At 70.3% G+C, this 113,387-nt stretch carries 103 protein-coding genes and 1 pseudogene (2 of these 104 only partly in view); 60 read left to right on the top strand and 44 right to left on the bottom strand.

Annotated features, from left to right (window positions below; all coding sequences use genetic code 11):
* Positions 1-13: the 5' end (the start) of an RNA-binding S4 domain-containing protein gene (locus ACZ7M7_RS01325; RefSeq protein ID WP_383596893.1), read on the bottom strand. It extends 518 nt beyond the left edge of the window; 13 of the gene's 531 nt are visible here — the first part of the coding sequence; its start codon is at positions 11-13; its stop codon lies beyond the left edge, outside the window.
* 83 nt (positions 14-96) lie between these two features.
* On the opposite strand from ACZ7M7_RS01325, the gene ACZ7M7_RS01320 reads away from it, so the two are divergent.
* On the top strand, positions 97-801 hold the full coding sequence (locus ACZ7M7_RS01320) for a uracil-DNA glycosylase (protein WP_427841557.1): 705 nt from the start codon (positions 97-99) through the stop codon (positions 799-801).
* Between the two features lie 37 nt (positions 802-838).
* On the top strand, positions 839-1,801 hold the full coding sequence (gene pip / locus ACZ7M7_RS01315) for a prolyl aminopeptidase (RefSeq protein ID WP_472111663.1): 963 nt from the start codon (positions 839-841) through the stop codon (positions 1,799-1,801).
* On the opposite strand, the gene ACZ7M7_RS01310 is transcribed toward pip, so the two are convergent.
* Entirely contained in the window at positions 1,798-2,463 is a 666-nt protein-coding gene (locus ACZ7M7_RS01310; protein WP_383596902.1) for a GntR family transcriptional regulator, read from the bottom strand. The two genes, pip and ACZ7M7_RS01310, sit on opposite strands and share 4 nt — an antisense overlap.
* Positions 2,464-2,647: 184 nt before the next feature.
* On the opposite strand from ACZ7M7_RS01310, the gene ACZ7M7_RS01305 reads away from it, so the two are divergent.
* Both ACZ7M7_RS01305 and ACZ7M7_RS01300 read left to right on the top strand, forming a co-directional pair.
* Positions 2,648-4,126 (top strand): NCS1 family nucleobase:cation symporter-1, encoded by a 1,479-nt coding sequence (locus ACZ7M7_RS01305; protein ID WP_472111660.1) that lies wholly within the window; start codon positions 2,648-2,650, stop codon positions 4,124-4,126.
* Positions 4,127-4,131: 5 nt separating this feature from the next.
* Positions 4,132-4,851 carry an aspartate/glutamate racemase family protein gene (locus ACZ7M7_RS01300; protein ID WP_451169244.1) on the top strand — a complete coding sequence of 240 codons (720 nt, stop codon included), beginning with the start codon at positions 4,132-4,134 and terminating at the stop codon, positions 4,849-4,851.
* Here ACZ7M7_RS01300 and ACZ7M7_RS01295 read toward each other — a convergent pair whose 3' ends face one another.
* The 3 genes from ACZ7M7_RS01295 to ACZ7M7_RS01285 form a co-directional block, all read right to left on the bottom strand.
* The gene (locus ACZ7M7_RS01295; protein WP_451169242.1) at positions 4,852-5,319 is read right to left on the bottom strand and encodes a GNAT family N-acetyltransferase; all 468 of its coding nucleotides are present in this window, start codon (positions 5,317-5,319) and stop codon (positions 4,852-4,854) included. It lies immediately after the preceding gene.
* Entirely contained in the window at positions 5,316-5,732 is a 417-nt protein-coding gene (locus tag ACZ7M7_RS01290; RefSeq protein WP_472111656.1) for a RidA family protein, read from the bottom strand. The genes ACZ7M7_RS01295 and ACZ7M7_RS01290 overlap by 4 nt, the downstream gene beginning before the upstream one ends.
* 106 nt (positions 5,733-5,838) lie before the next feature.
* The gene (locus ACZ7M7_RS01285; RefSeq protein WP_472111653.1) at positions 5,839-9,189 is read right to left on the bottom strand and encodes a S8 family peptidase; all 3,351 of its coding nucleotides are present in this window, start codon (positions 9,187-9,189) and stop codon (positions 5,839-5,841) included.
* Between the two features lie 329 nt (positions 9,190-9,518).
* On the opposite strand from ACZ7M7_RS01285, the gene ACZ7M7_RS01280 reads away from it, so the two are divergent.
* Complete coding sequence (locus ACZ7M7_RS01280) at positions 9,519-11,471, top strand: FUSC family protein (protein WP_472111650.1); 1,953 nt, start codon at positions 9,519-9,521, stop codon at positions 11,469-11,471.
* A gap of 6 nt (positions 11,472-11,477) precedes the next feature.
* On the opposite strand, the gene ACZ7M7_RS01275 is transcribed toward ACZ7M7_RS01280, so the two are convergent.
* Both ACZ7M7_RS01275 and ACZ7M7_RS01270 read right to left on the bottom strand, forming a co-directional pair.
* Entirely contained in the window at positions 11,478-12,002 is a 525-nt protein-coding gene (locus ACZ7M7_RS01275; protein WP_472111647.1) for a class I SAM-dependent methyltransferase, read from the bottom strand.
* A gap of 7 nt (positions 12,003-12,009) precedes the next feature.
* Entirely contained in the window at positions 12,010-12,996 is a 987-nt protein-coding gene (locus ACZ7M7_RS01270; RefSeq protein WP_383596933.1) for an endonuclease/exonuclease/phosphatase family protein, read from the bottom strand.
* Positions 12,997-13,133: 137 nt separating this feature from the next.
* Between ACZ7M7_RS01270 and ACZ7M7_RS01265 the strand changes: the two genes are divergently transcribed.
* The 4 genes from ACZ7M7_RS01265 (at position 13,134) to ACZ7M7_RS01250 (ending at position 16,829) form a co-directional block, all read left to right on the top strand.
* Entirely contained in the window at positions 13,134-14,486 is a 1,353-nt protein-coding gene (locus ACZ7M7_RS01265) for an amidohydrolase (protein WP_472111644.1), read from the top strand.
* Positions 14,487-14,537: 51 nt separating this feature from the next.
* Positions 14,538-15,722 carry a cytochrome P450 family protein gene (locus ACZ7M7_RS01260; RefSeq protein WP_472111641.1) on the top strand — a complete coding sequence of 395 codons (1,185 nt, stop codon included), beginning with the start codon at positions 14,538-14,540 and terminating at the stop codon, positions 15,720-15,722.
* An 80-nt stretch (positions 15,723-15,802) separates the two neighbouring features.
* On the top strand, positions 15,803-16,492 hold the full coding sequence (locus ACZ7M7_RS01255; RefSeq protein WP_472111638.1) for a DUF899 domain-containing protein: 690 nt from the start codon (positions 15,803-15,805) through the stop codon (positions 16,490-16,492).
* Positions 16,493-16,646: 154 nt separating this feature from the next.
* Positions 16,647-16,829: a hypothetical protein gene (locus ACZ7M7_RS01250; RefSeq protein ID WP_363034577.1), complete on the top strand. Its 183-nt coding sequence runs from the start codon at positions 16,647-16,649 to the stop codon at positions 16,827-16,829.
* 23 nt (positions 16,830-16,852) lie between these two features.
* Here ACZ7M7_RS01250 and ACZ7M7_RS01245 read toward each other — a convergent pair whose 3' ends face one another.
* From ACZ7M7_RS01245 to ACZ7M7_RS01235, 3 genes are all read right to left on the bottom strand, one after another.
* On the bottom strand, positions 16,853-18,796 hold the full coding sequence (locus ACZ7M7_RS01245) for an ABC transporter ATP-binding protein (protein WP_472111635.1): 1,944 nt from the start codon (positions 18,794-18,796) through the stop codon (positions 16,853-16,855).
* Between the two features lie 306 nt (positions 18,797-19,102).
* Positions 19,103-19,537 (bottom strand): hypothetical protein, encoded by a 435-nt coding sequence (locus tag ACZ7M7_RS01240; RefSeq protein ID WP_472111631.1) that lies wholly within the window; start codon positions 19,535-19,537, stop codon positions 19,103-19,105.
* Positions 19,528-20,166, bottom strand: coding sequence for an ATP-binding protein (locus ACZ7M7_RS01235; protein ID WP_383623688.1), 639 nt, complete (start codon positions 20,164-20,166; stop codon positions 19,528-19,530). The genes ACZ7M7_RS01240 and ACZ7M7_RS01235 overlap by 10 nt, the downstream gene beginning before the upstream one ends.
* A gap of 230 nt (positions 20,167-20,396) precedes the next feature.
* On the opposite strand from ACZ7M7_RS01235, the gene ACZ7M7_RS01230 reads away from it, so the two are divergent.
* The 3 genes from ACZ7M7_RS01230 to ACZ7M7_RS01220 all read left to right on the top strand — a co-directional run bounded on the left by ACZ7M7_RS01230 (position 20,397) and on the right by ACZ7M7_RS01220 (position 22,410).
* Positions 20,397-21,257, top strand: coding sequence for a helix-turn-helix domain-containing protein (locus ACZ7M7_RS01230; RefSeq protein ID WP_472111629.1), 861 nt, complete (start codon positions 20,397-20,399; stop codon positions 21,255-21,257).
* The gene (locus ACZ7M7_RS01225; RefSeq protein ID WP_019757219.1) at positions 21,258-21,512 is read left to right on the top strand and encodes a DUF397 domain-containing protein; all 255 of its coding nucleotides are present in this window, start codon (positions 21,258-21,260) and stop codon (positions 21,510-21,512) included.
* Positions 21,513-21,591: 79 nt separating this feature from the next.
* Positions 21,592-22,410: an SAM-dependent methyltransferase gene (locus ACZ7M7_RS01220; protein ID WP_383596959.1), complete on the top strand. Its 819-nt coding sequence runs from the start codon at positions 21,592-21,594 to the stop codon at positions 22,408-22,410.
* A 124-nt stretch (positions 22,411-22,534) separates the two neighbouring features.
* Here ACZ7M7_RS01220 and pdxR read toward each other — a convergent pair whose 3' ends face one another.
* Positions 22,535-24,001: a MocR-like pyridoxine biosynthesis transcription factor PdxR gene (gene pdxR, locus ACZ7M7_RS01215; RefSeq protein WP_472111626.1), complete on the bottom strand. Its 1,467-nt coding sequence runs from the start codon at positions 23,999-24,001 to the stop codon at positions 22,535-22,537.
* A gap of 47 nt (positions 24,002-24,048) precedes the next feature.
* Here pdxR and ACZ7M7_RS01210 point away from each other — a divergent pair, with 47 nt between their 5' ends.
* Positions 24,049-24,594, top strand: a complete 546-nt coding sequence (locus tag ACZ7M7_RS01210; protein WP_451167931.1) for a carboxymuconolactone decarboxylase family protein — start codon at positions 24,049-24,051, stop codon at positions 24,592-24,594.
* A 140-nt stretch (positions 24,595-24,734) separates the two neighbouring features.
* Here ACZ7M7_RS01210 and ACZ7M7_RS01205 read toward each other — a convergent pair whose 3' ends face one another.
* The 3 genes from ACZ7M7_RS01205 to ACZ7M7_RS01195 form a co-directional block, all read right to left on the bottom strand.
* A complete protein-coding gene (locus ACZ7M7_RS01205) occupies positions 24,735-26,222 on the bottom strand; it encodes a glutamate synthase subunit beta (protein WP_472111624.1) in 1,488 nt (495 codons plus the stop codon).
* Between the two features lie 180 nt (positions 26,223-26,402).
* Positions 26,403-26,882, bottom strand: coding sequence for an anthrone oxygenase family protein (locus ACZ7M7_RS01200; protein WP_383596971.1), 480 nt, complete (start codon positions 26,880-26,882; stop codon positions 26,403-26,405).
* Positions 26,883-27,122: 240 nt separating this feature from the next.
* Entirely contained in the window at positions 27,123-27,818 is a 696-nt protein-coding gene (locus ACZ7M7_RS01195; protein WP_472111622.1) for a DUF2293 domain-containing protein, read from the bottom strand.
* Between the two features lie 189 nt (positions 27,819-28,007).
* Here ACZ7M7_RS01195 and ACZ7M7_RS01190 point away from each other — a divergent pair, with 189 nt between their 5' ends.
* From ACZ7M7_RS01190 to ACZ7M7_RS01180, 3 genes are all read left to right on the top strand, one after another.
* Positions 28,008-28,649 carry a nucleoside/nucleotide kinase family protein gene (locus tag ACZ7M7_RS01190; protein ID WP_472111620.1) on the top strand — a complete coding sequence of 214 codons (642 nt, stop codon included), beginning with the start codon at positions 28,008-28,010 and terminating at the stop codon, positions 28,647-28,649.
* Between the two features lie 81 nt (positions 28,650-28,730).
* On the top strand, positions 28,731-29,144 hold the full coding sequence (locus ACZ7M7_RS01185; protein ID WP_472111617.1) for a PPOX class F420-dependent oxidoreductase: 414 nt from the start codon (positions 28,731-28,733) through the stop codon (positions 29,142-29,144).
* Between the two features lie 182 nt (positions 29,145-29,326).
* A complete protein-coding gene (locus ACZ7M7_RS01180) occupies positions 29,327-29,764 on the top strand; it encodes a CBS domain-containing protein (RefSeq protein ID WP_383596983.1) in 438 nt (145 codons plus the stop codon).
* A 91-nt stretch (positions 29,765-29,855) separates the two neighbouring features.
* On the opposite strand, the gene corA is transcribed toward ACZ7M7_RS01180, so the two are convergent.
* Positions 29,856-30,983: a magnesium/cobalt transporter CorA gene (gene corA, locus ACZ7M7_RS01175; protein WP_472111615.1), complete on the bottom strand. Its 1,128-nt coding sequence runs from the start codon at positions 30,981-30,983 to the stop codon at positions 29,856-29,858.
* Between the two features lie 261 nt (positions 30,984-31,244).
* Here corA and ACZ7M7_RS01170 point away from each other — a divergent pair.
* A pseudogene (locus ACZ7M7_RS01170) lies at positions 31,245-32,033 on the top strand (methyltransferase); the annotation flags it as partial.
* Between the two features lie 154 nt (positions 32,034-32,187).
* Here ACZ7M7_RS01170 and ACZ7M7_RS01165 read toward each other — a convergent pair.
* Positions 32,188-33,129, bottom strand: a complete 942-nt coding sequence (locus ACZ7M7_RS01165; protein ID WP_383596989.1) for a carbohydrate kinase family protein — start codon at positions 33,127-33,129, stop codon at positions 32,188-32,190.
* Complete coding sequence (locus ACZ7M7_RS01160; protein ID WP_472111613.1) at positions 33,126-34,034, bottom strand: pseudouridine-5'-phosphate glycosidase; 909 nt, start codon at positions 34,032-34,034, stop codon at positions 33,126-33,128. The genes ACZ7M7_RS01165 and ACZ7M7_RS01160 overlap by 4 nt, the downstream gene beginning before the upstream one ends.
* A 99-nt stretch (positions 34,035-34,133) precedes the next feature.
* On the opposite strand from ACZ7M7_RS01160, the gene ACZ7M7_RS01155 reads away from it, so the two are divergent.
* Positions 34,134-34,562, top strand: coding sequence for a VOC family protein (locus tag ACZ7M7_RS01155; RefSeq protein WP_369270335.1), 429 nt, complete (start codon positions 34,134-34,136; stop codon positions 34,560-34,562).
* A 354-nt stretch (positions 34,563-34,916) separates the two neighbouring features.
* Here the strand turns inward: ACZ7M7_RS01155 and ACZ7M7_RS01150 are convergent, their stop codons facing one another.
* From ACZ7M7_RS01150 to ACZ7M7_RS01140, 3 genes are all read right to left on the bottom strand, one after another.
* A complete protein-coding gene (locus tag ACZ7M7_RS01150; RefSeq protein ID WP_472111611.1) occupies positions 34,917-36,203 on the bottom strand; it encodes an MFS transporter in 1,287 nt (428 codons plus the stop codon).
* A 194-nt stretch (positions 36,204-36,397) separates the two neighbouring features.
* Entirely contained in the window at positions 36,398-36,952 is a 555-nt protein-coding gene (locus tag ACZ7M7_RS01145; protein WP_472111609.1) for a methylated-DNA--[protein]-cysteine S-methyltransferase, read from the bottom strand.
* A 70-nt stretch (positions 36,953-37,022) separates the two neighbouring features.
* Entirely contained in the window at positions 37,023-37,889 is an 867-nt protein-coding gene (locus tag ACZ7M7_RS01140) for a glycerophosphodiester phosphodiesterase (protein WP_472111607.1), read from the bottom strand.
* Between the two features lie 280 nt (positions 37,890-38,169).
* On the opposite strand from ACZ7M7_RS01140, the gene ACZ7M7_RS01135 reads away from it, so the two are divergent.
* From ACZ7M7_RS01135 to ACZ7M7_RS01105, 7 genes are all read left to right on the top strand, one after another.
* Entirely contained in the window at positions 38,170-39,036 is an 867-nt protein-coding gene (locus ACZ7M7_RS01135) for an MHYT domain-containing protein (protein ID WP_383597003.1), read from the top strand.
* Positions 39,037-39,076: 40 nt separating this feature from the next.
* Positions 39,077-41,221: an excinuclease ABC subunit UvrB gene (gene uvrB / locus ACZ7M7_RS01130; protein ID WP_383597005.1), complete on the top strand. Its 2,145-nt coding sequence runs from the start codon at positions 39,077-39,079 to the stop codon at positions 41,219-41,221.
* A 165-nt stretch (positions 41,222-41,386) separates the two neighbouring features.
* Complete coding sequence (locus ACZ7M7_RS01125; RefSeq protein WP_383597008.1) at positions 41,387-41,965, top strand: TerD family protein; 579 nt, start codon at positions 41,387-41,389, stop codon at positions 41,963-41,965.
* 53 nt (positions 41,966-42,018) lie between these two features.
* Positions 42,019-44,094, top strand: a complete 2,076-nt coding sequence (locus ACZ7M7_RS01120; RefSeq protein WP_472111604.1) for a TerD family protein — start codon at positions 42,019-42,021, stop codon at positions 44,092-44,094.
* A 225-nt stretch (positions 44,095-44,319) separates the two neighbouring features.
* Positions 44,320-45,321 (top strand): TerC/Alx family metal homeostasis membrane protein, encoded by a 1,002-nt coding sequence (locus ACZ7M7_RS01115; RefSeq protein WP_472111601.1) that lies wholly within the window; start codon positions 44,320-44,322, stop codon positions 45,319-45,321.
* A gap of 130 nt (positions 45,322-45,451) precedes the next feature.
* Positions 45,452-45,766, top strand: a complete 315-nt coding sequence (locus ACZ7M7_RS01110) for a hypothetical protein (RefSeq protein ID WP_472111599.1) — start codon at positions 45,452-45,454, stop codon at positions 45,764-45,766.
* A 103-nt stretch (positions 45,767-45,869) separates the two neighbouring features.
* A complete protein-coding gene (locus ACZ7M7_RS01105) occupies positions 45,870-46,970 on the top strand; it encodes a calcium:cation antiporter (protein ID WP_383597016.1) in 1,101 nt (366 codons plus the stop codon).
* Positions 46,971-47,023: 53 nt separating this feature from the next.
* Here the strand turns inward: ACZ7M7_RS01105 and ACZ7M7_RS01100 are convergent, their stop codons facing one another.
* Together ACZ7M7_RS01100 and ACZ7M7_RS01095 are read right to left on the bottom strand one after the other, a co-directional pair.
* The gene (locus ACZ7M7_RS01100; protein ID WP_472111597.1) at positions 47,024-48,328 is read right to left on the bottom strand and encodes an MFS transporter; all 1,305 of its coding nucleotides are present in this window, start codon (positions 48,326-48,328) and stop codon (positions 47,024-47,026) included.
* Between the two features lie 62 nt (positions 48,329-48,390).
* A complete protein-coding gene (locus ACZ7M7_RS01095) occupies positions 48,391-49,437 on the bottom strand; it encodes a S66 family peptidase (RefSeq protein WP_472111595.1) in 1,047 nt (348 codons plus the stop codon).
* A gap of 104 nt (positions 49,438-49,541) precedes the next feature.
* Between ACZ7M7_RS01095 and aroQ the strand changes: the two genes are divergently transcribed.
* Entirely contained in the window at positions 49,542-50,015 is a 474-nt protein-coding gene (gene aroQ, locus ACZ7M7_RS01090) for a type II 3-dehydroquinate dehydratase (RefSeq protein ID WP_451167950.1), read from the top strand.
* Positions 50,016-50,107: 92 nt separating this feature from the next.
* Here the strand turns inward: aroQ and ACZ7M7_RS01085 are convergent, their stop codons facing one another.
* The 5 genes from ACZ7M7_RS01085 to ACZ7M7_RS01065 form a co-directional block, all read right to left on the bottom strand.
* Positions 50,108-50,836 (bottom strand): amino acid ABC transporter ATP-binding protein, encoded by a 729-nt coding sequence (locus tag ACZ7M7_RS01085; protein ID WP_472113849.1) that lies wholly within the window; start codon positions 50,834-50,836, stop codon positions 50,108-50,110.
* A gap of 20 nt (positions 50,837-50,856) precedes the next feature.
* On the bottom strand, positions 50,857-51,777 hold the full coding sequence (locus ACZ7M7_RS01080; protein WP_383597027.1) for an amino acid ABC transporter permease: 921 nt from the start codon (positions 51,775-51,777) through the stop codon (positions 50,857-50,859).
* The gene (locus ACZ7M7_RS01075; protein WP_472111592.1) at positions 51,774-52,658 is read right to left on the bottom strand and encodes an ABC transporter substrate-binding protein; all 885 of its coding nucleotides are present in this window, start codon (positions 52,656-52,658) and stop codon (positions 51,774-51,776) included. Before ACZ7M7_RS01075 ends, ACZ7M7_RS01080 begins: the two co-directional genes overlap by 4 nt.
* A 378-nt stretch (positions 52,659-53,036) precedes the next feature.
* Entirely contained in the window at positions 53,037-53,693 is a 657-nt protein-coding gene (locus ACZ7M7_RS01070) for an MBL fold metallo-hydrolase (protein ID WP_383597034.1), read from the bottom strand.
* A 97-nt stretch (positions 53,694-53,790) separates the two neighbouring features.
* Complete coding sequence (locus tag ACZ7M7_RS01065; protein ID WP_472111590.1) at positions 53,791-54,477, bottom strand: maleylpyruvate isomerase family mycothiol-dependent enzyme; 687 nt, start codon at positions 54,475-54,477, stop codon at positions 53,791-53,793.
* Positions 54,478-54,725: 248 nt separating this feature from the next.
* Between ACZ7M7_RS01065 and uvrA the strand changes: the two genes are divergently transcribed.
* Entirely contained in the window at positions 54,726-57,782 is a 3,057-nt protein-coding gene (gene uvrA, locus ACZ7M7_RS01060; RefSeq protein WP_472111588.1) for an excinuclease ABC subunit UvrA, read from the top strand.
* Positions 57,783-57,954: 172 nt separating this feature from the next.
* On the opposite strand, the gene ACZ7M7_RS01055 is transcribed toward uvrA, so the two are convergent.
* The 3 genes from ACZ7M7_RS01055 to ACZ7M7_RS01045 all read right to left on the bottom strand — a co-directional run bounded on the left by ACZ7M7_RS01055 (position 57,955) and on the right by ACZ7M7_RS01045 (position 61,139).
* Positions 57,955-58,866, bottom strand: a complete 912-nt coding sequence (locus ACZ7M7_RS01055) for a carbohydrate kinase family protein (protein WP_472111586.1) — start codon at positions 58,864-58,866, stop codon at positions 57,955-57,957.
* Entirely contained in the window at positions 58,863-60,002 is a 1,140-nt protein-coding gene (locus ACZ7M7_RS01050) for a LacI family DNA-binding transcriptional regulator (RefSeq protein ID WP_472111584.1), read from the bottom strand. The genes ACZ7M7_RS01055 and ACZ7M7_RS01050 overlap by 4 nt, the downstream gene beginning before the upstream one ends.
* A 180-nt stretch (positions 60,003-60,182) precedes the next feature.
* Complete coding sequence (locus ACZ7M7_RS01045; RefSeq protein ID WP_472111582.1) at positions 60,183-61,139, bottom strand: hypothetical protein; 957 nt, start codon at positions 61,137-61,139, stop codon at positions 60,183-60,185.
* Between the two features lie 683 nt (positions 61,140-61,822).
* Between ACZ7M7_RS01045 and uvrC the strand changes: the two genes are divergently transcribed.
* The 13 genes from uvrC to ACZ7M7_RS00980 all read left to right on the top strand — a co-directional run bounded on the left by uvrC (position 61,823) and on the right by ACZ7M7_RS00980 (position 78,592).
* Positions 61,823-63,955, top strand: coding sequence for an excinuclease ABC subunit UvrC (gene uvrC / locus ACZ7M7_RS01040; protein ID WP_472111580.1), 2,133 nt, complete (start codon positions 61,823-61,825; stop codon positions 63,953-63,955).
* Positions 63,952-64,962, top strand: coding sequence for an RNase adapter RapZ (gene rapZ, locus ACZ7M7_RS01035; protein ID WP_451167963.1), 1,011 nt, complete (start codon positions 63,952-63,954; stop codon positions 64,960-64,962). Before uvrC ends, rapZ begins: the two co-directional genes overlap by 4 nt.
* Positions 64,959-66,026 (top strand): gluconeogenesis factor YvcK family protein, encoded by a 1,068-nt coding sequence (locus tag ACZ7M7_RS01030; RefSeq protein WP_472111578.1) that lies wholly within the window; start codon positions 64,959-64,961, stop codon positions 66,024-66,026. The genes rapZ and ACZ7M7_RS01030 overlap by 4 nt, the downstream gene beginning before the upstream one ends.
* Positions 66,017-67,006: a DNA-binding protein WhiA gene (gene whiA / locus ACZ7M7_RS01025; protein ID WP_472111576.1), complete on the top strand. Its 990-nt coding sequence runs from the start codon at positions 66,017-66,019 to the stop codon at positions 67,004-67,006. Before ACZ7M7_RS01030 ends, whiA begins: the two co-directional genes overlap by 10 nt.
* Before the next feature lie 151 nt (positions 67,007-67,157).
* Positions 67,158-70,112 carry a M14 family metallopeptidase gene (locus ACZ7M7_RS01020; protein ID WP_472111574.1) on the top strand — a complete coding sequence of 985 codons (2,955 nt, stop codon included), beginning with the start codon at positions 67,158-67,160 and terminating at the stop codon, positions 70,110-70,112.
* 229 nt (positions 70,113-70,341) lie between these two features.
* Positions 70,342-71,349, top strand: a complete 1,008-nt coding sequence (gap, locus tag ACZ7M7_RS01015) for a type I glyceraldehyde-3-phosphate dehydrogenase (RefSeq protein ID WP_383597061.1) — start codon at positions 70,342-70,344, stop codon at positions 71,347-71,349.
* 156 nt (positions 71,350-71,505) lie between these two features.
* Complete coding sequence (locus ACZ7M7_RS01010; RefSeq protein ID WP_383597064.1) at positions 71,506-72,717, top strand: phosphoglycerate kinase; 1,212 nt, start codon at positions 71,506-71,508, stop codon at positions 72,715-72,717.
* Positions 72,718-72,723: 6 nt separating this feature from the next.
* Positions 72,724-73,500: a triose-phosphate isomerase gene (gene tpiA, locus ACZ7M7_RS01005; protein ID WP_383597067.1), complete on the top strand. Its 777-nt coding sequence runs from the start codon at positions 72,724-72,726 to the stop codon at positions 73,498-73,500.
* 102 nt (positions 73,501-73,602) lie between these two features.
* Positions 73,603-73,833, top strand: a complete 231-nt coding sequence (gene secG / locus ACZ7M7_RS01000; protein ID WP_328430621.1) for a preprotein translocase subunit SecG — start codon at positions 73,603-73,605, stop codon at positions 73,831-73,833.
* Between the two features lie 201 nt (positions 73,834-74,034).
* Positions 74,035-74,370: an RNA polymerase-binding protein RbpA gene (locus tag ACZ7M7_RS00995; protein ID WP_003957010.1), complete on the top strand. Its 336-nt coding sequence runs from the start codon at positions 74,035-74,037 to the stop codon at positions 74,368-74,370.
* Between the two features lie 144 nt (positions 74,371-74,514).
* The gene (locus ACZ7M7_RS00990; protein ID WP_472113846.1) at positions 74,515-75,783 is read left to right on the top strand and encodes an MFS transporter; all 1,269 of its coding nucleotides are present in this window, start codon (positions 74,515-74,517) and stop codon (positions 75,781-75,783) included.
* A gap of 52 nt (positions 75,784-75,835) precedes the next feature.
* Positions 75,836-77,491: a glucose-6-phosphate isomerase gene (gene pgi, locus ACZ7M7_RS00985; RefSeq protein WP_472111571.1), complete on the top strand. Its 1,656-nt coding sequence runs from the start codon at positions 75,836-75,838 to the stop codon at positions 77,489-77,491.
* A 108-nt stretch (positions 77,492-77,599) separates the two neighbouring features.
* Positions 77,600-78,592 carry a hypothetical protein gene (locus tag ACZ7M7_RS00980; protein ID WP_472111570.1) on the top strand — a complete coding sequence of 331 codons (993 nt, stop codon included), beginning with the start codon at positions 77,600-77,602 and terminating at the stop codon, positions 78,590-78,592.
* A gap of 33 nt (positions 78,593-78,625) precedes the next feature.
* Here the strand turns inward: ACZ7M7_RS00980 and ACZ7M7_RS00975 are convergent, their stop codons facing one another.
* From ACZ7M7_RS00975 to ACZ7M7_RS00965, 3 genes are all read right to left on the bottom strand, one after another.
* Entirely contained in the window at positions 78,626-80,914 is a 2,289-nt protein-coding gene (locus ACZ7M7_RS00975) for an ABC transporter permease (RefSeq protein ID WP_472111569.1), read from the bottom strand.
* Positions 80,915-80,983: 69 nt separating this feature from the next.
* On the bottom strand, positions 80,984-81,718 hold the full coding sequence (locus ACZ7M7_RS00970) for an ABC transporter ATP-binding protein (protein ID WP_383597680.1): 735 nt from the start codon (positions 81,716-81,718) through the stop codon (positions 80,984-80,986).
* A gap of 104 nt (positions 81,719-81,822) precedes the next feature.
* A complete protein-coding gene (locus ACZ7M7_RS00965) occupies positions 81,823-82,338 on the bottom strand; it encodes a PadR family transcriptional regulator (RefSeq protein WP_383597079.1) in 516 nt (171 codons plus the stop codon).
* A gap of 125 nt (positions 82,339-82,463) precedes the next feature.
* Between ACZ7M7_RS00965 and ACZ7M7_RS00960 the strand changes: the two genes are divergently transcribed.
* The 5 genes from ACZ7M7_RS00960 to ACZ7M7_RS00940 all read left to right on the top strand — a co-directional run bounded on the left by ACZ7M7_RS00960 (position 82,464) and on the right by ACZ7M7_RS00940 (position 89,124).
* Positions 82,464-83,735: an ABC transporter substrate-binding protein gene (locus ACZ7M7_RS00960; RefSeq protein WP_383597082.1), complete on the top strand. Its 1,272-nt coding sequence runs from the start codon at positions 82,464-82,466 to the stop codon at positions 83,733-83,735.
* Positions 83,736-83,870: 135 nt separating this feature from the next.
* Complete coding sequence (locus ACZ7M7_RS00955) at positions 83,871-85,514, top strand: glycoside hydrolase family 13 protein (RefSeq protein ID WP_383597085.1); 1,644 nt, start codon at positions 83,871-83,873, stop codon at positions 85,512-85,514.
* A 39-nt stretch (positions 85,515-85,553) separates the two neighbouring features.
* Positions 85,554-86,885 (top strand): ABC transporter substrate-binding protein, encoded by a 1,332-nt coding sequence (locus ACZ7M7_RS00950; protein WP_383597088.1) that lies wholly within the window; start codon positions 85,554-85,556, stop codon positions 86,883-86,885.
* Between the two features lie 38 nt (positions 86,886-86,923).
* Positions 86,924-88,288, top strand: a complete 1,365-nt coding sequence (locus ACZ7M7_RS00945) for an ABC transporter permease (RefSeq protein ID WP_472111568.1) — start codon at positions 86,924-86,926, stop codon at positions 88,286-88,288.
* The gene (locus tag ACZ7M7_RS00940) at positions 88,285-89,124 is read left to right on the top strand and encodes a carbohydrate ABC transporter permease (RefSeq protein WP_383597093.1); all 840 of its coding nucleotides are present in this window, start codon (positions 88,285-88,287) and stop codon (positions 89,122-89,124) included. Before ACZ7M7_RS00945 ends, ACZ7M7_RS00940 begins: the two co-directional genes overlap by 4 nt.
* Before the next feature lie 65 nt (positions 89,125-89,189).
* Here the strand turns inward: ACZ7M7_RS00940 and pgl are convergent, their stop codons facing one another.
* From pgl to tkt, 5 genes are read right to left on the bottom strand one after another with little or no spacing between them, the layout of a single operon-like run.
* Entirely contained in the window at positions 89,190-89,972 is a 783-nt protein-coding gene (gene pgl / locus ACZ7M7_RS00935; RefSeq protein ID WP_383597096.1) for a 6-phosphogluconolactonase, read from the bottom strand.
* A complete protein-coding gene (opcA, locus tag ACZ7M7_RS00930) occupies positions 89,969-91,174 on the bottom strand; it encodes a glucose-6-phosphate dehydrogenase assembly protein OpcA (RefSeq protein WP_472111567.1) in 1,206 nt (401 codons plus the stop codon). The genes pgl and opcA overlap by 4 nt, the downstream gene beginning before the upstream one ends.
* Entirely contained in the window at positions 91,171-92,709 is a 1,539-nt protein-coding gene (gene zwf, locus ACZ7M7_RS00925; protein WP_472111566.1) for a glucose-6-phosphate dehydrogenase, read from the bottom strand. The genes opcA and zwf overlap by 4 nt, the downstream gene beginning before the upstream one ends.
* Positions 92,710-92,713: 4 nt before the next feature.
* Positions 92,714-93,832 (bottom strand): transaldolase, encoded by a 1,119-nt coding sequence (tal, locus tag ACZ7M7_RS00920; protein WP_383597105.1) that lies wholly within the window; start codon positions 93,830-93,832, stop codon positions 92,714-92,716.
* A 34-nt stretch (positions 93,833-93,866) separates the two neighbouring features.
* The gene (tkt, locus tag ACZ7M7_RS00915) at positions 93,867-95,954 is read right to left on the bottom strand and encodes a transketolase (RefSeq protein WP_383597107.1); all 2,088 of its coding nucleotides are present in this window, start codon (positions 95,952-95,954) and stop codon (positions 93,867-93,869) included.
* A 377-nt stretch (positions 95,955-96,331) separates the two neighbouring features.
* Here tkt and ACZ7M7_RS00910 point away from each other — a divergent pair, with 377 nt between their 5' ends.
* The 4 genes from ACZ7M7_RS00910 (at position 96,332) to ACZ7M7_RS00895 (ending at position 99,670) form a co-directional block, all read left to right on the top strand.
* Positions 96,332-97,318 carry a heme o synthase gene (locus ACZ7M7_RS00910; RefSeq protein WP_472113843.1) on the top strand — a complete coding sequence of 329 codons (987 nt, stop codon included), beginning with the start codon at positions 96,332-96,334 and terminating at the stop codon, positions 97,316-97,318.
* Between the two features lie 58 nt (positions 97,319-97,376).
* Positions 97,377-97,697, top strand: a complete 321-nt coding sequence (locus tag ACZ7M7_RS00905) for a hypothetical protein (RefSeq protein ID WP_383597114.1) — start codon at positions 97,377-97,379, stop codon at positions 97,695-97,697.
* A 92-nt stretch (positions 97,698-97,789) separates the two neighbouring features.
* Positions 97,790-98,896, top strand: coding sequence for an amidohydrolase family protein (locus ACZ7M7_RS00900; RefSeq protein WP_383597116.1), 1,107 nt, complete (start codon positions 97,790-97,792; stop codon positions 98,894-98,896).
* Between the two features lie 18 nt (positions 98,897-98,914).
* Positions 98,915-99,670, top strand: coding sequence for a nucleotidyltransferase (locus tag ACZ7M7_RS00895; RefSeq protein WP_472111565.1), 756 nt, complete (start codon positions 98,915-98,917; stop codon positions 99,668-99,670).
* Position 99,671: 1 nt separating this feature from the next.
* Here ACZ7M7_RS00895 and ACZ7M7_RS00890 read toward each other — a convergent pair whose 3' ends face one another.
* The 4 genes from ACZ7M7_RS00890 to ACZ7M7_RS00875 form a co-directional block, all read right to left on the bottom strand.
* Positions 99,672-100,664 carry a COX15/CtaA family protein gene (locus tag ACZ7M7_RS00890; protein ID WP_383624899.1) on the bottom strand — a complete coding sequence of 331 codons (993 nt, stop codon included), beginning with the start codon at positions 100,662-100,664 and terminating at the stop codon, positions 99,672-99,674.
* Between the two features lie 75 nt (positions 100,665-100,739).
* Positions 100,740-101,456 carry an ABC transporter permease gene (locus ACZ7M7_RS00885; protein ID WP_472113840.1) on the bottom strand — a complete coding sequence of 239 codons (717 nt, stop codon included), beginning with the start codon at positions 101,454-101,456 and terminating at the stop codon, positions 100,740-100,742.
* Between the two features lie 56 nt (positions 101,457-101,512).
* Positions 101,513-102,436, bottom strand: coding sequence for an ABC transporter ATP-binding protein (locus ACZ7M7_RS00880; RefSeq protein ID WP_472111564.1), 924 nt, complete (start codon positions 102,434-102,436; stop codon positions 101,513-101,515).
* Between the two features lie 45 nt (positions 102,437-102,481).
* Positions 102,482-103,279 carry an AAC(3) family N-acetyltransferase gene (locus ACZ7M7_RS00875; RefSeq protein WP_383597125.1) on the bottom strand — a complete coding sequence of 266 codons (798 nt, stop codon included), beginning with the start codon at positions 103,277-103,279 and terminating at the stop codon, positions 102,482-102,484.
* Positions 103,280-103,440: 161 nt separating this feature from the next.
* Between ACZ7M7_RS00875 and ACZ7M7_RS00870 the strand changes: the two genes are divergently transcribed.
* From ACZ7M7_RS00870 to ACZ7M7_RS00835, 8 genes are all read left to right on the top strand, one after another.
* The gene (locus ACZ7M7_RS00870; RefSeq protein ID WP_383597127.1) at positions 103,441-104,193 is read left to right on the top strand and encodes a helix-turn-helix transcriptional regulator; all 753 of its coding nucleotides are present in this window, start codon (positions 103,441-103,443) and stop codon (positions 104,191-104,193) included.
* Positions 104,190-105,614, top strand: a complete 1,425-nt coding sequence (gene sufB / locus ACZ7M7_RS00865) for a Fe-S cluster assembly protein SufB (RefSeq protein WP_383597130.1) — start codon at positions 104,190-104,192, stop codon at positions 105,612-105,614. Before ACZ7M7_RS00870 ends, sufB begins: the two co-directional genes overlap by 4 nt.
* Positions 105,615-105,676: 62 nt before the next feature.
* The gene (sufD, locus tag ACZ7M7_RS00860) at positions 105,677-106,858 is read left to right on the top strand and encodes a Fe-S cluster assembly protein SufD (RefSeq protein WP_472111563.1); all 1,182 of its coding nucleotides are present in this window, start codon (positions 105,677-105,679) and stop codon (positions 106,856-106,858) included.
* Positions 106,858-107,175 carry a non-heme iron oxygenase ferredoxin subunit gene (locus ACZ7M7_RS00855; protein ID WP_016436140.1) on the top strand — a complete coding sequence of 106 codons (318 nt, stop codon included), beginning with the start codon at positions 106,858-106,860 and terminating at the stop codon, positions 107,173-107,175. Before sufD ends, ACZ7M7_RS00855 begins: the two co-directional genes overlap by 1 nt.
* A 7-nt stretch (positions 107,176-107,182) precedes the next feature.
* On the top strand, positions 107,183-107,947 hold the full coding sequence (gene sufC / locus ACZ7M7_RS00850) for a Fe-S cluster assembly ATPase SufC (protein WP_383597136.1): 765 nt from the start codon (positions 107,183-107,185) through the stop codon (positions 107,945-107,947).
* Positions 107,944-109,200 carry a cysteine desulfurase gene (locus ACZ7M7_RS00845; protein ID WP_383597139.1) on the top strand — a complete coding sequence of 419 codons (1,257 nt, stop codon included), beginning with the start codon at positions 107,944-107,946 and terminating at the stop codon, positions 109,198-109,200. The genes sufC and ACZ7M7_RS00845 overlap by 4 nt, the downstream gene beginning before the upstream one ends.
* A gap of 16 nt (positions 109,201-109,216) precedes the next feature.
* Positions 109,217-109,684 carry a Fe-S cluster assembly sulfur transfer protein SufU gene (gene sufU / locus ACZ7M7_RS00840; RefSeq protein WP_328882426.1) on the top strand — a complete coding sequence of 156 codons (468 nt, stop codon included), beginning with the start codon at positions 109,217-109,219 and terminating at the stop codon, positions 109,682-109,684.
* Entirely contained in the window at positions 109,681-110,013 is a 333-nt protein-coding gene (locus ACZ7M7_RS00835) for a metal-sulfur cluster assembly factor (protein WP_328428541.1), read from the top strand. The genes sufU and ACZ7M7_RS00835 overlap by 4 nt, the downstream gene beginning before the upstream one ends.
* Before the next feature lie 87 nt (positions 110,014-110,100).
* On the opposite strand, the gene ACZ7M7_RS00830 is transcribed toward ACZ7M7_RS00835, so the two are convergent.
* A complete protein-coding gene (locus tag ACZ7M7_RS00830; protein WP_472111561.1) occupies positions 110,101-110,922 on the bottom strand; it encodes an AbfB domain-containing protein in 822 nt (273 codons plus the stop codon).
* Between the two features lie 329 nt (positions 110,923-111,251).
* Between ACZ7M7_RS00830 and ACZ7M7_RS00825 the strand changes: the two genes are divergently transcribed.
* Positions 111,252-112,136: an endo alpha-1,4 polygalactosaminidase gene (locus ACZ7M7_RS00825; protein WP_472111559.1), complete on the top strand. Its 885-nt coding sequence runs from the start codon at positions 111,252-111,254 to the stop codon at positions 112,134-112,136.
* A gap of 57 nt (positions 112,137-112,193) precedes the next feature.
* Here ACZ7M7_RS00825 and ACZ7M7_RS00820 read toward each other — a convergent pair whose 3' ends face one another.
* The gene (locus tag ACZ7M7_RS00820; protein ID WP_383597149.1) at positions 112,194-112,598 is read right to left on the bottom strand and encodes a RidA family protein; all 405 of its coding nucleotides are present in this window, start codon (positions 112,596-112,598) and stop codon (positions 112,194-112,196) included.
* A gap of 104 nt (positions 112,599-112,702) precedes the next feature.
* Between ACZ7M7_RS00820 and ACZ7M7_RS00815 the strand changes: the two genes are divergently transcribed.
* Together ACZ7M7_RS00815 and ACZ7M7_RS00810 are read left to right on the top strand one after the other, a co-directional pair.
* Positions 112,703-113,092: a winged helix-turn-helix transcriptional regulator gene (locus ACZ7M7_RS00815; protein WP_472111558.1), complete on the top strand. Its 390-nt coding sequence runs from the start codon at positions 112,703-112,705 to the stop codon at positions 113,090-113,092.
* A gap of 63 nt (positions 113,093-113,155) precedes the next feature.
* Positions 113,156-113,387, top strand: the 5' portion of a protein-coding gene (locus ACZ7M7_RS00810; RefSeq protein ID WP_328428545.1) for a DMT family transporter. It continues 89 nt past the right edge of the window; 232 of the gene's 321 nt are visible here — the first part of the coding sequence; it begins with the start codon at positions 113,156-113,158; its stop codon lies beyond the right edge, outside the window.

Genomic DNA, 113,387 nt, shown 5'->3' with positions numbered 1-113,387 from the left:
CCTCGGAAGCCATGCCTCGACCTTAGTCCTGTCCCGGCCCTCGCAGTCCCCGCACGCAGTCCCCGTACAGGGCCGCGACGGCTTTACGGTGGAGCTGTGGACGCACTGGCCGATCTCGACCGCACCATCGCGGGCTGCCGGGCCTGCCCACGGCTGGTCGACTGGCGTGAGGAAGTGGCCCGCACGAAGCGTGCCGCCTTCGCCGACCAGACGTACTGGGGCCGCCCGGTGCCCGGCTTCGGCCCGCCGGACGCCCGGCTGCTGATCATCGGGCTCGCCCCGGCCGCGCACGGGGGCAACCGCACCGGCCGGATGTTCACCGGGGACCGCTCCGGAGACGTGCTCTACCAGGCGTTGTACGACGTGGGCCTCGCCTCGCAGCCCACGTCGGTCGCCGTCAGTGACGGCCTCGAACTGTACGGCGTGCGCGTCACGGCCCCCGTGCACTGTGCGCCGCCCGCCAACAAACCCACGCCCGATGAGCGCGAGACCTGCCGTTCCTGGCTGGTGCAGGAGCTGAGGCTGCTGCGCCCGACCGTGCGGGCTGTCGTCGTACTGGGCGCCTTCGGCTGGCAGGCGACCCTGCCCGCGCTGGTGGAGGCGGGGTGGAGCGTGCCCAGGCCGCGGCCGGCGTTCGCGCACGGGGCGCGGGTCCCGCTGGACGGCGCGGGCGGCCGCGACGGGCTCGACCTCTTCGGATGCTTCCACGTCAGCCAGCGCAACACCTTCACCGGCAGACTCACGCCCGAGATGCTGCGGGACGTGCTGCGTACGGCGGCGGAGGCGGCCGGCCTGAAATGAGGGGCGGGGCCGGTCGTGCCGTCGATACGGTGCCCGGATGGCGCTCTACCCGGAGATCGAACCGTACGACCACGGCATGCTCGACGTCGGCGACGGCAACGACGTCCACTGGGAGACCTGCGGGAACCCGCACGGCAAGCCCGCGCTCGTGCTGCACGGCGGGCCGGGCTCCGGCTGCACCCCGTACTTCCGGCGGCTGTTCGATCCGGCCGCCTACCGGATCGTACTGCTGGACCAGCGCGGGTGCGGGCGTTCGACGCCGCACGCGAGCGCGTACGAGACCGACATGAGCGTGAACACGACGGCTCATCTCATCGCCGACCTGGAGCTGTTGCGCCGGCATCTGGGGATTGACCGGTGGCTGGTGTGGGGTGTGTCGTGGGGGTCGGTGCTGGGACTGCGGTACGCGCAGACGCATCCGGGGGCCGTGTCCGAGCTGGTGCTGACCGGGGTCGCCACCGGGTCGAACCCTGAAGTGGCCCTGCTGACCAGGGGGTTGGGGCGGATCTTCCCGGCAGAGTTCGAGCGGTTCGTGGGGGAGCTGCCGCCGGGGGAGCACGACGCCAATCTTGCCGCGGCGTACAACAGGCTGATCGAGTCGCCCGACCCCGGCGTGCGGGCGCGTGCGGCGCGGGCCTGGACGGACTGGGAGACGGCGTGCGTCCCCGCCCCGCCCCGGTCGGTGCCGCGGTACGAGGACGAGCGGTTCCGTATGGGTTTCGCCCGCACCGTCACGCACTACTTCGGCAACGACCACTTCCTGGGCGAGGGCAACGACGAGGGGGTCGTCCTGCGGGACGCCCCGCAGCTGAAGGGCATCCCCGGCACCCTCGTCCAGGGCAGCCTCGACTTCGGCAACCTGCTCGGGACCGTGTGGCGGCTCCATCAGGCGTGGCCCGGCAGCGAGTTGGCAGTCGTCGACGGCGTGGGGCACGACGCGGGAGCGCCGACCGTGGCGGCGGCGCTGGTGGCGGCGACGGACAAGTACGCGGGACGCTAGCGGGCCTTGCCGCCCTCGGCCTCTCCGAAGAGGTGGCGGACCGTCGAACGGTAGTTGGCCTGCACATGGGTGAGCGTGTGGGCGCGGGCGCGCTCGGGGTCGCCGGAGGCGATCGCCTCGTACAGGTCCTGGTGTTCGGTGAGGAGCTGGGGCCACTCCTCGTTCTGCCGGGTGAGCCAGCGCAGGCGGCCGTCGACCGGTTCCATGACCGAGGTCAGCAGGCTGTTGCCGGCCATGGCGAGGATCCGGTTGTGGAACCGGGTGTTGACGTCGGTGATCTTCTCGGCGTCCCCGGCCTCGGTCGCGCTCGCCGCGGCGCGCAGCAGTTCCCGCAGATCGGCGAGGTCCTCCGGCGTCGCCCGTGACGCCGCAAGGCCGGCCGCGTACACCTCCAGCGCCTCGCGCAGCTCGAAGAGTTCCTTGACGTCGGCGGGGCTCAGCCGCCGTACGACTGTCCGGCGGGGTGTCTCGAAGTGGACGAACCCCTCGGCGACCAACGCGCGGATCGCCTCGCGGACCGGCACCCGGGAGACCCCGAAGCGGTCGGCCAGCTCGCGCTCGACCAGGCGATCGCCCGGAAGCAGGCGGCCCGCGATGATGTCCTGCCGCAGCGTGGCCAGGACGCGCTCGCGGACCGCCCCGAGCGGTTCGATCTTCGTCATGGGCCCATCCTCGCCGACTCCGGGTGTGTTTTACGGAGCGTTAACAGCAGCGATATCTGTCCGAACGGTTGACGGGAGGACCATGAGCGCAGTTTGGTATACCAAAAGCGTTGCCAAGTGACCGGAAAATAGCCAAGCGACCGGAAAGCAGCCCTCCTCCCGTCCCCTCCCTCCTGGAGGCCCCGTGTCCCTCGCCGACCGTGCCGAAGCCACCGGCACACCAGCGTTCGTCCCCGATCCCCGGCTCACCAACGAAGACCTCGCGCCCGCCGGCAAGCGCAACTGGAAGGTCTTCGACCTATTCGCCCTGTGGATGTCCGACGTCCACAACCTCGGCAACTACACCTTCGCGGCCGGTCTGCTGGTCCTCGGCATGAACGTGTGGCAGGTCTTCACGTCCCTGCTCGTCGGCTTCGTGCTCATCTATGTCGGCATGAACTGGATGGGGAAGATCGGCCAGCGCCACGGCGTCCCGTTCCCCGTCGTCAGCCGCATCAGCTTCGGCGTCTGGGGCGCCAACATCCCGGCGCTGATCAGGGCCGTGATCGCCATCATGTGGTACGGCATCCAGACCTATCTCGCCTCCGTCGCCGTGAACGTGATGCTGCTGGCCGCCTGGCCCGGCCTGGAGTCCTGGACGCACAGCTCCTTCCTGGGCCTGCACGCGCTCGGCTGGGTGTCGTTCCTCTCCCTGTGGCTGATCCAGGCGCTGATCATCAGCCGGGGCATGGAGTCGGTGCGCAAGTTCCAGGACTTCTGCGGCCCGGCGATCTGGGTGGTGATGATCGCGCTGGCGGTCTGGATCCTGGCCAAGGCCGGCTGGACGATCTCGCTCACCAGCACCCCGCACCCGGTCTCCGTCGGCGAGCAGTGGCGGCAGTGGTTCGGCGCGATCGGCCTGATCCTCGCCACGTACGGCACGCTGATGCTCAACTTCTGCGACTTCTCGCGCTTCGCACCGGACTACCGGACCGTGCGGAAGGGCAACTTCTGGGGCCTGCCCATCAACTCCACCGCCTTCGTGGTCGTTTCGGTGATCGTCACGGCCGGTTCGCTGGAGGTGTTCGGCGAGGCCATCACGGATCCGGCGGAGCTGGTGGCGAAGGTCGGCAACACGTGGGTCCTGGTGCTCGCCGCCCTGACGTTCGCCATCGCCACGATGGGCGTCAACATCGTCGCCAACTTCGTCTCGCCGGCCTACGACCTCGCCAACGTCTGGCCGCAGAAGATCACCTTCAAGGTCGGCGGCATGATCAGCACGGTGGCTGCGCTCGTGGTGACGCCGTGGAACCTGTTCTCGAATCCGACGGTCGTCAACTACTTCCTCGGCGGCCTGGGCGCCTTCCTGGGCCCGCTGTTCGGCGTGATCATGGTCGACTACTACCTGGTCAAGCGGGGCCGGGTGGACGTGAACGAACTGTTCTCCGCCGAGCCCGGTTCGCGCTACTACTACCGCAAGGGCGTCAACCCCAAGGCGCTGTGGGCCTTCCTGCCGGCGGCGGGGGTCGCGGCGGTGCTGGCGCTGGTGAAGGCGTTCAGCGATGTGGCGCCGTACTCCTGGTTCATCGGGACGGCGATGGCGGCGGGGCTGTATCTGGTGCTGTGCCGCGATGAGCGGGCCGAGTCCGAGGCCACCGCGGGGTCCGTGGCGCGGGAGGTCTGAAGGACGTGCGGATCGTCGTCACCAACTGCAACACCACGCAGGAGATGACCGAGGAAATCGTACGAGGTGCCCGGGCCGCCGCAGGCCCGGGCACCACCGTGCTCGGACTGACCCCCGGGTGGGGGCCCGCGTCGGCCGAGGGCTGGCTCGACAGCTACCTCTCGGCGGCGGCGGTGATGGACGCGCTGCGGACGTACGAGGGTCCCGCCTACGACGCGGTCGTCATGGCCGGCTTCGGGGAGCACGGGCGCGAAGGCGTCCGGGAGCTGGTGGACGTACCGGTCGTCGACATCACGGAGGCGGCCGCGCACCTCGCCTGTCTGCTCGGGCGCCGGTACGGGGTGGTGACCACGCTGGAGCGCTCGTGCGGGCAGATCGAGGACAGCCTCGAGACGGCCGGGGTGGGCCGCAACTGCGTCGCCGTGATCGGTACGGGGCTCGGAGTGCTGGAACTGGAGGACGCCGAACGCACCGAGTCCGCCTTCCTGGCGGCCGCCGAACGGGCGCGGGACGCGGGTGCGGAGGTGTTGGTGCTGGGCTGTGCCGGGATGACCGGGCTGCAGCGGGTCATGGGGGAGAAGCTGGGGGTTCCGGTGGTCGACGGGGTGGGGGCGGCCGTGAAACTCGCGGAGTCGCTGGTGGAGTTGGGGTTGAGGACGAGCCGGGTCGGGGGATACGCGCGGCCGTTGCCCAAGAGGCGGGTGTGGGGGCGGACGCAGGAGTGATCACCGGGAATCGGGCCGGCCGGGCTGCCAGACGTACCGCACGTCGGGCTCCTGCTCCTCGTTCCCGCTGCCGTCCGTGTACTCGGCGGCGACGAAGCCGTGGCGCTCGTAGAAGCGGTGGGCGGGCTCGTTGACCTGGAAGGTCCACAGGCTCAGCCCGTCCGGTCGGCGCCGCTTGGCGAGGTCGACGAGACGGTCGCCGATGCCCCGGCCGCGCCAGTCCGGGTCCAGGTAGAGCTGGGAGAGCTGGTCGGCGTCGAGGACCATGAGGCCGACGACCCGGTCGGCGGCCTCGGCGACCCACGTCTCCCTGAGCAGCACCACCACCTCCCGGAAGTAGGTCCGCACGTCGTCGTCGGAGCGCGGCCGCACGACCGTCGGCAGCGCGGCGGCGAACGACCGCAGCCAGACGTCGGCCACGGCACCGGCATCGGTGGGCCTGGCACGGCGGAGCGCTACGGGCGTCATGAGCGCGGCGCCCCCTCCGCAACGGTGGCCGTGGCCGTGATCTCCACCAACTGCCCCGTGTATCCGAGGCAGGCCACCCCGAGCAGCGTCGATGAGTGCGGACCGACGCTCAGCCCGGACGCCTCGACGACCTCCCAGACGGCGGACAGCACCGCCGGCTCCCCGCTCACGACGTACACGTCGGTCGACAGGACGTGCGCCAAGTCGCTCCCGATCGCCTCCAGTTGCACTTCGAGGTTCGCGATCACCTGCTCGGCCTGCCGCACCGGGTCTCCTTCACCGACGAGGTTCCCGTCGCGGTCGAGAGGCACGGAACCGGCGAGGAAGGCGAGCCTCGTGCCGGCTTCGACGACGGAGGCGTGGGAGTAGGTGGGGGGTGGGAAGAGGGCGGGGGAGGTGACGCGTCGGATCATGGGGGCTCCTGGGCGGGTGCAGCGCAGTCGGCGGTCAATCTGCCGATCATGCGCGCCCCCGCCCCTCCTCGCATCCGAATATCCCCGCGTCGGTCGCACCGTCACTTCATGGAGCGAGCCGGTAGGCGTTCGTGATCGTCTCGCGCATGGTGTTGCCGCCCCTGTCCTTCAAGTCCACCCGGAAGGACACGGCCTTGGCGGTCGCCGGGTGCTTCACACTTACCGAGCGCGCTCCGTTCGCGCCGGTCGTCACGGTGAGCGGCTTCCAGGTCCGGCCGCCGTCGTAGGAGACGTGTACGGTCAGCGCGGCGACCTGCCCGGCCGCGGCGGCCGCGCCGCTCAGCTTCAGCGGCACCGTGAGCGTGCTGCCCGCCGGAGCCGTCCCGTGCAGGCTCAGCTTCGGCGCGAGTCGCACCGTCGACAGCGGCAGCCTGGCCGTGCCGTCCGACGCCGGCCGGGCCGAGGTGAACGTCCACACCCCTGCCACCTTCGTGCTGGTGGAGGTGTCCTCGGCGGAGCGGCTCGCCTCGACCGTCAGACGGTACGCGGCGGAGGCGGCGGGAACCTCGGCGCCCACATGGTCCGTGGGCGGGGCCTCGGCGAGGATCCGGCCGCCGGATTCCAGCCGGGCGAAGCCGCCGGTGACGATCGAGGACCCCGGGTTGCCGCTGCCGTCGTTGAACAGCGGGACCCTGGCGCTGATGTGGTCGCCGGTCCGCTCGGCGCCCTGCTGCTCCGGGCTCCCCGCCGCGAGATCGGGGCCGACCACACCGGTGTTGAACCTCAGCGTGTGGCTGGAGCCCGGTTTGTAGGCCACCCACTCCTTCGTGTACTGCATGCGCTCCTCGCCGCGGGCGTTGAGCTGCGTGGCGGTCCAGGACCATCGCACGCCGGTCGTGCTGAGGTAATGCGTGGTGGCCTGCGGCAGCTTCTGCTCCAGCGGTTCCTGTGTGCTGACGGTCCGCCCGCGCTCGTCCATCGGCGTGATGTGGACCTGGCCCCCGGCCCCGGTGACGGAGGCGCCGAAGCCGAGCTTCACCTCGGCGACGTCGGCCCGGGTGACGGAGCGGGTCAGGCCGGTGAAGAAGGTCCCCTTGCGGTTGAAGGCGAACCGGTAGTCGACGTTCTTGCCTGCCGCGCCGGGGTTCTTCCACACCCCGATGAACTGGGCACGCATCGTGTCGGACGCCGGGCCGAGGGCGGCGGTGCGCATGGGCGGCACGCCGCTGCTGGACCAGGTGTTGGACACGCCTGCGGCCTCGTCGTCGTACCCGACGGTGGAGGTGACGAGCTTCGCGGCCGGGTCCGGGGCCTTCACAGCGAAAGGCTTCGCCTTGCGGGAGTCGAGGGTGACCGTGACGTCCCCGGTCACCTTCAGAACCGGCTGGACGAAGAAGCCCACCTCGTTGTCCTTGCCGAAGACCAGGCTCTCCAGCTGGTAGGAGCCCTTGGGCAGCCGCTGGACCACCGTGCCCTTCGCGCTGTACGGGAGCTCGAGGCGGTCGCCGGGCCCGCCGACGGGGGCGATCAGCGTCGCGTACGTGCCCGGGGCCGCCCCGTCGGCATCGATGTGCCGCACCCTGACGTCGTACGACTCCACCTCCCGATCGACCACCAGACCGGTGCGTACCTCCTGGCCGTCTCCCGACGCCAGCACGGTGCCGCCGAAGACGCCGTCGACGGTGCCCTTGCGGGTGTCGGCGGTGACGGTGGTTTGCGCGGTGCCTCCGGCCGGAACGGTGAGCTGGGCGTCCTTGACGGTGAACATGCCGTCCGGGGCCGGGCGGCCCGCCGGGTCGACCCCGGAAGCACTCAGCCGCAGGGTGACGGCCTGGGTGCCGTAGTTGCGGTAAGTGAGGGTCTTGGAGGCCGGCTTGTCGTCGGCGTGCGGCCAGGCGTGCGTGCCGAAGCCGAGGGAGCCGGGCTCGGCGACGACCGTGGCCGTGGCGGCGCGCGCCAAGTCCACCCGGCCTGCGCCCTGCTGGTGGGCGTTCAGCTGCGGGTTCGGCGTGGCCGAACCGGTCAGGAGCCCCTTCAGTCGGGCCCCGCTCCAGTCCGGGTGCTGCTGGAGCACCAGCGCGGCGGCGCCCGCGACGTGCGGGGTGGCCATCGACGTGCCGGAGTTCGGAACGTAGTCCTCACTCGGGGGCAGCTCGCTCTGCGTGCTCAGGGCGGCGGTGATGTCCACGCCGGGGCCGGTGATGTCCGGCTTGGGTGTGCCGTCGAGGTTCGGGCCGCGGCTGGAGAAGTCGGCGATCTGTTCCTGCTTGTCCACGGCGCCGACGGTGAGCGCCGCGGGGGCGCTGCCCGGCGACCAGACCGTGTGGGGCCCGTCGCCCGAGTTGCCCGCCGCCGCCACGAACAGGGCCTTGTCGGAGAGCCGGGCGATGGCCGCCTCCTTCGGGTCGATCCCCGGGGTGTCGACGGAGCCCAGACTCAGGTTGACGATCTTCGCGCCCTGGTCGACGGCCCATTGCATGCCGGCCACGATGCTCGAAGTGGATCCCAGGTTGTCATCGTCCAGAACCTTGCCGTCCAGCAGCTTCACACCGGGCGCCACGCCCGTGTGGCGGCCGCCGGACTTCGCACCGCTCCCGGCGATGATGGAGGCTACGTGCGTACCGTGCCCGAAGCGGTCCTTGACGTCGGGGGAATCGCTGAAGTTCTTCTGGGCGGTCTCGACGCCCTTGAGGTCCGGGTGGGTCTCGTCCACGCCCGAGTCCAGGACCGCCACCGTGACGCCCTTGCCGGTGAAGCCCGACTTCCACATGGCGGACGCACCGATCTGCGGCACGCTCTCGGCCAGGGCGCCCCGGACCTTCGCGTCCAGCCAGACGTGGGCGATGGGTCGCGCGGGGGCGGCCGTACCGCCTGCCGTACGGGCCGAAGAGCGGTTTGTGACGGCCGCCCACAGCGCCGGGGCACCGGTCTTGACTGCCGCGAAGGCCTCGCCGCCCACCGCGGGCAGTGCACGGCGCTCGCGGACGGCGACGGCCGCGAACGGGTCGCCGGCCGCCAAGTCCCTTGCACCGTCCTGCCGGTAGCCGACGATCAGCGGCAGCGTGGTGCGGCGCGCGTCGTCGTACCCGTCCCTGGCCAGCTGGGCGACGTCGAAGAGCTGCCGGTCGAGCACGCCGTCGGCGACCAGGCGCAGGGCGTCCTGCGGGACGACGTACGTGTGGCCGGCCTCGCGCCGCACCGAGAAACCGATCTTCTCGCGGCTCTTGCCGCGCACGAGCCGGACCACCTGACCGTCGGAGCCGACGACCACGCGGTCGCCGGTGATCAATGTGACGGTCGCCGTTGGCTTCGCCTTCGCCCGGGCCTTCGTCCCGTCCTGCGCGGCGGACCCGGCGGCTTGCGCCGGCTGACCGCCCGCCGATAACGCCCCCGTGACCAGCGTCCCGGCAACCGCGGCCGCCAGTGCCGCCGTTCTCGCGCGTGCTGTGAACCCCACTCGCGTTCCCCCGCCCTCGTGTGCATGCCAACGCGTCCTCCGCTATCACGCGCGGGGGACGCGTTCGGTTCTCGAGGGGGGAGACGGCCGGCCCGTTCTTCCCAGGGCCGGACCAGCAGGCTGGCGCGCCACGCCCCGGGCGCAGCAGAACTCACCGCCCATAGTTGCGTTCATAAAGAACGTGGCGTTTCCACGCATCGTCACATCCCCGCAACGTCGGCGTCCCACAGCCTCCAAGAGCTCGCCCTACCGTGGACACCACAGCCCAGCCCAAGCCCGGCCACCGTCGCCCGAAGGCACACCCCCGCCCTCGCCCCGACAGGAGCCCTGTGTCCCGCCCCGCACGTCCGGTCCTCGCTCTCCCGCCCTGGCTCGCCCACACCCTCCGCGCCCAGCGTGGCCCCGTCCCCTGGAGTGCGGTGGTCCGGGGAGCCCTGGCCGCCGGGCCGCTCCTCCTCGTCGCCGTGCTCGCCGGCCGCGCCTCCCTGGGTGTCGTGGCCGCCATCGCCGCCATGCTCGCCGGTATCAACGACCGTCCCGGCAGCCGTCGTGTCTCCGTCCATCGGCTCGGGGTGCCCGCGCTGGCGGGGGCGGTCGGGCTCCTCGTCGGGACGACGGCCGGGGATCGCCTCGGGGCCGTTGCGCTCACCCTCCTCCTCACCGGGCTCGGGCTCCTCGCGGGAGGGATCAGCGCCGTCGGGCCCGTTGCCTCCGCCGCCGGTACGCAGCTGCTCGTCGCCTCCGCCATCGGGGCGGGGATGCCGTTGCCGGAGAGCGGGTGGCTGCGGGCGCTCGCCTATCTCGGCGGTGCCGCCTGGCTGCTGGGTCTCCGGTTGGCCCTCCCCACGCCCGGCTCTCTGGTCGGAGACTTCCGGTTCGACGGCGAGCGCGACGCCGTCGCCGATGTGTACGACGCCGTCGCGGACCTCCTCGACGCCGTCGGCACCCGCGACGCCACCGCCCGTCGCGTCGCGCTCACCGCCGCCCTCGACCATGCGCAGGACGCGCTCACCGGGCCCCGGCTGCGGCGGTACGCCTCCTCGTCCACCGAGCGGCGGCTGCACGCGCAGTACGCGGCCGCACTGCCCCTCGCCGAGGCCGCCACCGCGCTCGCCTGGGCCGGGGAAACGGTGCCCGCGCGGGCCTCCGAAGGCCCCCGACGCCTCGCCGCCGCCGTCCGTGGCAACACCCACACCGGCCCCCTCCCGGCGCCCTCCCGCTCCGCGCCCGCCCTGCGCGCACTGGACGATGCCCTGCTGCACGCCGCCGAGGCGTTCGACCGGGACCGGGGCAACCGCGACCTGCACACCCGGCGTCGTACGGCCGCGGATCTCGCCCGATCCGCATTCGGGGCCGGCGGGCGGGAGTACGGCCTGCGCGTCGCCCTCTGCTTCGGGGCCAGCGCCGCCAGCGCCCAGGCGCTGCACCACACCCAGTGGTACGGGCAGCACGAGCACTGGTACTGGCTCCCCGCCACCGCCGTCTTCCTCGTCAAGCCCGACCTGGGGCCGCTCGCGTCCCGGGTGCTGTGCCGGGCCGCCGGCACCGTGCTGGGAGCCCTGCTCTTCGCCGGGTTCGCGACCGTACTGCCCCGGCCGGAAGGGCTCATCGCGCTCGTGGCTCTCAGCGGCGCCCTGATTCCCGTGGCCACCCGGCACTTCGCCGCCCAGACCGCCGTCGTGACCGTTCTCGTGCTCGCCCTGGTCATGGTGGGCGGCGAGCCGCAGGCCTCCGTGAGCAGGATCGGCGAGACGCTGCTGGCCTGCGCGATCGTGCTCGTCGTGGGGCACCTGCCGATGCCGGGGCAGCGCGGCGGGGGCGTACGGTCCCGACTCGCGACGGCCGACCGGGCGGCACATGCCTACCTCGCGCATGTGCTGCGGGAGTCCGAGGCCACCTCCGCGAGGCGCGAGGCCGACGCCCCCCGGACGCCGTACGAACCCACCCCGCCCCGCACCGACCCCCGTGCCGTCCGCTGGACCCTCCGCCGCGAGGCCTACCGTGCGCTCGCCGAGGCCCGTACCGCCATCGCCCTCTCCGCCGCCGAACTTCCCGCGCTCGCCCGGCACACGGAGGGCGCGGACGAAATCGTCGCCACCCTCGAACAGCTCGTCGACACGACCACCGCCTGCGCCGTGCACCTCGACGACTCGGGCCGGCTCACGCCCTGGCACAGGGCCCGGCTCACCGAGCTGCTGGAGCAACTCGCGCAGGAGCGCGACCGGGCCGGGCTGCCCGGGCCACGGGGTCCCGAGACCCCTGACATACCTCTCGCCGGGTGATGCCCGTCAGTCCCGTGCCCGCACGCACACCAACCTGCTGCCCGTCCCGGTCACCCCCACCCGCACCTCCGTCACGAACCCCTGCCCCGCCACGGCCGCCGCCACCTTCCCGGCGATCTCCTCGGCCCGGCGCGTGTCCGGCGGCTCCCAGCACAGACACAGGGCCCCGCCCGGCGCCAGCCAGCGCCTCAGCGCGGCCAACTCCCTGTCGGGAGCGCGCACCCAGAAGAGGTTCACGTTGACGGCGAGGATCCTGTCGAAGGACGCGTCGGGGAACGCGGACTCCTCCAGGGAGGCCGTGTGGAAGACCGCCCTGCCCGCAGCCACGTACTCCTCGTTGCGGCGCCGCGCCGCCTCCACCGCCGTTGCCGAGCGGTCGATCGCCGTCACCGTGCCCGAGGTGAGCCGTTCGCAGATCAGGGCGGCCGCGACTCCCCGGCCGCAGCCGATCTCCAGCACCCGGTCGCCGGGCGTGAGATCGAGGTTCTCCACCGCCCAGGTCAGGCGCTCCGGAACCGGCCCCCGTGGCACAGCGCTGTCAGCCGCCGAACCGTATCCACACCGGCGCGTGGTCCGACCCCGGCGTCCCGACCCGCTCCGTCGGGTCGTCGCCGACCGACGGCAGTTCGAGGGCCCGGCCCTGCTGGTCGGGCAGGCCCGTGCCCGCCTCCGAGACGCGGTGGACCAACCGGTGGCTGGTCAGGACGTGGTCGATCAGCTCCCCGCGGCCGAAGTTGACTCGGGAGAAGCGCCGCTCCAGGGGTATCAGCGGGGCCACGTTCCACAGCCGGAACGCATCGCCCAGATCGGGGTCCTTGAACGCGCGTTCCCTGTCGAGCTCGGACCCCGGAGGGCCGAGCAGGATCTGCGTCGTCGCGGCGTTCACCACGTCGTTCATGTCGCCGAGGACGGCCACGTCCCGCTCGCGCCCGTCGTCATCGAGCAGAAAGTCCGCGAGGCCGCGCAGGGTTGCCGCCTCGGCGGCCCGGCGGTACAGGGCGTAGGCGCCGAAGCGGGCCCGTTCGGCCTCGTCGTGCGGGTGGAAGCGCGACTTGCTGCCATTGCCCGGGTAGGAGAGCAGCTTCGACTTGAGGTGCGCCACGGCCGCCCGCACGGGCCCGTCCGGAGTGTCGACCTCCACCGCCAGGAAGCCGCGGCTCGCCTCCCGGTCGTGGTCGCCGGGCTGCGCGCCGTCGTCGCTCTGCACGGGGCGCAGCTTCTGCGCGAACACACGCGTGTCCCGAAGCACCCGCATCGGCGTACGGCTGATGAAGCCGACACCGATACCGCGGGCGTCCCGGTGCCGGGAGAGCGCGGTGTGCCACTCCCCGCCCACCGCCCGGACCAGGTCGTCGAGCGCCTGCTCCTGCTTGACCTCCTGGACACCCAGCAGCATCGGGTCGAGTGCGGTGATCACCGAGGCGAGGGACTCCACTTTCGCCGCGTACTCGGCATCGGTGTCGGGCGCGCCGTCACCGCTGCCCGGCAGCATCAGATTCTCGAGATTCCAGGTACCGAGGAGCATGTCGGGCCCCTTTCCGGAAGCCGTGCGACGGGCGGTGCTGAGGCCAGAGTGCACGTGCCCACGCCGCCGGGACAGTGCGCCGACGGGAAACGCGGTTCACCCCGTCCGGGGACACGACCGCGTCGTACGGTGACTGCATGACGCCTTCTCCCGCCGGTCTCATCATCACCCGGTGCACGGTGCTCACGCACGACGATCATGAGGGGATCGGGTTCGCCGAGGACGCCGCGATCGTCGTACGGGACGGGGTCGTCGAGGCGGTGATCAGCAGCGCGGAGGCCGAGGAGCTGACCGCGACCGAGCGTATCGACGCCCATGGCCAGATCGCCCTCCCCGGCCTGGTCAACTGCCACACCCACGCCCCCATGGTCGCCCTGCGCGGGGTCGCCGAGGACCTGCCCACCGAGGAGTGGTTCAACGACGTCGTGTGGCCCGTCGAGTCCAACCTCACCGAGAAGGACGTGGAGTCGGGGGCGCGGCTCGCCTGCGCCGAGATGATCCGCGGCGGGGTCACCTGTTTCGCCGACCACTACTTCTCGATGGACGCCGTCGCCGCCGTGGTCGAGGAGTGCGGCATCCGTGCCCACCTCGGCGAGGCCTACTTCTCCTCCCAGGGCCCCCAAGGGCGGGAGCGGTCACTGGAGTTCGCGCTACGGCATCGCGGCGGCGCGGGCGGCCGTATCACCACCACTCTCGCCCCGCACGCCCCCTACACCGTCGACGACGCCGACCTGGCCGCCACCGCCGAACTCGCCCGCGAGCACGGCCTGCCCGTCCACCTGCACGCCTCCGAGAACCGCGACCAGGCCGAGGCGAGCCTCGCCCGCCACGGCGTCACGCCCATCGAGGTGCTCCGGCGCACCGGCCTCCTCGACGGCGACGTCCTCATCGCGCACGGCACCGGCATCCTCGACCGCGACCTGCCGATCCTGCGGGACGCCTCCGGTCGCATCGCCGTCGCCAGCGCCCCGCGCGGCTACCTCAAATTCGCCTGGCCCACCACGACACCCGTACGCGCCCTGCACGACCTCGGCATTCCCGTCGGCCTCGCCACGGACGGCGCCGCCTCCAACAACTCCCTCGACGTATGGGAGTCGATGGCCCTCACCGCCCTCATCCAGAAGTCGACCACCGGCGACCCGCGCTGGCTGACGGCCCGTCAAGCCCTGCACCACGCCACGCTCCAGAGCGCCCGCGCCGTCGGACTCGGTGAGGTGGTCGGCAGCATCGCACCCGGCCGGCGCGCCGACATCATCCTGGTCGACCTCACCGGCCCGCACACCCAGCCCGTCCACGACCTCGCCGCCACACTGGTGCACAGCGCCCGCTCCTCCGACGTCCGCACGACGATCGTGGACGGGCGTGTGCTGATGCGTGACCGGGAGCTGCTGACCATCGATGTGCCCGCTGTCGTACGGGAGTTGGGGGAGCGGATGCCCGCACTCCTGGACCGCAGTCACGGCAAGCGCATCCAGGAGTACGACACCTAGCCCGAGGCGGCCCGGTCCTGTGCACAGCCCGAGGTACATAGTCTGAGGTCCATGGATCTCGCCGACGGCCTCCTCGATCACCCGTACGACGTGTACCGGCGCCTGCGCGACACCGCCCCGGTGCACCGCATCGCCGGACCCGACGGCAGTCCCGCCTGGCTCGTCACCCGGTACGACGACGTCCGCGAGGCCCTCGCAGACCCACGGCTGTCCCTGGACAAACGACATGCGGCGCCCGGCACTTACCGCGGCCTCGCGCTGCCGCCCGCCCTCGACGCCAACCTCCTCAACATGGACCCGCCCGACCACACCCGGATCCGCCGCCTGGTCGGCCGTGCCTTCACCCCGCGCCGCGTCGAGCAGCTCCGCACGCCCGTACGGCGGACCGCGGACCGTCTCCTCGACGCCCTCGGCCCGCACGGCACCACCGACCTGATCGCCTCCTACGCCGCCCCTCTCCCCGTCACCGTCATCTGCGACCTTCTCGGCGTCCCGGACGAGCACCGACGGGACTTCCGGGAGTGGACCGACGCCCTGGTCGCCCCCGACCCGGCGCGACCGCACGCCGCGAAGGAGGCCGTCGTGGCGATGCTCGGGTTCTTCACCCGGCTCCTCGCCGACAAGCGCAGGGAACCCGCCGACGACCTGCTCTGCGACCTCATCGCGGTCCGCGACACCGACGGCGACCGGCTGGGCGAGGACGAGCTGATGTCCCTCGCCTTCCTCATCCTGTTCGCCGGGTACGAGAACACCGTGCAGCTCATCGGCAACGCCGTGCTCGCCCTGCTCGACCACCCCGAACAGCTCGCGGCCCTGCGCGAGGACCCGTCCCGAATACCCTCCGCCGTGGAGGAGTTCGCCCGCTATGACGGCCCAGCCCTGCTCGCCATCCGGCGCTTCCCCACCGAGGACGTGACCATCGGCGGTGTGACCGTCCCCGCCGGGGACACCGTCCTGCTCTCCCTCTCCGCCGCCAACCGCGACCCCGCCCGCTTCCCCGACGCCGACCGCCTCGACCTCGGCCGCGACGCCTCCGGTCACCTCGCGCTCGGACACGGCATCCACTACTGCCTCGGCGCCCCGCTGGCCCGCGCCGAGACCGAGATCGCCCTGGCCACCCTCCTGGACCGGTTCCCCGAACTCGCCCTCGCGGACGACGACCTCCGGTGGCGCCGCTCGCTGCGCGCCCGTGGCCTGCTCGCGCTGCCGGTGACGTACTCCGAGAAAATCACCTGAAATTCTCCTAGCGGGCGATGAGTTACGCCCCTCGCGCCGGTCACCACCCGGAACGGACCGTTGCACAGGAGGGGCGTCCCATGTCGCTTCCGGAGATCGTCTCGCGCGAGCAGTGGCGCGCGGCGCGCGAGGAACTGCAGGTGAGGGAGAAGGCAGCCACACGCGCGCGTGACGCGCTCAACGCCGAGCGGCGCAGACTGCCCATGGTCGAGGTCGACGAGGAGTACGTCTTCGAGGGCGGCGACGGCAAGGCCACCCTGCTCGACCTCTTCGAGGGGCGCCACCAACTCGTCGTCCACCACTTCATGTTCGCCCCGGACTGGGACGCCGGATGCCGCAGCTGCTCCGGGTTCCTGGACCAGGTCGGGCATCTGGCGCACCTCAAGGCGCGGGGCACGACTCTCGTCGCCGTCTCCAGGGCGCCGTACACGAAGATCCTGCCGTTCAAGGCGCGCATGGGGTGGACGGTGCCTTGGTACTCGTCCTGCGGCAGCGACTTCAACCATGACTTCGAGGCGACCCTGGAGCGCGAGGGCGAGCTGCTGGAACGGCCCGGCGTGAGCTGTTTCCTGCGGGACCGGGATCGTGTCTTCCACACCTACTCGACGTACGAGCGCGGTCTCGACGGACTGGGCTCGACCACCTCCTTCCTGGACCTCACCGCGCTGGGTCGGCAGGAGGAGTGGGAGGAGCCCAAGGGGCGTGCGTCGGCTCTTGGGGCGCCGGCGGGCAGTGGACGTATCCGATATCACGACGAGTACGAGGACTGACACGCGAAGTAGCGATTGATCATCGAGAGTGATCAGAAGCTCACACATCGCGGTGAACGAGTGTCAACTACGTCTCAGTCCCGTCACCGGGCGAGGCGATTCACCTCCGGCAGGCGTTAACTCCTACAAGTACGACGCTTTCGGGAGGTGCAGGATGGTGAACGGGCGAACAGTGCTCGAACGCTTTCCCGCGGGAGGGCCGCGAGGATCGTGGCCGGCGGAGGAGTTCGCACACGCGCGGCGGATGGAAGGTCTGCCCGCGGAGGTCGTCATGGACCTCGCCACGGACGCGTTCCTCGTCATCGTCCGCGGTGACATGGTCGACGCCGCCGCGTGACGTGAGGGCGCGTCAGACGAGGGTCAGCACGCCTTCGGCGCGGGCACCCGTGTCGTGAACTGCCCCGCCTGAAGCGAGTACAGCTCCGCGAAGACACCACCCGTGGCCAGTAGCTCGTCGGGCGTACCGGACTCCACGAGCCTGCCCTGGTCGAGGACATGCACCAGATCGGCGTGGCGTACCGACGCCAGCCGGTGGGTGATGAGGACGACCGTCTGGCCGGTGGAGGCCAGGGCGCGGATCTTTTCGAAGACCTCCAGTTCGGCCCGTGCGTCCAGGGCCGCGGTCGGCTCGTCCACGATCAGGATGCGGCCGCGCCGGTAGGCGGCCCGGGCGATCCCGAGGCGCTGCCACTGACCGCCGGACAGCTCGTGCCCGCCGTTGAACTGACGGGCCAGCAGGGTGTCCAGGCCCCGCGGCAGATCGGCCACCACGTCACCGGCCCCGGCCTCGGCGACCGAGGCGGCCAGGCGCTCCTCGGTGAGGGGCGCGGAGGAGCGGCCGACGGCGACATTGACCCGGGCGGTGAACGGCCAGCGCTTGAAGTCCTGGGCCACCATCGCGATGCGCTCGGCGAGTTGGTGCCGGTCGGCGCCGGCCGCGTCGACGTCGTCCCAGAGGATGCGGCCGGAGTCCGGGGTGTAGAGCCCGGCCAGCAGCTTGACCAGGGTGGTCTTGCCGGAGCCGTTCTCGCCGACCAGCGCGATGATCCGGCCGAGGGGGAGCGTGAGCGTGACGTCGGCGAGGGCGGGGCGGGCCGATTCACCCGGGTAGCTGAAGCTGACCGTCTCGAAGCGGACCTCGCGCGGGTCCTCGGGCAGCGGGGCGCCGCCGGCCGGAATCGCCCGTTCGGCCGCCTCGACGTACAGCCGTTGCAGATCGCCCACGAAGAGCGCCTCCTCGTGGAGCGCGTTCACCTCCAGGACGAGGCTGTCGAGGCTCGACGAGCCCGTGCGGATCGCGATGACGGCCGTACCCGCCACGGACAGCGCCATGGCGCCGGCGAGCAGCAGCCCGCCCAGCGTGGCGTAGGTCGCGACGGTCGCGAGCCCCGTCCACGCCGCCGCGATGAGCCCGGTACGCGCCGCAAGCCTGGCCAGCCGCGCCTGCTCGGCCTCCGCCGTCTCCGACATCGCCCGGTAGTGGCGCAGGAGGAACGGCCCGACCCCGTGGACCCGGATCTCGGGCGCGGCGGCGGGCTCGGTCAGCAGCCCGCTGATCAGATGGCCGGCCCGGGAGTGCTGCACCCAAGTGTGGAAGGACTCGTAGCGGCGCCGGGCGTTGGTCAGGGCGCTCCAGGCGCTGGGCAGCGTCATCGTGGCGAGCAGAGGCAGCAGGGCGGGATGCAGCACGGTGAGCACGCCCGCCGCCGCGATCAGCGAGATGGCCGCGTTCACGACCCGCGTGCTGTACGAGATCATGCGGCGGGCGGCTCCGGCGCCGTACTGCGCGGTGTCCAGCAGCTTGTGGAAGGCGTGGTCCTCGATCGCGGCGAGCTCCACGGCCGCCGCCCGCTCCAGATACAGCTCGGTCGCCACCCGCTCCACCTTGGGCTCCAGGCGCCCGATGGCGTACGTCGACGCGGCCCGCAGCAGCGTCGAGACCACCATCACGGCCGCCATGGTGACCAGCGCGGGAACGGCACCCCGTAACCGCTCCTCCAGGGCCCCGCCCCCGATCAGCCGCCCCAGCACACTGTTCACGGCAAGCAGCCCGACCGCCTGTGCGAGGCCGCGCCCCACCTCGGCCACCAGCACGGTCCGCGCGGCCCGCCGGTCGGCCTGCCAGGCGAGCCGGAAGCTCGACGACAGCAGGGACGGCAGCCGCGTCACCATCGCCCGGAAGTTCAGCTCCAGAAAGGCGTCCCGATGCCGGTTCCACCCCATGTCGTACCGCAACGGCCCCCCGAAGAGCAGCTGCTCCGACTCGGACACCTCGGGCCCACCAGCAGCGCGTTTCTTCCCCACCGTCCACCCTCCCCCGACCGCCCTCGCGACGGAGGGCCACTATGGCCGGGCGGGCGAGCTCGGGGGAGGGCGTGAGTGGGGGTGCGGGGTGCGCGCGGGCGTACGCGGCGAGGGCGGGCCTGCGGCGCCGGGACGACCGGTCACTCCCCGGCGCCGGTCCGTGCATCCGAGCCCGTCCGGCGTTTGAGGACGAGGCCCGCAGGGCCGAAGCGGGGGTCCAGGGGGCGGCAGCCCCTTGGTACGGGACGGCAGCGGGCGACCCCTAGTCACCCACAGCCCCCAAAGATCCGCCCAACCGGCGGAGCCTCACGCAGAGATCTGCCGCTGCCACGTAGGCGTGGTCCCCGTAACCCTGCACAACGCCAGATACAGCGGAATCGGCGGCGTATACGGCACGGGCCCGTCGGGCCGATGGATCAGGCGAGGCGTGTCCAGCACCACCGCGCCCGTCATGTACCGCACGGACACCGGCCAGTCCAGCGCGTAGTCCGAGTCGGCCGGCACGATCCACCACCAGTGCGCCTCATCCGCGTACACACACCCGACCCTGGGCAGCCGAGGCATGATCAGAGGCCCGTAGCGGGCGGGAACCGCCACCGCGTCGAAGCCCAGCGGCGCCGTCATCCCCTCGGGGACCGGCAGCCGGCGCGGCTCCCCGGCCGTCGGCATGTCGCGGCGAAGGCGGACCAGCGTGTCCAGGCTCAGCACCTGCCCGCCGCCGGACGCGCGCCTCACAGCCATGCGGACCCCGTTCCCCTGCCGTACCGAGCCTGCGCCTCGTCCTCGTCGCCCGGACCCCCGGGCGGACCCGGCTTGGGCCGGGACCCCCACCCGAGATCGTTGTACGGCCCGGTGTCACCGCGGGAGGCGTCCTGGACCCCGGCCACCCGTGGCAGATCGGCCCAGACCACCAGCCCGGACCCGTCCTCGCCCGCCCCCCAGGCCTGGCAGAGGGCGTCTATGAGGAGCAGTCCCCTCCCATGCTCCTCCTCGGGTCGCGCCGACAGCGGATGCGGCTCACCCGGCGCGCATCCTTCGTCGCGCACGGCTATGCGCACCAGGTCGGCACCGTCGTGCAGCTCGCACACTATGTGCTCGCTGGCGGTGTGCACGATCGCGTTGGTGACCAGTTCCGACACGACGAGAGCCGCCGTGTCGCAGGTGTCCTCGCACACCGCCCAGCCGTTCAGCCGCGCCCTCGTCAGGCGTCTGGCCTGCGCGGGAGAACCGGGATGCGCGGCCAGTTCGAAACGGAACCGGCGCTCGGCGCCGGTGCCCCGCTGGGGTCCCACTGTCGGGGCGGCACCGAGGTCGTGGGGGACCACGGTGGCGTCTGTTCCTAAGGGCGGGGACGGAATCACGCTTGCCACTATCTCCCCGGCGTGAACACTTGGCAAGTGTCACTCTGAAAGTTGCAGAGTGCTGTGTGACTCTCTGGAAGGCCGTGGCACACTGCTCGCAACAGCATGTCGAACGGCGCCAGTTGAGATCACCGAAGATCCACCGGGATCTTCGAATAGGTCTTCGAATGGCGCCGTCGGCCTGTCAGGATTCAATCGACCTGTCGGGATTCATCGGGATTCATACGTGGAGGTGGAGCGTGAGCGAGCCGCGGTCCGCACCTACGGTCGGCCAGGTCGTCCTCGGCCGCCGCCTGCTCGACCTGCGCGAACGCGCCGGGCTCAAGCGCGAGCAGGCAGCCCGGGTGCTCCGGGTCGCTCCCGCGACGGTCCGCCGGATGGAGATGGCCGAGGTCGGGCTGAAGATCCCGTACCTCCAACTGCTCCTGAAGGCCTACGGCGTCTCCGACGACGAAGCCGACGCCTTTGTGCAACTGGCGGAGGAGGCCAACAGGCCGGGCTGGTGGCAGCGTTTCCACGACATCCTGCCCGGCTGGTTCTCGATGTACGTCAGTCTGGAGGGCGCCGCCGCGCTCATCCGGTCGTACGAACCCCACTTCGTGCCCGGCCTGTTGCAGACCGAGGACTACGCGCGTGGCGTGCTGCAGTCGGGCGCCATCGGCCAGACCAGCCCCGACGACATCGAGCGCCATGTCGCGCTGCGCATGCAACGCCAGCAGCTGCTCACCCGGGAGGACGCGCCGCGGCTGTGGGTCGTGATGGACGAGACCGTGCTGCGCCGCCGGATCGGCGGTCCGGAGGTGATGCGTGCCCAGATCGACCGGCTGCTCCAGGCCGCGAGGCTGCCCAACGTGACCCTGCAGGTGGCTCCGTTCGCGAACGGGCCGCACCCCGGCACGTACGGGCCCTTCGTGCTGTTCCGATTTGCCATGTCAGAACTGCCGGACATGGTCTACAGCGAGTACCTGACCGGCGCCGTCTACCTCGACGCGCGCACCGAGGTGGCGACCCACCTCGAGGTCATGGACCGCATGGCGGCGCAGGCCGCTACGGCACATCGCACGAAGGAGATCCTCCGGGATCTCCGCAAGGAGCTGTGAATGGATCGCATCAAGCCGCGCATACGCGTCTACAACGGCATGCCCGCGCGGGACTTGGGCAGCGAAGGCTGGCACAAGCCGTGGAGCGGCGGCAACGGAGGCAACTGCCTGGAGGCGATGAAGCTCGCCGACGGTCGTATCGCCGTCCGGCAGTCGACCGACCCGGACGGGCCGGCGCTGATCTACACCACGGACGAGATGACGGCGTTCATCGAGGGTGCCAAGGCGGGGGAGGCGGACTTCCTGCTGTCGTGAGCGGACTTGTTTTTCAGTCAATTCCCATATTTTGGCACTGAGTTGATGAGTTGATGGCCACAGACTGCCGCAGACCCTTATGGAGTTCGTCATGACCGGGCGGAATCGTTTCGTCGAGATCGACACCAGCAAGCCGCATCCCGCGCGGATGTACGACTGGTACCTCGGCGGCAAGGACAACTACCCGGTCGACGAGGCCATGGGGCGGCAGATGCTCGCCCTCGACCCGCGCGTCCCGGTGATGGCGCGGGTCAACCGCGCGTTCATGCACCGCACGACCCGCTGGCTCGCCAAGAACGGCGTACGTCAGTTCCTGGACGTCGGCACCGGCATCCCGACCGAGCCGAACCTGCACCAGATCGCCCAGGGGATCACCCCCGACGCACGCGTCGTCTACTGCGACAACGACCCCATCGTGCTGGCCCACGCGGCGGCCCTGCTGCGCGGCACCGACGAGGGCGCCACCGAGTACCTGCAGGCCGATGTGCGCGACCCGCACGCCATCGTCGAAGGCGCCCGGAAGATACTGGACTTCAGCCGCCCGGTGGCCCTTTCCCTCGTCGCGCTGCTGCACTTCGTCTCCGACGAGGACGGCGCGCACGAACTGGTCGGCCGGCTGCTGTCCGAACTCCCCTCCGGCAGCTACCTGGTGATGACCCACGCGACCGCCGACTTCACTCCCGAGGAGTCGAAGGCGGCGACGGAGAAACTCAAGGCGGCCGGCGTCACCCTGGCCCTGCGCTCCCGCGCGGAGTTCGCCCGGTTCTTCGACGGCCTCGAACTCGTCGAGCCCGGCGTCGAGGTGCCGCACCAGTGGCACCCCGAACTGGGGGAGCCGGTACCCGGTCAGGACGACGGGGTCATTCCCGGGTACGGGGCGGTGGGCCGCAAGCCGTAGCCGGCCTGCGCGCTCTCACAGGTACGACATCAGGCGGCGCGGGGCGTCCACCGGGCCATGACTGGCAGGTGCGGCTGTTCCGCCTCGGCCGGCTCGGACACGAGGGTGCTGCCGCCGGCCTGCGCTACGGGCCCGGCGGCAGCACTCCGCACAGCGCCTCCAGCGCCGCTCCGTACGCGTGTTCCGAGGGTGTCGCGTATCCCACGACGATGCCGTCACGGACCGGCATGTCCGGCTCCGCCGCCTCCGGGTGCCGGAACTCGGCGAGGCCGTCCAGGGCGATGCCCTGCCAGATGGCCGCCTTGACCGCGGACCGCTCGCTGCCCGGCGGCAGTCGCAGCACCGCGTGGAGTCCGGCGGCGATACCGGTGACCTCGATGTGCGGCGCCTGCGCGGCAAGGGCCGCGACGAGCCGGTCGCGGCGGCTCCGGTACCGCTGCCGCATACGCCGTACATGACGGTCGTACGCACCGGAGACGATGAAGTCGGCGAGGCTCAGCTGATCGAGGACGCTCGCCCACGCCTCGCGCTCGCCCTTGGCCGCGAGGACGTCGTCGACGTACCGCTGCGGCAGCACCATCCACCCCAGCCGCACCGCCGGCGACAGGCTCTTGCTGACCGAGCCGATGAAGATCACCCGCTCGGGATCGAGGCCCTGGACGGCACCGACGGGCTTGCGGTCGTAGCGGAACTCGCCGTCGTAGTCGTCCTCCAGCACGACGCCCCCACGCGCGCGTGCCCAGTCGATCACGGCGGCCCGGCGCTCCGCGTGCAGCGGGCCGCCGGTCGGGAACTGGTGCGCGGGCGTGAGCAGCACGGCCCGCTCACGCGCCAGCCGGTCGACGCGAGCACCGTCCTCGTCGAGGGGGAGCGGTACGGTCCGTACGCCCGCGGTGGTGAGCAGCTCACGGTGGAAGCCCAGACCGTACGCCTCCACGGCCAGCGGACCGCGCAGCACGCCGCCGCCGCCACCGCCCTGGGAGAACAGCAGGCGCAGGGCGTGCGCGAAGCCGGAGCAGATCACGATCCGACCCGGCTCGGTGCGCACACCCCGCGCGCGTGCCAGGTATTCGGTGAGGGCCTCCCGCAGCTCGATTCGTCCGGCGGGATCACCGGGCCCGAAGACCTCGTTCGGCGCCTGCTGAAGGGCCCGCCGATAGGAGGCCAGCCATGCCGCACGCGGGAACGCCGACGCGTCCGGAGTGCCCTGCCGCAGGTCGTGCCGGGGTCCACGCGCGCGTGGCGGTGCCTTACGGGGCACCCGCTCGACGCCCCGCAGTGGCTCGGCGCGCTCGGCCACCCGTGTCCCCGAGCCCTGCCGGGCGGTGAGCCAGCCCTCGGCCACCAGCTCCGCATACGCGTCGGCCACGGTGTTGCGGGCGATCCCGAGGTCCGCGGCGAGTGAGCGGTACGGCGGCAGCCGGGTACCGGGCGCGAGCCGCCCGTCGCGCACCGCCTCGCGCAGCGCACGGGCCAACGCGGCCCGCCGGCCGCCGGGCCCGGACGCCTCGGACGACCCGGATGACTCCGAGAGGTCCAGGTGCAGGTCGGCGCCGATCCGCTCCGCATAATTGACCCACGATCTCGCCATGGAAATGCACCCTACAGTGGGTCTTTCGAGGTCGTAACTTGGAGCACATGACGACGAACACGACCGCCACGCAGGGCACTTCCGACATCGACTCCGGTTTCGACTCCGACATCGACTCCGCCATCGCCACGGCCGAGGCCGCGCGGACCCGCCTGGACCTCGCGAAGTCCGCCCCGAAGGTCTTCCGCGCCATCGTCGGCTTCGACGCCGCCGCCCGCGAGGGCCTGGACCCCGCACTGGTCGAGCTGATCCAGATCCGCGCCTCGCACCTCAACCACTGCGCCTACTGCCTCCACATGCACACCAACGATGCCCGCAAGGCCGGCGAGCACGAGGACCGGCTGCACCTGGTCGCCGTCTGGCGCGAGGCCCGCCACTTCTACACCGAGAAGGAACAAGCCGCCCTGGCCCTGACGGAGGCGGTGACCCTGGTGGCCGACGGCGGTGTCCCCGACGAGGTCTACGCCCAGGCCGCGGCACACTTCGACGATCAGGAGCTGGCCCATGTGCTGGCCCTGATCCTCACGATCAACACCTGGAACAGGGTGGCGCTGGCGACGGGCAAGGTGGCGGGGACGGACGAGCGGCGCTAGGGGAGGGGGAGGGGAGGCGGGGTAGGGAGGCAGGGTAGGGAGGCGGGGTACGCGGCGAGATGGCCGCTGCCCGCCCCGCCCCGCCCCGCCCCGCCCCGCCGACCGCCGACCGTCGGCCGCTCGCCGCGACCGCCGCCCCGTCACACCGTCATGGGCCGGTCGTACGGCGAGATCGGCGTCGGCAGTCGCGAACTCCCCGTCAGATAGTGGTCGACGGCCGCCGCCACCGCCCGCCCCTCGGCGATCGCCCACACGATGAGCGACTGTCCCCGGGCGGCATCCCCCGCGGCGAACACGCCGGCCACGTTCGTGGCGAACCCGGCATCGCGGGTGATCGTGCCGCGAGGCTCCAGCTCCAGCCCCAGCTGCTCGATCAGCCCGTCCCCCTGGTCGGGCCCGGAGAAGCCGAGGGCGAGCAGCACCAGGTCGGCGGGCAGCGTCCGCCCGGTCTCCGGCAGCGGGCGCCGCTGCACGTCCACCTCGGTCAGGTGCAGCGACCGTACGTGCCCGTCGGCGTCGCCCGTGAAGCGGAGCGTGGACGCCGCGAACAGCCGGGCGTCCGCGTCCGCCGCGGGTGCCGTCACCAGATCGCGCGCCTCCTCGTGCGCGGCCGAGAGGCGGTAGATCTTCGGGTACGTCGGCCAGGGCTCGGCGTCCTCGTCCCGCTCGGCGCCGGGCTGGGCGTAGATGTCCAGCTGGGTGACGGACGCGGCGCCGTCCCGCACGGCGGTACCCAGACAGTCGGCCCCCGTGTCCCCACCGCCGACGATGACGACATGCTTCCCGGCAGCGGACATGGGGGACGCCTCCAGGTCCCCCTCGCACACCCGGTTGGCCAGCGGCAGATACTCCATCGCCTGCTGGATACCGGTCAACTCCCGTCCTGGTACGGGAAGTTCACGCCACGCCGTGGCCCCGGTGGCGATGACGACCGCGTCGTAGCGCGACCGCAGTTCGGCCGCCCCCACGTCCCGCCCGACCGCCGTGGACGTACGGAACTTGGTCCCCTCGGCCCGCATCTGCTCGATCCGCCGCTCCAGATGGTGCTTCTCCATCTTGAAACTGGGGATGCCGTACCGCATCAACCCGCCGATCCGGTCGTCCTTCTCGTACACCGCGACCGTGTGCCCCGCCCGCGTCAGCTGCTGCGCCGCGGCGAGCCCCGTCGGCCCCGACCCGATCACCGCGACGGTCCGCCCGGACAGCCGGTCCGGCGGGCGCGGCGGCGCGAAGCCGTCCGCCCACGCCCGATCGGCGATGGCGCACTCGACGTTCTTGATGGTGACGGCCGGCTGATTGATCGCCAGCACGCACCCCGCCTCGCACGGCGCCGGACACAAGCGCCCCGTGAACTCGGGGAAGTTGTTCGTCGCGTGCAACCGGTCGGCGGCCGCCCGCCAGTCCTCCCGGGACACCAGGTCGTTCCAGTCGGGGATCAGATTGCCCAGCGGACAGGCGTCGTGGCAGAAGGGGATGCCGCAGTCCATGCAACGGTCCGCCTGCTTGCTGATGATGGGCAGCAGCGCCCCGGGGACGTAGACCTCGTCCCAGTCCTGGACCCGCTCCTCCACGGGCCGGCGCGGCCAGTCCTGGCGGGGGGTGGTCATGAAACCCTTGGGATCGGCCATGGCCGTCTTCCTCGCGTGCGCGTGCGACGTCCCGGAGCCCTGCGTCATCGGGCGGCACCCTCCCCGCAACGATACGTCCCACCGGCCACCTGCGCAGAGTGGCTGACAGCGCCTTCTCCCCGGTTGCTCCGCGGGTTGCTCCGCGAGTCGCCCCGCGGATTCCTGGGCGGGCGCGGGCGGTCAGCTGATGGCCAGAACGAACGACACCGTCGCGGCGGCCGAGGCGACCGTCCGGACGTGGTTCCACGCCGTCCACTCGCGCACATACGTCGGCCAGTACGCGGCCGCCTCCGCGGTGCCCGCGTCCAGCTTGACCAGCGCCTCGTTGCGGGGCACGTTCGCCGCTATCGTCACGCCGAACGTGCCGAACAGATACAGCCCGCTGCCCAGCAACAGCTCCACCCTGCCCTCGTCCGGCCAGAGCACGAACGTCACCACCGCGATCACCGCGCACAGCACCGCCGACCCGATGAACACCAGCATGAATGCCGGCATCAGCGCGGTCACGTTGATCGCCTTCATCGCGGCGACGCCCTGCGCGGGCGGCAGCGCGGCGAGCCCGCGCATCACGAACGTGGAGAAGGCGCAGAACACCCCGGCCACCAGGCCGGTCCCGACCACACCGATCACAACCAGTACGAAGTACGGCCCATCGATCATGTCAACGTCAACTCCCGCATCCTGCCGAGATCCTTCCCGGCCCCATCCGTCACCTCAAGTGAAATCCTGTACGAGAACCGTGACCATGGCCGAGCGGCGCGAGCCCATACGTGAGCGTCCATGGGCGTGACCCGGACGCACCACGCGCGCTGCTCGGACCAGTCAGTGGGCCCTGCTCGGGCCGGCCAGTGGGTGCTGCTCGGACCAGTCAGGGCGCTGCTCGGACGAGGCAGAGCCATGTCAGCCGACGTCCGACACCTCCATCCGCCAGGCCCGCAGCGTCGTCTCCACCGCCGCAGCGATCCGCCGCCGCGCCTCGTGCCGCGGCACTCCGCTCATCAGCAGCTGGTCGTACGCCGTGTCCAGGTGCCGTACGGACGCCATGACCGCCCATGTCACGGCTCCCTCGGACAACGCCCGCCCCGCCGCGCTCCGCCCCACTCGTCCACTGCCCCGCGCCGACGCATGCGCGGCGATGTCCCGTGCCCGGTCCGCCGGACACCCCGGGAACAGCCGCCGGATCTCCTCCGCGAACGCCTCGGCGAACCGCACGTCCTCCCGCGCCCGCCGCCGGGCGTCCCGCGCCCGACGCCGCCGCCGGGCCTCCGCGTCGGCCAGGCACCGCTGCTCCGCCCGGCCGAGCCCCGTCTCCTCCACCAGGACGCCCTGCCGCTCGTAACGGCTCTTGCGCCGGTTGAACCGTACGACCACCGCCGACAGCGCACTCTCCTCCCGCGACCGGCGCGTCAACGCCGTGTCGCCACGCGGCAGGAACACCAGATGCCCGAGATCGGCACAGTCGAGACACCGCGGCGCACCGTCCTCCAACACGAGCATCTGCAACGGTCCCGCATGACACTCCGCACAACGCCGCCGCTTGAGGGGCTGGATGACCAGAAGGCCGGTACGGGGCGGGGGAGTTGCGAGAGGTGCCATACGAGGTTCATTCCCCTCGGAGCCGGTCCGCGGAACTATCCGGGAAACGACCCGGCAGGCCCTCGGACGGTCCCTGATCAGGCCTGCCGTCCCCCGCGAGGCGGTCGCGCCAGGTACGCCTCCCAACCCCGCGCCGGAACCCGCTGCCGCCGAAGCGCGACGCCCGTGACCGTCCCCTCCTGTCGCATCATGGGCCCTGTGCGACTCGAAGCGATCTCCTGGGAACGGCTCGGCGACCTGCTGGCCGAGCGACTGCTCGACCTGAAGCCGGCCGACGGCAGCTCCTGGCCGCGCATCGCCTTCGACGGGGCGCCGGCAGCCCATCCGGGAGACCTCGCCGAGCGGGTCGGGGAGGCGCTGCGTATACGCGGCCGCCCGTCGCTCATCGTCGGCACGCAGGGTTTTCTGCGCCCGGCCTCGGTCCGCCTGGAGTACGGCCACCAGGACGTGGAGGCCTACTACGACGGCTGGTTCGACACCGGCGCCCTGTGGCGCGAGGTCTTCGGCCCCCTCGAACCAGGCGGCGACGGCCGTGTCCTGCCCGACCTGTGGGACCCGGCCACCGACCGGGCCACCCGCAGCCCCTACGTCCAACTCCCGCCAGGTGGCTTCCTGTTGCTGCATGGTCCCCTCCTGCTGCGCCACTGGTTCCCCTTCGACCTGACCGCCCACGTCCTGCTCTCACCCGGCGCCCTGCGCCGCCGCACCCCCGAGGCCGAGCACTGGACCCTCCCCGCCTTCGAGCGCTACGACCAGGAGACCGACCCGGCCGACGCAGCCGATGTCCTGATCCGCGCCGACGACCCACGGCATCCGGCGTGGAGCGGGTGAGAGGAGCGGGGGCAGAAGCCGGCGGGCCCCACTTTCCTCAAACCCCTTTTGTATGCACGTGCATTTAACTACTCTGAAGCCATGACGTCCTCCACGAGTGATCCGGTCTCCTTCGACGACTCCGTCCGCTCCCTGCTCGACGGCAAGAACTTCGCCGGCGTGGCCACCCTCGGTCCCGACGGCGCCCCGCAGAACTCGGTGGTCTGGATCAAGCGCGAGGGCGACACCGTGCTCTTCTCCTCCGTCGACGCCCGCCAGAAGGTGCGCAACCTCCGCCGCGACCCCCGCATCAGCCTCTCGGTCTACGACCTCGCCAACCCCTACTCCTCCGTCGAGATCCGCGGCATCGCCGAGATCGTCCCGGACGAGGCCAAGCGGTTGCCGTTCGAGCTCTCGCGCAAGTACCTCGGCATCGATCCGCCCGCCGAGAAGGACGACGAGGTCCGAGTGATCATCCGTGTCGTCCCGCGGAAGATCGTGCGCTTCTCGGCCTGATCGGAGCCCCCGGCCGCCTCCCCGGCCGTCTCCCGGGGCGTCTCCCCGACCAGTGGTCGCAGCCGGTGGCCGTATCGCTCTGCTCCGGGTGCGTCGGCCAGGTGTCACGGCGAGAATGAAGGGCGCCGGGACTAGCGGTGCGTCCCGCGCCGCGCCGGCCGTCCGGCACCGGGAGGTACTTCATGACCACTGCCGGAGACATCATGCACCGTGGCGCCCAGTGGATCCCCGCTCACGAGACCCTGGACCGCGCCGCCCAGCTGATGCGCGAGCTGGGCGTCGGTGCCCTTCCCATCAGTGACGAGAACGAAAGGCTCTGCGGCATCCTCACCGACCGCGACATCGTCATCGGCTGCGTGGCCATGGGCCGCGACCCGAGCAAGGTCACCGCCGGCGACATGGCCCAGGGCACCCCGCGCTGGATCGAGTCGGACGCCGACATCAGCGACGTGCTCCGGGAGATGCAGGACCACCAGATCCGTCGGCTCCCCGTCATCGAGAACAAGCGCCTGGTCGGCATGATCAGCGAGGCCGATCTGGCCCTGAACCTGCGTCAGGGCGACGTCGCCCACTGGGCCGAGAGCGTCTACGCCAGGACCGGCACGCCGACGACGCACTGACCCGGCGCATGCCCGACCGCAATCCGTCTGCCGTCCTCGTCCGGCCCACCCCGGCGGGCGAGGGCGCACCGGAGCCGGCCGGTCGGCCGCGTCAGAGCCAACCGTTGCGCCGGAATCCGCGGTACAGCACCACACACGCGACGGATATCACGCCCAGGACCAGCGGATAGCCGAACGTCCAGCGCAGCTCGGGCATGTGCTCGAAGTTCATCCCGTACACCCCGCACACCATCGTCGGCACGGCGATGATCGCGGCCCAGGCCGTGATCTTCCGCATGTCCTCGTTCTGCGAGACCGTGACCTGTGCCAGGTGGGCCTGCAGGATCGAGTTGAGCAGTTCGTCGAAGGCGGCTATCTGCTCCTTGGCCCGCAGCAGATGGTCGGAGACGTCACGGAAGTAGGCCTGTATCTCCGGCTCCACCACCCTGATGGACAGTGAGGCCAGGTCCTCGAGCGGGCGGCTCAGTGGTACCACGGCCCGCTTCAGCTCCAGCAGTTCCCGCTTGAGCTGGTAGATCCGGCCCGGGTCGGTCCGCGCGCCGTTCGTCGCGAACACCTCCGTCTCGACCTCGTCGATGTCCTCCTGCACCGAGTCGATGACGCTCAGATAGTCGTCGACGACGTGGTCCGCGAGCGCGTGCAGCACCGCCGCCGGTCCCTTGGAGAGCTGCTCGGGGCTCGACTCCAGCTCCTCGCGCAACGGGCCCAGTGAGCCATGCCGCCCGTGCCGCACGGTGATCACGAAGTCCTGGCCGACGAACACCATGATCTCGCCGGTGTTGACGACCTCGCTCGTCGCCGTGAGCTCCTCGTGCTCGACGTAACAGACCGTCTTGAACACCGCGAACAGCGTCTCGTCGTAGCGCTCCAGCTTCGGCCGCTGATGTGCTTCGATCGCGTCCTCGACCGCAAGCGGGTGCAGTGCGAACAACTCGGCGATGCCCGCGAACTCCTGGTCCGTCGGCTCATGGAGACCGAGCCAGACGAACCCGCCACCGCGCTTGCGCACCTTCTGCACGACGTCGACCAGATCGCCGCTCTCCGGGACCCGCACACCGTCCCGGTACGTCACGCAGTTCACCACCGAGGAGCCCAGGGGGGACCGGGCGGGGTGGCTGAGGTCGACGCGGGGACGCCGTCGAGCCAGCCGTGCCACCTTGCGGAGGCCGCCGACCCTGCCGAGGCCCGTGACCTTCCGCAGATTCCCTGCCATGGACATCTGGATCTCCTTGCGTGGATCTCCTCTTGACGCGTGGCTCACCTCCGGGACGTCCAGCCCCTTCGGCTCGCTCGCGCTGCGCTGCATCTTTGCGCCCTGGCTCGCCAGTTTGCCAGGTGGGCGTGAGAGGTGGGTAAGCCTGTGGGAACAGGTGGTTCCGCTTGGTTCCCGGCTGTGGATGAAGGGGCCGTACCAAATTCGGGGCGGTCCTGCCGAGCGTCGCCCCATCCGGACAAGCCGGGCAACTGGGATGATCGCATCATGACGCGAACCGACGGGTATCTCCTCGACAACCGGCAGGCGGAGGCGGCCGAGCGCTTCGACGCATTCGCCACACTCTTCGACCCCACGACGTTCCGGCATTTCGAACGGTTCGGCATCGGACCCGGCTGGCGCTGCTGGGAGGTGGGCGCCGGCGGCACCTCGGTGGTGTCCTGGCTGGCCAAGAAGGTCGGCCCCACCGGACGGGTCGTCGCAACCGACATCGACACCTCACTGCTCACCCCGGCCGCCCGCCCTCCGGTCGAGGTCCGCGCACACGACGTCGCCGCGGACGAGCCGCCGGGGGAGGGGTTCGACCTCGTGCACGCCCGCCTCGTGCTCGTGCATGTGCCGGACCGCGAACGGGCGTTGCGGTCGATGATCGAGGCCCTGCGTCCCGGCGGCAGGATCCTGATCGAGGACGCCGACCCCGCTCTGCAGCCCCTGCTCTGCCCCGACGAGTCCGGCCCCGACCAGCAGCTCGCGAACCGCCTCCGAAACGGCTTCCGCAAGCTGCTCGCCGACCGCGGCGCCGACCTGGCCTACGGCCGCAGGCTCCCGCGTCTGCTCCGCGACGCGGGTCTGCGCAGGGTGGAGGCCGACGCGTACTTCCCGATCACCTCGCCCGCCTGCGCCGCCCTGGAGTCCGCCACCGTCCGCCAGATCCGCGACCAGCTCGTCGCCGAGGGCATCGCCACCGACCAGGACATCGACCGCCACCTCGCCAACGTCGCCACCGGGGGCATGGACCTGGCCACCGCCCCGATGATCTCGGCGTGGGGGCGCAGGGCACCGGAGGAGAGCGGAGCTGACATCGCCTCGGACATCGGGGAGCCGGCATCGCCTCCGCCACCGGAGAGCTGAGGTCCCTTCAGTCACCGGAGGGCTGACATCGCCTCAGCTATCCGGAAACCGGCATCGCTTCAGCCGGCGTCGGCTGCCGTCACTCCGGCGCGGGCGGCCGTCCGCCCACCCGCTCCACCGCCAGCGCACCTGCCCGGCACCCCTCCCGCGCCGCATCCTCGGGCCGGGCGCCCGCGAGCAGGGCCGCGAGAAAGGCACCGGTGAAGGCGTCGCCGGCTCCCGTGGTGTCCCTCGGCGCCGTCGGCATGGCCGGGACGTGGGCGCTCACGGAGCCCGACCTGGCCACCATGGCGCCGTCCCCGCCCTGCTTGGCGACCACCAGCGGGACATGGCGACTCAACTTGGCCGCCGCGTCCACCGCATCGGGCAGCCCTGTGAGCAGACAAGCCTCGTCACGGCTCGGCAGCAGGACCTCCAGGCCCTCCACCAGGGTCAGGAAACGGTCGACGCCCAGCTTCACGAGGAAGCCCGCCGACGCCGGGTCCAGGCTCACCGGCACTCCACGCGCGCGTGCGGACGCCAACGCCGCCGCCACCAGCGCGCGGCTCGACTCGGAGAACAACAAGTAGCCCGAGAGGTGCAGCCACGCGACACCGTCGAGCAGGGCATCCGACCAGTCGCCGGGGTCGAGCCGCAGGGACGCCCCGCTGTCGGTGAGGAACGTCCGCTCGGCAGCCGCGCCCGTGTCGACCAGGCAGATCACCGTCCCGGTCGGCGCCTGCGGATCCACCACGAGACAGGGCTGTACCCCGCTCGCGGTCAGCGCCCGCTCGTGCCACGCGGCTGCGTCCGCTCCCACGCGCCCCAGCAGCCGCACGTCCGTGGCGCCCCAATACGCCGCCCAGCAGGCCACGTTGGCCCCGGCGCCGCCCGGCACCGTCCGGACGGCCGCCGCGGTGTCCGTACCCGAGGCGAGTGGTCCCCGGTGCCGGGCGATGACGTCCGTGACCACGTCGCCGACGACCAGCAGTGCGCCGTCGCGCCGTTCGGCCGGGGCGGGCCCCCTCTCCGGTTCGCTCACGCCCCGGCCCAGGCCGCCGCGATGCGCCCCGCCAGCCGTACGTTGCCGCGCACCGCCGCGAGATTGGCGCTCAGTGAGGCACCGTCCGTGTGCCGTACCAAGTAGTCCAGCAGGAACGGCGTGACCGCCTGACCCGTGATGCCCTGCTCCTCGCACGCGTGCAGCGCGTCGGTGAGCACACGCGCGTGCAGCTCGGGATCCAGCTGCTCCTCCTCCGGTACCGGATTGGCGACGATCAGCGCCGACTCCGGCCCGTCGAGCGCGTCCTGAGCGCGCATCACCTCGGCCACCTCCTGCGGTGACCCAAGAGTCCAGTCCACCGGATACCCCGAGTCGGACAGGTAGAAGCCGGGGAAGCGTTCCGTCCGGTAGCCGGCGACGGCGACGCCGAGCGTCTCCAGCCGCTGCAGGGTCGCCGGGACATCCAGGATCGACTTCACGCCGGCGCACACCACCGTGATCCGCGCCCGCGCCAGCAGCCCCAGGTCGGCCGACTCGTCCTGCGTCACCGTCCACTCCCGGTGCACACCGCCGAGCCCACCCGTCGCAAACACGCGTACGCCCGCCAGGGCAGCCAGCAGAGCCGTCGCCGACACGGTGGTCGCCCCGCTCGCCCCGGAGGCCACCGCGAGCGGCAGATCCCGGTGCCCCAGCTTGCGGATCCCGTCCTCGTTCGCGATCCGCTCCAGCTGCTCCTTGTCCAGGCCGACGTGGGGCCGCCCGTCCAGCACGGCGATCGTCGCGGGAACGGCACCCTCCTGCCGTACGACGTCCTCCAGCTCCAGCGCCACCTGCAGATTGCGGGGGCGTGGCAGCCCGTGCGCGATGATCGTGGACTCCAGGGCCACCACAGGTCGACGCGCGTCGACCGCGTCCCGTACCTCTTCCGACACCACCAGCACCACGCGCCTGCCTCCTGTCCGTCGGTCTTCCCTCATCTCTGGCGGGCGGCGCACCGGGTCAAACCCTTGCGGCATGTGTGAGACACCACCAGCCTGGAATGCATGACCGACAACACGACACGCCTCGACCACGTGGTTCTCTGGGTGAGCGACCCGGCCGCGTCGGCCGCGTTCTACGAGAAGACGCTCGGCATGCTGCCCGTCAGGCTCACGGACTTCATCGCGGGCGAGGCGCCGTTCCCCTCGGTGCGCGTCAACGACGAGACCATCCTCGACCTCATGCCGATGACCATGGCGGAGCGCATGAAGATGCTCCCCGACGCCGCCCGCAGCGCGGGACACCCGGTCAATCACGTCTGCCTGTCCCTGCCGGAGGCCGACTTCCACGGGCTGCGCAGCCACCTGGAGGAGCAGGACGTACCGGTCTCGGAGTACTCCTACGACTCCTTCGGCGCCCGCGGCAAGGCCAAGCGCAGCTTCTACTTCCGCGACCCCGACGGCAACATCTTCGAGGCCCGGCACTACGACTAGGGCGCCGAGCAGGGGGCCACGCGAGCGTGACCCCCGTTTCTCGGGACGTCGGAGCCGGGGACGTCAGGCCGCCCGTGCGGCGTCCAGCGCCCCGTGCGGATTCAGCACGTACTTGCGGCTGGGCCCTGGTCGAACTCGGCGTAGCCCTGTGGTGCGTCCTCGATCCCGATCACGGTCGCGTTGACCGCCTCGGCGATGTGCACCCGGCACAGCTGGCGACCCGAGGGGACTGGATTGGGCGGCGCGGACGGGCTGGCCGTGAGTTCCCTGCGTTCCTGCGTTCCTGCGTTCCCTGTGGCCCTGGCCGGCCGACGTGTGTCCCTCGTGGCGGGCCGAGCGCCCGGGGGCGTGGCGTCAGTCGCCGGGCAGAGCCTTCTCCGCCCGCCTGCCCCGGGTGAACAGAGCCAGCCCCGCCAACGGCAGCAGCAGGCACGCGGCGGCAAAGTTCAGCCAGGCGTAGCTCGCCTGCGCGACGACCAGCCCGGCGGCAGCCCCGCCGATGCCCGCGGAGGCGTTCATGGCGAGGTCCGACAGGCCCTGCGCGGCGGCCCGGGCGGGCTGCGGCACGGAGTCCGTGAGCAGCGCGGAACCGGAGACGAGCGCCGCCGACCAGCCGAGCCCCAGCACGAAGAGCCCGAAGGCCGTCTGCCCATGACTGCCGCCCGCCGTACCGGCGACGAACACCGCGCACGCCAGCAGCCCCACGGCCAGCCCGATCCCGGACAGCCGTCCCAGCCGGTCCGACAGCCGTCCCATGAGCGGTGCGAACGCGTACATGCCGGCGATGTGCCCGCTGATGACCAGCCCGATCAGATCGATGCCCGCGCCGTGGTGCGCGAGGTCGACCGGGGTCATCGACATCACCGAGACCATCGCCGTGTGCGCGACGGCCACCGTCACCACCGCGAGCCGCGCCCGCGGCGAGGCGGCCACGGCTGCCATCCCGGCGCGCAGCGAACGGGCCGCGGGCGACTGCTCCTCGGCCGGTGCGAGCGCACGTGCCGTCAGCAGCGGATCCGGCCGCAGCAGAACAGCCACCACGACCGCGGATATCAGGAAGATCCCCGCCGCCCACAGGAACGGACCCGCCGCGGCGGGTATCCCGAGTCCTGTGACGCTACGACCGGCGGGCGCGGCGATGTTCGGGCCGAGGACCGCGCCGATCGTGGTCGCCCACACGACGAGCGAGATGGCCCGGGCCCGATGCTCCGGCTCGGCCAGATCCGCGGCGGCGAACCGCGCCTGCAGATTCGCCGACGAGGCCGCGCCGAACGCCGCCATCCCGCACAGCAGCAGCGGAAAGCTCCCGATGCTTGCCGCGAGCACCGTGACACCCGCGCCCACGGCCCCGATGAGATAGGCCAGGACGAGCCCCGGCCTTCGCCCTCGCGCGGTCATCAGCGCGGCTAGCGGCATCGACAACAACGCCGTACCGGCGACGGTCGCGGTGGGCGCGAGCCCGGACAGCGACTCGGTGCCGCTGACCTCCTGGGCCAGGACCGCAGCGAGAGCGATGCCGGTGGCGACGCCCAGGCCGCCCAGGATCTGCGTGGTGATCAGCACGCCCGAGATGCGGCGCCGTAGTGCAGGCAACTGGTCGGGCGGGACGGGAACGACGACCTGCCGCTCCACGGCGGTCACGACGCGCACCCGGCTGTACGGCCCGTCCGGCGGGCCGGCAGGGGACAACACAACGGATGGGCCGCATACAAGTGGGTGAAAGGTGTCGTCACAGGCGCAGTCTCCCCCTCATCTCCCGCCCGCCCAACCCTGCGAGGGACCGAGGAGTCTTCACAGTGTGAAGAATGTGAAGCCCTCGGAAGATCATCAGGAGATCAGAAGAGCGGCTCCGGCAGGACCCCCTCCAGTGCGAGCAGCTTCCGCTTGGTCTCCAGCCCGCCCCCGAACCCTCCGATGCCGCCGTCGCTCTCCACGACCCGGTGGCAGGGCACGACGACCGGCAGCGGATTGGCGCCCATCGCCATCCCCACCGCCTGGGCCGCCCCCGGCTGGCCGACCCGCCCGGCCAGATCGCCGTAGCCGACGACACTGCCGAATGGGACACCGGAGGCCAGCTCGTGCAGCACCTGCCGGTTGAATCCGGAGATCAGCGACCAGTCCAGCGGCAGCTCGAAGTCGCGGCGCGCACCCGCGAAGTACTCCTCCATCTGACGTATCGCCTCGGCCAGCAGCGGGGAGTCGGGCGCCTCGACCGGCTCGGTGCCCAGTCGGGACGCCAGTCGGGCGAGCGTCCTCTCGCGCACCTCCTCCGTGGCGTGGAACACGACGCTGACCAGTCCGTCGCGGGTCGCGGCCAGCATCAGCGGACCGATGTCGGTACCGACGACGGCCCACACGATCTGCTGCTCGTGCTGCCCATGGCTGTCCATGCGCCAACCGTACGACCCACCACTGACAACGCCCCGCGAACGGGGATCGGGCACCGCAGCCGGGCGCCGTTCACTCCTCGGGCAGGGCGTCCCGCACCACGTCGGGGCTGTTGGTGATGATCCCGTCGACGCCGTACCCGGCGACCAGCCGGGCGGTGTCCGCGTCGTTCACGGTCCAGGTGAACACCTCCAGCGGCCTGCCGTGGGGCCCTTCGAACGCCTGGACGGAGTTGACGTAACCCGTGGAGATGGAGGTGTACGAGGGGTTGATCTGGTCGGCGAAGGTCGCGTACCAGGACAGGTCCGAGACGGGCGGCGTCCCGAGGAAGCCGGTCTTCACAGCCGGCTTCAGCTCGTGGACGGTCCGCACGCTGTCGGCGCTGAAGCTCTGCACGATCAGCCGGGTCAGGTGGGGCGCGTCGAGCCAGCCCTCGTTGTCCAGGGCCTTGAGGGTCTCCTCCTCGATGCCCGGGTACAGGTCAGGGTTCTTGATCTCCAGGAGCAGCTTCTGGTGGTGCAGTTCCACCCGCTCCATGAACTGCCCCAGCGTCGGCACGCGCGCGCCCGCGAATGCGGGGCCGAACCAGCTGCCCGCGTCCAGCCGGGCGATCTCGGCGGCGGTGAAGTCCTTCACCTTCCAGGGCGCCCGGTTGGGGAAGACCTGTTCCACATCGGTCGTGCGCTTCAGGTTGTCGTCGTGGAGGACGACCAGCTCCCCGTCCTTGGTGCGCTGCACGTCGTTCTCGACCCAGCTGATGCCCAGTTCGGCGGCCTTGTCGATACCGGCCAGCGTGTTCTCGGGTGCGTAGCTGGAGGCCCCTCGGTGTGCGATGACCGTGGGCCGCTCGGCGCCGGCCCGGGCGTGGGGCGCGGGAAGAAGAAGCGCGGCGGTTCCCAGGACTGCGGTCGTCGTGGCGGCTACAACGCGCGCGTGCATGCGTACTCCTCGCGTCGAACGATCACGGACAGCACAACTGTGGCAGCAGAGGGTCAACGCTGGAGGAGTACAGAATGGCCACAGATTGAATGGAGTGGTCCGGGCCCGCTCACTCATGCCGCACAACTGGGGTAAGCCCGTGTTTCTTTGCCGGAAAATCGTTCGACCATTCCGGTGGGAGTTACTCTCTGCCTCAACCCTGAACCGCTCGGGCGGTCCTGGGAGGGGGCGCGTTTTCACAGCATTCCGGGACGTACGAGGGCGGGAAGGGCAGCTGCGTATGCAGGGCACGATCGACGGATTCAGTTACGGACTCGTCACCCCGCTGGTGGCCTACCTCATGGCCTGCCTCGGCGGTGCGCTCGGCCTGCGCTGCACCACCAGATCGATGCTCGTCTCGCAGTCCTGGCGCCCGGGCTGGCTCGCCCTGGGCGCGGCGGCCATCGGCTCCGGCATATGGACCATGCACTTCGTCGCGATGATGGGGTTCACGGTCAGGGAGACACCGATCCACTACGACAAGCCGATGACGTTCGCGAGCCTCGCCGTAGCCATCGTCATGGTCGGCGTCGGGATCTTCATCGTCGGCTACAAAGGCGCCCGTGGGACGGCTCTGTTCACCGGCGGCACCATCACCGGCCTGGGCATCGCCTCCATGCACTACCTGGGCATGGCCGGCATGCGGCTCAACGGCAAGCTGGAATACAACACGCTCACCGTCGGCATCTCCGTCGCCATAGCGATGGTGGCTGCCACCGCCGCGCTGTGGGCCGCCGGACAGGTCAGAGGGCTCATGTGGAGCGTCGGCGCCAGCCTCGTCATGGGCCTCGCCGTCAGCGGCATGCACTACACCGGCATGGCCGCCCTCAGTGTCCATCTGCACAGCACGGACACGCCCGCGACCGGCGACTCACCCGCCGGCCTGCTCGCCCCGATGCTGGTCGGCCCGCTCGTCTTCCTGCTTCTGGCCGGTGCCGTCGTGCTGTTCGACCCGCACATGATCATGGGGAAACCCGCAGTGGTCCCCGCCGAGCCCAAGCCGGGCGTCCCGGCCCACACGACCGTCCCGCACCAGGCCCGCCGCCCGCAGCTGCGCACCCGCCGCAACCAGGACCACCGAGGCTCCCGGACCCCGCAAAACCACTGATCGGACCGCGTTGTCAGTGGGGGGTCGTACGGTTGACTTCATGCGGCCCGTTTCCAGCATCGAACGCACGGTGGCGCCCTTCGAGGTCGTCAGCCCCTACCAGCCCAGCGGCGATCAGCCGCAGGCCATCGCCGATCTCGCCCGGCGTGTCGAAGCCGGCGAGAAGGACGTCGTCCTGCTCGGCGCGACCGGCACCGGCAAGTCCGCCACCACCGCGTGGATGATCGAGAAGCTCCAGCGCCCCACCTTGGTGATGGCACCGAACAAGACGCTGGCCGCCCAGCTGGCGAACGAGTTCCGCGAGCTGCTGCCGAACAACGCCGTCGAGTACTTCGTCTCCTACTACGACTACTACCAGCCCGAGGCCTACGTCCCGCAGTCGGACACCTACATCGAGAAGGACTCCTCGATCAACGAGGAGGTCGAGCGCCTGCGGCACTCCGCGACCAACTCGCTGCTCACCCGCCGCGACGTCGTCGTGGTCGCCTCGGTCTCCTGCATCTACGGCCTCGGCACCCCGCAGGAGTACGTGGACCGCATGGTCCCCCTCAAGGTCGGCGACGAGGTCGACCGGGACCAGCTGCTGCGCCGTTTCGTGGACATCCAGTACACGCGCAACGACGTCGCCTTCAGCCGCGGAACCTTCCGCGTGCGCGGCGACACCATCGAGATCTTCCCGGTCTACGAGGAGCTCGCCGTCCGCATCGAGATGTTCGGCGACGAGATCGAGGCACTGTCCACGCTCCACCCGCTCACCGGCGAGATCATCAGCGACGACGAGCAGCTGTACGTCTTCCCGGCCACCCACTACGTCGCGGGCCCCGAGCGCCTGGAGCGGGCCGCCAACGACATCGAGAAGGAGCTCGGCGAGCGCCTCTCCGAGCTGGAGAACCAGGGCAAGCTCCTGGAGGCCCAGCGCCTGCGGATGCGTACGACCTACGACCTCGAGATGCTCCGTCAGATCGGCAGCTGCTCCGGCGTCGAGAACTACTCGATGCACTTCGACGGCCGCTCGCCCGGCTCCCCGCCGAACACCCTGCTGGACTACTTCCCGGACGACTTCCTGCTCGTCATCGACGAGTCGCACGTCACCGTGCCGCAGATCGGAGCCATGTACGAGGGCGACGCCTCCCGCAAGCGCACCCTCGTCGACCACGGCTTCCGCCTGCCCTCCGCCCTCGACAACCGTCCCCTGAAGTGGGAGGAGTTCCAGGGGCGCATCGGGCAGACGGTCTACCTGTCGGCGACCCCGGGCAACTACGAGCTCTCCCGCGGGGACGGTCACGTCGAGCAGATCATCCGCCCCACCGGCCTGGTCGACCCGGAGGTCGTCGTCAAGCCCACCGAGGGGCAGATCGACGACCTGGTGCACGAGATCCGGGAGCGTGTCGAGAAGGACGAGCGCGTCCTGGTCACCACCCTCACCAAGAAGATGGCCGAGGACCTCACCGCCTACTTCCTGGAGCTCGGCATCCAGGTGCGCTATCTGCACAGTGACGTCGACACACTGCGCCGCGTCGAACTGCTGCGCGAGCTGCGCGCCGGCGAGTTCGACGTCCTTGTCGGCATCAACCTCCTTCGCGAGGGTCTCGACCTTCCCGAGGTGTCACTCGTGGCGATCCTCGACGCCGACAAGGAGGGCTTCCTGCGCTCCGGCACCTCCCTCATCCAGACCATCGGCCGCGCGGCGCGCAATGTCTCCGGCCAGGTGCATATGTACGCCGACAAGATCACCCCGGCGATGGAGAAGGCCATCGACGAGACCAACCGCCGCCGGGAGAAGCAGGTCGCGTACAACACGGAGAGGGGCATCGACCCCCAGCCGCTGCGCAAGAAGATCAACGACATCGTCGCGCAGATCGCCCGCGAGGACGTCGACACCGAGCAGTTGCTCGGCTCCGGCTACCGAGCCAAGAAGGACGGCCGGGGCACCAAGGCCCCCGTGCCCTCCCTCGGCGACAAGGCCAAGGGCGCGAAGGCGGGCAAGGCCGCCAAGGGCAAGGCGAAGGAGACGGTGCCGACCGACCGTCCGGCGGCCGATCTCGCCGAGCAGATCGAGGAGTTGACGGAGCGTATGCGTGCCGCGGCCGCGGATCTGCAGTTCGAGATCGCGGCCCGGCTGCGCGACGAGGTGTCCGAGATGAAGAAGGAGTTGCGGCAGATGAAGGAGGCGGGCCTGGCCTGAGAGGCTGCTCGAACGGTCGTCGGCCGAACTCCCGGTACTCGCTGTGTTGCAAGACCGACACAAAGTGGGGACCGGGCTACGTCACTGTCAGTGCCCCTGCGTAGGGTTCTCGTCATCCGCGGACTCCGCGGCCAACAGGGGACAGCTCGAGAGGGGAATCAGCACGTGACCGTCAACATGACCAAGGGTCAGGCCATCAGTCTGCAGAAGAACGACGGCGGCAGCCTGACCGCGGTGCGCATGGGTCTCGGCTGGCAGGCGGCTCCCCGGCGCGGCCTGTTCGGCTCGCGCACGCGGGAGGTCGACCTCGACGCCTCCGCCGTCCTGTTCGCGGACAAGCAGCCGGTCGACGTCGTCTTCTTCCGCCACCTGGTGAGCGACGACGGCTCGGTTCGCCACACCGGTGACAACCTCGTCGGCGGTGTCGGCCAGGGCGGCGACGACGAGGCGATCCTCGTCGACCTCGCGCGCATCCCGGTCCACATCGATCAGATCGTCTTCACCGTGAACTCCTTCACGGGCCAGACCTTCCAGGAGGTGCAGAACGCGTTCTGCCGCCTGGTCGACGAGACCAACGGCCAGGAGCTCGCCCGCTACACGCTGGCCGGCGGCGGCCAGTACACGGCGCAGATCATGGCGAAGGTGCACCGCTCGGGTCCGGGCTGGTCGATGACTGCCATCGGCACCCCGGCCAACGGCCGTACCTTCCAGGACCTGATGCCGGCGATCCTGCCGCACCTGTAGGCCCGCCCGGCGAGCGGCACACGACACGACAAGCGACACAGGGGGACGAAGGCATGACGGCCGAGCTGGTGCGGGGGCAGAACCACCCGCTCTCCCAGGCCCGTCTGGAGATCCGGATCTCGGCCGGCACACCGATCGTGGCCGCGGCCACGCTCGGCGACGAGCAGGGCAGGATCCACGGCGTCGAGTGGGTGGCCCATCCCGGCACGCCCACCCTGCCCGGCCTCGAGGTCTCCCGGCAGGCGGCCGCCGACCATCGCCTCGCGGTGGACCTGGACGCCATGCCGGAGGCCGTCCACCGTGTCAGTGTGCTGCTCGCCTTGCCGACGGGGGCGGGCGGCCCGACCCGGTTCGGCGCCGTCGCGACCCCCTTCGTCGCGGTCACCGGCCTCGACGGCACCGAGGTCGCCAGCTACACCGTCACCGGTCTGGAGGCCGAGTCGGCGGTCGTGGCGCTGGAGCTCTACCGCCGCCAGGACGCCTGGAAGGTACGCGCCATCGGCCAGGGATACGCCGGCGGCCTCGCCGACCTCTTGACCGACCAAGGCCTGCCCCAGGCCCAGCAGCTCGCCGGCAGCATCAACGAAGCCGTGGCCCAGGGCATGGCCCGCTCGGTGCCGGCACCCCCGCCACGCACGGACGGCGACCGCTCCCGGCAGGCGGCCGCGCCGGCCCTCGGCTCGGACCAGGGCGGCCCCGCATCGCAGGGCACATCAGGCCCCGTGTCGCCGCCGACGACGCCGTACGGCACGCAGACGCCGGACGCGCCCGGCCAGCCGACACCCCCGCCGACGTCCCCGTACGGCACGCAGGCGCCCGGCCTCCCGGGCCAGCCCGCGCCGCAGCCGTCGTACCAGGGCGGAAACGGCGCCACCGACCCGGCTCAGCCGTCCGCTCCCACCTCGGGCGGCCCCATCAACTACAGCCACCCGGGCCGTCAGAGCGCGGCTCCGCCGCCGCCCCCACCGACCGCACCCCCGGCACAGCCCGGGCAGCCGGCGCAGCCCGTCGCGGGCGACGCCACCGGCTGGTCCATGGACGAGCGGCTCTACAACCAGGTGTGGGGCATGTTCGAGGACCTGGCCCGCACGACAGCCGCCTACCGCAGCGCGGTGGACTTCGCCGAATCGCGCATGGAGAAGGAACTCGACCAGGTCCTGTCGGACCCGCGCAGCCGGATCGGCGGTCAGGGCGACGCCGCGCGCGAGGCGGCCCAGGCCAAGCACACACAGCTCGTCAACCAGGCCAGGGCGACGCTCGACCGGGACATCGCCCAGCTCACCGCCGAGTCCGAGGTTGTCGAACCCGCGCTGCCGCTTGCGTTCGCGCGCTGGGACAACCCCGTCTGGCACGGCTACCGCGTACCGATGGAGATCCCCATGGCCCTGCGCCTGGGCGACCTCCACCTGCCCGAGAGCGACCGGTTGCGCATCCCGATGCTCGTCCGGCTGCCGCTGGAGCGGGGCCTGTGGATCGACAGTGGAGGCAGCGGCTCGCTGGACGGCTCGTTCACGGACTCCCATGACCTGCGGCGCCTCGCGATGGAGACGGCGGTGGCACACGCGGCACGGTTGCTCGCCGTCTATCCGGCGGGCGAGTTCACCGTGCATGTCATCGATCCCGCCGGTTCGGGCGCACAGGCGCTCGTACCGCTGGTGCAGACCGGTGTGCTCGCTGCCCCGCCCGCCGTGGGCGCGGCCGGTGTCGCGGAGGTCCTCGCGCGGCTCACCCAGCGTGTCGACCTGGTGCAGATGGCGGTGCGCGGCGGTGCCCCCGACTCACTGCCGCCCGATTTCGACACCTCCGAGCAGCTGCTGATCGTCAACGATTTCCCGCACGGCTTCGACGACCGAGCCGTGAACCAGCTGCGCTACCTGGCGGACGAGGGTCCGGCCGTCGGCGTCCACCTGATGATGGTCGCGGACCGCGAGGAGGCGGCCGCCTACGGCCCTTTGCTCGACCCGCTGTGGCGCTCGCTGATGCGACTGACCCCGACGCCGGACGATCACCTCGCCGACCCGTGGGTGGGGCACGCCTGGACCTACGAGCCCCCGCTCGTGCCGCCCGGCAGTCAGGTGCTCCAGCACGTGCTCGCACAGGTCGCAGCAGCTCGGGCCAAGTACCGGTAAAGCGCCTCTGACCTGCGAACTTGGCGCTTCTTTTGCCAAGCGCTTTACCTTTCCTTGGCAATTGGGTACTGTTCATTGCACGGAGGGGAGTACTCCCTGTCGCTGCGACGTACCCGTCAATACGGATCCGGCCAGATCCCGGGGCGTCGGCCCATAGTGGGTGGAAGAGACCTCCGGCGCGCGACGACGCTGACATTTGCCGTTACGACTGCCGGAGGCGCAGCAGTGGAAGTTTCCACGACCCTATGGGTCCTGACCATCGTGGGCCTTGCCGCCCTGATCGCCGTAGATTTCTTCATCGGCCGCAAGCCGCACGACGTCTCGATCAAGGAAGCCGGTATCTGGACGGTCGTCTGGATCGCACTGGCCGGCCTCTTCGGCCTCGGCCTGCTGGTCTTCGGCGGCGGACAGGCCGGCGGCGAGTTCTTCGCAGGCTTCATCACCGAGAAGTCGCTGAGTGTCGACAACCTCTTCGTCTTCGTCCTGATCATGGCGAAGTTCGCGGTGCCGTCCCAGTACCAGCAGCGAGTGCTGCTGGTCGGTGTCCTCATAGCCCTGGTGCTGCGGGCGATCTTCATCGCCGCGGGGGCCGCGATCCTCGCCAGCTTCGCGTGGGTGTTCTACCTCTTCGGTGCCTTCCTGATCTGGACCGCCTGGAAGCTCATCCAGGAGGCCCGGGCCGACGACGAGGACGAGGAGTTCGAGGAGAACAAGCTGCTGAAGGCGGCCGAGCGCAGGTTCGGTGTCGCTGACCGGTACCACGGCACCAAGCTGTGGATCCAGGAGAACGGCAAGCGGGTCATGACCCCGATGCTGGTCGTGATGCTGGCGATCGGTACCACCGACGTGCTCTTCGCCCTCGACTCCATCCCGGCGATCTTCGGCCTGACCCAGGACCCGTACATCGTGTTCACCGCCAACGCCTTCGCGCTGATGGGTCTGCGGCAGCTGTACTTCCTGATCGGTGGCCTGCTGAGGAAGCTGGTCCACCTCAGCTACGGCCTGTCGATCATCCTCGGCTTCATCGGCGTCAAGCTGGTGCTGCACGCCTTGCACGAGTCCGGGGTGCACGTCCCCGAGATCAGCATTCCGGTCTCGCTGGGTGTGATCTGCTCCGTCCTGATCGTCACCACGATCACCAGCCTGAGGGCCTCCAAGAAGAAGGCGGCGGCCGAGGCGGCGCAGGAGCGGAGCGAAGGCGCTCCGAAGGACAGCATCGACGTCTGACCACGTCGGACGTAGGAAGAACCAACACCGGGAGTGGTGCGCAGCGAATTGCCGAGCACCGCTCCCGGTGCTTCGTTGGGTGCTGGGGTGTCCCCGTCCGGGGACACCACGGCCGGGGGTGGAGGCACCTGTGGACGCACCCATCAAGTTTGTTCAGATCATCGACTTCGAGACCGAGCGCATCGACGAGATGCGGGAACTGGCCCACGAGACGGAACAGCGTCTGGCAGGCCGCGACGGCGGCCCCACGCGACGCATCGTCCTCAAGGACCGGGGGGAGCCCAACCGCTACCTCGTAGTCATCGAGTTCGCTTCTTACGAGGACGCGATGCGCAACAGCGACGACCCCGAGACGACCAAGTTCGCGGAGCAGATGACCGCGCTGTGCACCGCGCCGCCGTCCTTCACGGACTGCGACGTACAGGAGACGACCGATTTCGCGTAGCGACATACGAAAGACAGGGGCCCCGCAACCCGAGGGCGCGGGGCCACCTGACAACCTCTCGGACCGGAATGCGAACCCCCAAGCCCTCTGCGACGATCGCTCCATGATCGATCGGCTCAGGTCGCTCACGACAGGGTGGACGTACCTCGTGCCGGTGCTCGCGGTAGTCCTGCTGGTCTTCACCTGGGGACGAGACCTGCCCGGCGCGGTCGTCGCGCTGGTCACCCTGGTCCTCGCGGGTGCTGTCCTGGCCGCCGTACACCATGCTGAGGTGGTCGCGCACCGCGTCGGCGAACCCTTCGGCTCCCTCGTCCTCGCCGTTGCCGTCACGATCATCGAGGTCGCCCTGATCGTGACCCTGATGGTCGATGGCGGCGACAAGAGCTCCACCCTCGCCCGGGACACGGTCTTCGCGGCCGTGATGATCACCTGTAACGGCATCGTCGGCCTGTGTCTGCTGGTCGCCTCGCTGCGGCACCGCACGGCGGTCTTCAACCCCGAGGGCACCGGCGCCGCCCTCGCGACAGTCGCCACCCTGGCCACGCTCAGCCTCGTGCTACCGACGTTCACCACGAGCAAGCCGGGCCCGGAGTTCTCCACCGTGCAGCTGACGTTCGCCGCGGTCTCCTCGCTGATCCTGTACGGCCTCTTCGTGACCACCCAGACCGTGCGGCACCGCGACTACTTCCTTCCCATCACCCGGCAGGGCGACGTGATCACCGCGGACGCCCACGCCGACGCGCCCTCCCGCCGCACCGCCCTGATCAGCCTGGGGCTGCTGGGCCTGGCCCTGGTTGGCGTGGTCGGCCTGGCCAAGGGAGTGTCGCCCACCATCGAGTCAGGAGTGGAGGCGGCCGACCTTCCGCATGCCGTCGTCGGCGTGATCATCGCTCTGTTGGTGCTGCTTCCCGAGACGATCGCCGCGCTTCGCTCCGCCCGCCGCGACCGTGTGCAGACCAGTCTGAACCTCGCACTCGGCTCCGCGATGGCCAGCATCGGCCTGACCATCCCCGCGGTCGCCCTGGCCTCCATCTGGCTCTCCGGCCCGCTCGTCCTCGGCCTCGGCCCCACCCACATGGTGCTGCTCGCCCTGACGGTGGTGGTGAGTGCGCTGACGGTGGTCCCGGGACGGGCGACACCGCTGCAAGGTGGCGTCCACCTGGTGCTGTTCGCGGCCTACCTGGAGCTCGCGCTCAATCCGTAGCCGCCGGGTGCCGCAGCACCCGGCGTCCCGTGGTCACGGCGTTCCGGAGCCCGTCACCCCGTGGCGGGCTCCGCCGCCACGGCAGCAACCGGACGCGTCTCGGGCAGCAGCGCGAAGCACCCCAGGCTGAGCAGCGCGACCCCCGTCAGATACGCCCCCACACCCCAGGGCACCCGCCCGCCCTGCTCGGCGAGCGCCGTCGCCACGATCGGCGTGAGCGCGCCCCCGAGGACGCCGCCGAGGTTGTAGCCCACCGCCGCGCCCGTGCAGCGCACCCGGGGCTCGTACAACTCCGGCAGATACGCGGCGATCACCGCGAACATCATGATGAACGCGAGCATCGCCCCGAGGAAGCCGAGGAACATCAGCAGCGGCTCGCCCGTGGCGAGAAGCGCCACCAACGGGAACATCCACAGCGCGGAGGCAGTGCACCCGATCAGGCACAGGGGCCGCCGGCCGTACCGGTCACCGAGAATCGCCACCACCGGTGTGAGCGAGCCCTTCACCACCACCGCGCTCATGATGCAGACCAGCATGACGCCGCGGCCCACGCCGAGCCGCTCGGTGGCGTAGGCGAGCGACCAGGTCGTCACGGTGTAGAAGATCGCGTATCCGATCGACAGGGCCCCAGCCGTCAGCAGAACGAGCCGCCAGTGGTCGCGGACGACCTCGGCGAGCGGCACACGCGCGGGCTCGTCGATTTCGAGGAACCGAGGACTCTCGGTGAGCGATGACCGCAGCCACAGCCCCACCAACGCGAGCACTCCCGCCGCCCAGAACGGCACCCGCCATCCCCACGCGGCGAACTGCGCATCGGACAGCGTCGCCGACAGCCCCAGCACCACACCGTTGGCGAGCAGGAAGCCCAGCGCGGGCCCGACCTGCGGGAAGCTCGACCACAGGCCGCGCCGCCCGGCGGGCGCGTGCTCCACCGTCAGCAGCACCGCCCCGCCCCACTCGCCGCCGAGCCCGAGCCCTTGCAGAAAGCGCAGCAGGAGCAGCAGCAGGGGAGCGGTCACACCGATGGTGTCGTACGTCGGCACACAGCCGACCGCGACCGTGGAGGCGCCGGTCAACAGCAGCGAGGCGACCAGGACCGGCCGGCGTCCGTGCCGGTCCCCGATGTGCCCGAACAGCACCGACCCCAGTGGCCGCGCCACGAAGCCCACACCGAACGTCGCGAAGGCGGCCAGGGTTCCCGCCAGCGGCGAGAACGTCGGGAAGAAGAGCGGCCCGAGGACCAGCGCCGCCGCCGTCCCGTAGACGAAGAAGTCGTAGAACTCGATGGCCGTGCCGGCGAGCGACGCGGCGGCGAGCCGCAGCATGGAGGGCGCCTTTACGGTGCGTACGTCGTGCATGCTGCGTCAACTACCCACGGTGACCACGAGTTACGGGGGCGCGCGGGGGCGGTCGGCCGCATTCAGTACGTGACGGTGATGCGCCGGGCGGGGCCATCGACACGCACGGTGCCGCCGTAAGGGATGACGAGTTGAGGGTCGGTGTGTCCGAGGTCCACGTCGAAGACGATGGGGGTGGTGGGGGCATACATGCGCATGGCACGCAGGACGGCTTCGCGCTGCTCAGCGGCGTAACGAGCGGCCTCCTCCGGGCCATTGGGGTGTTCGAAGGACCACGTCTTCGCACGGCCCATCAGCAGTGCGGAGAAGCGCTGGAGCAGCCCGCGCTCGCCCATGTTGCGCAGCGTCCGGAAGACCTCGTTGGCGCTCGGCATCTCCTCCGACGTCTCCAGCAACAGCACCCCGCCGTCGTACTCCGAGAGGTCACGCGCGATCTCCCGGTCGGCCATCAGCAGCCAGCCGACGATCTCCACGCAGCCGCCCCAGGTGCGGCCTTCCACCACCTGGTCGGCGTTCACCCAGGTCCACCCGCCTCCGGGCCGTGTCTCCGGCTCCGCATCGAAGGTCGTCGGGTCGGCCCAGTCGCGGTTGATGTCGTTCCAGCGCTCGGCGGGCCCGAGTTCGTACTCGCCCGAGGTGAACAGGGCCGCCCGCAGAGAGCCGGCGGTCTGCGGGTGCATGGCGCCGGGGCGGCCCAGCTCGCACATCACGCTCACGCCGTGATAGCCGACGATTCCGGTGTTGCGCAGGAACATGAGCAGGTTCGTGTTGTCGCTCATTCCGAAGAACGGCTTGGGGTTCGACCGGATCAACTCCCGGTCCAGCAGCGGCAGCACGGTGATCTGGTCATCGCCGCCGATGGACGCGATGACCGCCTTGATGTCCGGGTCGGCGAAGGCGGCGTGGATGTCGTCGGCCCGCTCCTGAGGCGTGGATCCCATCTTGCGGGTCGCCGGGTATTCGACCGGTTCGAGCCCGTACTCCTTGCGCAGCCGCTCCAGGCCCAGCTCGTACGGGAGCGGGAAGAGCCCGGGCAGGCCCGCACCGGGGGAGATGATGGCGACGCGGTCGCCGGGGGAGGGCTTGGGAGGGTACGAGATCACGGTCATACCGGGAGGGTAGGACGCACGGTGTGCCCTGCGCACCGTGATAAACCGGGGTCTGAGCAGCGGTCTTCGACGGACCGCGCAACCCCGAACGGACCGGAGGAACCGTGCCCCGCACCCTGGCCAACGCCCCGATCATGATCCTCAATGGCCCCAACCTGAACCTGCTCGGCCAGCGCCAGCCGGAGATCTACGGCTCCGAGACCCTGGCCGATGTCGAGGCTCTGTGCGTCAAGGCGGCTGCCGCACACGGCGGCACGATCGACTTCCGGCAGTCCAACCACGAGGGGGAGTTGGTGGACTGGATCCATGAGGCGCGCCTGAATCACTGCGGGATCGTGATCAACCCCGGTGCCTACTCGCACACCTCCGTGGCGATCCTGGATGCGCTCAACACCTGTGACGGCCTTCCGGTGTTGGAGGTCCACATCTCCAACATCCACAAGCGCGAATCGTTCCGGCACCACTCGTACGTCTCGCTGCGCGCCGACGGGGTCATCGCGGGGTGCGGTGTGCAGGGGTACGTGTTCGGCGTGGAGCGGGTCGCGGCGCTGGCCGGGGCGGGGCAGGCGGACACGTGATGTGGGCGGGCGGGGCGCAGATGTAAGGACCGCCCTTCATGGTGGGGCGGTCCTTACACACGCTTGCAGCGCCTGAACATGCCTTGGCGGCCTTACAGGCGTCCCGCCTCCACGATCCTCCGCAGGAAGCGCCGGGTGCGCTCCTGCTGCGGATCGCCGAAGAGCTGCTCGGCCGTGCCGTGCTCCAGCACCACGCCACCGTCCAGAAAACAAACCTGGTCGGCCACCTCGCGGGCGAACCCCATCTCGTGCGTGGCCAGCACCATCGTCATCCCGTCGTCCTTCAAGTCACGGACGACGGTGAGGACTTCGCCGACGAGCTCGGGGTCGAGGGCGGCGGTGATCTCGTCGAGCAGCAGCAGCCGGGGACGTACGGCAAGGGCGCGCACGATCGCGACCCGCTGCTGCTGACCGCCGCTCAGCCGGTCCGGGTACTCGTCGGCCCTGTCGGCCAGCCCGAGCCGCTCCAGCAGCTCACGCGCGCGTGCCTCGGCCTGCGCCCGGGAAACGCCGTGCACGCGCCGCGGGGCGAGGGTGATGTTCTCCAGTACCGTCATGTGCGGGAAGAGGTTGTACGCCTGGAACACGACGCCGATACGGCGCCGTACGGCGTCCTGGTCGATGCGTGGATCGGTGATCTCCTCGCCGTCCAGCCAGATCGCGCCGTCGTCGATGTCCTCCAGCAGGTTCGCGCACCGCAGCAGCGTGGACTTGCCCGAGCCGGAGGCGCCGATCAGCGCGGTCACCGTGTGCGGGGTGACCTCCAGGTCGACGTCCCGCAGGACGACCGAGCTGCCGAAGGTCTTGCGCACGGACTCCATGCGCAGCACGGGTACGTCGCTCACAGGGCTCCTCCTTGGGCGCGCCGACGGTCCATCCGGGCCGTCACCCAGTCCGTGAAGCGCGTCATCGGGATGGTCAGCGCCACGAAGACCAGGCCCGCGACGATGTACGGCGTGTAGTTGAGGCTGCGGCCCACGATGATGTCCGCGGCCCGCACGGCGTCCACCGCACCACCGATCGACACCAGCCCGGTGTCCTTCTGCAGCGACACCAGGTCGTTCAGCAGGGGCGGCACCTGGCGGCGTACGGCCTGGGGCAGGACGACGTGCCGCAGTGCCTGGCGGTTGGTGAGGCCGAGCGAGCGCGCCGCGGCCCGCTGCGAGGGGTGGACGGACTCGATGCCCGCGCGGAACACCTCGGCCACGTACGCCGAATACGTCAGTGTCAGGGCCGTACCGCCCAGCAGTACGGGATCGACGGTGACGCCCTGAAGCCTCAGCGCGGGGACGCCGAGGACGACGATCATGAGGTTAATGATGAGCGGAAGGCCCCGGAAGAAGTCCGTGTAGGCGGCCGCCAGCGCCCGCAACGGGAAGAACACCGGGCCGCGCAGCGTGCGGGCCACGGCGATGAGCATCCCGAGGACCAGCACGGCCGCGCCGCAGATCAGCAGCAGCCGGACGTTCAGCCAGAGCCCTTCGAGGATCTTCGGGAACGCCTCGCGCGCGTACTGCCGGTCGAAGAACGTCTCCTTGGTGCGTGGCCAGCCCGGCGCGTTGACCACGACCAAGTAGAGAACGACGCCTGTGACCAGCGTGGAGAGCGCCGCGATAGCCGTGGCTCGGCGGGCGCGGGCACGCTTGTAGCGCTCGCGGTCGAGACGTCGCCTGGAGGGGACGTAGCCGTCGTCGCCCGCGCCGGACATGCCATCGTTGTCGTCCGCGCCTTCCTGGCCGGACTCCTCCTTCGTGACCGTCACTTGAGCACCGGAGCGTCGACGGCGTCCGACAGCCACTGCTGCTCGAGCTTGCCCAGTGTTCCGTCCTCGCGCAGCGCGTCGACGGCGTCCGACACGCACGCGGTGAGCGCGCTGCCCTTGTCGAGCACGAGCCCGAACTGCTCCGGCGTACCGCCCTGGTTCTCGAACTGGCCGACGATCGTCGCATCCGTCACCTCGGCGGCGGTGATGTAGAAGGCGGTCGGCAGGTCGACCACGACGGCGTCGACCTGACCGTTCTTCAGCGCGGACTTGGCCTGGTCGTTCTTGGCGTACGCGGCGGCCTGCCGGGTCGGCTTCACCACGTCGTCGATGTAGCCGAGGCTGGTCGTGCCGACCTGGGCGCCGAGCTTGAGGCCCTTCAGGTCCGCGACGCTCTTCGCCTCGGCGGCCTTGGTTCTTTTCAGTGCGATGACGGCCTGGCGGACGTCGTAGTAGCCGGAGGAGAAGTCCACGGCCTTCTTGCGCTCGTCGCTGATCGACACCTGGTTGATGTCGAAGTCGAAGGTCTTCTCGCCGGGTGCGAAGGCCTTGTTGAACGGCACGCTCTGCCAGACGACGGCGCTCTTGTCGTAGCCGAGTTGCTCGGCCACGGCGTACGCCACCGCCGACTCGAAGCCCTCGCCATTGGCCGGCTTGTCGTCCTTGAACCAGGGCTCGTATGCCGGCTCATCGGTGGCGATCGTGAGCTTGCCGGAGGTCTTGGTGGCCAACTCGCCCTTGGCGCAGGTGTTCCCCGCCGATCCCGACGGTGTTCCGGCAGCTTTCTCCTCCGGCTGCGGAGCACAGCCGAGAGCGGTGGCGAGCAGGGCTGTCGTGGCGACGACGACGGCGCGGCGCAGTGCGCGAGGGGCAAGGTGCATGGCGCGAGATTGGCAGTGGGCCGTCGTGTTTGTCGAGGTCACGACGGTCAGTTTCCGCATAGTGGGAAAGGGTGTTGCGTTCTTGTGAACACAGCCTGTTTCCAAGGCACTTCCACGGCAGCAGCCGCCGCCGGGGCCGCCGGTCGAGGGCGGGGTTGAAGACCGGCGGCCCGTACCGCTCAGGAGCCGTCATCCTGCGCGGGGCTGCTTCCAGTTGACTGCGCAACAACGCGCGCCGGGAGCGCGCGCAGCACACCAACGTGTGTGAACGGTTCACACGGGGCGCGTGCGCGGGGAGCGCATGGCGCGCGTGCTTGCCGGGGCGGCCCTCACCAAGCCCCGCCCGGCGGTGACCAGCCCTGCCGTCACCAGCCAGGGTCACCAGCCCCGCGCGCGCCACTCCGGCAGATGAGGCCGTTCCGCACCCAGCGAGGTGTCGTTGCCGTGCCCCGGGTAGACCCATGTCTCGTCCGGCAGGGCGTCGAAGATCTTCGTCTCGACGTCGTGGATCAGACTGGCGAACGCTGCAGGGTCCTTGCGGGTGTTGCCCACACCGCCCGGGAACAGACAGTCCCCGGTGAACACATGGGGATGTCCGTGCGGGTCATCGTAGACGAGGGCGATGGAGCCCGGCGTGTGCCCGACCAGGTGGCGCGCGGTGAGCTCCACACGCCCCACGCGGATGATGTCGCCGTCGTCGACCAGGACGTCGGTCGGCACCGGGATGCCGTCGGCGTCGTCACGGCCGGCGTACGTGCGCGCGCCGGTGGCGTCGACGACCGCGGCGAGCGCCTGCCAGTGGTCGCCGTGCTGATGAGTGGTGACGAGGGACGCGATGCCGTCGTCGCCGATCATGCCCAGCAGTGTCTCCGCCTCGTTGGCGGCGTCGATCAGCAGTTGCTCGTCGGTGGCCCGGCAGCGCAGCAGATAGGCATTGTTGTCCATCGGGCCGACCGCGATCTTGGTGATCATCAGGTCCTTGAGCTCGTGCACGTCGGCAGGGCCACCGACCGTCACCTGTCCGCTGTACGTCATGTCGGCAGCCTATAGCGGCAGAGCGGTCCCTGGGCCGTCCGGGCCACCGGAGCGGGCAGAGCGTTGAGGGCAGGTCGGCTCAGGGACCTTACGGCTGTTACAGCGGGGGCAGCGACGGCAGCGTGCCGCCCTGCGCGGTCAGTGCGGAGCCGTCGCGGCGGCCGGCGAGCCAACCGAGCAGATCGGGTCCGGAACCTTGGACGGTGACCTCGGGAGTGCTCGCCTCGCGGCCCGTGCTCCACGCGCGCGTGCCGTCCGTGAGGCGCGTCGACGGCACATCGGGGTGCCCGGTGAACCGCTCCGCGAGGAAGTCGATCTCCCGCTCCACGAACTCCGCCGGCACGTCCTCCAGCTCGTACCCGATCCCGAGGTCCACATGGTGCAGCTCCACCTCGACCCAGCGCCGGAACGGCACCCGGGCCGCCGCGTCGGTGACCCCGTTGCGCAGCTCCACCGTGCGTGACCAGTCCGCGGGGGCCGCTCCCGTCTCCTGGAAGCGGGCCCCGCTGTCGCGCACGTCGGTGAGCTGCACGTCGAGGGGCCGAGGGGCGTCCCGCTCGATGTCGGCGTCCCGGGCGGTGGCGGAGGCGTACATGGGGCGCCCCTCGAGGACGTTCACGAGGGCGTCGGCGTTGCGGGCGATATGGGCGAGGACGTGGCCGCGGCTCCAGCCGGGAAGCCGTGACGGCTCGGTCGCCGACGCGTTGTCCAGCTTGGCCGCTGCGGTGAGCAGCCTTTCGGTCGCTTCACGTACAGACACCAGGTCACGAGCGTGATCAATCATGGTGCTGACATTAGCCCCGCCACACCTTTGGGTGAAGGTGGTGAACGAGTGCCGTAATTCGAATGCGCGTGCTATAGGGTCGGTCGTGACGTCGGGCATGCTGGATGGCTCGGGATTGTTGTCCCATTCGGGAATCCGACCGGCGTTGTCAGTGGCTCCCCCTAGTCTGAGGAACACGGGGGCCTAGTCCGAGAAAACACGGGGGCCTCGCCCCCCTGTCACTTCTCTCAAGAAAGGTGCGGACCGGCGTGGCCGACCGTCTCATCGTCCGTGGCGCGCGCGAGCACAACCTGAAGAATGTCTCGCTCGACCTGCCGCGCGACTCGCTCATCGTCTTCACGGGCCTGTCGGGGTCGGGCAAGTCCTCGCTGGCCTTCGACACGATCTTCGCCGAAGGACAGCGGCGTTACGTGGAGTCGCTGTCGTCGTACGCCCGGCAGTTCCTCGGCCAGATGGACAAGCCGGACGTCGACTTCATCGAGGGTCTGTCCCCCGCGGTCTCCATCGACCAGAAGTCGACCTCGCGCAACCCGCGCTCGACGGTCGGCACCATCACCGAGGTCTACGACTATCTGCGTCTGCTCTTCGCGCGCATCGGCAAGCCGCACTGCCCCGAGTGTGGCCGCCCGATCTCGCGCCAGTCGCCGCAGGCGATCGTCGACAGGGTCCTGGAGCTGCCGGAGGGGAGCCGCTTCCAGGTCCTGTCGCCGCTGGTGCGCGAGCGCAAGGGCGAGTTCGTCGATCTCTTCGCCGATCTTCAGACCAAGGGCTACTCCCGCGCGCGTGTGGACGGCGAGACGATCCAGCTGTCCAACCCGCCCACGCTGAAGAAGCAGGAGAAGCACACCATCGAGGTGGTCGTCGACCGCCTCACGGTGAAGGACTCCGCCAAGCGCCGGCTCACCGACTCCGTGGAGACCGCCCTCGGCCTGTCCGGCGGGATGGTCGTGCTCGACTTCGTCGACCTCCCCGAGGACGACCCCGAGCGCGAGCGCATGTACTCGGAGCACCTGTACTGCCCGTACGACGACCTCTCCTTCGAGGAGCTGGAGCCGCGCTCCTTCTCGTTCAACTCGCCCTTCGGCGCCTGCCCCGAGTGCACCGGCATCGGCACGCGCATGGAGGTCGACCCCGAGCTGATCGTCCCGGACGAGGACAAGTCCCTCGACGAGGGCGCCATCCACCCCTGGTCGCACGGCCACACCAAGGACTACTTCGGCCGCCTGATCGGCGCTCTCGCGGACGCCTTGGGGTTCCGCACGGACATCCCGTTCGCGGGCCTGCCCCAGCGCGCCAGGAAGGCCCTGCTGTACGGCCACAAGACGCAGATCGAGGTCCGCTACCGCAACCGTTACGGGCGCGAGCGCGTGTACACGACGCCGTTCGAAGGGGCCGTCCCCTTCGTAAAGCGTCGGCACAGCGAGGCGGAGAGCGACGCCAGCCGTGAGCGCTTCGAGGGCTACATGCGCGAGGTGCCCTGCCCCACCTGTGAGGGCACGCGCCTGAAGCCGATCGTCCTCGCGGTCACGATCATGGAGAAGTCGATCGCCGAGGTCTCCGCGATGTCCATCAGCGACTGCGCGGAGTTCCTGGGCGAGCTGAAGCTCAACGCCCGCGACAAGAAGATCGCCGAGCGTGTGCTGAAGGAGGTCAACGAGCGGCTGCGGTTCCTGGTCGACGTCGGCCTGGACTACCTCTCACTCAACCGCGCGGCCGGCACGCTCTCCGGAGGCGAGGCCCAGCGCATCCGCCTGGCCACCCAGATCGGTTCCGGACTCGTCGGCGTGCTGTACGTGCTCGACGAGCCGTCCATCGGTCTGCACCAGCGCGACAACCACCGGCTGATCGAGACCCTGGTCCGGCTGCGCGACATGGGCAACACGCTCATCGTCGTCGAGCACGACGAGGACACCATCAAGGTCGCCGACTGGATCGTCGACATCGGCCCCGGCGCCGGTGAGCACGGCGGCAAGGTCGTGCACAGCGGCTCCCTGAAGGAATTGCTCGCCAACGCCGAGTCGCAGACCGGGCAGTACCTGGCCGGCAAGAAGTCGATCCCGCTGCCCGACATCCGACGCCCGCACGACCCGTCCCGGCAGCTCACGGTGCACGGCGCCCGCGAGAACAACCTCCAGGACATCGACGTCTCGTTCCCCTTGGGCGTGTTCACCGCGGTCACGGGTGTGTCCGGCTCCGGCAAGTCCACGCTGGTCAACGACATCCTGTACACGCACCTCGCGCGCGAGCTGAACGGCGCCCGCAGCGTGCCCGGACGGCACACGCGGGTGGACGGCGACGACCTCGTCGACAAGGTCGTGCACGTCGACCAGTCGCCCATCGGCCGCACCCCGCGGTCGAACCCGGCGACCTACACCGGCGTGTTCGACCACATCCGCAAGCTCTTCGCCGAGACCACCGAGGCGAAGGTCCGCGGCTACCTGCCGGGCCGGTTCTCCTTCAACGTCAAGGGCGGCCGCTGCGAGAACTGCGCGGGCGACGGCACCATCAAGATCGAGATGAACTTCCTCCCGGACGTCTACGTCCCGTGCGAGGTCTGCCACGGCGCCCGGTACAACCGGGAGACCCTGGAGGTCCACTTCAAGGGCAAGTCCATCGCCGAGGTCCTGAACATGCCGATCGAGGAAGCCATGGACTTCTTCGAGGCCGTCCCGTCGATCAACCGTCACCTCAAGACGCTGAACGACGTCGGTCTCGGCTACGTCCGCCTCGGTCAGTCCGCGACGACCCTGTCCGGCGGTGAGGCCCAGCGGGTGAAGCTCGCGAGCGAGCTGCAGAAGCGCTCCACAGGCCGCACGGTCTACGTACTCGACGAGCCGACCACCGGTCTGCACTTCGAGGACATCAGCAAGCTGCTGAGGGTGCTGTCCGGCCTGGTCGACAAGGGCAACACGGTCATCGTCATCGAGCACAACCTCGACGTGATCAAGACCGCGGACTGGGTCGTGGACATGGGTCCCGAGGGTGGCGCCGGCGGTGGCCTCGTCATCGCCGAGGGCACCCCCGAGCAGGTTGCCGCGGTCCCCACCAGCCACACCGGCAAGTTCCTGCGCGAGATCCTCGACGCCGACCGGATCAGCGACGCCGCCCCGGTGAAGGCGCCACGTCGGACGGCCGCCAAGAAGACGGTCGCGGCAGGAGCCACGGCGAAGAAGACGGCGACGGCCAGGACCGCGAAGACGGTCAACAACAAGGCCACCGACAAGGCGGCCGGGGCCACGAAGAAGGCAGCTGCCGCGAAGAAGGCGACGCCCGCGAAGAAGGCGACGCGGGCCCGCAAGGCCTGAGGCTGACGAGCAACGAGCCAATACGCATCCTGAAATTGCTGCGCCCCGCGGGAACTCCCCGCGGGGCGCAGCACGTTGGATCATCAGCGGCCCGATCCCTGTGGCTGCCACGAACCTTGACTGCTCAACAGCGGAATCGAATGGAACAGAACGCCGCGTAGCGGAACGCCTCTTAGAAGTCCCCCACTTCGGAGGCATACGGCGGCTCGGCGCCCGCCCGGGAGCAGGTGATCGCGGCAGCCCGCGCCGCGAACCGCAACAGCCGTGTCCAGCCGTCGGCACCCAGTCCCGCGAGCGCCTCGGCGGACAAGGCGTCCTGGGCGGCCAAGCCGTGCAGCAGGGCCGCGTTCACGGTGTCGCCCGCACCGATCGTGTCCACGACGTCGACCTCCTCACCCGCCACGGAGTGCTCGGCGCCGTCCCTCGTGAAGGCGGTCAGCCCCTCACCGCCCCGAGTGATCACGACGGCCGAAGGCCCGGCGGCCAGCCACTCGAGCGGCGTGCCGCCCAGCCACAGCGCGTCCTCCTCGGAGAGCTTCAGCAGCGACACCGACGGCAGCCAGCTCTTGAACCGGGCCCGGTATCCATCCGGGTCGGGGATCAGTCCGGCCCGGATGTTCGGGTCGAGCGCGGTGAACACCCCTTGCGAGGCAGCGCTGCGCATCAGCTCCTCATAGGCGCTCGCTCCCGGTTCCAGGACGAGCGAACAGGTACCGAAGGACACAGCGCGGGTTCCCGCGGGCAGCTCCTCGGACGCCGTGAAGAGCCGGTCGGCGGTGCCGTCGACATAGAAGGAGTAGGCGGCAGAGCCCTTGGTGTCGATGGTGGCGACCGCGAGCGTGGTCGGCTCCATACCGCGCTGCACGGCTGACACGTCCACCCCGGCCGCCCGCAGCCCGTCGAGCAGGGCCTCACCGAAGGCGTCGTAGGACGTTCGGGAACAGAAGGCGGTGGGGGAGCCGAGGCGGCCGAGGGACACGGCGGTGTTGTAGGGGCCGCCGCCGAGCGCCGGCTTCAGGCTCGCGAGGGCGCCCGTGCCCTGCGGTACCAGGTCGATCAGGGCCTCACCGGCGACGACGATCACGAGACGGTTCCTTTCACGGACGTCAGGGGCTGTTCGGGACTGTCGGGTGTCGAGGGCTTGGCGGTGCCCTCGGACCTCGCGGATTTCTCGAGCCTCGCGGACCTCCTGGACCGCCCCGGCTCTTCGGCGCACCCGCACGAGGTGCGATGCACGAAGGCGCAGGGGAGACGCACGGTCCGGGCGGGCCCGTCGGGTGAGGCGAGGCGGTCCAGGAGCACGCGGACCGCCTGAGCGCCGATGTCCCTGCTGGGCTGGGCTATCGCGGTGAGCCTGGGCGAGAACAGGTCGGCCCAGGCGAAGTCGTCGAAGCAGCACAACGCGATGTCGTCGGGCACGGACAGGCCGTGGTCACGCAGGGCGCGCAGGGCACCGATGGTCATCGCGTTGTTGGCGGTGACGAGCGCGGTGGGCGGCGCGGCGAGGGACAGCAGCGCGGCGGTGGCTCGTTCGGCTGCGGCCGACTCGGAGTCGCCGTGCACGACGAGGCGCTCGTCGTACGCGAGCCCGGCCGCTGCCAGGCCGTCGCGGTACCCGGTGAGCCGCTCGCTGGTGGTGCTGAGGCCCGGCAGGCCGGCGACCAGGCCGATCCGACGGTGGCCGACGTCGGCGAGATGGGTGACCAGTCGGGCCATGGGTGCGGCGCTGTCGGCGCAGACCTGATCGAACCCCGTCGACCCGTCCGCCGGGGCGTCGACCACGCGGTCGAGAAGGACGGTCGGTACCTTGTGGCGCCCGAGATAGGCGAGGAGCTCGTGAGGCTCGGCGGAAGGAGCGACGATCATGCCGTCCACGCGGCGCTCGTGCAGGAGCTGGACGACCTTGCGTTCATGCACGGGATCGTCGTGCGGGTCGGCTATGAGCAGGCTGTAGCCGTGTTCCAGGGCGCCCGCTTCGACGCCCTGGAGTATCTCGGTGAAGTAGGGGTTGCTGATCGCCGACACCGCGAGCCCGATGGATTGGGTGCGAGAGGTCACGAGGGAACGGGCGAGGGTGTTGGGCGTGTAGCCGAGCTCGTCCATGGCGTCCAGCACCGCCTGGCGGGTGTGGGGCAGCACCGGCCGGGTGCCGTTCAGTACATGCGAGACGGTCGCCACGGACACGCCGGCGCTCCGCGCGACGTCGGCCATGGTTGCCATCACGATCCCCTCCCTGCGCCCGCCCCTCCCTGGGACACCGCCACCCGCGCGCCGCGGGGTTCTGGCGGGGAACGTATCCCATTCGGCGCCGGACGTAAACGCTTGCGCAATCGTTTACGTCCCCTCCGTCAAGAGCCTGGGCCGGGCGAGCCCGGCCGACGGGCGGGGCGACGCCTCAGCTCACTCCCACTCCCACCCGATGCCCACGATCCCCGACCGCACCCGCGGCTCGACCAGGTGGACGGACCGGTGCAGCCCGCTGAGGGCCAGCCCCTGACGGCCGCTGCGTGGCGCTGCCGCCGAGTGCTGGGAGAACCGGTGACAGCGGACCGGGAGGGCGTTCTCGGCGAACCGGACCTGGAGGGCGTACTGGCCGCCCGCGAGCGGGAAGCCCCGGGCGTACTCGCGGGACACGTCGGCCGTGCCGTCCTCGACGCCGTAACGGAAGAGGTACGTGTCGCCCGCCCGCAGGCGGGTGCCGAAGAGCAGCTCCGCCACCAGGACGCCGGTGTCGTGGTGCCAACGGACGCGTCCCGTACGGCAGTTCTCCACGGCGTGCACTGTCATGCCCTCCGGCACGCAGCCCGGGTCGCCGTGGTGGACGGCGACGAAGCGGTTCACACCGTCCCTGTGGGCGCGCACGATATGGTGCGACTCGCGCCCCGCCAGTTCGCGGCGCCCCCCGATGTGTACCCGCTCGTGGTGGGCGAGGGTGTGCAGGCCGCCGTCGGTCGGGCAGTCCAGTTCGGCCAGCAGCTGTTCCAGGACGCCCGAGGCCTCCACGAGGGAGCGGTAGGAGCGGGCCGCCGGCTGCTGGAGGGTGGAGTGGTCGTCCGCCTCGGCGAGCAGCCGGATCAGGGACTCCTCCGGCAGCTGGAGTATCTCCTCCAACGCCCGCACCGCACGCAGTGACTCGGGGCGCTGGGGCCGACGGGCCCCCTGCTGCCAGTAGCTCAGGCTGGTGACGCCGACCCTCACCCCACGGCGGGACAGATGGTGCTGCACCCGCTGCAGCGGCAGTCCCCGGGCGGCTATCGCTGCACGCAGGGCCACGTGGAAGGGGCCGCCTCGCAGGGCCGTGTCCAGTTCTGCGGCGGCGACGGTGGGGACGTCCGCGTGCTGAGTGGCGTGCGGCATGCAGGGGCCTTTCTGTGGTTGTTCACAACGGCTGGTCAGACCGTCGCGCGGAGCGTCGGGGCCACCCCCGTCGGCGTGGCGGGGGGTCTTCACATCCGTACGCCGTCGTTCAGGGCCCCGAGTTCCACCGCATTGAAGCGTGTTGACCCAGTCCCGACAACACCTGCCGCCCAACAGCTGCGCACCCTGGCCGAGTCCCGACGCCGCTGTCCGCCCCGCCCTCTCAAGTCGCCGTGCCGGTCCTTGTGTTGGTCCTGGTGTTGCCGACTCAGGCGGAGGTTCGGCCCGGTGACCAGGCCGGGGCCACGTCGGCGCGTGGGCTCACCAGGTCCTGGCTCCGCCTTCGATCGGGCCCTCGCGAGAGTGCCGCGGCCAGGGCCACCCGTCCGTTCGCGCCGAGGGCGGCCATCCACGCGCACGGCACCGGTGTGCTCGTCGTCACGTACGCCAGTGAGGCGGACCGCATGTGCGCCAGTGGGACGGACCGCATGTACGACAGTGAGGCGGACCGCGCAGCCGAGGGTGATCCACCGGTCAGTCCACCAGGGCCGCGGCTCCCGGGGGCCGGCGCCGACCACGGCCGTGTCCTGGCCGTTCTCGCCTTCCTGGAGTCCCGCCGACCGGCCGGGCCGGTTATCCACAGCCTCGCCGGAGTGTCAGCGGGCGCCAGTAGGGTGTGAGACATGGCCGACCCCTCCAGCTACCGCCCCAAGCCGGGACAGATCCCGGACTCTCCCGGGGTGTACAGGTTCCGTGACGAGCACCGCCGGGTGATCTACGTCGGAAAGGCGAAGAGCCTGCGCCAGCGCCTGGCGAACTACTTCCAGGACCTCGCCGGCCTGCATCCGCGCACCCGCTCGATGGTCACCACGGCCGCGTCCGTGGAGTGGACGGTGGTGTCCACGGAGGTCGAGGCCCTGCAGCTGGAGTACTCCTGGATCAAGGAGTACGACCCCCGGTTCAACGTCAAGTACCGCGACGACAAGAGCTACCCGTACCTCGCGGTGACGATGAACGAGGAGTTCCCGCGCGTGCAGGTGATGCGCGGTCACAAGAAGAAGGGCGTCAGGTATTTCGGGCCGTACGCGCACGCGTGGGCGATCCGCGACACCGTCGACCTCCTCCTGCGCGTCTTCCCCGTGCGCACCTGCTCGGCGGGCGTCTTCAAGAACGCCCGCCGCACCGGCCGCCCCTGCCTGCTCGGCTACATCGGCAAGTGCTCCGCCCCCTGCGTGGACCGCGTCTCCGCCGAGGAGCACCGCGAACTGGCCGATGAGTTCTGCGACTTCATGACCGGCCGCACGAGCACCTATCTGCGGCGCCTGGAGAAGCAGATGACGGAGGCGGCCGACGAGATGGCGTACGAGCGGGCCGCCCGCCTGCGCGACGACATCGAGGCCCTGAAGAAGGCCATGGAGAAGAACGCGGTCGTGCTCGCCGACGCGACCGACGCCGACCTCATCGCGGTCGCCGAGGACGAGCTCGAGGCGGCCGTGCAGATCTTCCACGTCCGCGGCGGCCGGGTGCGCGGCCAGCGCGGCTGGGTGACCGACAAGGTCGAGGAGATCACCACCGGCGCCCTCGTCGAGCACGCGCTCCAGCAGCTCTACGGCGAGGAGACCGGGGACGCGGTGCCCAAGGAGGTCCTCGTCCCGGCCCTGCCCGACCCGGTGGAGCCCGTGCAGGAGTGGCTGACCGGCCGGCGCGGCTCGGGCGTCTCCCTGCGCATCCCGCAGCGAGGCGACAAGCGCGCCCTCATGGAGACCGTGGAGCGCAACGCCCAGCAGGCGCTCGTCCTGCACAAGACCAAGCGCGCCTCCGACCTGACCACGCGCTCGCGCGCCCTGGAGGAGATCGCCGAAGCCCTCGACCTGGACAGCGCCCCGCTCAGGATCGAGTGCTACGACATCTCCCACCTCCAGGGCGAAGACGTCGTGGCCTCCATGGTCGTCTTCGAGGACGGGCTGCAGCGCAAGAGCGAGTACCGCCGCTTCCAGATCAAGGGCTTCGAGGGCCAGGACGACGTCCGCTCCATGCACGAGGTGATCACCCGCCGCTTCAGGCGTTACCTCGCCGAGAAGGAGAAGACGGGCGAGTGGGCCGACGCTGGGAACAGCCTCGGCGACACGTCGACCGGCCCCCTCACCGACACCTCCGTCGCGCCCATCGCCGACGGCCTCGACGACGACGTCACCGACGGCCGGGGCAACGGCCTCAAGGAGGACGACGGCCGACCCAAGCGCTTCGCCTACCCGCCGCAGCTCGTCGTCGTCGACGGCGGACAGCCGCAGGTCGCGGCCGCCCAGCGGGCCCTGGACGAACTCGGCATCGACGACATCGCTGTCTGCGGCCTCGCCAAGCGCCTGGAAGAGGTCTGGCTGCCCGGCGAGGGCGACCCGGTCGTCCTGCCCCGCACCAGCGAGGGCCTCTATCTGCTCCAGCGCGTCCGGGACGAGGCGCACCGCTTCGCGATCACCTATCAGCGCACCAAGCGCGCCAAGCGCTTCCGGTCCAGCCCGCTGGACGACGTCCCCGGCCTTGGTGAGACCCGCAAACAGGCGCTGATCAAGCACTTCGGTTCGGTGAAGAGGCTGCGATCCGCGACAATCGACCAGATCTGCGAGGTTCCGGGCATAGGTCGCAAGACGGCCGAGGCGATCGCCATCGCCTTCGCCCAGGCGGCCCCGGCCGCACCCGCCGTGAACACGGCGACTGGAGAGATCATGGAAGACGAGGAATCCGATACGACGGCGGAGACCTCGGGGGAGCCCGTGTCCGCGGGCGCCCCGGACGAACGACGGGGGCAGGAGAGATGAGCGAGCACGAGACACAGCCCACAGGTGAGCGAGATCAACAGGCTCAGGACAAGCACAGGAAGGACGGCGAGGATCTCACCCAGCAGGACGCACCCCAGGAAGACGGAGCACAGGTGAGTACGGGCGTCGACGCGGTCCCCGAGGCGGCCATCCCCGAGCTGGTGATCATCTCCGGCATGTCCGGGGCCGGGCGCTCGACGGCCGCGAAGTGTCTGGAGGACCTCGGCTGGTTCGTCGTCGACAACCTCCCGCCGGCACTGATCCCCACCATGGTGGAGCTCGGCGCCCGCTCCCAGGGCAACGTGGCGCGGATCGCGGTGGTCGTCGACGTCCGTGGCCGCCGCTTCTTCGACAACCTCCGTGAGTCGCTGTCCGACCTCGACACCCGGGGCGTGACCCGCCGGATCGTCTTCCTGGAGTCCTCGGACGACGCCCTGGTGCGCCGCTTCGAGTCGGTGCGCCGTCCGCACCCCCTCCAGGGCGACGGCCGCATCGTCGACGGCATCGCCGCCGAGCGCGAGCTGCTGCGCGAGCTGCGCGGTGACGCCGACCTGGTGATCGACACCTCCAGCCTCAACGTGCACGAGCTGCGGGCCAAGATGGACGCCCAGTTCGCCGGCGACGAGGAGCCCGAGCTGCGGGCCACGGTCATGTCCTTCGGCTTCAAGTACGGCCTCCCGGTCGACGCCGACCTGGTCGTGGACATGCGCTTCCTGCCCAACCCGCACTGGGTCCCGGAGCTGCGCCCCTTCACCGGCCTCAACGAGGAGGTATCGGCGTACGTCTTCAACCAGCCGGGCGCGAAGGAGTTCATCGACCGCTACTCCGAGCTGCTCCAGCTCATCGCGGCCGGATACCGCCGTGAGGGCAAGCGGTACGTGACCATTGCGGTCGGCTGCACCGGCGGCAAGCACCGCTCGGTCGCCACCTCCGAAAAGCTCGCCGCCCGCCTCGCCTCCCAGGGCGTGGAGACGGTGGTCGTACACCGGGACATGGGACGGGAATGACGGGACGTACACCGCGGCTGGGCAGGCTGCGCCGGGCGGTGCCCGAGTCACGCACCGCCCGACCCGCCGAGGCCCGTGGCGCAAAGCCACGCCGCCGGGGCGCTCAGCCCAAGGTCGTCGCCCTCGGCGGCGGCATGGGCCTGTCCGCCTCGCTCGCCGCGCTGCGCCGGATCACCGGCGATCTCACCGCCGTCGTCACCGTGGCGGACGACGGCGGCTCCAGCGGGCGCCTGCGTGACGAGCTGGGCGTGCTGCCGCCCGGCGACCTGCGCAAGGCGCTGGCCGCGCTGTGCGGCGACGACGACTGGGGCCAGACCTGGTCCCGCGTCATCCAGCACCGCTTCCACTCCAAGGGCGACCTGCACGACCACGCGGTCGGCAACCTTCTGATCGTCGCCCTGTGGGAGCAGCTCGGCGACCATGTCCAGGCCCTCGACCTGGTCGGCAAGCTGCTCGGCGCGCACGGGCGCGTGCTGCCCATGTCCGCCGTACCGCTGGAGCTGCAGGCTCTGGTCAAGGGGCACGACCCGGACCGGCCCGAGGAGGTCGACACCATCCGCGGGCAGGCGAACGTCGCCCTCACCTGCGGCGAGGTGCAGTCGGTACACGTGGTGCCGCACGACCCGCCCGCCGTTCCGGAGGCCGTCGCCGCCGTCCGGGATGCGGACTGGGTGGTGCTCGGCCCGGGGTCCTGGTTCTCCTCGGTCATCCCGCACCTGCTCGTGCCGGAACTGCTGGACGCCCTCACCGAGACGAAGGCGCGCCGGGTACTCTCCCTGAACCTCGCGCCGCAACCGGGAGAAACCGAAGGCTTCTCACCGCAGCGTCATTTGGAGGTTTTGGGACGACACGCCCCTAAACTCGCCCTGGACGTGGTGCTGGCCGACGAGGCTGCCGTGCCCGACCGCGATGTGCTCACCGAGGCGGCCAAGCGGCTCGGCGCCGCGGTCGAGCTGGCCCCGGTGGCCCGGACGGACGGGACGCCCCGGCACGACCCGGAGCTGCTCGCCGCCGCGTACGACCGTATTTTTCGGATGCATGGAAGGATCGGCCCATGGCGATGACGGCAGCGGTGAAGGATGAGATCTCCCGGCTCCCCGTCACCCGGACCTGCTGCAGGAAGGCGGAGGTCTCCGCCATTCTGCGGTTCGCCGGCGGCCTCCATCTGGTGAGCGGGCGCATTGTGATCGAGGCGGAGCTGGACACCGCGATGGCGGCGCGCCGGCTCAAGCGGGACATCCTGGAGATCTTCGGCCACAGCTCCGAGCTGATCGTGATGGCGCCGGGCGGGCTGCGCCGCGGTTCGCGTTACGTCGTACGGGTGGTCGCCGGCGGTGACCAGCTGGCCCGGCAGACCGGTCTGGTCGACGGCCGGGGCCGCCCCATCCGCGGCCTGCCCCCGCAGGTGGTCTCCGGGGCCACCTGTGACGCCGAGGCGGCCTGGCGTGGTGCGTTCCTGGCGCACGGTTCACTCACCGAGCCCGGCCGCTCCTCCTCCCTGGAAGTGACCTGCCCGGGCCCCGAGGCCGCGCTCGCCCTGGTCGGCGCGGCCCGTCGGCTGTCGATCGCGGCGAAGGCCCGCGAGGTGCGCGGCGTGGACCGCGTGGTCGTCCGGGACGGCGACGCGATCGGCGCCCTGCTGACCCGCCTCGGTGCGCACGAGTCCGTGCTGGCCTGGGAGGAGCGCCGGATGCGCCGCGAGGTGCGCGCCACGGCGAACCGCCTCGCCAACTTCGACGACGCCAACCTCCGCCGCTCCGCCCGTGCGGCCGTCGCCGCCGGCGCCCGTGTCCAGCGGGCCCTGGAGATCCTTGGCGAGGAGGTCCCCGAGCACCTCGCGGCCGCCGGCCGGCTGCGCATGGACCACAAGCAGGCCTCCCTCGAAGAGCTGGGCGCCCTCGCCGACCCGCCGCTGACGAAGGACGCCGTCGCCGGCCGTATCCGCCGACTGCTGGCCATGGCCGACAAGCGGGCCCAGGACCTGGGCATCCCGGGCACGGAGGCGAACCTCTCCGAGGAGCTGGCGGACAACCTCGCGGGGTGAGGTGAGGGATCATCAACCGGCCGGTGCCGACGTCCACTTGGGAGGTCGGCACCGGTATTTGTCAGTCTTTGCGGCACTCTTGACGGGACCGTGATGTGGCATGAGCCTGGCAGTCATTCGTCACTGTGGCGAAACACTGCTAGGGGGGTTCATGAGACCCAGAGCGAGATCGATCCTCGCTGCCGGTGCGCTCCTGATAGGCGGAGCGAGTATCGCACCGATCGCCCAGGCACAACCGGGAAGTTCACAAGATAGCGACCCGAGTGAAGTCAAGGTCTTCCGCGCCGAAGTCACCAAGAAGCAGGTACCCCTGCTGCTGGCGGCCGGCCAGGACGGCCACGAACTCAGTGAGCAGGCGCCCGAGAAGGGCAAGGCCACCGTCGAGGTCTACCTCACCGACGACCAGGCCGAGAAGCTGGAGAAGCAGGGCGTCGAGCTCACCGAGCACGACCTCTCCGCCAGTGCCGAGGCCCGTACCGACAAGGCCGCGGAGGGCGTGTACCGCCCGTACAGCGGTAGCGGGGGGCTCAAGGAGGAGATCGTCCGGACGGGGCAGGAGAACCCCGGCCTCACCAAGGTCGTCTCCATCGGCAAGACGGTGGGCGGCCAGGACATCCTGGCGCTCAAGCTCACCAAGAACGCCAAGAAGACTAAGGACGGCTCCAAGCCCTCCGTCCTGTACGCGTCCAATCAGCACGCGCGCGAGTGGATCACGCCGGAGATGACCCGGCGCCTGATGCACCACTACCTGGACAACTACAAGACGGACAAGCGCGTCAAGAAGATCGTCGACTCCACCGAGCTGTGGTTCGTCCTCTCGGCCAACCCCGACGGCTACGACTACAGCTTCCGGGACTCCAGCACCCGCCTGTGGCGCAAGAACCTGCGCGACATCAACGGCGACGGTGCCATCAGCACCGGCGACGGCGTCGACCTCAACCGTAACTTCCCCTACAAGTGGGGTTACGACGACGAGGGTTCGTCCCCGAACCCCACCAGCGAGACCTACCGCGGCGCCGCCCCGGGCTCCGAGCCGGAGACGAAGGCGCTGGACGGCTTGGAGCGCCGTATCGGCTTCGACTACGGCATCAACTACCACTCCGCTGCCGAACTCATCCTGTACGGGGTCGGCTGGCAGGTGGCCACCAACACCCCGGACGACGTCCTCTACAAGGCCCTCGCCGGCACGCCGGACAACCCCGCGGTCCCGGGCTACCACCCGCAGGTCTCCTCGGAGCTCTACACGACGAACGGCGAGACGGACGGCCACGCCTCGAACGTCAACGGCATCGCGATGTTCACGCCCGAGATGTCGACCTGCCAGACCGCGTCGAACATCGACCCGAACGACCAGTGGAACGCCAGGGACTGCCAGTCGGTCTTCAACTTCCCGGACGACGAGAAGCTGATCCAGCAGGAGTTCGCCAAGAACGTCCCGTTCGCGCTCTCCGTCGCCGAGTCCGCCGCGCACCCCGACCAGCCGTCCTCCTCGCTCGGCCTGAAGGCCGCCGACTTCACCCCGGCACCCTTCACCACGTCGTACTCCCGCGGCGCCGACCAGGAGGTCTCCGTCGTCGCACGCAAGTCCGTGCGCGACAAGGAGCTCAAGTACCGCGTCAACGGGGGCCGTACGCACGACATGGCGCTCAGGCCCTGGAAGGGCGGCGAGACGTACGGCGGTGAGGACAACCTCTACTTCGACGAGTACCGCGCCAAGGTCGCCGACGGCGACCGGGGCGACAAGGTCGAGGTGTGGTTCACCGGCGAGACCAGGAGCGGAAAGAAGGTCTCCAGCGAGCACTTCACGTACACCGTGGCCGAACGGCCGCGCGCGGACGTCCTCGTGGTCGCCGAAGAAGGCGCCGGGGCGGCCCACGCGCAGAAGTACGTCGACGCGCTCAAGGCCAACGGCCACCGGGCGATCGTCTGGGACGTCGCCACTCAGGGCGCGCCCGACGCGCTCGGCGTGCTCGGCCACTTCGAGACGGTCGTCCACTACACCGGCGCGAACGTCCCCGGCAACGCCACCCAGCTCCAGCTGCGTGCCTACCTCAACGAGGGCGGCAAGCTGATGGAGGCGGGCGAGCAGGCCGGTGCCAACGTCGACCTCGGCGACGGCACCCTGTCGAACGACTTCAGCCAGTACTACCTGGGCGCCTACTCCCGTACGTCGCTCCCCGGCGCCACCGGCTTCACCGGTTCCGGCGAGCTCGGCGGCTTCACCGGAGCGCTCGGCGACGCCACCGGCAACCCGTTGGACAAGGCCGGGAGTTACAGCGTCACCTCGGACCAGCTGGCCGTCGACACCTACCCGCAGTTCGCCAGCGCGGGCGCGGGCCAGTTCGCCGGAACGGTCAACCCGTACGGCCCCTACGCGGGTTCGTGGATGGCGGCCGCCGTGCACACCGACGACGCCTACAAGCGGCTCTCCAGGACCGTCGACCTCACCGGTGTGACCGCGGCACAGCAGCCGACCCTGCGCACCCAATTGCTGTGGGACGTCGAGCCCGGCTACGACAACGTCCTGATCGAGGCTCACACCACCGGTGGTGAGGACTGGACGACGCTGCCCGAGAAGGGCGGCGCCAGCAGCAACACGGTGCCCGCGGAGTGCGAAGCCGGCTTCTACGTGGCCGAGCACCCCTGGCTCAAGCACTACCTGACGCAGTCGGCCGCAGGCTGCACCGCGTCCGGCACCAGCGGTCAGTGGAACGCCCTCACCGGCGCCTCCGCGGGCTGGAAGCAGGTGGAGTTCGACCTGAGCGCCTATGCCGGCAAGTCGGTCGAGATCTCGATCAGCTATGTCTCCGACCCGGGCTTCGGCGGTCGCGGCGTCCTTGCCGATCAGGCCGCGCTCGTCGTCGGCGGCACGGCCACCGGGACCGAGGGCTTCGAGACGTCGCTCGGTGCCTGGAGCGTGACCGGACCGCCCGCGGGCAGCCCGGCCGTCCTCAAGGACTGGGCGCGTACCGGGGCGCTGTTCCAGACATACGGTGCGATCACCACGGACGACACGGTGCTGCTGGGCTTCGGCCTGGAACACGTCACCGCGGCGGCCGACCGAACGGCGCTCATCGGAAAGGCCCTCGACTCACTTGACGAGTGACACGCCGAGGTCAACCGTGCGCAACGCACAGTGATCAAAACGAGTGATCCCGGCTTCCGGGCGGGGCGGTCCGTACCCCTACTGGCGGGTACGGACCGCCGTGCCGTGTATGAGGCATCTGAATGTCACCACGGAGGTCCCAGGGAGGTAGGGTCGTAGGCGGTCGGGGACATCCCAAATAGAGCTCGCCGGCACCGCATGGCCGGCGTACCAACGAGGAGATCGGTTCGTGACGATCCGCGTAGGCATCAACGGCTTCGGTCGTATCGGTCGCAACTACTTCCGCGCGCTGCTGGAGCAGGGTGTGGGCATCGAGATCGTGGCTGTCAACGACCTGGGTGACACCGCGACCACGGCTCACCTGCTGAAGTACGACACCATCCTGGGTCGGCTCAAGCACGAGGTCACCCACACCGCCGACAGCATCACGGTCGACGGCCACACCATCAAGGTGCTCTCCGAGCGCAACCCCGCCGACATCCCGTGGGGCGAGCTGGGCGTCGACATCGTCATCGAGTCGACCGGCATCTTCACCAAGAAGGACGACGCCGCCAAGCACCTCGCCGGCGGCGCCAAGAAGGTCCTCATCTCGGCTCCGGCCAAGGACGAGGACATCACCATCGTGATGGGCGTCAACGAGAACAAGTACGACCCGGCGAACCACCACGTCATCTCCAACGCCTCCTGCACCACCAACTGTGTGGCGCCGATGGCCAAGGTCCTCGACGAGAACTTCGGCATCGTCAAGGGTCTGATGACGACGGTGCACGCGTACACCAACGACCAGCGCATCCTGGACTTCCCGCACAAGGACCTGCGCCGCGCCCGTGCCGCCGCGGAGAACATCATCCCGACCACGACCGGTGCCGCCAAGGCCACCGCCCTGGTCCTGCCGCAGCTCAAGGGCAAGCTGGACGGCATCGCGATGCGCGTCCCGGTCCCGACCGGCTCGGCCACCGACCTGGTCGTGGAGCTGTCGCGCGAGGTCACCAAGGACGAGGTCAACGCGGCGTTCAAGAAGGCCGCCGAGGGTGAGCTGCAGGGCTACCTGTCCTACACCGAGGACGAGATCGTCTCCTCGGACATCGTCAGCGACCCGTCGTCCTGCACCTTCGACTCCTCCCTGACCATGGTCCAGGAGGGCACCTCGGTGAAGATCCTGGGCTGGTACGACAACGAGTGGGGCTACTCCAACCGCCTCGTCGACCTCACGGTCTTCGTCGGCAACCAGCTCTGATATATCCAGAGCAGGCGCATTGATGTGAGAGCAGGGCTCGGGCGGCGCAGGGACGCGCCGCCCGAGCCCTGACTCACGTGCAGATCAGACCTGTTGGATCACGAGTGCTTCCGGGCACTTACGAGCGATCACGAGCCCTTCTCAGGAGTCCCCTTCATGAAGACGATCGACGAACTTCTCTCCGAAGGCGTCGCCGGTAAGCGGGTCTTCGTCCGCGCCGACCTGAACGTGCCGCTGGACGGCACCACGATCACCGACGACGGCCGTATCCGCGCCGTCCTGCCCACCGTCAAGGCGCTGGCCGAGGCGGGCGCCCGCGTGGTCGTCGCCTCGCACCTGGGCCGCCCCAAGGGTGCCCCGGACCCCGCGTTCTCCCTGGCCTCCGCCGCCGCGCGCCTCGGTGAACTGCTCGGCGCGGACGTCGCGTTCGCGACCGACACGGTCGGCGAGTCCGCCCAGGCCGTGGTCGCCGGTCTCGCCGACGGTCAGGTCGCGGTCGTCGAGAACCTCCGCTTCAACGCCGGTGAGACGAGCAAGGACGACGCCGAGCGCGGCGCCTTCGCCGACCGGCTGGCCGCCCTCGTGGACGTCTACGTCGGCGACGGCTTCGGTGCGGTGCACCGCAAGCACGCCTCCGTGTACGACCTCCCGGCCAAGCTGCCGCACTACGCCGGCTACCTCATCGCGAACGAGGTCGGCGTCCTGAAGAAGCTCACCGAGGACGTCAAGCGGCCGTACGTCGTCGCGCTCGGCGGCGCCAAGGTGTCCGACAAGCTCGCCGTCATCGACCAGCTGCTCGCCAAGGCCGACCGGCTGCTCATCGGCGGCGGCATGGCGTACACCTTCCTCAAGGCCAAGGGCTACGAGGTCGGCATCTCCCTCCTCCAGGCGGACCAGATCCCGGCCGTCACCGAGTACATGGAGCGCGCCGAGAAGAACGGCGTCGAGATCGTCCTGCCGGTCGACGTCCTGGTCGCCACCGAGTTCCCGGACCTGAAGACCAAGGCCCCGGCCAACCCCACGACCGTCGCCGCGGACGCCATCCCGGCCGACCAGGAGGGCCTGGACATCGGTCCGGAGACCCGCAAGCTGTACGCCTCGAAGCTCGCCGACGCCGCCACCGTCTTCTGGAACGGCCCCATGGGCGTCTTCGAGCACCCCGACTACGCCGAGGGCACCAAGGCGGTCGCCCAGGCCCTCGTCGAATCCAAGGGCTTCACCGTGGTCGGCGGTGGCGACTCCGCCGCGGCCGTCCGCACCCTGGGCTTCGACGAGACTGCATTCGGCCACATTTCGACCGGTGGCGGCGCCTCCCTCGAATACCTCGAGGGCAAGACGCTCCCCGGCCTCGCCGCACTGGAGGACTGACCCTTTATGAGCACGCGCACGCCGCTGATGGCGGGCAACTGGAAGATGAACCTCAACCACCTCGAGGCCATCGCGCACGTCCAGAAGCTCGCCTTCGCCCTGGCCGACAAGGACTACGAGGCCGTCGAGGTCGCCGTCCTGCCGCCCTTCACCGACCTGCGCTCCGTGCAGACCCTGGTCGACGGCGACAAGCTGAAGATCAAGTACGGCGCACAGGACATCTCGGCCCAGGACTCCGGCGCCTACACCGGCGAGATCTCCGGCCCGATGCTGGCCAAGCTGAAGTGCACGTACGTGGCGATCGGCCACTCCGAGCGCCGCCAGTACCACGCCGAGACCGACGAGATCGTCAACGCCAAGGTCAAGGCGGCCTACAAGCACGGTCTGACCCCGATCATGTGCGTCGGCGAGGAGCTGGACGTCCGTGAGGCGGGCAACCACGTCACCCACACCCTCAGCCAGGTCGAGGGCGGTCTGAAGGACCTCCCGGCCGAGCAGGCCGAGACGATCGTGATCGCCTACGAGCCTGTCTGGGCCATCGGCACCGGCAAGGTCTGCGGCGCCGAGGACGCCCAGGAGGTCTGCGCCGCGATCCGCGCCAAGATCGCCGAGCTGTACTCGCAGGAGCTGGCCGACCAGGTCCGCATCCAGTACGGCGGCTCCGTGAAGTCGGGCAACGTCGCGGAGATCATGGCCCAGGCCGACATCGACGGCGCCCTGGTCGGCGGTGCCTCACTGGACGCCGACGAGTTCGTCAAGATCGTGCGGTTCCGCGACCAGTGAGTTCCTGGTAAGCGGGATCCGTCGTACCCTTGCGGGGGCACAGCTCAGTGGCTGTGCCCCTGTCGTCCATCCAGATCCGAGGAAGTTGGTCCAGCCGTGGTTATGGGGTTCTCGATCGCCCTGATCGTCTTCAGCGGGCTGCTGATGCTGCTGGTGCTGATGCACAAGGGCAAGGGCGGCGGCCTCTCCGACATGTTCGGTGGCGGCATGCAGTCGTCCGTCGGTGGCTCCTCGGTCGCCGAGCGCAACCTCGACCGGATCACCGTTGTGGTCGGTTTGCTGTGGTTCGCGTGCATTGTCGTGCTCGGTGTCCTGATGAAGGTGAACAACTGACCGGCACGCACAATCCACACGTAAGGCCCCATGTTCGGTACGCGCAGCTGAGCGCGGCCTATCATGGGGCTTGCGTCTAGGTGTGAGGGCTCTGTAACTCCAATCACTGGACGCGCGTTGGGCCTTACGTAGACTGAGGCGCTCGCAGCGAAGCGAAACGCCGACTCGCTTCGCGGCACCATCACGCAGGGAGTTACGACCGTGGCAAGTGGCAACGCGATCCGAGGAAGCCGGGTCGGGGCGGGGCCGATGGGCGAGGCCGAGCGGGGCGAGTCCGCGCCCCGGCTGCGCATCTCCTTCTGGTGCTCCAACGGGCATGAGACCCAGCCCAGCTTCGCCAGCGACGCGCAGGTTCCCGACACCTGGGACTGCCCGCGCTGCGGCTTTCCCGCCGGACAGGACCGGGACAACCCGCCGGACCCGCCGCGCACCGAGCCCTACAAGACGCACCTCGCGTATGTACGGGAACGGCGCAGTGACGCGGACGGCGAGGCGATCCTCGCCGAGGCGCTCGCCAAACTGCGGGGCGAGATCTAGGAATTGAGGCCGGCCGGACACCCTCGGGTGCCCGGCCGGACCTGTACGACGCACCGGCGCCGAGCCGCTCGCGGACCGATTGTCAGTGGCGCCCTCTACGGTTTGTTCATCGATCTTCTGCATCGATGGACCGGGGGGTGAGTGGTGGCGCCGGCTGAGACGGTGGGCGTGGGTGCGCCCGTGTGGCGCGGAGGATTCGGGCGGCTGTGGAGCGCCGCCGTGCTCTCCAGCTTCGGCGACTCCCTGCGTACGGCGGCCCTGCCGCTCCTCGCCGTGACCCTCACCGACCGGCCGTTGCTGATCGCCGCGGTCACCGCCTGCGGCTATCTGCCGTGGATCGTCTTCGGGCTGCTCGGCGGCGCCGTCGCCGACCGGGTGGACCAGCGGCGCGCGATGTGGACGGTCGATGCGTTACGAGGCCTCCTGGTCGGCGCTTTCGCGGTGGCCGTGGCGTTCGGTCACGCTTCGATCGGCCTGCTCATCGCACTGGCTTTCACTCTGACCGCGCTCCAGACACTGTTCGACAACGCCGCCACGGCCCTGCTCCCCGCCCTGGTCGACCGTGATGCGCTGGGCAGTGCGAACGCCCGCCTCATGACCGGGCAGCGCATCGCCGGCGGACTGGTGGGCGGGCCGGTCGTGCCGGTGCTGCTGGCGGCGGGAGCGGCCGTGCCCTTCGCGGCCGACGCCGGCACCTACCTGGTGGCGGCCGTGCTGGTGGCCTCACTGCGGATCGAGGCGCCCGAGCGGGGGCCGGCACCGGCGGGCAGCACCCTGCGCCGGGAGATCGCGGAGGGACTGTGCACCCTGTGGCGCGACCGGGCCCTGCGAGGACTGTGCGCGGCCACCGCGCTGTGCAACATCGGCATGGGAGCCCAGCTCGCCACCCTCGTCCTCCTGGTGACCGGGTGGCTGGACGCCGGCCCCGTGGGGTACGCCGCGGCGGGCGCCGCCTTCACTGTCGGCGGCCTGGCCGGGGGAGTGCTGAACGGCCGGATCGTGAAGCGCCTGGGCGGAATCCGGGCCGTGCTGCTCGCCGGCACGGTGCAGATTGCGGCCCTCGTCGTCATGGGCACCGTGCGCAGCCTTGCGGTGCTGGTGGCCGCCCTGGCCGTCTTCGGGCTCATGGGCATGGTGTGGAACGTCAACACGACGACCCTCATGCAGCAGCGCAGCCCCGTGGCGCTGCTGGGCCGGGTGGCCTCGGCGTTCCGGACCCTGGCCTTCGCCGGGGTGCCGCTCGGCGCCCTGCTGGGCGGTGCCGTCGCGACCGCCTGGGGCCTCAACACCCCGCCCCTGCTCACGGCCGCCTTCTTCGTACTGGCCGTCGCCTCGCTGATACCTGTGCGCAAGCCGGACGTACCTGTTGTTGCGCCGGACGACGACGCCACGACGGCTCACGCCGGGCGCTGATCAATTAGGTTGGAACAGCTGGGACAGGCACGAAAGAAGGCTGAAGTCGGACATGAACGCAGACGGCCGTACCAGGCTCAACCAGACCCCCGAGTGGACCGCGTTGGCCGAGCACCGGGAGGAGCTCGGCGAAGTGGGGCTGCGGGAGCTGTTCGCCGCCGACCCGGGCCGTGGTGCGGGGTACACGCTGCAGGTCGGTGACCTGCACGTCGACTACTCCAAGCATCTGGTCACCGACGAGACGCTGCGGCTGCTGCGCGAGCTGGCCGCCGCGACGGACGTGTTCGGGCTGCGGGACGCCATGTTCCGCGGCGAGAAGATCAACACAACCGAGAACCGTGCCGTGCTGCACACCGCTCTGCGCGCACCCCGTGACGCGGTGATCGAGGTCGACGGGGAGAACGTCGTCCCGGGGGTGCACGCCGTCCTCGACAAGATGGCCGGCTTCGCCGAGCGGGTCCGCTCCGGCGCCTGGACCGGGCACACCGGCCGGCGCATCAAGAACGTCGTGAACGTCGGCATCGGCGGCTCCGACCTCGGCCCGGCGATGGCGTACGAGGTGCTGCGCAGCTTCACCGACCGAGACCTGACCGTCCGCTTCGTGTCGAACGTCGACGGCGCCGACCTGCACGAGGCCACCCGCGACCTGGACGCGGCCGAGACGCTGTTCGTCATCGCCTCCAAGACCTTCACTACGATCGAGACGATCAGCAACGCGACCTCGGCGCGCGACTGGCTGCTGGGTGAGCTGAAGGCGGGTCCGGAAGCGGTCGCCAAGCACTTCGTCGCCCTGTCGACGAATGCCGAGAAGGTGGCGGACTTCGGCATCGACACGGCCAACATGTTCGAGTTCTGGGACTGGGTCGGCGGGCGCTATTCCTATGACTCGGCGATCGGCCTCTCCCTGATGATCGCCATCGGCCCGGACCGCTTCCGGGAGATGCTCGAGGGTTTCCACACCGTCGACGAGCACTTCCGCACCGCGCCCGCGGAGTCCAACGTGCCGCTGCTGCTGGGTCTGTTGGGCATCTGGTACGGCAACTTCCACGACGCCCAGTCGCACGCGGTGCTGCCGTACAGCCACTACCTGTCGAAGTTCACGGCGTATCTGCAGCAGCTGGACATGGAGTCCAACGGCAAGTATGTCGGCCGGGACGGGCGGGAGGTCGACTGGCAGACCGGGCCGGTCGTGTGGGGCACGCCGGGCACCAACGGGCAGCACGCCTACTACCAGCTGATCCACCAGGGAACCAAGCTGATCCCGGCGGACTTCATCGGCTTCGCCGAGCCCGTCGCCGAGATGAGCGACGGACTGAAGGCACAGCACGACCTGTTGATGGCGAACTTCTTCGCGCAGACGCAGGCGCTGGCGTTCGGCAAGACGCCGGAGGAGGTGCGTGCCGAGGGGGTGCCGGAGGAGCTGGTGACCCACAAGACGTTCAAGGGCAACCACCCGACGACGACGGTCCTCGCGCGCGAGCTGACTCCGTCGGTGCTCGGGCAGCTGATCGCGCTGTACGAGCACAAGGTGTTCGTGCAGGGCGCGGTGTGGAACATCGACTCCTTCGACCAGTGGGGCGTCGAGCTCGGCAAGGTCCTCGCCAAGCGTGTGGAGCCCGCGCTGACCGAGGGCGCCGAGGTGCCGGGCCTGGACGCGTCGACGCAGGCGCTCGTCGCCAAGTACCGGGAGCTGCGCGGCCGGAAGTGACGCGGATCCGGCGGTGACCGCGGATACGGAAGGCGGGCGGCGCGTGGTCGTCCGCTTCCCGTAGACTCCCTCGTTGATCATGAGCACGATCACTCGGGGGAGTGTGAATTGGCTAATCCACAAGGGAGTTGGACCGGCGGCGCCCTGACCGCCCAGTCGTTCCTGAAGCCTCATCAGGTCGCGAAGGCGGTGTTCCACCCGACCTGGATCCCGAACTCGCTGGATCCGTCGGTGGACGCGCTCAAAAAGGCGCGGGTCATCGTGGGGGCGGTCGCGGCGTTCGGTGTCTACACCTTCGTCGAGGGCGGGTTCGCCTTCGACGAGATGCTGGACAACGCGGCGACCGCCTGCGCGGTCCTGCTGTTCATCACGCCGCTCACGGTCGGCGTGATGCTCTGGCTGTGGCGGCGTTCCGGCGCCGGTACGGTGGGGCAGCTGCGGGAACCGCTCGTCAGGTCGCTGAAGTTGCTGCTGCTGTTCATCGGCTCGGCGCTCGGGACTCTGCTGATCTTCCGCTTGGGCGGCTCGCTCGGGGTCCTCGGGAACATGCTGCTCAGCCTGATCGGGCTCTGGATGGGCTTCTTCGTGATCGCCGGCGCCTACCGGATCTCGGGGAACTTCTTCGGCACCGCTGTCGTGCACCGCAGTCTGCCGCCGTTGCTCGCGACCGTGACGACCTGGCTGATGGCCATTCCCGACCTCGTGACCGGTGACCTGCACGGTCTCGGCCTCGCCCTGGGCTTCGTCTTCATCCTGGGCGCTCCGCTGACGGTCACGGGCATCGCCCTGCTGGAGATGGGCCGACTCAAGAACCGGTACGGCATCCGGCTGGCGGCCCACCCGGCCACCCTGCCGCCGGTCCCGGCGCCCCCTCCGATGCCGACCCCGACGCCACCGTCGTACGCCCCGAACGGCTTCGTACCGCCGCAGGGCAACCCGTACGCGCCGCACGGGAACCCCTACGGCCGGCCCCCGCAAGGGAATCCGTACGGCCAGGGTGCGCAGTACCCCCACGGGCCGCAGAACCCGCCGCCTCCCTACAGCCCGCCGCCTCCGTACAACCCGCAGCAGCCGTACGGCCCCGGCCCCTACGGCAGCTGACCCTCGCGGGATCCGTCTCGGCGCCGTCGTCGGTCAGGCGACCGCGCTCAGTGTGTCGGCGAGTCGGCGGTGGGCGGCGCGGGAGGCCGGGACGGCGGCGAGTGCGGCCGCTCCGGCGACTGCCGCCGTGCCGAACAGCACCAGGAGGGCGGCGGACGGGCCCTGGGCGATGCCGGCGCCGATGCCGCTCGATCTGCCCTGGGCGTCGATCAGCCAGTGCGCGAGGGGCGTGCCCAGTGCCGTACCGATGACGACCGCGGCCAGGGCGGTGCAGGCCGTGGAAGTGACGGTGATCGCGGTGATCTGCCGCGGGGACAGCCCGATGGCCTTGAGGGCCAGCAGGTCGCGCTCGCCCTCACGGACGGCACCGCCGATCGCGGTGAGCAGTTCGATGAGCCCGATGAGGGCCAGCACGGCGATCAGGCCGACGACGACGCCGCGCAGGGCCGACAGGCCGTCGGCGGGGTTCGGCACGGCGTGCACGTCGAGGCGTCCGTGCCCGGTGGCGGCCAGCCGGTCGGCGACTTCGCCGGGATCCGCGCCCGGGCGGAGCCGCAGCTCGTACAGGGTGGGGCCGAGGCCGGGATCGTTCTCGCGGAGGGTGTCGAGGGAGGTGGAGATGACCCGGCCGGCGTTCTCCGGCTCGACGCTGCGGCCCACGATGTGCAGGATCTGCGGCTGGTCGCCGACGGTCATCCGGACCCAGTCGCCGACCTGCACGTCCAGCAGATCCAGCAGCCCCTGCCCGGCCACCGCCTCGTCGCGGCCCTGCGCGGGGCGGCCCTCGGCCAGGGCGTAAGGGTAGGGGTCCTCGCGGGTGCCGAGGCCGCGCAGGGCGATCGTGGCTGTCTGGCCCGGGACCAAAGCGGCCACCTCGACGCCGGGGTAGGCGGCGGTGACCTGCGGGTCGCGTTCCAGCAGCGTGCGGGTCTCCCGGTCGGCCAGGCCGGAGTCGGCGTGGACGGCCAGGGCGGTCGGCAGGCCGATCTGCTCGGGGCTGCTGTCGAAGCGTTCGATCGTGGTCCACGCGCTCATCGCCACCACCATCAGCAGCAGCGGCAGCGTGAGCCGGGCGACCGTCGCCAGTGATCTCAGCCGGCGTGTGAACGCCCGGTGCCAGCCCAGCACCAGCGCGGGCGGCAGCCGCAGCCCCAGCGCCTGCCGGGCGACCCCCGACAGCCGTCCGCCGAGCGGTGCCGCGGGCCGTGGCACCGGCACCGGAGGCACGCGCCCCGCCCGCCAGGCCGCGAGCCCGGTGGTCGCGCCGATGAGCAGCACTGCCGCGACGGGAACCGTGAACAGCGCCACGGTGTGCCCGGGCAGCCCCTGCCACACCCCGACCGCGTCCCCGAGCCGGCCCGGGATGTGACTGCCCAGTGCCTGGATGAGGGTCGCGGCGGCGACGGCCCCCAGCAGCGCGTAGGCGAGATGTTGCAGCAGGAAGACCCGGACCACCTGGCCCGGCGTGAAGCCGATCGCCTTCAGCACGGAGATGTCCCGCAGATGCCCGCGGATGCGGGTGCCGATCGCCCCGTGGACGGCGAGCCCGGCGGCGACCAGCGCGCCCAGCCCGAACAGGCCCAGCACCTGCCCGAGCAGCCGGTTGTCGCCCTGCGCCTCGGCGCGCCCCTGTTTCCAGGTGGAGACCTCGCTGACCGCGCTGGCGCCCAGCACGGTCACGGCGCGCTGGACGGCGTAGTCCGTGTCGTCGGGGTCCGTCAGACGCAGCCCGATCACCTGACCGCCCGGGTCGGGCACGGCGGACGGCGGTGCCCAGACGAGGCCCGGCTGCTCGCCCGGCCGGTAGCGCGGCTCGGCGCTGTCGGCGATGCCGAGAACGGTCAGGGTCCGGGCAGTGCCGGTGCCGGGCAGGGTGAGGGTGTCGCCGGGGGCGGCGAGAAGGGCGCGGGCGAGGCGGGTCTCCAGGACGACGCCATCGGGGTTCGAGGGGTCCAGCCAGTGGCCCGAGGTGATCAGGGGGCGGCCGACGGTGGGGCGCTCGGGGGTGCCGCGCAGTTCGACGGTGGCGCGGGTGCCCTGGGAGGACAGGGTGGTGGAGGCGGTCGGGTAGGGGCCCGCGACGGACTCCACGCCGTCGAGCTCGGCCAGTTTCCCGGTGTCGGCCGACGACCCGGTGTGCAGCCACACGTGCGCGCCGTGCGCCTGGGTGAAGACGCGCTGCCAGGGGTTGGTGGCGTAGCCGAAGAGGGCCGTGGCCAGCAGCAGTGACACGACGATCCCGGCCGTGGCCAGTACGAGGAACAGTGCCTCGCCGCGGTGCGTCCGCAGATCGGAGTGAGCCCAGCGCAGGGTGGCTCGCATGGGCGTCAGCCTCGCCGCTCGGGACCGGCAGGCCCGCGCAGGGGGCGGGGATCGTCGTAGCGCCGCATGTCAGTCCCTGAGCTCCAGCACACCCGACGTCCCGGCCCGGCGTGGCGGTGTGCCGGCGTCCAGTTCGGCGTCGTCGGCTATGCGGCCGTCGAAGAAGCTGATCACGCGGTCCGCGGCGCTGGCGAGTCGGGCGTCATGCGTGACCAGCACGATCGCCTGGCCGCGCTGGTGGAAGCGGGACAGCAGCCGCATCACCTCGCGGGTGCCCTTGCTGTCCAGGCTGCCGGCCGGCTCGTCGGCCAGCAGCAACGGCGGTCGGTTGACCAGGGCGCGGGCCAGTGCGACCCGCTGCTGCTCGCCGCCGGACAGTTCACCCGGCAGGCTCCGCTCCTTGCCCGCGAGGCCCAGCTCGCCCAGCAGCTCCGCCCGCTCGGTGCGCGCCCGCTTCGGCGCGACGCCGGCCAGCAGTGCGGGCAGCTCCACGTTGTCGGCGACGGACAGGTCGGAGACCAGGTTGAAGAACTGGAAGACGATCCCGATCCGCTTCCTGCGCTCCACCGCCCAGCGGGCCTCGCTCCACCGGTCCGCGCACTCGCCGTCCAGCCAGATGCTCCCGCTGTCCGGGCGCTGCAGCCCGCCCAGCAGGTGCAGCAGGGTCGACTTACCGGCACCGGACGGACCGGTGACGGCCACGAACTCGCCCTGCCGGACGGAAAGATCAACACCCCGCACGGCATGCGCCGGAGTGCCCTCGCCGCCCTGATGCGTCTTGACCAGGCCCTCGGCCCGCAGCACCGGCCGGCTCGCGGCGCTCGGCGCGGAGCTCTCGGCCTGCGGCGCGGGGTCACCGGCCCGCGCACCGCGACCGTCGGCGCCCAGCTCAGGAGCGGAATCGTCGCTCACTCCAGCTCCTCCAGCTCTTCCTGGCACCGCTCAAGCCAGTCGAGGTCGGCCTGCAGATGCAGCATCGCGCCCTCGATCAGCAGGTGGGCGATGCGGTTGTCCCGGTCTTCGGCGGCGGCCAGTTTCGACAGTTGACGCATGGTGTTCAAGTACTGGCGCCGCTGTTGGTTGATGAGGGCGATCTGGTTGGCGAGCCCCGTCCGCGGGGCGACGGCCAGCTTCATGAAGAACTCGTCCCGCACCCGTGGCTCGTCCTCGGGCTCCTCGAACCAGGCGCGCAGCGCCTCACGCCCGGCGTCGGTGAGGTGGTAGACCTTCTTGTTGGGCCGGCTCGACTGCTCGACGTCCTCGCCCTCTATCAGCCCCGATTTCTCGAGACGGCCGAGGGTCACATAGATCTGGCCGACGTTCGGCTGAGGGTACGCGGAGCCCAGCAGTTGCTCAAGGTCCTGCTTCAGCTCATAGCCGTGGGCCGGGCCGCGCGCCAGCAGGGCCAGGAGGGGCAGCCGCACTCGTGCTCTCCTCCTCGCATCATGGGTAATGTGCCGCGAGGCCTAGTATCGCGCATACCTAACAGGTATACATGGCCTCTGACTCCGGGCAAAGGTGCCTGGGGCCGGTGTGCAAGGAGGAACCTATGCGGTGGATCCACGCCGCCGGTAGGGGCCTCCTCGTCCTCGTTGTGATCCTGACCGGCTACGTTGCCTCCGGCGCCCGCGCCGACGAGGGTCCCGTGGGTGGCAGGGGACCCCTGACTCTCGCCACCGCCGGCGACCTCACCGGCTATCTCGGTTCCGTCCTGGAGGGCTGGAACCGCACCCACCCCGACGAGAAGGTCACCCTCGTCGAGCTGCCCGACTCCGCCGACGAGACCCACGCGCAGATGACCACCGACCTGCGCGGCGGTGACCGCAGCCGCTTCGACGTCCTCAACATCGACGTCAGCTGGACCTCGGAGTTCGCGGCGCAGGGCTGGATCCGCCCCCTGGCGCGCGACCGCTTCCCGCTGGGGAGCTTCCTGCCGCCGGTCGTGGACACGGCTACCTACGACGGACAGCTGTACGCGGTCCCGTACGTCACCAACGCCGGTCTGCTCCTGTACCGCAAGGACATCCTCGCCAAGGAGGGCGTCGACCCACCGCGCACCTGGGCCGAACTGGAACGGGCCGCCAAGACCATCGCGCCCAAGTACGGCCTGGACGGCTACGCGGGGCAGTTCCTGCCGTACGAAGGGCTCACGGTCAACGCAGCCGAGGCCGTCTACTCGGCGGGCGGCTCGATCCTCGGCGACGAGGGCGAGCGCGTCACCGTGAACTCGACGGCGGCCCGCGACGGCATCGACTTCCTCGCCCGGGGCGTGAGCGAGGGCTGGATCCCCGAGCGGGCGCTCACGTACAAGGAGGAGGAGTCCAAGCAGGCCTTCCAGGACGGACGCCTGCTCTTCCTCCGTAACTGGCCGTACGCCTATGTCGGCGCGTCCGCCAAGGGCTCGCCGGTCTCCGGGCGGATCGGTGCCGTACCGCTGCCGGGTCCGGACGGGCCGGGCACGAGTGTGCTGGGCGGCTCCAACCTGGCCGTCAGCTCCCATGCCCGGCACCCCGACTCGGCCGCCCGTCTGATCGCGTACCTGACCAGCGAGCGCGTCCAGCGCCAGGTCCTCACGCGCGGCGCCCTGCCGCCGGTACGGGCCGACCTGTACGAGGATCCCGGGCTGGTGCGGGAGTTCCCGTATCTGCCGACCCTGCGCGAGAGCGTGCTGACGGCCGCGCCGCGCCCCAAGAGCCCGCGCTACGACCAGGTGAGCCTGGTGGTGCAGGCGGTCGTGCACGACGCGATGACCGGGCGCGAGACGCCCGAGGCCGCGGTGCGACGGCTGGCGCGAGAGCTCGACGCCATCGCCGCTGAGTAGTTACCTGTTAGGTAACGGCAGCATCTCATCCTTCCTCGCCATGACCCAGTATGCCCTATTTTGCTAGGTCAACTGCTCGGTAGCTTGCGTCCAGTTCATTGACACCCTCCTGAAACGGGTACTTAACATGCATGCATGCTGAGTAAGTACCACTGGTGGCGTGACGCGGTGATCTACCAGGTCTACGTCCGCAGCTTCCTCGACAGCACCGGCGACGGTGTCGGCGACCTCGCCGGGGTCCGGGCCGGGCTGCCCTATCTGAAGAAGCTCGGGGTCGACGGGATCTGGCTGAGCCCCTTCTATCCCTCGCCGCAGCACGACCACGGGTACGACGTGGCCGACTACTGCGACGTCGACCCGCTCTTCGGCGACCTCGCCGAGTTCGACCAGCTGGTCGCCGCGGCCCGGCGGCTGGGGATCAAGGTGCTGCTCGACATCGTCCCCAACCACTGCTCCAGCGAGCACCTGTGGTTCGAGGAGGCCCTGTCCGCCGAGCCCGGCAGCGCGGCCCGTGCCCGCTTCCACTTCGCCGACGGCCGTGGCGCCGACGGCTCCGAGCCGCCCAACAACTGGCACGCGATGTTCGGCGGCCCGGCGTGGAGCCGGGTGACCGAGGCGGACGGGCAGTCCGGCGAGTGGTACCTGCACATGTTCACGCCCGAGCAGCCCGACTGGAACTGGCGCAACCCGGAGGTCGGCGCCGAGTTCGACCGGGTCCTGCGTTTCTGGCTGGACCGGGGTGTCGACGGCTTCCGTATCGACGTCGCCGCCGGCCTCTACAAGCACCCCGAGCTGCCCGACTCCGACGACCCGGAGGCCGACGCCCGCACCCGCGACTCGGTCAACCCGCTCGCCTGGAACCAGCCCGAGGTGCACGACGTGTGGCGCCAGTGGCGTTCCATATGCGAGGAGTACACCGCCCGCGACGGCCGTGAGCGTCTGCTCGTCGGCGAGGTGTCCGTCCCGACCGCCCGCGAGCACGCCCAGTACGTCCGCTCCGACGAGCTCCACCAGGCCTTCTTCTTCGACCTGCTCAGCGCCCCCTGGGAGGCCGACGCCTTCCGCAAGGTCATCTCCGAGGCCATGCAGGACATAGCTGGCACGGGCTCGACGGTCACCTGGGTCCTCAACAACCACGACCAGGTCCGCACCGTCACCCGCTACGGCGAACCCGCCACCGAGGGCAGCGGCCTCGGCGCCGCCCGCGCCCGCGCCGCCGCGCTGCTGATGCTGGCGCTGCCCGGTGCCGCGTACATCTACCAGGGCGAGGAGCTGGGCCTGCCCGAGGTCGTCGATCTGCCCGACGACGTGCTCACCGACCCGATCTTCCACCGCACCGGCAGCCGGGCCCGCATCCGCGACGGCTGCAGGGTGCCGCTGCCCTGGTCGGGACAGGCGTCCCCGTTCGGCTTCACCTCCGGCGCGGAGAGTGCCAAGCCCTGGCTGCCGCAGCCCGAGTACTTCGCCGAGTACGCCACCGACCGCGCCCTCGCCGACACCCGCTCCTTCTGGCACCTGTACCGCGACGGCCTCCAACTGCGCGAGGCGCTGCCCCAGTTGGGTGAAGGCACGCTGAGCTGGCTGAACAGCGCGCCCGGCGTCCTGGCCTTCGTCCGCGGCGACGGCCTCGTCTGCGCCGTCAACTTCGGTACCGCGCCCACCCCGGCGCCGGTCTCCGGAACCCCGCTGCTGTCGAGCGGCCCCTGCCCGGCCGGGGTTCTGCCCGGCTCCACCGCGGCTTGGTGGATGAGCGACGGGACCGAGTTCCGCGCTTCCTGATTTTTCCGTCAACTCCCCATCCCCGAAGGGACATCAACGATGATGCGACGACGTACCACCCTGCTCACCGGCTGCACCGCTCTCGTCCTCGCGCTCGGCGCCACCGCCTGTGGCGGCGGACCGGTCGCCGCGGGCGGCGGTGACAAGGCGCTCGACGGCCAGACGATCACCGTGGCCGGTGTCTGGACCGGCACCGAGCAGAAGAACTTCCAGAAGGTGCTGGACGCGTTCACCGAGAAGACCGGCGCCAAGACCGAGTTCGTGTCCACCGGGGACAACGTCTCCACCGTCGTCGGCAGCAAGATCGAGGGCGGCAACGCCCCCGACGTGGTGATGGTCCCGCAGGTCGGCGTGCTTCAGCAGTTCGCGAAGAAGGGCTGGCTGGAGCCGCTGTCCAAGACCACGCAGAAGTCCGTGAACGCCAACTTCGCCCCCGTGTGGCAGAACTACGGCAGCGTCGAGGACACCCTCTACGGCCTCTACTTCAAGGCCGCGCACAAGTCGACCGTCTGGTACAGCCCCGACGCCCTCGCCCAGGCCGGCGTCGAGCCGCCGAAGAGCTACGACGACATGCTGAAGGCCGGGAAGACCGTCTCCGACTCCGGCCTCGCCGCGTTCTCGGTCGCCGGGGAGGACGGCTGGACCCTCACCGACTGGTTCGAGAACGTCTACCTCTCCCAGGCCGGACCCGAGAAGTACGACGCCCTCGCCTCGCACGAGCTGAAGTGGACCGACGCGTCCGTGGTCGACGCGCTCACCACCCTCGGCAAGCTGTTCAAGGACAAGCAGCTGATCGCGGGCGGTCAGAAGGAGGCCCTGAACACCGACTTCCCGGGCTCGGTGGAGAAGGTGTTCGGGCCGAAGCCCGAGGCGGGCATGGTCTACGAGGGCGACTTCGTCGCGGGTGTCGCCAAGGACCAGTTCGGCAAGTCGATCGGCGAGGACGCGAACTTCTTCCCGTTCCCGGCGGTCGGTTCCGGCAAGGCGCCGGTGGTCAGCGGCGGTGACGCGGCCGTCGTCCTGAAGGACGGCAAGAACCAGAAGGCCGGCATGGCGCTGCTGGAGTACCTCGCCACCCCGGAGGCCGCGGCGGTGTGGGCGGAGGCGGGCGGCTTCCTGTCCCCGAACAAGAACGTCGACCTCGCCTCGTACGGCGACGACGTCACCCGCGCGACCGCCAAGTCCCTCGTCTCCGCGGGCGATTCGGTTCGCTTCGACATGTCCGACCAGGCCCCGGCGGCCTTCGGCGGCACCAAGGGCGCGGGCGAGTGGAAGCTCCTGCAGGACTTCCTGCGCGACCCGTCGGACCCGAAGGGCACCGCGGCGAAGCTGGAGGCCGCGGCCGCCAAGGCGTACGAGGGCCAGGGCTGATCATCCATGACCGCCACACGTATGAAAGCTGACCGGACATGACCGCCACCCTCGTCAAAGAGGCAAGCCCGTCGCCCGTCCCGGGCGACGGCAAGGCGCGCGCCCGACGCTCACGGCGGCGCGGGCGGATCATCGCCCTCCTCTTCGTCTTCCCCGCGCTGCTCCTGCTGGGCGCGCTCGTCGTCTACCCCGTGCTGTTCTCCATCGGGCGCAGCTTCTTCGATGCCTCCGGCACCGAGTTCGTGGGCGGCGAGAACTACTCCGAGATGTTCCGCGACCCGGCGACACTCAACGCGATCCGCAACACGACCATCTGGGTCGTCGTGGCCCCGGCCCTGCTGACGGGCCTCGGTCTGATCCTGGCCGTGCTGGTGGAGAAGGTCCGCTGGGCGACCGCCTTCAAGCTGCTGCTGTTCATGCCGATGGCCGTGTCCTTCCTCGCCGCCGGCATCATCTTCCGGCTCGCCTACGACGAGGACCCGGACAAGGGCGTGCTGAACGCCGCCGTCGTCTCCGTGCACGACGCCTTCCAGGGCACGTCGACCTATCCGACGGCACGGGCACGCGACGGGCAGGGGCTGGCCAAGGGGGCGGACGGCTCGTACGGCACGACCGCGACCGCGTCCCCCGGCCAGGCCGTGACGCTCGGACTCGTCGGTGTGCTCCCGGCGGACCTCCCCGGGGACGCCCGGCCCGCGGACGCGGCCGCGGGGCAGAAGGCGGGCCCCGGTGAGCTCAGCGGCGTCGTGTACCTCGACTTCACGCCCGGCGGGGGAGGTGAGCAGGGCAAGGTCGACCAGCGGGAGAGCGGGCTTCCGGAGATGACGGTCGAGGCGGTGCGCGGCGGGGAGGCGGTCGCCTCGACGACCACGGCGGCCGACGGCTCGTTCCGTTTCGAGGGGCTGGACGACGGGTCGTACACGGTGAAGCTGCCGGCCTCGAACTTCGCCGCTCCTTACGAGGGCGTCTCCTGGCTCGGACCCACGCTCGTCACGCCGGCGATCATCGGGGCGTACCTGTGGATCTGGACCGGATTCGCGATGGTCCTGATCGGCGCGGGTCTGGCGACCCTGCCCCGGGACGCGCTGGAGGCCGCGCGGATGGACGGCGCGAGCGAGTGGCAGATCTTCCGGCGGATCACGGTGCCGCTGCTGGCGCCGGTGCTGACGGTCGTGTTCATCACCCTCGTCATCAACGTGATGAAGGTCTTCGACCTCGTCTACATCATCGCGCCCGGGCCGGTGCAGGAGGACGCGACCGTACTCGCGACGCAGATGTGGCTGGTGTCGTTCGGCGGTGGCAACAACCAGGGCCTGGGCAGCGCGCTCGGTGTACTGCTCCTGTTGCTCGTCATCCCCGCCATGGTCTTCAACGTCCGCCGTTTCCGAGGGAGTCAGCGATGAACGCGGTCAGGCGCGGACTGGGCAACGGGCTGGTCCAGGCGTTTCTCGTGGTGATCGGGCTGGTGTGGCTGACGCCGCTGGCCGGGCTGTTCGTGTCGTCCATGCGGTCCGCCGAGGACACCGCGAAGGGCGGCTGGTGGACCGTGTTCACCAGCCCGGGCCAGCTGTCCTTCGACAACTACTCGGCACTGCTGGGCAACGCCGGGATCACCCAGGCCTTCTGGAACACCGTGCTGATCTCGGTGCCGGCGACTTTGCTGGTGGTCGTCCTCGCGGCGCTCGCCGGGTACGCCTTCGCGTGGCTGGACTTCCCCGGACGTGAGGCGATCTTCCTGGTCGTGGTGGCGCTGCTCGTGGTGCCCGTGCAGATCGGGCTGCTCCCGGTCGCCAAACTCTTCGGCCAGCTGGGGCTGTTCGGCACGATTCCCGGTGTCGTCCTCTTCCACGTGGCCTACGGGCTGCCGTTCGCGGTGTTCCTGCTGCGGAACTACTTCGCCGAACTGCCCAAGGAGATGCTGGAGGCGGCGCGGATGGACGGGGGCAGCGAGTGGCGGATCTTCACGCGGCTGGTGCTCCCGGTGGGGCGCCCGGCGATCGCCTCGCTCGCCATCTTCCAGTTCCTGTGGGTGTGGAACGACATGCTGGTGGCGCTGCTCTTCGCGGACAGCGCGTCGCAGCCGCTCACGGTTGAACTGCAGTCCCAGATCCGGCAGTTCGGCAGCAACATCGACGTGCTGGCGCCGGGGGCGTTCGTGTCGCTGGTGGTGCCGGTCGTGGTGTTCTTCGCGTTCCAGCGGCACTTCGTACAGGGCGTGATGGCCGGGTCGGTGAAGTAGCCCGGGCAAGCGGTGCATGTACTTCGGGCCCTCGCTTCACCGGGAAGCGAGGGCCCGAAGTGCGTTCACGCGGACGCCGGTGGATACAGCGACCGCGGCAACTGCGAAGCGGCCGCCGCGTCCAGCAGCCACAGTGTCCTGGCACGGCCGTACGCCCCGGCCGCCGGTGCCTGGATCTCACCCGCGCCCGACAGCGCGATGGCCGCCGCCTGTGCCTTGTCCTCGCCCGCCGCCAGCAGCCACACCTCACGCGCCGCCCGGATCGCGGGCAGCGTGAGGGTGACACGGGTCGGTGGGGGCTTGGGGGCGCCGTGCACGCCGACGACCGTGCGGTCCGTCTCCCGTACCGCGGGCAGTTCCGGGAACAGGGAGGCCACGTGCGTGTCCGGACCCACGCCCAACATCAGGACGTCGAACGTGGGAACCGCGCCGTGGTTCTCCGGGCCCGCCGCCCTCGCCAGTTCCTCCGCGTAGGCGGCAGCGGCCGCCTCCACGTCCGTGCCGAACGGGCCGTCCGAGGCGGGCATGGCGTGCACCCGCTTCGGATCCAGCGGCACCGCGTCCAGCAGGGCCGCACGCGCCTGAGTGACGTTGCGCTCCGGATCGCCCTCGGGAAGGAAACGCTCGTCGCCCCACCAGAGGTCCAGCCGACCCCAGTCGACGGCGTCCCGGGCGGGGGCCGCCGCGAGCGCGGCCAGCAGGCCGTTGCCGTTGCGGCCACCCGTGAGGACCACGGACGCCGAGCCCCGGGAGGCCTGCGCGTCCACGATCTTCGTGATCAGCCGGGCCGCCGCGGCCTGCGCCATCAGCTCCTTGTCGTGGTGCACGACCAGCTGCGGAGTACTCACTTGGCCGCCGCCCTCTTCACCGGTTCCGGTGCCGTCGCTTCCTTCGCGGGTGCTTTCGCAGCGGTTTCGACGGGAGCCGGGAGAGCGGCTCGTCCGGCCGGTTCTCCTTTGGCCGGCGCTCCCTCCCCGCCCTGCGACTCCTTGGCCTGCGACTCCCCGGCCTGCGACTCCTTGGCCGGCGACTCCTCGGCCCTGGCCACGGCGGCCTCGGCCAGGGCGACGGCCTGCGCAGCCTTGGCGATCGCGGCCTCGACGCCCCGAACCGCCGGAGCCGGCCCGGCGCTCAGCCGCTCCACCCCGAACCGCAGCGCCGAGGCGTACGTGTCGTCCGGGTCGAGCCGCCGCAGCTCCTCCGCGATCAGCTCGGCCGTCTCCCGCCGCTTCAGCGCCACCGCACGGTCCGGCTGGCCCTGGATGGAGAGGGTCGCCAGGGACCCGTCCGCCCGGTCGAGCGCTATCGGGCCGCAGTCGGTGTCCATACGGACCGCCGTCAGGCCGGGGCCCGACGACAGCGACCGCTTGACGGGGACGTCCAGCCGGTCCGCGAGCCACATCGCCAGCAGCTCACAGCTCGGGTTGAACTCCTCGCCCTCCACCTCGACGGCCTGCACCTCGCAGACCACCTGGTCCAGAGCCGCCGCCAGCATCGAGCGCCACGGCGTGATCCGGGTCCAGGACAGGTCGGTGTCGCCGGGTGTGTAGGCGTCGGCGCGGGCCGACAGCTCCCGTACCGGCTGCTCCGAGGCGTACGTGTCGGTCACCCGGCGCTGGGCCAGCGCGCCCAGCGGGTCGTTCGCCGGGTCGAGCGGCGCGTTGACCGGCCACCAGACCACCACCGGGGCGTCCGGCAGCAGCAGCGGCAGGACGACCGACTGGGCGTGGTCGGACACCTCGCCGTACAGCCGCAGGACGACCGTCTCGCCGGTGCCCGCCTCCGCGCCCACCCGCACCTCGGCATCCAGCCGGGACTGCGTGCGGTCGCGGGGCGAGCGCGAGACGCGCTTGATGACCACGAGCGTGCGCGAGGGGTGCTCGCGCGAGGCGTCGTTGGCGGCCCTCAGAGCGTCGTAGGCGTTCTCCTCGTCCGTGACGATGACCAGCGTGAGCACCATGCCCACGGCCGGCGTGCCGATGGCCCGGCGGCCCTGCACCAGCGCCTTGTTGATCTTGCTGGCAGTGGTGTCCGTGAGGTCTATCTTCATGGCCGGCGCCAGCTCCGTCCGTCTCGCTCGAGCATTTCGTCCGCCTCGACGGGGCCCCAGGTACCGGACGGGTACTGGGCCGGCTTGCCGTTCTTGTCCCAGTACTCCTCGATCGGGTCGAGGATCTTCCAGGACAGCTCGACCTCCTCGGTGCGCGGGAAGAGGTTCGAGTCACCCAGGAGAACGTCCAGGATCAGACGCTCGTACGCCTCCGGGCTCGACTCCGTGAAGGACTCGCCGTACGCGAAGTCCATCGACACGTCGCGGATCTCCATCGACGTGCCCGGCACCTTCGAGCCGAAGCGGACCGTGACGCCCTCGTCCGGCTGGACGCGGATCACGATCGCGTTCTGGCCGAGCTCCTCGGTGGCCGTCGTGTCGAAGGGGGAGTGCGGCGCGCGCTGGAAGACGACCGCGATCTCGGTGACGCGGCGGCCCAGGCGCTTGCCGGTGCGCAGGTAGAAGGGGACACCCGCCCAGCGGCGGTTGTCGATCCCCACCTTGATCGCGGCGTAGGTGTCCGTCTTGGACTTGGCGTCGATGCCCTCCTCCTGGAGGTACCCGACCGCCTTCTCGCCGCCCTGCCAGCCGGCCGCGTACTGCCCGAACACCGTGTCGCGGCCCAGGTCCTTCGGCAGCCGTACGGCACCGAGCACCTTGGTCTTCTCGGCCGCCAGCGCGTCCGCGTCGAAGGAGGCGGGCTCCTCCATCGCGGTCAGTGCCAGGAGCTGGAGCAGGTGGTTCTGGATGACGTCACGGGCGGCGCCGATGCCGTCGTAGTAGCCGGCGCGACCGCCGATGCCGATGTCCTCGGCCATGGTGATCTGCACGTGGTCCACGAAGGACCGGTTCCAGATCGGCTCGAACATCGTGTTGGCGAACCGCAGCGCCAGGATGTTCTGGACGGTCTCCTTGCCCAGGTAGTGGTCGATGCGGAAGACCTGGTCCGGGGCGAAGACCTCGTGGACGACCTTGTTGAGCTCCTCGGCCGACGCAAGGTCGTGTCCGAAGGGCTTCTCGATGACCGCTCGCCGCCAGGAGCTGCTCGTCTGCTCGGCGAGGCCGTGCTTCTTCAGCTGCTGGATGACCACCGGGAAGGAGCGCGGCGGCACCGAGAGGTAGAAGGCGAAGTTGCCGCCCGTGCCCTGGGCCTTGTCCAGCTCCTCGATGGTGCCGCGCAGCCGCTCGAAGGCGGCGTCGTCGTCGAAGGTGCCCTGCACGAAGCGCATGCCCTGGATGAGCTGCTGCCAGACCTCCTCACGGAAGGGGGTGCGGGCATGCTCCTTGACGGCGTCGTGGACCTCCTGCGCGAAGTCCTCGTTGGCCCACTCGCGGCGGGCGAAGCCCACCAGCGAGAAACCCGGCGGCAGCAGACCCCGGTTGGCGAGGTCGTAAACGGCCGGCATCAGCTTCTTACGTGACAAATCGCCCGTAACGCCGAAGATCACCAGGCCCGACGGCCCCGCGATACGCGGGAGCCGTCGGTCGGCGGCGTCACGAAGCGGGTTCGCTTCAGTGACGGTGAAGGGTGGCAAGGGATCAGCCCTCCGAGGGGGCGAGGCGCTCGAGCTCTGCCTCGGTCGACTTGAGCAGGTCGTTCCAGGACGCCTCGAACTTCTCGACGCCCTCGTCCTCCAGCAGCTGCACGACGTCGTCGTACGAGATGCCGAGGCGCTCGACGGCGTCCAGCTCGGCGCGGGCCTGCTGGTAGGTGCCTGCGATGGTGTTGCCGGTGATCGAGCCGCTCTCCTCGGTCGCCTGCAGGGTGGCCTCCGGCATGGTGTTGACCGTGTTCGGCGCGACCAGGTCGTCGACGTACAGGGTGGCCTTGTAGGCCTTGTCCTTCACACCGGTGGAGGCCCACAGCGGACGCTGCTTGTTGGCGCCCGCGTTCTCCAGCGTGCTCCAGCGGTCGGAGGAGAAGACCTCCTCGTACGCCTCGTAGGCGAGGCGCGCGTTGGCCACGCCCGCCTTGCCGCGCGCGGCCTTGGCCTCGTCGGTGCCGAGCGCGTCGATCCGCTTGTCGATCTCGGTGTCCACGCGGGACACGAAGAACGACGCCACCGACCGGATCTTGGACAGGTCCAGGCCCTTGGCCTTGGCCTTCTCCAGACCGGCGAGGTAGGCGTCCATGACCTCGCGGTAGCGCTCCAGCGAGAAGATCAGCGTGACGTTGACGCTGATGCCGCGGCCGATGACCTCGGTGATCGCCGGGAGGCCCGCCTTGGTGGCCGGGATCTTGATGAGCGTGTTGGGGCGGTCGACCAGCCAGGCCAGCTGCTTGGCCTCGGCGACGGTCGCGCGGGTGTTGTGGGCCAGGCGCGGGTCGACCTCGATGGAGACCCGGCCGTCCTGGCCGCCGGTGGCGTCGAAGACCGGGCGCAGGATGTCGGCGGCGTCGCGGACGTCCGCCGTCGTGATCATGCGTACGGCCTCTTCGACGGTGACCTTGCGGGCGGCGAGGTCGGCGAGCTGCTGCTCGTAGCCGTCACCGCTGCTGATCGCCTTCTGGAAGATCGTCGGGTTGGTGGTGACACCCACGACGTGCTGCTGGTCGATCAGCTCGGCCAGGTTGCCGGACGTGATGCGCTGGCGCGACAGGTCGTCCAGCCAGATCGCGACGCCTTCCTCGGAGAGGCGCTTGAGTGCGTCTGTCATGGAAAATCAAACTCCTACGTCTCGTATATGAGCGTCAGCGCTGGGCCGCGGCGAGGGATTCCCGCGCGACGGCCGCCACGTTCTCGGCAGTGAAGCCGTACTCCCGGAAAAGGACCTTGCCGTCGGCCGAAGCACCGAAGTGCTCCAGGGAAACGATGCGACCCGCGTCCCCGACGTACTTGTGCCAGGTGAGACCGATGCCGGCCTCCACCGCGACCCGCGCCCTGACGGCCGGCGGAAGAACGCTGTCCCGGTACCCCTGGTCCTGCTCCTCGAACCACTCCACGGACGGCATGGACACGACTCGCGTCGGCACCCCGTCCGCCTGCAGCTGCTCGCGTGCCTCGACGGCGACGTGCACCTCGGAGCCGGTGGCGATGAGGACGACCTGCGGCTCGCCGCCGTCGGCCTCGAACAGCACGTAACCGCCGCGCGCGGCGTCCTCGTCGGCCTCGTAGGTCGGCACGCCCTGGCGGGTCAGCGCCAGCCCGTGCGGGGCACCCTTGCCGAACTCCTTGGTGTAGCGCTTGAGGATCTCGCGCCAGGCGATCGCGGTCTCGTTGGCGTCGGCGGGCCGCACGACATTGAGACCGGGGATGGCGCGCAGGGACGCCAGGTGCTCGATCGGCTGGTGGGTGGGGCCGTCCTCACCGAGACCGATGGAGTCGTGCGTCCACACGTACGTCACCGGCAGGTGCATCAGGGCCGACAGACGTACGGCGTTGCGCATGTAGTCGGAGAACACGAGGAACGTGCCGCCGTAGATACGGGTGTTGCCGTGCAGCGCGATGCCGTTCATCTCCGCGGCCATGGAGTGCTCGCGGATGCCGAAGTGGATCGTGCGGCCGTACGGGTCCGCCTCCGGGAGCGGGTTGTCCGCCGGGAGGAACGACGACGTCTTGTCGATCGTCGTGTTGTTGGAGCCGGCCAGGTCGGCCGAGCCGCCCCACAGTTCCGGGATGACCGCGCCGAGGGCCTGGAGCACCTTGCCGGACGCGGCACGCGTGGCGACGCCCTTGCCGGGCTCGAAGACCGGGAGCTTCTCCTCCCAGCCGGTGGGCAGCTCGCCCGCGGCGATGCGGTCGAACTCGGCGGCGCGCTCGGCGTTGTTGTCCCGCCACTGCTGGAAGGACTTCTCCCACACGGCACGGGCCGCCTGGCCGCGCTCCAGGGCACCCCGGGTGTGGGCGATGACCTCGTCGGAGACCTCGAAGGACTGCTCCGGGTCGAAGCCGAGGACGCGCTTGGTGGCCGCGACCTCGTCGTCGCCGAGCGCCGAGCCGTGGGCGGCCTCGGTGTTCTGGGCGTTCGGGGCCGGCCAGGCGATGATCGAGCGCATCGCGATGAAGGACGGCTTGTCCGTCACCTTCTTCGCTTCCTCGATCGCGTCGTAGATGGCGTGCGGGTCGAGGTCGCCGTCCGGCTGCGGGGCGACGCGCTGGACGTGCCAGCCGTACGCCTCGTACCGCTTGACGGTGTCCTCGGAGACGGCCGTCTCGGTGTCGCCCTCGATCGAGATGTGGTTGTCGTCCCACAGCAGGATCAGGTTGCCGAGCTTCTGGTGGCCGGCCATCGAGGAGGCCTCGGCGGAGATGCCCTCCTGGAGGCAGCCGTCACCGGCGATGGCGTAGACGAAGTGGTCGAACGGAGAGGTGCCCTCGGGGGCCTCCGGGTCGAACAGACCGCGCTCGTAGCGGGCCGCCATCGCCATGCCGACGGCGTTGGCGACACCCTGACCCAGCGGGCCGGTCGTCGTCTCGACGCCCGTGGTGTGGCCGTACTCCGGGTGACCGGGGGTCTTCGAACCCCAGGTCCGGAACGCCTTCAGGTCGTCCAGCTCCAGGCCGAAGCCGGCCAGGTACAGCTGGGTGTAGAGGGTCAGGGACGAGTGGCCCGCGGACAGCACGAAGCGGTCGCGCCCGACCCAGTCGGCGTCCGCCGGGTCGTGCCGCATCACCTTCTGGAAGAGGGTGTAGGCGGCAGGTGCCAGGCTCATCGCCGTACCCGGATGGCCGTTTCCGACCTTCTGTACGGCATCGGCGGCCAGGACGCGGGCGGTGTCGACGGCCCGCTGGTCCAGCTCGGTCCACTCGAGGTCTGTGGTGGTCGGCTTGGTGCTCACCCTGGGTCAGGGCTCCTCTCCACATGTCGGATGCCGGTGTTTCGGGCATGCGCCCACCGGCTGCCGGCGTTCTCTGCGTCGGCCGGCCGTTGTCGAGCCTACCCCTGGAAGTACGTGCGTTTTTTCGAGTCATTCCAGACTGCCGGGAGTCGCCGGGATGCGCCTCCCGACTGGCTCGTTCCGCGTTCGGCAAGTGAATACGCAGGCGCTCATCCGGGTGCTCAATCGAGCTTCCGTGCGCCCGTCGGACCGCCCTCTCCAACACGACCCCACCCCCGCGAATGTCCGGGTCTGGGCAACGTCTACAGTGGCGTGGTACGCGCGAGCCTTTACCGGGACTTCACACGGGGAGGCTTGCTGGGATGTCTCTGTCAGGGGTGTGCGTGACGGCCGTTGAATCCCGTCCAGCGGATGGGGGCACCGCCCATGCCATTAAGGCTATGGGGGATATCGGGACGAGCCAGAGCCCGAGCCGGCGGCCGATCGGGGCCCGGGTCAAGGCGTTCGTGGCGCTTACCAAGCCGCGGATCATCGAGCTGCTGCTGATCACCACCGTTCCGGTGATGTTCCTGGCCGAGCAGGGTGTGCCCGACCTCGGTCTGGTGCTGCTCACCTGCATCGGCGGCTACCTCTCCGCCGGTGGCGCCAACGCGCTGAACATGTACATCGACCGTGACATCGACGCGCTCATGGACCGCACCTCGCAGCGCCCGCTGGTCACCGGGATGGTCAGTCCGCGCGAGTGCCTTGCCTTCGGCATCACGCTGGCGGTGGTCTCCACGCTCCTGTTCGGCCTCACCGTCAACTGGCTGTCGGCCTGGCTCTCCCTCGGCGCACTCCTCTTCTACGTCGTCGTCTACACGATGATCCTCAAGCGCCGTACCTCGCAGAACATCGTGTGGGGCGGCATCGCGGGCTGCATGCCGGTGCTGATCGGCTGGACGGCCGTCACGAACTCCCTCACCTGGGCGCCGCTCATCCTGTTCCTGGTGATCTTCTTCTGGACGCCGCCGCACTACTGGCCGCTGTCCATGAAGGTGAAGGACGACTACGCGCGCGTGGGCGTGCCCATGCTGCCCGTCATCGCCTCGAACAAGGTCGTCGCCAAGCAGATCGTCATCTACAGCTGGGTGATGGTCGCGGTGTCCCTCCTGCTGACGCCGCTCGGTTACACCGGCTGGTTCTACACCGCGGTCGCACTGGCCGCCGGCGGCTGGTGGCTGTGGGAGGCGCACGCGCTGCAGAACCGCGCGAAGGCTGAGGTGACGGGCGGCAAGCTGAAGGAAATGCGCCTGTTCCACTGGTCGATCACGTATGTCTCGCTGCTGTTCGTGGCGGTGGCCGTGGACCCGTTCCTGCGCTGACGCACGTCACAGTGCCCGGCCCTCGCCAGCTGATCTACTCGTGAGTAGCATCCTGGACATGGCAGACACGCAGCAGGTTGATCAGAAGGCCGAGCGCAGGGTGGCCAAGCTGGCCAAGCAGATCAGCGCCTTCGCGAAGTCCCACGGCGGCACCGAGGCCCAGGTCGCGTACATCGGCGAGCGGGGCGCCCGCATCGTGCTCGTCGGCGAGGACGGCGGCTGGGGAGACCTGGTGGCACCGTCGTTCGAGATCGCCGAGAAGGCTGTGGAGAAGGCCGGCGTCACCCGCCACGAGGCCTTCGACGGCGAATTCGCGGCGAAGGTGAAGACGGGCGAGTACGAGTGGAAGAGGATGGCCGGCATCCAAGTCGGCGGCTGATCCACGCCCCTTTCTTCTTACGCAACACCAAGTCACCGTTCACCCGTTAGGACCTGTAGAGACAGCGCAGCGTCCACCCACGGGGAGTCCGGATGATCGAAACGCCATCCCTCGTGGACCAGTACTGCCATGGCGTACTGCGAACGGAGCTGGGCCTCGGCACCTTCGAGGCCCAGTTGGCCCGCACCGAGGGCCCACCGGCGCCCGGCACCACGCTCTTCGACACCCAGACCGGTTTCGCCGTACGCCGCTGGTGCCCGCCCCTCCTCGGTCTGGAGCCGCACTGCTTACCCGCCCGCTATCTCGCCCGGCGCCGTGAACTCGGCGTACTGGAGGCGGGCCGGCGCCTGCTGCGGGGCAGCGGCATCACGACGTATCTGATCGACACCGGCCTGCCCGGCGACCTCACCGGCCCTCCGGAGATGGCGTCCGCCGCATCCGCCGAGGCCCGTGAGATCGTGCGCCTCGAACTCCTCGCCGAACAGGTCGCCGACACCTCCGGCACGGTCGAGTCCTTCCTCGCCAACCTCGCCGAGTCGGTGCACGGCGCGGCGGCGAACGCGGTGGCCTTCACCTCCGTGGCGGGCGTCCGGCACGGCCTCGCGCTCGCGCCCGAACCGCCGGGGCCGGGGGAGGTGCGGGGCGCCGCCGGGCGCTGGCTGGCGGCGCGCAGGGTCGGCGGCGAGCTGAGCGACCCCGTGCTGCTGCGGCACCTGCTGTGGATCGCGGTGGCGTCGGGGCTGCCGCTGCAACTGCACGCGGGGCTGGGGGAGCCGGGGCTGCGCATCGACCGCACGGACCCGGTGCTGCTGACGGACTTCGTCCGTGCGACGGCCGGTCTCGGCACGGACCTGGTCCTGCTGCACGGCTACCCGTACCACCGCCACGCCGCCCATCTGGCCGGTGTCTTCCCGCATGTCTACGCCGACTCGGGCGCCGCACTCATCCGCACCGGCGCCCGCGCGGCCACGATCCTCGCCGAGATCCTGGAACTGGCCCCCTTCGGCAAGATCCTCTTCTCCAGCGGTGCCCAGGGCCTGCCCGAGCTGCATGTCGTCGGAGCCCGCCTGTTCCGCGAGGCCCTCGCCAGGGTGCTCGGCGGCTGGGTCGCGGAGGGGGCGTGGTCCCTGGGGGACGCGCAACGGGTGGCGGGGATGGTGGCGGCGGGGAACGCCCGGCGGGTGTACGCACTGGAGTGAGCCGTACAGACTGGGCGGATGCCGACCGATGCCTTACTCGACCGCTTTCTCGCCGAGCTGGCGACGACTCTCGCTCCCGCCGCTCCCGTCGCCGTCTGGGCGCACGGCTCACTCGCCGGCGGTGACTACCAGGAGGGCCGCAGCGATCTGGACATGATCGCCGTCGTGAACGGCCCGCTCACGCCCCGCACCGTCTGGCAGGTGGCGAAGGTCCACGCCCGGCTGCGGTCCGAGCCGCTTGCCCGGCTGCTGCACTGCACGTACCTGACACCGGACACGGCGGACGACGCCGACCGACGCCACCTCACCTGGGCGCACGAGCAGTTGTTCAAACGGACGGTGACCCCGGTGACCCGGCGTGAGCTGCAAACCTTCGGCCGAGTGCTGTACGGGAAGGCGCCCGCCGGGCTGCTGCCGCCGGTGCCGGACCGGGAGCTCGGCGAGTTCGTCGTACGGGACCAGCGGGACTTCTGGCGGTCGGCGGTCGACAACACCTCGCTGTGGACGAAGGACGTGTGGGTCGACCTGGGGGTGATCACCTACGCCCGCGCGAGCGTCACCCTGCGCGACGGCCGGCTGATCTCCAAGCGCGAGGCCCTGGACCTGCTGCCCGGCCTCGGAGCGCCCGCCGAAGTCGTCGAGGACATCCGCAGGCGCCGCTACGACCGTTCCGTGCCCCCGACGCCGACCGGGGAGTGGGCGACGCACAGGGCCGGCCTGACCCGGAGCTACCTGGGCCCCGCGATCGACGAGTTGGTGACGACGTACAGCTGACTCACGCGCGCGTGCCGACCGTCGGCTCGGCCGCCGGAGACGGGAGCCCGATCTCGTCGTACGGTCGTTCCCGCAGGGCCAGCGCCACCCGCACGACCGCGATCCAGGTCACGGCCGAGCCGAGCATGTGCAGGCCCACCAGGATCTCCGGGAGGTCCGTGAAGTACTGGACATAGCCGATGACGCCCTGGGCGAGGAGGACCAGGAAGAGGTCGCGGGTGCGGTTCAGGGGGCCCTTTGGGGCGTCGACCGCCTTGAGGACGAACCACAGGGCGAAGGTCAGCGTGACCACGATCCAGGCCAGCACGGCGTGCAGCTTGGTGACGTTCTCCCAGTCGAGCGGCATCCGCTCGACCTCGCTGGAGTCGCCCGCGTGCGGACCGGCACCGGTGACCACCGTGCCGACCAGGATCAGCAGCACCGAGGCCCCGACCAGGACCCACACCAGCTGCTGCACCGCCTTGCCGACCAGCGGACGCGGCGCCGCGTCGCCCTCCCGGGTGCGCTGCCACATCACCGTGGCGACCGCGATCAGGGCGGACGTCGCCACGAAGTGGGCCGCGACCGTGTACGGGTTGAGGCCGACCAGCACGACGATGCCGCCGAGCACCGCGTTGCTCATCACGATCCAGAACTGCGCCCACCCCAGCCGGGTCAGGCCACGCCGGTGCGGCTTCTCGGAGCGCGCGGCGATGATCGCCCAGCCGACCGCGGCGCACAGCACGTACGTCAGCATGCGGTTGCCGAACTCGATGGCGCCGTGCAGGCCCATCTCGCTGGTGGCGGTGAGCGAGTCGTCGGTGCACTTGGGCCAGGTCGGGCAGCCGAGCCCGGATCCGGTGAGGCGTACCGCACCGCCGGTGACCACGATGAGCACCGACATCACGAGGGCGGCGAGTGCCGCCCGTCGGACCGTCCTCGGGGTCGGGGTCCAGCGTGCGGCGATGAAGGCGAGGGGGTTGCGCACGGCCGCTACGGCGTCGGCGCGGGTCAGCTTTGGCACGCGCCCTATCGTAGGCGGCCGCTTGTGCACGGTTTCACGAGGGTCCCGCTCGCCAAGCGGACCGGGTTACTCCCAGCGGAAGAACTTCCCCGCCGCCGCCAGCCCGACGACCGCCCACACGGCCAGAATCCCCAGGTCACCCCACGGCATCCCGGCCCCGTGCTGGAGCACGTCCCGCAGCCCGTCCGACAGTGCCGAGATCGGCAGCAGCCCCAGCACGTCCTGCGCACCCGCCGGGAACTTGTCCAGCGGCACGATCACCCCGCCGCCGACGAGCAGCAGCAGGAAGACCAGGTTGGCGGCGGCCAGGGTGGCCTCGGCCTTGAGCGTGCCGGCCATCAGCAGTCCGAGCCCCGAGAAGGCTGCCGTCCCCAGAATCAGCAGGAGGACGACGGCTGCCGGGTTGCCCTGCGGCGACCAGCCCAGTGCGAAGGCGATCACCGTCAGCAGGGCGATCTGCAGGACCTCGGTGACCAGCACCGATACCGTCTTCGCCGCCATCAGGGCCCAGCGGGGCAGCGGCGAGGCCGCCAGCCGCTTCAGCACGCCGTACCGGCGCTCGAAGCCCGTGGCGATGGCCTGGCCCGTGAACGCCGTCGACATCACGGCGAGCGCGAGGATGCCGGGGGCGAGGAAGTCGACGGCCTCGCCGGCGCCCGTGTCGACGATGTCCACCGAGCTGAAGAGCACCAGCAGCAGTGTGGGGATCACGACGGTCAGCAGCAGCTGCTCGCCGTTGCGCAGCAGCATCTTCGTCTCGAGCGCCGCCTGGGCCGCGATCATGCGGGGGAGCGGGGCGGCGCCCGGCTCCGGGGTGTACGTACCCGTACCGACCGTGGTCACGAACGCAGCTCCTTGCCGGTCAGTTCCAAGAACACGTCTTCGAGGGTGTGCCGTTCCACCGAGATCTTCTCCGGCATCACCCCGTGCTGCGCACACCACGACGTCACCGTCGCGAGCAGCTGAGGGTCGACCTTGCCGACGACCCGGTACGAGCCCGGCGTCAGTTCCGCGGCCGAGCAGTCGGCGGGCAGGGCCTTGAGGAGGGAGCCCACGTCCAGGCCCGGGCGGCCGATGAAGCGGAGCGTGTTCTCGGCGCCGCCGCGGCACAGCTCCTCCGGGGAGCCCTGGGCGATGACCCGGCCCGCGTCGATGATCGCGACGTCGTCGGCGAGCTGCTCGGCCTCGTCCATGTAGTGGGTCGTGAGGATCACGGAGACGCCGTCCGCGCGCAGGTCCCGGATCAGTTCCCAGGTGGCGCGGCGGGCCTGCGGGTCGAGCCCGGCGGTCGGCTCGTCCAGGAACACCAGCTCCGGGCGGCCTACGACGGCCATGGCGAGCGCGAGCCGCTGCTGCTGGCCTCCGGAGAGGCGGCGGTACGTGGTCCGGCCGCAGCTGCCGAGGCCGAGCCGCTCGATGAGGGCGTCCACGTCCAGAGGGTGGGCGTGCAGCTTGGCGACATGGCGCAGCATCTCGTCCGCCCGTGCGCCCGAGTAGACACCGCCGGACTGGAGCATCACGCCGATGCGGGGCCGCAGCGCGCCGGACTGTCTCACCGGGTCGAGGCCCAGGACCCGCACGGAGCCGGAGTCAGGCTTCCGGTATCCCTCGCAGGTCTCGACGGTCGTCGTCTTGCCCGCGCCGTTGGGTCCGAGCACGGCGGTCACGCCCGCCTGGGCCACCAGGTCGAGGCCGTTCACCGCGGTCTTCGTGCCGTACCGCTTCACCAGGGCCTGGACTTGGACCACGGGCTCAGTTCGCATGGCTCCAGAGTCTAGGTACGCGGCCGGTAACCCGAACGGCCGGGTTCACATCTCCTCCGCGCGGGGCCGGTGAATCTCCAGCCACCGCCCCGCGTACGCCACCGCGTCCGCCACGGGGAACAGCCGTGCCTCGGCCGCGCCCACCTTTCCCCTGACGACGGGACGGTCCCGGTCGAAGTCGCGCCCCAGTTCGTCGAACCGGTCCGAGGTGATCGACACCTCGGTCACCACCTCCCAGCCCGCAGGCCCTGGCCGGCCGACCTTCACCAGCGGCGAAGGTATCCGGTACTCGGCGAGATGGAAGCTGGTGCACGTCGCGTAACCGGCGCCGAGCAGCAGCACACGCGCCTGGAGCGCCTCCAGCCGGGCCAGCGGGCTGCGCTCGCCGAGCCGGCAGTCGAGGGCGTGGCCCTCGGTGATCCGCGCCGCGCGCGGGCCGACGGCGGCGAAGGACGTCTGCGGATGCGCGCTGCGCAGGGCACCCGGCCAGGTCCGTACGGTCTCCGGGATCACGCCCACCCCGAGCGCGGGCGTGACCAGGGGGTCGTAGGCGGGCATGGTCGCCCGGATCGTGTCCCACCACTCCTCGGGCACCGGCGGGTTGCTCCACACCGCCGGGTCCGAGAGATCACCGGACTGGGTGGGGACGACCAGGGTGCCGTCCGGACCGAGTGCGTCGAGCAGTCCCTGGACGACCGCGACGGCGCCTCCGCAGACCCAGCCGAGGGAGCTGAGCGAGGAGTGCACGAGGAGGGTTTCACCGGTTTGGACGCCCAGCTCGCGAAGTTGTGCCGCGAGGGTGTCCCGAGTGACAAGAGGGCCGGTCGGAGGGGGTGTCGACATGTTTCGGGAGTGTCCCGCAGGGAGCCTCGTGACGCCAGCGATTTGATCGATCAATGATCGTTTCCGCAGGTCAGATTAGGTATGCCTAAGTGACGCAGGGCACCCGCGAGGTCTCCGGGCGTGGCTTGCCTGCCTCTGAGGAATTACGCAACAATGGCGTTGTGAAAAACGTCGGCGAGGCTCGGGAGGCCCCCATGGGAACTCCTCAGGAGGAGCTCGCGACCGGGGAGCGCTCCACGCGCAACCGGGTCGCGCGATCCATCCTGGACCACGGGCCGTCGACCGTCGCCGAGCTTGCCGGCCGGCTGGGACTCACCCAGGCCGCCGTACGCAGGCATCTGGACGCGCTGGTCGCGGACGATGTCGTGGAGGCCCGGGAACAGCGGGTGTACGGCACGCGCACGCGTGGCCGTCCCGCCAAGGTCTTCGCGCTCACCGACTGCGGCCGCGACGCCTTCGACCAGTCGTACGACAAGCTCGCCGTGGACGCCCTGAAGTGGATCGCCGAGCGCGAGGGCGGGAGCGAGGCGGTCGCCGCCTTTGCCCGCGCCCGGATCGCCGCCCAGGCGAGCGCGTACCGCAAGGCGGTCGAGGCGGCCACCCCGGACAAGCGCACCGAAGCCCTGGCCAAGGCCCTGAGCGCAGACGGGTACGCTGCAACGGCGCGCAGCGCACCCCTCCCTCAAAAAGGCGAGCAGCTCTGCCAGCACCACTGTCCGGTGGCCCATGTCGCGGAGCAGTTCCCCCAGCTGTGCGAGGCGGAGACGGAGATCTTCGCCGAGCTGCTCGGAACGCACGTCCAGCGACTGGCGACCATCGCGCACGGCGACGGCGTCTGCACGACGTTCATCCCAAAGATTTCCCACACCACCGATAACGCACCTGCAAGCACGGCCGGGAGGAACCCCGCATGACTCTCCCCATCGAGGAGACTGCCCACCCTGAGCTCGAGGGTCTGGGCAAGTACGAATACGGCTGGGCCGACTCCGACGAAGCCGGCGCCTCTGCGAAGCGTGGTCTGAGCGAGGACGTCGTCCGTGACATCTCCGGGAAGAAGAACGAGCCGGACTGGATGACCAAGCTCCGTCTCAAGGGTCTGCGGCTGTTCGACAAGAAGCCCATGCCGAACTGGGGCTCGGACCTCTCCGGCATCGACTTCGACAACATCAAGTACTTCGTGCGTTCCACGGAGAAGCAGGCGGAGTCCTGGGAGGACCTGCCCGAGGACATCAAGAACACGTACGACAAGCTCGGCATCCCCGAGGCGGAGAAGCAGCGCCTCGTCGCCGGTGTCGCGGCCCAGTACGAGTCCGAGGTCGTCTACCACCAGATCCGCGAGGACCTGGAGGAGCAGGGCGTCATCTTCCTGGACACCGACACGGCCCTGAAGGAGCACCCGGAGCTCTTCAAGGAGTACTTCGGCACCGTCATCCCGGTCGGCGACAACAAGTTCGCGTCGCTGAACACCGCCGTGTGGTCGGGCGGCTCCTTCATCTACGTGCCGCCGGGCGTCCACGTGGAGATCCCGCTCCAGGCCTACTTCCGCATCAACACGGAGAACATGGGCCAGTTCGAGCGGACCCTGATCATCGTCGACGAGGGTGCCTACGTGCACTACGTCGAGGGTTGCACGGCCCCGATCTACAAGTCGGACTCGCTGCACTCCGCGGTCGTCGAGATCATCGTCAAGAAGAACGCCCGCTGCCGCTACACGACCATCCAGAACTGGTCGAACAACGTCTACAACCTGGTCACCAAGCGCGCCGTCGCCTACGAGGGCGCGACCATGGAGTGGATCGACGGCAACATCGGCTCCAAGGTGACGATGAAGTACCCGGCCGTCTACCTGATGGGCGAGCACGCCAAGGGCGAGACCCTGTCCATCGCCTTCGCGGGCGAGGGGCAGCACCAGGACGCCGGCTCCAAGATGGTCCACATGGCGCCGAACACCTCCTCCAACATCGTGTCGAAGTCCGTCGCGCGCGGTGGCGGCCGTACCTCGTACCGCGGTCTGGTCGAGATCGGTGAGGGCGCCCACGGCTCGAAGTCCAACGTGCTGTGCGACGCGCTGCTCGTCGACACGATCTCCCGCTCCGACACGTACCCCTACGTGGACGTCCGCGAGGACGACGTGTCCATGGGCCACGAGGCGACCGTCTCCAAGGTCTCCGAGGACCAGCTCTTCTACCTGATGAGCCGCGGTCTGAGCGAGTTCGAGGCGATGGCGATGATCGTGCGTGGCTTCGTCGAGCCGATCGCCAAGGAACTGCCCATGGAGTACGCCCTCGAGCTCAACCGGCTGATCGAGCTGCAGATGGAAGGCGCGGTCGGTTAAGACCGGTCTCCGGACAAGCAGCTAGCGAAATCTGACGTAGGAAAGAGAGCAGACCGACAGCCATGGCTGAGGCTCAGAACATCCCCGTGGGCTCCACCACCGCGGGCCAGATCGCGGTGGCCGCCGAGTCGACCGTCGCCACGCGCATGAGCGCGCCCCCGTCCTTCGACGTGGCGGACTTCCCGGTCCCGCACGGCCGCGAGGAGGAGTGGCGGTTCACCCCGCTGGAGCGCCTGCGCGGGCTGCACGACGGCACCGCCGTGGCGACCGGCGACGGCCTCCAGGTCACCGTCGAGGCCCCCGAGGGCGTCACCGTCGAGACCGTCGGCCGTGACGACGCGCGCCTCGGCAAGGCGGGCATGCCCGTGGACCGGGTCGCCGCCCAGGCGTACTCGGCGTTCGAGAAGGCCGGCGTGATCACCGTCCCCAAGGAGACGGTCCTCGCCGAGCCGATCCGCATCGCCGTGCACGGCGAGGGCGGGGTCGCCTACGGCCACCAGGTCGTGGAGCTCGGAGCCTTCGCCGAGGCCGTCGTCGTCATCGACCACACCGGTGACGCGGTGCTCGCCGCCAACGTCGACTACATCCTGGGCGACGGCGCCAAGCTCACCGTCGTCTCCGTCCAGGACTGGGACGACAAGGCCGTTCACGTGGGCCAGCACAACGCGCTGATCGGCCGGGACGCCACCTTCAAGTCGTTCGTGGTCACCTTCGGTGGCGACCTCGTACGCCTCCACCCGCGCGTCGCCTACGCTGGCACCGGCGGTGAGGCCGAGCTCTTCGGCCTCTACTTCACAGACGCCGGCCAGCACCAGGAGCACCGCCTCCTGGTCGACCACAACACCCCGCACTGCAAGTCGAACGTCGCCTACAAGGGCGCGCTCCAGGGCGAGGAAGCGCACGCGGTGTGGATCGGCGACGTGCTCATCGAGGCCAAGGCCGAGGGCACGGACACGTACGAGATGAACCGCAACCTGGTTCTGACCGACGGCGCCCGCGTCGACTCCGTGCCGAACCTGGAGATCGAGACCGGCGAGATCGTCGGCGCCGGCCACGCCTCGGCGACCGGCCGCTTCGACGACGAGCAGCTCTTCTACCTGATGGCCCGCGGCATCCCGGCCGACGAGGCCCGTCGCCTGGTCGTGCGCGGCTTCTTCGCCGAGCTCGTCCAGCAGATCGGCGTCGACGACATCGAAGAGCGCCTCCTCGTGAAGATCGACGAGGAGCTGGAGGCCACGGTCTGATGGCTTTCGTACGCGCCTGCGGGCTGAGCGAGCTGGAGGAGGACACCCCGAAGCGGGTGGAACTCGACGGCACGCCGGTCTCGGTCGTGCAGACCGAGGGGGAGGTGTTCGCGATCCACGACATCTGCTCCCACGCGAACGTCTCGCTCTCCGAGGGCGAGGTGGAGGACTGCCAGATCGAGTGCTGGCTGCACGGCTCCAGCTTCGACCTCCGCACCGGCAAGCCGTCCGGCCTTCCCGCGACGCGCCCCGTCCCCGTATACCCCGTAAAGATCGAAGGGGACGACGTGCTCGTCTCCCTCAACCAGGAGTCCTGAGGCACCCATGGCAACGCTTGAAATCCGCGACCTGCACGTCACCGTCGAGGCCGACAACGCCACGAAGGAGATCCTCAAGGGCGTCGACCTCACCGTGAAGCAGGGCGAGACGCACGCCATCATGGGCCCCAACGGCTCGGGCAAGTCGACCCTCGCCTACTCCCTCGCGGGCCACCCGAAGTACACGATCACTTCCGGCACCGTCACCCTCGACGGCGAGGACGTCCTGGAGATGTCCGTCGACGAGCGCGCCCGCGCGGGCCTGTTCCTGGCGATGCAGTACCCGGTCGAGGTCCCGGGTGTGTCCGTGTCGAACTTCCTTCGCACCTCCGCCACCGCCATCCGCGGTGAGGCCCCCAAGCTGCGCACCTGGGTGAAGGAGGTCAAGGAGACCATGGAGCGCCTGAACATGGACCCCTCCTTCGCCGAGCGCAACGTCAACGAGGGCTTCTCCGGCGGTGAGAAGAAGCGCCACGAGATCCTTCAGCTGGAGCTGCTCAAGCCGAAGGTCGCCATCCTCGACGAGACCGACTCCGGCCTGGACGTCGACGCCCTGCGCGTCGTCTCCGAGGGCGTGAACCGGGTCCGCGAGACCGGTGAGGTCGGCACGCTGCTGATCACCCACTACACGCGCATCCTGCGCTACATCAAGCCCGACCACGTGCACGTGTTCGCGAACGGCCGTATCGCCGAGTCCGGCGGAGCGGAACTCGCCGACCAGCTCGAGGCCGAGGGCTACGACAAGTACGTGAAGGGTGGCGCATCCGCGTGACACAGCTGCCGGGCCTCCTCGACACCGAGGCGCTCCGCAAGGACTTCCCGATCCTGGACCGCGTCGTCCACGACGGCAAGAAGCTCGTGTACCTGGACAACGCGGCGACCTCGCAGACGCCGCGCCAGGTGCTCGACGTGCTCTCCGAGTACTACGAGCAGCACAACGCCAACGTCCACCGTGGCGTGCACGTCCTCGCCGAGGAGGCCACGGCGCTGTACGAGGGCGCGCGCGACAAGGTCGCGGAGTTCATCAACGCGCCCAGCCGCGACGAGGTGATCTTCACCAAGAACGCCTCCGAGTCGCTGAACCTCGTGGCCAACATGCTCGGCTGGGCCGACGAGCCCTACCGGGTGGACCACGAGACCGAGATCGTCATCACGGAGATGGAGCACCACTCCAACATCGTGCCGTGGCAGCTGCTCGCGCAGCGCACGGGCGCGAAGCTGAAGTGGTTCGGCCTCACCGACGACGGCCGTCTCGACCTGTCCAACATCGACGAGATCATCACGGAGAAGACGAAGATCGTCTCCTTCGTGCTGGTGTCGAACATCCTGGGCACGCTCAACCCGGTCGAGGCGATAGTGCGCCGCGCGCAGGAGGTCGGCGCGCTGGTGTGCATCGACGCCTCGCAGGCCGCTCCCCACATGCCGCTGGACGTGCAGTCGCTCCAGGCCGACTTCGTGGCCTTCACCGGCCACAAGATGTGCGGCCCGACCGGCATCGGCGTCCTGTGGGGCCGCCAGGAGCTGCTGGAGGACCTGCCTCCGTTCCTCGGCGGCGGCGAGATGATCGAGACCGTGTCGATGCACTCGTCGACGTACGCTCCCGCCCCGCACAAGTTCGAGGCGGGCACGCCCCCGATCTCCCAGGCGATCGGTCTCGGCGCGGCGATCGACTACCTCAACTCGATCGGCATGGACAAGATCCTCGCCCACGAGCATGCGCTCACCGAGTACGCGGTGAAGCGGTTCGCGGAGGTTCCGGACCTCCGGATCATCGGCCCCACCACGGCCGAGGACCGGGGCGCCGCGATCTCCTTCACGCTCGGCGACATCCACCCGCACGACGTGGGCCAGGTCCTCGACGAGCAGGGCATCGCGGTCCGGGTCGGCCACCACTGCGCCCGCCCGGTGTGCCTGCGGTACGGAATTCCTGCGACCACGCGAGCGTCGTTCTATCTGTACTCCACGCCGGCCGAGATCGATGCTCTGGTGGACGGCCTGGAGCACGTCCGGAACTTCTTCGGCTGACGGGACGAGCGATCGCATGAAGCTGGATTCGATGTACCAGGAAGTCATCCTGGACCACTACAAGAACCCGCACGGGCGGGGCTTGCGGGATGGCGACGCCGAGGTGCACCACGTCAACCCGACGTGCGGCGATGAGATCACCCTGCGCGTGAAGTACGACGGCACGAAGATCGAGGACGTCTCGTACGAGGGCCAGGGCTGTTCCATCAGCCAGGCGAGCGCGTCCGTACTGAACGAACTCCTCGTCGGCAAGGACCTCTCCGACGCGCAGAAGATCCAGGAGACCTTCCTGGAGCTGATGCAGTCCAAGGGGAAGCTCGAGCCCGACGACGCGATGGAGGAGGTTCTGGAGGACGCGGTCGCGTTCTCCGGAGTCTCCAAGTACCCCGCCCGGGTCAAGTGCGCCCTCCTGAGCTGGATGGCGTGGAAGGACGCGACGGCCCAGGCGCTGGGCGACGCCGACGCCGAAAGGAAGACGGCATGAGTGACACCGTGGAGATGAAGCCGGCCTCGGAGGAAGAGGTCCGTGAGGCGCTGTACGACGTCGTCGACCCCGAGCTGGGTATCGACGTCGTCAATCTCGGCCTCATCTACGGCATCCACATCGACGACGCGAACATCGCGACGCTCGACATGACCCTGACCTCGGCGGCGTGCCCGCTGACGGACGTCATCGAGGACCAGGCCAAGTCCGCCACGGACGGCCTCGTCAACGAGCTGCGCATCAACTGGGTCTGGATGCCGCCGTGGGGGCCGGACAAGATCACGGATGATGGGCGGGAGCAGCTTCGGGCGCTCGGGTTCAACGTCTGATCCAGGGTTCGAGGCTCCCCACTCACGGACAAAGCGGCGGCACCTTCCGGGTGCCGCCGCTTTCCCGTGCTCGTACTCGGGCTTGGCTCAGGTCAGCCCGCCGACCATCCGGAACGACGAGTCCGCCAGGTACAGGGAGCTGTACTCGAAGCGTTCGAGGCGGACGACGAAGTTCTTGTGGCGGAGGAAGTAGCCCGGGTAGTTGACCGACTCCAGCATCGTCGCGCCGGAGTGGGACGAGTCGCGGGGGCAGAAGGTGGCGTCCTGCTCGAACTGGGCGGAGCCGTCGTGGCGTTCGGCGCGCAGCACGAAGTTGCGGTGGCGCAGGTAGGCGCCGTCGTGCGTGGCGAAGGAGTAGCAGGAGCTGTCGGCCAGGCCCCTCACCTGCTTGAAGGTGGAGCCCTCGCGGGATTCGGAACCGCGGACCGGGTCCAGGGCCACGTAACCGCTGCTCACGTGCCAGTAGCGGTCGGGGAAGTTGACCGAGCGGAAGGAACGCCAGGTCGTGGCTGCGGGGGGCTTCGGGGCTGTTGAGGAACCGGCGCCGGGGGAGGGTGACCTGGACGGTTTCGGCGCGGGCTTGGGTGTGCCGACGTCCTGTTGGCGGGGTGCCCCGGTCGTCGCCCCGGCTGTCGACAGGCCGCCCTTGCCCTTCGGAGGAGTCTCCGAGGGTGTGGCGAAGGAGATCAGGCCGGGGGCCGTCATGGTGTCGTCGGCCGGTGCCGAGCGTGTCTGCTCGTCAGGTGCCCTCTCCATTACGACGATTGCCGTGGCGCACGCGACGATCGTCGCCACCGCCATCCCGCCCGCCAGCCACAGGCGGCGCGTCCCCGGCGCCCGGGAGGTGTCCGGAGCCCAGCCGTTCTCCCAAGGTTGGTCCTGAGACGGCCGGGACTTGTTTTCTGGCATGCGCTGTTCCCCCCAGCGGCGTCATGGGGCGACGACCGCGGCTGCGAAGGCCCGGTATGTGAACGGTAAAACACTAGTGGACCCCGTGACTGCCGAGCACCTGTTTGGAACGAGCCGTATCCAGATCGATTTCTGAGCCGGTTTCAGGGGGGTGGGCGGGGTTCGATGCGTCGCCATCCGAAACCTGATAGCTGATGTTCCGTCAATTATGACTGCCGGGTGAGCTGTTGGGTGCCGACGTGGCGCCCGACTGCCGGGCCCAGGCCCGCAACAGGGCATCATGGCCGGGCAGCACTGCAAGAGCACACACCGACAGGAGCCCCCGGATCATGGCCCACCGCGTCCCCCGTGCCCTCCGCCGCGCGTTCGCGGCCGCAGCTCTGTGCGGTGCGCTCGCCGTGGCCGCGGGCGGATGCACGTCGTCCGACGGCGGGGATGCCGACGAGCCGGGCCGCTCCACCGCCCCGACGGCGCCCGGCACCGGCGGTACGGGGAAGGTGATCCTGCCCGAGCCGGGGGTTGCCTTCGACTACCAGATCGGCGGGGCCTACCGGCCGCCCACCGGCGTACGCGCGGTCTCCCGCGACCGTGCGGCGAAGCCGGCGCCGGGGGTCTACAACATCTGTTACGTCAACGCCTTCCAGGCCCAGCCGGACACCGAGGACTGGTGGGAGGACCGCCATCCCGACCTCCTCCTGCGCGACGCCGACGACTCACTGGTCGTCGACCGGGACTGGGACGAGGCCGTTCTGGACATCTCGACACCCGCCAAGCGCCAACGGCTCGCCGATGTCGTGGGGGAGTGGATCGACGGCTGCGCCGCCGCCGGGTTCCAGGCGGTCGAGGCCGACAACCTCGACTCGCACGAGCGGTCCGACGGTCTGCTGACCGCCGACGACAACGTGGCCTTCGGCAAGTTGATCGCCGCCCGGGCCCACGCCGCCGGCCTGGCGATCGGCCAGAAGAACGCCGCCGAACTGGCCGGCCAGGGCCGCGGTATCGGCTTCGACTTCGCGGTGGCCGAGGAGTGCGGACAGTACGACGAGTGCGACGTCTACGCGGACGCGTACGACGACCGCGTCTTCGACATCGAATACCGGCAGGACGGCCTCGCCGCCGCGTGTGCGGAGTGGGGTGACAAGCTGTCGGTGGTCCTGCGCGACCTGGACGTCGTACCGGCGGGGGAGGACGCCTACCGCCGCCGCACCTGCTGACCCGGGGGTCGGCCCACTCGCCCCGGACGGCGCCTGCCCGGTCGTGGGCTCAGTGACTCAGTCGAGGACCGCGGTGGCCTCGATCTCGACCAGATGCTCGGGTACGTCCAGTGCCGCGACGCCCAGCAGCGTGGCCGGTGGTGCGGCGGTGACTCCCAGCTTGGTGGCCGCCCGGGTGATCCCCTCCATGAGCTGGGGCATCTTGTCGGGGGTCCAGTCGACGACGTGGACGTTCAGCTTCGCGACGTCGTCGAAGGAGGCGCCGGCGGCGGCCAGGGCGGTGCCGACGTTGAGGTAACACTGCTCGACCTGCGCGGCGAGGTCGCTCCCCACCGCAACGCCGTCCGCATCCCACGCGACCTGCCCGGCGACGAAGACCAGCTTCGAGCCGCTCGCGATCGACACCTGGTGGTAGGCGCCGACCTCCACCAGTCCGCTCGGGTTCACCAGAGTGATGGCCATGTCGTCCGTCCGTTCCGTCTCGTGCTCACTTGTGGTTACTCAGGAACCGTAGGAGAGTGGCCGCTGACATGGAAGAACGCACTTTTCGGTGACTGGGGAACCTCATGGGAACCAAGCAGTTCAGCGGCTCGCTGGACCAGGCGGACGTGACGCGCGCGGACTCCCTGGCCCGGGAGATCTTCTCGGATATAGCGAACAAATGGGCTCTGCTGATCATCGAGGCCCTGGGGGAGGAGACCCTGCGGTTCAGTGAGCTGCGTGGCGAGGTCGACGGGATCAGCCACAAGATGCTCACCCAGAACCTGCGCACGCTGGAGCGCAACGGCCTGGTCGAGCGCACCGTGCACCCCACGGTGCCGCCACGCGTCGAGTACACCCTCACCGAGCCGGGCCAGGCCCTGCGGGTGACCATCGACGGCATGTGCGACTGGACCCACCGGTACCTCGGGGACATCGAGACGTCCCGGCAGCAATTCGAGGCGCGGAAAGCATAGGTGTGCGGGGTCGTTATGTACGGCCGTACGCAAGGGGCCGCTTCGTTGTGTACGCTCGTACACATGGGATACCTGCTGCTCGCCGGAGCCATAGCGGCCGAGGTGGCCGCCACGACATCCATGAAGTACAGCGACGGCTTCAGCAGGCTCTGGCCGTCGCTGCTGACCGCCCTCGGATACCTCGTCTCCTTCGCGCTGCTCGCCCAGACCCTGAGGACCGTCTCCGTGGGCACGGCCTACGCGATCTGGGCGGGCGTCGGCACCGCGGCCATCGCCACCATCGGGATCCTGTTCA

The sequence above is a fragment of the Streptomyces sp. NPDC111606 genome, from assembly GCF_055656945.1.
This window is presented reverse-complemented; position numbering and strand designations above follow the sequence as displayed.

Bases quoted from the DNA above. Each gene is read 5' to 3' on its own strand.
- pip (WP_472111663.1), top strand. From the start codon at position 839: ATGGCGCTCTACCCGGAGATCGAACCGTACGACCACGGCATGCTCGAC.
- ACZ7M7_RS01310 (WP_383596902.1), bottom strand. From the start codon at position 2,463: ATGACGAAGATCGAACCGCTCGGGGCGGTCCGCGAGCGCGTCCTGGCC.
- ACZ7M7_RS01295 (WP_451169242.1), bottom strand. From the start codon at position 5,319: ATGACGCCCGTAGCGCTCCGCCGTGCCAGGCCCACCGATGCCGGTGCC.
- ACZ7M7_RS01290 (WP_472111656.1), bottom strand. From the start codon at position 5,732: ATGATCCGACGCGTCACCTCCCCCGCCCTCTTCCCACCCCCCACCTAC.
- ACZ7M7_RS01270 (WP_383596933.1), bottom strand. From the start codon at position 12,996: ATGCTCCTCGGTACCTGGAATCTCGAGAATCTGATGCTGCCGGGCAGC.
- ACZ7M7_RS01265 (WP_472111644.1), top strand. From the start codon at position 13,134: ATGACGCCTTCTCCCGCCGGTCTCATCATCACCCGGTGCACGGTGCTC.
- ACZ7M7_RS01260 (WP_472111641.1), top strand. From the start codon at position 14,538: ATGGATCTCGCCGACGGCCTCCTCGATCACCCGTACGACGTGTACCGG.
- ACZ7M7_RS01255 (WP_472111638.1), top strand. From the start codon at position 15,803: ATGTCGCTTCCGGAGATCGTCTCGCGCGAGCAGTGGCGCGCGGCGCGC.
- ACZ7M7_RS01250 (WP_363034577.1), top strand. From the start codon at position 16,647: ATGGTGAACGGGCGAACAGTGCTCGAACGCTTTCCCGCGGGAGGGCCG.
- ACZ7M7_RS01240 (WP_472111631.1), bottom strand. From the start codon at position 19,537: ATGGCTGTGAGGCGCGCGTCCGGCGGCGGGCAGGTGCTGAGCCTGGAC.
- ACZ7M7_RS01225 (WP_019757219.1), top strand. From the start codon at position 21,258: ATGGATCGCATCAAGCCGCGCATACGCGTCTACAACGGCATGCCCGCG.
- ACZ7M7_RS01220 (WP_383596959.1), top strand. From the start codon at position 21,592: ATGGAGTTCGTCATGACCGGGCGGAATCGTTTCGTCGAGATCGACACC.
- pdxR (WP_472111626.1), bottom strand. From the start codon at position 24,001: ATGGCGAGATCGTGGGTCAATTATGCGGAGCGGATCGGCGCCGACCTG.
- ACZ7M7_RS01210 (WP_451167931.1), top strand. From the start codon at position 24,049: ATGACGACGAACACGACCGCCACGCAGGGCACTTCCGACATCGACTCC.
- ACZ7M7_RS01205 (WP_472111624.1), bottom strand. From the start codon at position 26,222: ATGGCCGATCCCAAGGGTTTCATGACCACCCCCCGCCAGGACTGGCCG.
- ACZ7M7_RS01200 (WP_383596971.1), bottom strand. From the start codon at position 26,882: ATGATCGATGGGCCGTACTTCGTACTGGTTGTGATCGGTGTGGTCGGG.
- ACZ7M7_RS01195 (WP_472111622.1), bottom strand. From the start codon at position 27,818: ATGGCACCTCTCGCAACTCCCCCGCCCCGTACCGGCCTTCTGGTCATC.
- ACZ7M7_RS01190 (WP_472111620.1), top strand. From the start codon at position 28,008: ATGGGCCCTGTGCGACTCGAAGCGATCTCCTGGGAACGGCTCGGCGAC.
- ACZ7M7_RS01185 (WP_472111617.1), top strand. From the start codon at position 28,731: ATGACGTCCTCCACGAGTGATCCGGTCTCCTTCGACGACTCCGTCCGC.
- ACZ7M7_RS01180 (WP_383596983.1), top strand. From the start codon at position 29,327: ATGACCACTGCCGGAGACATCATGCACCGTGGCGCCCAGTGGATCCCC.
- corA (WP_472111615.1), bottom strand. From the start codon at position 30,983: ATGTCCATGGCAGGGAATCTGCGGAAGGTCACGGGCCTCGGCAGGGTC.
- ACZ7M7_RS01155 (WP_369270335.1), top strand. From the start codon at position 34,134: ATGACCGACAACACGACACGCCTCGACCACGTGGTTCTCTGGGTGAGC.
- ACZ7M7_RS01145 (WP_472111609.1), bottom strand. From the start codon at position 36,952: ATGGACAGCCATGGGCAGCACGAGCAGCAGATCGTGTGGGCCGTCGTC.
- ACZ7M7_RS01140 (WP_472111607.1), bottom strand. From the start codon at position 37,889: ATGCACGCGCGCGTTGTAGCCGCCACGACGACCGCAGTCCTGGGAACC.
- ACZ7M7_RS01135 (WP_383597003.1), top strand. From the start codon at position 38,170: ATGCAGGGCACGATCGACGGATTCAGTTACGGACTCGTCACCCCGCTG.
- uvrB (WP_383597005.1), top strand. From the start codon at position 39,077: ATGCGGCCCGTTTCCAGCATCGAACGCACGGTGGCGCCCTTCGAGGTC.
- ACZ7M7_RS01120 (WP_472111604.1), top strand. From the start codon at position 42,019: ATGACGGCCGAGCTGGTGCGGGGGCAGAACCACCCGCTCTCCCAGGCC.
- ACZ7M7_RS01105 (WP_383597016.1), top strand. From the start codon at position 45,870: ATGATCGATCGGCTCAGGTCGCTCACGACAGGGTGGACGTACCTCGTG.
- ACZ7M7_RS01100 (WP_472111597.1), bottom strand. From the start codon at position 48,328: ATGCACGACGTACGCACCGTAAAGGCGCCCTCCATGCTGCGGCTCGCC.
- ACZ7M7_RS01095 (WP_472111595.1), bottom strand. From the start codon at position 49,437: ATGACCGTGATCTCGTACCCTCCCAAGCCCTCCCCCGGCGACCGCGTC.
- ACZ7M7_RS01085 (WP_472113849.1), bottom strand. From the start codon at position 50,836: ATGGAGTCCGTGCGCAAGACCTTCGGCAGCTCGGTCGTCCTGCGGGAC.
- ACZ7M7_RS01075 (WP_472111592.1), bottom strand. From the start codon at position 52,658: ATGCACCTTGCCCCTCGCGCACTGCGCCGCGCCGTCGTCGTCGCCACG.
- ACZ7M7_RS01070 (WP_383597034.1), bottom strand. From the start codon at position 53,693: ATGACGTACAGCGGACAGGTGACGGTCGGTGGCCCTGCCGACGTGCAC.
- ACZ7M7_RS01065 (WP_472111590.1), bottom strand. From the start codon at position 54,477: ATGATTGATCACGCTCGTGACCTGGTGTCTGTACGTGAAGCGACCGAA.
- ACZ7M7_RS01050 (WP_472111584.1), bottom strand. From the start codon at position 60,002: ATGGCAACCATGGCCGACGTCGCGCGGAGCGCCGGCGTGTCCGTGGCG.
- ACZ7M7_RS01045 (WP_472111582.1), bottom strand. From the start codon at position 61,139: ATGCCGCACGCCACTCAGCACGCGGACGTCCCCACCGTCGCCGCCGCA.
- uvrC (WP_472111580.1), top strand. From the start codon at position 61,823: ATGGCCGACCCCTCCAGCTACCGCCCCAAGCCGGGACAGATCCCGGAC.
- rapZ (WP_451167963.1), top strand. From the start codon at position 63,952: ATGAGCGAGCACGAGACACAGCCCACAGGTGAGCGAGATCAACAGGCT.
- ACZ7M7_RS01030 (WP_472111578.1), top strand. From the start codon at position 64,959: ATGACGGGACGTACACCGCGGCTGGGCAGGCTGCGCCGGGCGGTGCCC.
- whiA (WP_472111576.1), top strand. From the start codon at position 66,017: ATGGCGATGACGGCAGCGGTGAAGGATGAGATCTCCCGGCTCCCCGTC.
- ACZ7M7_RS01020 (WP_472111574.1), top strand. From the start codon at position 67,158: ATGAGACCCAGAGCGAGATCGATCCTCGCTGCCGGTGCGCTCCTGATA.
- ACZ7M7_RS01010 (WP_383597064.1), top strand. From the start codon at position 71,506: ATGAAGACGATCGACGAACTTCTCTCCGAAGGCGTCGCCGGTAAGCGG.
- tpiA (WP_383597067.1), top strand. From the start codon at position 72,724: ATGAGCACGCGCACGCCGCTGATGGCGGGCAACTGGAAGATGAACCTC.
- secG (WP_328430621.1), top strand. From the start codon at position 73,603: ATGGGGTTCTCGATCGCCCTGATCGTCTTCAGCGGGCTGCTGATGCTG.
- pgi (WP_472111571.1), top strand. From the start codon at position 75,836: ATGAACGCAGACGGCCGTACCAGGCTCAACCAGACCCCCGAGTGGACC.
- ACZ7M7_RS00975 (WP_472111569.1), bottom strand. From the start codon at position 80,914: ATGCGAGCCACCCTGCGCTGGGCTCACTCCGATCTGCGGACGCACCGC.
- ACZ7M7_RS00960 (WP_383597082.1), top strand. From the start codon at position 82,464: ATGCGGTGGATCCACGCCGCCGGTAGGGGCCTCCTCGTCCTCGTTGTG.
- ACZ7M7_RS00955 (WP_383597085.1), top strand. From the start codon at position 83,871: ATGCTGAGTAAGTACCACTGGTGGCGTGACGCGGTGATCTACCAGGTC.
- ACZ7M7_RS00950 (WP_383597088.1), top strand. From the start codon at position 85,554: ATGATGCGACGACGTACCACCCTGCTCACCGGCTGCACCGCTCTCGTC.
- ACZ7M7_RS00945 (WP_472111568.1), top strand. From the start codon at position 86,924: ATGACCGCCACCCTCGTCAAAGAGGCAAGCCCGTCGCCCGTCCCGGGC.
- ACZ7M7_RS00940 (WP_383597093.1), top strand. From the start codon at position 88,285: ATGAACGCGGTCAGGCGCGGACTGGGCAACGGGCTGGTCCAGGCGTTT.
- opcA (WP_472111567.1), bottom strand. From the start codon at position 91,174: ATGAAGATAGACCTCACGGACACCACTGCCAGCAAGATCAACAAGGCG.
- tal (WP_383597105.1), bottom strand. From the start codon at position 93,832: ATGACAGACGCACTCAAGCGCCTCTCCGAGGAAGGCGTCGCGATCTGG.
- ACZ7M7_RS00905 (WP_383597114.1), top strand. From the start codon at position 97,377: ATGGCAGACACGCAGCAGGTTGATCAGAAGGCCGAGCGCAGGGTGGCC.
- ACZ7M7_RS00900 (WP_383597116.1), top strand. From the start codon at position 97,790: ATGATCGAAACGCCATCCCTCGTGGACCAGTACTGCCATGGCGTACTG.
- ACZ7M7_RS00895 (WP_472111565.1), top strand. From the start codon at position 98,915: ATGCCGACCGATGCCTTACTCGACCGCTTTCTCGCCGAGCTGGCGACG.
- ACZ7M7_RS00885 (WP_472113840.1), bottom strand. From the start codon at position 101,456: ATGATCGCGGCCCAGGCGGCGCTCGAGACGAAGATGCTGCTGCGCAAC.
- ACZ7M7_RS00880 (WP_472111564.1), bottom strand. From the start codon at position 102,436: ATGCGAACTGAGCCCGTGGTCCAAGTCCAGGCCCTGGTGAAGCGGTAC.
- ACZ7M7_RS00875 (WP_383597125.1), bottom strand. From the start codon at position 103,279: ATGTCGACACCCCCTCCGACCGGCCCTCTTGTCACTCGGGACACCCTC.
- sufB (WP_383597130.1), top strand. From the start codon at position 104,190: ATGACTCTCCCCATCGAGGAGACTGCCCACCCTGAGCTCGAGGGTCTG.
- sufD (WP_472111563.1), top strand. From the start codon at position 105,677: ATGGCTGAGGCTCAGAACATCCCCGTGGGCTCCACCACCGCGGGCCAG.
- ACZ7M7_RS00855 (WP_016436140.1), top strand. From the start codon at position 106,858: ATGGCTTTCGTACGCGCCTGCGGGCTGAGCGAGCTGGAGGAGGACACC.
- sufC (WP_383597136.1), top strand. From the start codon at position 107,183: ATGGCAACGCTTGAAATCCGCGACCTGCACGTCACCGTCGAGGCCGAC.
- sufU (WP_328882426.1), top strand. From the start codon at position 109,217: ATGAAGCTGGATTCGATGTACCAGGAAGTCATCCTGGACCACTACAAG.
- ACZ7M7_RS00835 (WP_328428541.1), top strand. From the start codon at position 109,681: ATGAGTGACACCGTGGAGATGAAGCCGGCCTCGGAGGAAGAGGTCCGT.
- ACZ7M7_RS00830 (WP_472111561.1), bottom strand. From the start codon at position 110,922: ATGCCAGAAAACAAGTCCCGGCCGTCTCAGGACCAACCTTGGGAGAAC.
- ACZ7M7_RS00825 (WP_472111559.1), top strand. From the start codon at position 111,252: ATGGCCCACCGCGTCCCCCGTGCCCTCCGCCGCGCGTTCGCGGCCGCA.
- ACZ7M7_RS00820 (WP_383597149.1), bottom strand. From the start codon at position 112,598: ATGGCCATCACTCTGGTGAACCCGAGCGGACTGGTGGAGGTCGGCGCC.
- ACZ7M7_RS00815 (WP_472111558.1), top strand. From the start codon at position 112,703: ATGGGAACCAAGCAGTTCAGCGGCTCGCTGGACCAGGCGGACGTGACG.